Source organism: Pseudomonas sp. NPDC087358 (assembly GCF_044900785.1).
In the GTDB taxonomy this organism is placed as follows: domain Bacteria; phylum Pseudomonadota; class Gammaproteobacteria; order Pseudomonadales; family Pseudomonadaceae; genus Aquipseudomonas.
The window spans coordinates 24281-133900 of sequence record NZ_JBJDOA010000017.1; the positions used below are offsets into that span (position 1 = coordinate 24281).

Consider the following 109620-nt stretch of genomic DNA (forward strand, 5'->3'; position numbering starts at 1 on the left):
GCGGTGGTGTGTCAGACGCATCGACATTGCTGACACTCATCGCGAGCAAGCTCACTCCTACAGGCGTTAGCGAGTGCAGGACACGCTGCGGGACTGCAGGTCTTCGCTTGCTCGCGGTGGTGTGTCAGACGCATCGACATTGCTGACACTCATCGCGAGCAAGCTCACTCCTACAGGCGTTAGCGAGTGCAGGACACGCTGCGGGACTGTAGGTCTTCGCTTGCTCGCGGTGGTGTGTCAGACGCATCGACATTGCCGACACTCATCGCGAGCAAGCTCACTCCTACAGGCGTTAGCGAGTGCAGGACACGCTGCGGGACTCTAGGTCTTCGCTTGCTCGCGGTGGTGTGTCAGACGCATCGACATTGCTGACACTGATCGCGAGCAAGCTCACTCCTACAGGCGTTAGCGAGTGCAGGACACGCTGCGGGACTGTAGGTCTTCGCTTGCTCGCGGTGGTGGGTCAGACGCATCGACGTTGCTGACACTGATCGCGAGCAAGCTCACTCCTACACGGGGGGGCTAGGGGCGATACCCTGGCAATCCCCAGTCTTCCAGGGGAAAGTCCGCCAACGAGCGGAGGACCAAGTCAGCATGGGCGTATTGCTCGACCGGCATGTTCGAATCCGGCACCGCCACGGCATACATCCCGGCCGTCTTGGCTGCGGTCACGCCGAACGGCGAGTCCTCGAACACCAGGCAGTCCTTGGGGTCCACACCCAGATTGCGCGCGGCGACGAGGAAGATATCCGGCGCTGGCTTGGCGGCGGTCACATGCTCATGGTCTGCGGTGACCACGTGCTTGAACAGCTCGAACCACGACGCATGCTTATCCGTTTTCACGCGGAAATAATGCAGCGATGAGCTGGTGCCTACGGCGATCGGGATGTTGTGCTCGGCAAGGTGGCGCACCAGCTTTTCAGCGCCAGCCATCGGCTGCGCATGGGGGAAGCGCGCGTCGAGCATCGGCTGGCGAACGGTGAGGAACTCCTCGGCGGACATCGGCAACTCAAGGGCGCCAATCACGTATTCAGCGAAGTCCTGCGAACCGCGACCGATGGAATGCTGCTTGACCGCCCAGTCGAAGGTCTTGCCATGCTGCTGCGCGATGGCGTGGGTCACCTCGGTATAGATGCCTTCGGTGTCCAGCAACAGGCCGTCCATGTCGAAAATCACCGCCTTGATCGGTCCCTTGGGCTTTTGCACGTCGCTCATTTCATCGATCCCGTTTGCAGATTGATCTGCAGCCTAACGCCTCGGCGAAGGTCGTGGCTAGGCGCAACAACTGCAAAATGCCCTCGCCAAGTGCTAATCTCGCCGGGCTCTCGGCAGCGCAAGGTGCTGCACGGCGTGCCTGTCACGGCGCCGGAACCCTTCGGGGTCAGGGATGACACGACCTCTCTTCAAGAACGGACATCTTCGAGTCGACACATGAAAAAATCAGTCAACATTGCCGTAGGCGTCGTCGTGGTTGCAGGCGCTTTGATCACCGCAGGCGCCTGGTACACGGGGACTCGCCTGGAGGGCGTGCTCGGTGATGCCGTTCAACAGGGCAATCAGCAGATCCAGGCTGCGTTCGTCGGGCATGAGGGCAGCGCCAGTGTCGAACTGCTGTCGCTGGATCGTCATTTCTTCACCAGCACCGCGCATTACAAACTGACGTTTCAGAACCCGAAGCTCAATGACGGGGCGCCGGTCGAGCTGCTGTTCGTCGATAACATCGAGCACGGCCCGTTCCCGTGGAACCGGGTGAAATCGTTGAATCTGGTGCCAGTCATGGCAGCCAGCAACATGGCACTGGAGAAAAACCTGTTCTCCGAAAAATGGTTCGCCATGACCAACGGACAAGCGCCGCTGACCGGCCACTTCAGCATCGGCTATGACCGTGCTGCGCTGGGTCGGGTTGAGTTGCTGCCGTTTCAATTCGAAGACCAGAACGGGTCGTTCAAATTCTCGGGCTTCACCCTCAACGCCTCGGGCAGTGCCAATGGCGAGAAGCTGGAAGCCAACGGCGTGCTGGGCAGCCTCGACGTGACGGCCAGCTCCGAAGAAGGTCCGGTGCACGTCTCCCTCAGGGACCTGACCTTCAACACCGGTGGTACCAAGGGCAAGTCGGGTTTCTACCTGGGGCACAGCGATGCCAAGGTGACCTCGGCGACGTTCCAGGGCGCTGGCCAGCCGGCGGTGCAGTTCAAGGATTTCGTCAACACCAGCCTGCTGCAGGAGGTCGAAGGCAACCTCAACGCGCAGGTGACCTACGACATCGGCAATATCACCTTTGACGGCAAGGATATCGGCTCGTCGCAGATGCTCTGGAAGTTCGCCAACTTCGACATCGCCTCGACCAAGGCGCTGTTGCAGATCTATCAGGAAAAGATCCAGCCCCAGGCCCAGGCCGCCGCCGCGACGGGGGAGTCCTACACGCCACATTTGAGCGCCGCCGATCAGGCGCTTGTCCAGGCTGAGGTCGGCAAGCTGCTGGCTGCCAAACCGCATATCGAGCTGGAAAAACTGTCGCTGAAAACTGCCAGCGGCGAGAGCCATTTCAGCCTGTCGATGGACCTGGGCAACCCCACCTCGCTCGATCAGCCAGGTCCGGAATTGCTCAAGCAGCTGCTGACCCAACTGGATGCCAAGCTGGTGCTGTCCAAGCCGATGATCCGGGATCTGGCGACCTTGCAGGCCAAGTCAGCCGGCCAGACCGATCCCGCGGTCATTGCGCAAAACGCCCAGGGCGCGGCTGAATCGGTAGGCGGCATGGCGATCATGCTGCAAGTGGGCAAGATCGACGGCGACAACATCGTCTCCAGCCTGCACTACGCCAACGACGTGGTGGAGTTCAACGGCGAGAAAATGAGCGCCCAGCAATTCGCCGCGGCGATGATGGGCAAAGTGGTGATGTTCAATCAGGGCCAGTAAGGCAGCGGATGCACAGGGGCTTCGTTGCGGCAGATTTGTGCGGCAAGGGTTGCCATGTAGAAAGCACTTGCCGGCGATGGCGCCCTTGAAATCGCTGTCGCCGGTAAGCCGGACTGCTACAGGTGTATACCGCTTGCGCGCAAATGTATCGCCGTGCGGCCAGAATCAAAAGCCCTGCTGCGCGCTGTCGCGATAACCCTCAAACCGGCGGCTGCCGCGCGATTTCAGTAGGCGGCTCGTGACCGTCGCGCTCCGGCTGCACAGTGCGCGACGACACCTCGGCCCGCAATTGCGGCAGGCACTGCGGATACTGTTTGGCGACAAAGCTGATCAGCCGCTCGCGCATATGGCAGCGCGCATCCCAACTGCGCGACGAATCCGCCGAACTCAACAGCACCCGCAACTGCATCGCCCTGTCGGTCGTGTCGGTCACCTGCAACACGCAAACCCGACCATCCCACAGGTGCGGAATATCCTTGCAGATCCGCTCTGCCTCGGCCCGAAGCTCTTCGAGCGGCAAGGCGTAATCCACCCACAGAAACACCGAGCCAATCAGACTCGAGGTGCTGCGTGTCCAGTTCTGGAAGGGCTTCTCGATGAAGTACTGCAACGGAATCACCATCCGCCGCTCATCCCAGATCTTCACCACCACATAAGTGCCGCTGATTTCTTCGACGCGCCCCCACTCGCCCTCGACAATCACCACATCATCCAGGCGAATCGGCTGTGAAATGGCGATCTGCAACCCTGCGATCAGATTGCCCAGCACCGGCTTGGCGGCAAAACCGGCCGCCAACCCGGCAAGCCCTGCGGAAGCCAGCAAGCTGGTGCCGATCTGGCGCACCGGCGGGAAGCTCATCAGGATCAGCCCGGTGCCAAACAGCAGCACCAGCACATTCAGGCAACGCACCAGCACGCGCACCTGAGTCTGAATACGCCGGGCCTGCAAGTTGTCTTCGATGTCCAGCGGATTGCGGATGGTTACAGCCTCACCGATGGCCTTCACGGAGCTCAACGCCAGCCAGGTGAACGCGGCCACCACCAGCATGCCGTTGAGATGGCGCACGCCGTTGATCAGCATCAGGTCGTCCGGAGCCGAGGTCCAGACAGTTTGCAGGGCCAACAGGGGAATCAGCCACAGGGTGGGCGCTTCGGCGCGATGGATCAGTCGCTGGGCGAAGATGAACGACTTGGCCAGGCGCCGCAGCACCGCCAGCGCGATCCAGCGCCCCACTAGCGCGATACACACCCCGGCAGTGGCGGCGATCAGGGTATTGAGCCAAGGCAACGGCAGGGCATTGAGCCAGGCCTCCGGGAGTACATGTTCCATACAGTCACTCGCAAGGATGGTGGTTCAAGGACAAGACGTGTGAACCCCTCAAGCCTCGGATCGTTCCCTCGCAGCCGAACATTCGCCCCGCCAACCCGCGCCGCAATCAGCGAGCCAGAGCGTGCGACCCGGTAAACGCCTGGTAGGCACCACCCCGCGGCCGGGTCTCCAGCAACTGTGCCAGCAACTGGTCGATGAACAGACTGCCGCAGTCGACGCTGGTATCGACCACGAACTCAGGGTCCAGTGGTTGCTCGTAGGGGCTGTCGATCCCGGTGAAATTACGAATCCGCCCCTCACGCACGGCCTTGTACAAGCCCTTGGCATCCCGGCGCATGCATTCGCTCAAAGGCGTGCTGACATGCACCTCGATGAACTGCCCCTCGGCAAAATGCTGGCGACATGCATCGCGGTCTTCGCGATAGGGCGAGATAGCCGACACCACTACAATCAACCCGGCATCGACCATCAACTTCGCGACCTCGCCGATACGCCTGACGTTCTCGCGGCGACTCGCTTCGCTCATGCCCAGGTCCTGACACAGGCCTCGGCGCAGACGGTCGCCATCGAGCAGGTAACTGTGCAGCCCGTGCGCGACCAGGGTCTGGTCCAGGCGATCGCCCAGCGTGGTTTTGCCCGCGCCCGACAGGCCCGTGAACCAGATGCAGCATGCCCGCTGGCGCTTGAGCGATTCACGCTCGGACTGCGCCACCGACAACGGCGCTGCAATGATCATCGGGCGTGTCTCGAATCGTGGGTCAGTCATAGGAAAACAACTCATAGTCTCGGGCATACACCTCGCGGATGCGCTTGCGCGAAGCGTCGGAACACAGTGCAGCGGTTTGATAGCCGGAGCCGGGCGAGCGATTGATATGACGCAGCTGCGCGCTGATATCCAGGTGCTCACACAGCGCGGCGAAGTCCGCTTCCAGATGCTCCTGACGGCCAATGAAATCCACTGCAATCTGGCCCATGCTGTTCTGCAGAAAATGATATTGCGGCGCAAAGTGTATTTGCTTGGATACATTTTCCGGGTGCAACCAGCCATCCACGAACGTATCGAAACGAGAATAACGGCTGACCAGTTCAAAGGCCGCTCTATCCCGGGGCTGCGGGTTCTGCAATAGATAACGATAAGCCGACAGTGCTCTATGTAATGGATCACGTACAAAGCCAAACTTGAAGTATTGCTCATAACGGTCTTTGAATTGCTTTTCGTACCAGTACAACGGCAAGTGCCCGGTCGGCGTGTCGCCGAAGATCGACATCGCCACACTGCTGCCAGCGCACTTGGGCACATGAATGAAAATGCACTCGAACTGGTCGAAAGCCTCGGGAAACCGGGACTTGCGCGACAGCGTCTTGTTCACCACCTGACGATCCACGACCGACAGCCGCTCGAGCAGAAACTCGCGCTGGTGCTTTGGGAATAACTTCCACAGTAAATGATTCATGGGAATGACCTGTAGCGGGGTATGAAGCGATGTTCAGACTATAGGCAGTTATAACGGCTGGGTTGAACTTTGCAAATACTTTACGCTGGGAATGGGTGGTCGGGTTTAATGTACTTGTTTGTTGTTGGTTAGATACAAAGTGCCTGGGTTTTTATCAGGGTCAGTTGCAAGTGAGTGTTCTTATGGTGCTCGGTCATAAACTTTTCTGAAAAGGCTGGTGCACTGACAGTCACCTGAGGATGCAGCCGTCGCGAGGTGCCGACAGACCTGCCCGCCCGCGCGCTCTCGCTGCTCACCGTCGCCACAAGCCGGGCCGACAGCGGGGCGGTCTTTTGATGACGGGTCGACGACTTCGGCGCGCGTTCGGTCAAGCCGCTGTAAAAACCGAGAACAGACACACGGCGTGAGCAATCAAGTCGCCACAGTCCTTGATTGTCGTGGGGTATTGTCTGAGAATTTCGGCCTGCTCGAGTCACCTACCTACACGGAAAGTAATCTGCACAATGACTCCCTACCGAATCCATGAAGCCGATCTCGAAATACCGGAAACCTGGCAGGACCAGAGTATCAACATCTTCAAGCTGCCCGCTGTGGGCGGTGCCAAGGAAGCCAGCTTCGTCATCAGTCGTGATGCAGGTCAGGGCGAGGCCTCGTTTGCCGACTACGTTGCCCATCAACTGAAAAGCGCCGAACAGCAATTGCCCGGATTCAAGCTCATCCAGACCTGGGATTTCGTTCTTCACGGCCACGCTGCGACACTGCTCGACTACAGCTGGCAACGCGAAGGTCGTGACCTGATGCTGCGTCAGGTATTTGTAGAGCGTAAGCCAGCCGTGCTGATCACCACGTTGACTACCACGCCCGGCGACCTGATTCATCACGAGCCAGCATGGAAGCAAGCGATGAGCACGCTCACGCCAAGGTCTGCGCTCAGCTGAAAAAGCGTCGGCCGTTTTAGCGGGCCAGGGAAGATGACAATACAATGGACGCACAGGCTGCAGCACGTCTAGGCGATGAAATAGCCCATGGATTCGGCGTCGCCGCCATGATTGGCGGCGCTGTGGCGGGCGCTTTGATTGGCGCGGCGGTGGTGGCTGCAACCGTCGCCACGGGCGGTGTAGCGATGGCCATCATGGCGGGCTCGATTGCTGCCGGTGGCCTGTCAATGTTCCAGATAGTCAAAGGCCTGAGCACCATTTTCAGTCTGCCGGAGCCCACGACCGGGGTGCTCACGGGAGGCAGCCTGAACGTCTACATCAACCGCAGAAGTGCGATGCGCGCCGGCGAAGACGTGTCGTTGTCGTGCAGCGGTCTGCCGCTTAATCATCCTTACTGGCCCTTTACGGTGCTCATCGCCCAAGGCAGTGCGACCGTTTATATAAACGACAGACCTGCCGCGCGATTGCATAGCAAAATGGTCTGTGGCGCGCACATCAAAAGCGGTAGCGAGAACACCTTCATTGGAGGTCCGACGCTGTCGGTGGCCTTCGTGCTCGACATCGAAGGGTGGATGCACACCGGGTTTGAAGCGCTGGGGATGGTGGCGGCTGGCGCCGCGCTGGTACTTGCCGCGATGGCGGGCGCTGCTGCGCTTGCAGGCTTTGTCGTGATCGGCGCGGCTGTCATGGGCGGCATGGCCCTGCTGGGTGATCTGGGTGATCGTCTGGGCCCAGGGTATCGCGATCTGCTGCAAGGCGTCGCGGGCATGGCCCTGTTGGGGATGGGGCCGAAGATGGCCAAGCTGGCCAGGCCTGCCGAAGTGCCCACTCCGCGATTCAAGCCCGGTGTCACGCAGGCGGACATTCTGCAGATGCCGAAGGGCTCCAGACCGGAAGCGGTCAAGTATCTGGAGCCCGAATACGTGTCTGAGCACCTGGCGCAATTTGACAAGGGCGCCTCACGTTTCACGACAAAGGCAACGCTGGATAAATACGGCATCGCTCGCGAGGACGGCACCACGTTCATCATGCCAAAACACGAAGCTGATCAGCTCATTGCCAGCACCAAGGGCGACAAACGTGCGTTGGAGAAGGCCCTGGGCCTGCCCGACAATACGTTGGAAAGTAATACATTGATGCGCGTCGACATTCCCGGACCCCGAGATTTGAACATACGCATACCGTCGGGTAATGAAGCGGGGGCCAACGAGAAATGGCTTCCGGGTGGAAAGCTGCCCGATGGCAACAACGAAGCGGTGATAGATGCTGGAAAGATCGCAGCCGACGCTTTCAGTGCCAATCCATTGATTTTTTAGAGACCACCATGAAATTCAACGATGTCTTTGTTAGCCGTGAGCACAGGTTTTCTCTGGGAATCGAAGAAACGACAGGCCGTTTCTACGTATCGTTTCCCGTCAGCAATGGCATGGCCGATTACGAGGAATACTACGAAATCGACCGAGCCACGTTCGAGCTGTTTCAAAAGGACCTCACTGCTGCCCTGGCGTTTGTCACCCGTGGTCGACACCGCGAGCTTGATCAGTTGTTGATGGTGCAACCCGGGACCAACAGAGGCAGCGCAATCTGACGATGGCCCGCTGAAGGCTTGCCACGAGCGCACGCCGGGCCCGAGACCTGCGTTCGCTCAAGCCTTCGACTTCAGCGGAAAAATCCCTTCACCGCGGTATCGATCGCGCTCTTGATCCCCTCGCCCTTTGCATCCACCTCACCCGCACCGAAAACATAGGTAGCGCAGACCACGCGTTTTTCGGAATCGGACTACGGGCTTGAGTTCTGTAATCCTGCTTAGGTCAGTCTCTTAAAGTGCGATAACAACGTCCCGGCGCGTAAGGCATTGCCCTCATCCTGGCGCTCACCTAGGCGGAATATCCAAACGCATGACTCCCTATCGAATTCAGGAAGCCGACTTCCAAGTGCCCGCAACCTGGCAAGATCAGAGCATCAATATCTTCAAGTTGCCTGCGGTAGGTGATGCCAAGGAGGCCAGCTTCATAATCAGCCGCGATTCAAGTCAGGGGGATGTCTCATTCGCTGAATATGTCGCAGAGCAATTGAGAAGCGCTGAACGTCAATTGCCCGGATTCGAGCTTATTCAGACCTGGCATTTTGTTCTTAACGGATGCGCTGCCTCATTGCTCGATTACAGCTGGCAAAGGGAGGGCCGCGAGCTCATGTTGCGTCAGGTATACGTAGAACAGAAACCTACCGTGCTGATCCTTACGCTGACGACCACCCGCAATGACCTCATTTATCACGAAGCTGCATGGAAGCAGGTCGTGCACTCATTCTCGCCCGGGGCATTTTCCGCCTGAGCTGGAACTGAATGAATAAAATAAGCATGGAAGTAAAGGCGCGATGGATGCACTCGCAGCAGCTCGTTTTGGTGATGACATTGCCCACGGTTTCGCTATCGCAGCAATGCTCGGTGGGGCAGTCGCGGGTGCGTTGGTCGGCGCAGCGGTAATTGCGGCAACAGTGACAACGGGTGGCGTTGCTGCTGCCATATTGGCGGGCTGTATCGCGGCGGGGGGGTTGTCCACGTTGCAGATCGTCAAGGGTATAAGCTCCGTTTTTAGTTTATCTGAGCCCAAGACCGGCGCGCTCATTCGGGGAAGCGCCAATGTGTACATCAACGGCCGCAGTGCAATGCGGGCGGGGGAGGACGCCTCTTCCTCATGCACCGGCTTTCCATTGAACCACCCCCTATGGCCCTTTCCGGTGCTCATTGCTGAAGGCAGCGCAACGGTCTATATCAACGGCATGCCCGCCGCGCGAATGCGCAGCAAAATGGCTTGCGGCGCGCACATCAAAAGTGGCAGCGAAAACACTTTTATCGGTGGCCCGACGATTTCGGTGGTGTTCATTCTCGATATTGCCAACTGGATGCATACCGGTTTTGACGCAGTAGGGCTGATGGCCGCGGGCGGCGCGCTGGTGCTCGCTGCGATGGCAGGAGCCGCCACGCTGGCCGGCGTTGTTGTGGTCGGCGCCACTGCTCTGGGCGGCATGGCGTTGCTGGGCGATTTGGGTGATCGGTTGGGACCTGGTTATCGGGATTTACTGCAAGGCGTGGCGGGAATGACTTTACTTGGGGTTGGGTCCAGGGTCGCGAGACCTAGTAACCCCAACCGATCTTTACTAGAGGAACTAACGTCCAACGGAGTGAAGTTCACAGCAAAAAATATAGTGGCGGTGGCTCGCGACCATAATGGAAAAATCGTTTTTCTTGAAACCGGCAGCGCCAAAGCAGGACTGCGCCATATCATCGATCGCCACGGCCATGAATTTTCGAAAATAGGCGTTTTGGAAGCAGAAATTCCGGGTGTGTTGATCAGAGCCGTCACGGAAGGAAATATAGTGGGCTATCAAGGTGCGGGAACCGGTCGGCCTATTTACGAGGTGATTTTGAAGGGCCAAACCCATCGGATAGCTGTGAGCGTGGGAAGTAATGGATACATTGTCGGAGCAAATCTGAAAGGTACGATAAAATGAAAACAATCAAACTCATGGCTGATTACCAGTGCCATCCGCTCTGGCATGACTCTATGGACGAGTTTGGGGATATTGATCCTCAAGATCTCCCTCTCTCCAGCGAGCTTCGCGCTCGGTTGGCCCAATGGGCTCGTGATTATGACCAGACTCTCAACCTGGATGCTCCGCAAGACTCAGGATTTAAAAGCGAAGCGCTGGAAGCGGAATTCACAGCTGAAGGACACCGTTTAGCATCGTGTCTGCGGGAAGAACTTGGTGCTGGATATGTGATCACGGAGTTTATTTGACCAGTGCCAGAGAGTGCAGGCCCGTTGCCCGCCGGCTGATCTTTCGCAATGAAGATCATCATGTCCTGGATCGCCCTCATCAAAGGGGCAAGGCCCCGGACCGCCGAGGCGGTCAACGGTTGGGATGACATCTATCCTTGCTTGATCGAGGTCGGGGCGCAGGGTGGTGAACTGTGCATCGAGCTCGTAATGCGCCCGACCCTGGGTCTCTGCGCATGCACCTGATTGCTGACAAAGGGCACAACTACACCTAGATCTGCACACATGCCAGAAGCTGAGACGCGACTCATTCTGTTGCCTTCGAAAAATAGGCTTTCAATTCCTCGTCAATCGCGCTCTTGATTCCCTCGCCCTTTGCATCCACCTCACCCGCACCGCCAGAGTTGAGATCCAGCCGGCCGCCGGTGTCGATATCGCCCTTGCCGCTGGCATAGAGTTTGAACGATGAGCCTGAAATGTTGATCTCGCCGCTTGCGTTGAGCTCCAGCACGCTTTTGCCGCACACCAGCCGGATCTGCGAACCGGCCTCGATCAGATACTCACTGCTGACGCTATCGGATTTGGCCCCGCCCACATGGAGGGTGTCGTTGCGTTGTACGGCGTGAACCCGATCCTGCCCCACCAGGTGACTCTCATCGAGCTCGACCACAATGTCTTGGTTGCGCTCGGCATGGATGTACAGTTGCTCGGCGCCTTTCTTGTCTTCCATGCGTATTTCATTGAAGTTCGCAGGCGTACCGCCTTTGCTCGATCGGCTCTTCATACCGCTTTGCGTAGCATTGGCCGGTAAGTCGTAAGGGACTGACTGCTCGGCGTTGTAGACCCTGCCGGTGATAATGGGTCGATCAGGATCACCTTCCAGAAAGCTGACGATGACCTCCTGGCCAATACGTGGGATCTGCATTGACCCCCAGTTTTTACCGGCCCAGGACTGCGATACACGAATCCAGCACGAGCTGTTTTCATTGGACTGATCGTGGCGGTCCCAGTGGAAATGCACCTTCACCCGGCCAAACTGATCGGTCCAGATCTCTTCACCGGCGGGACCGACTACCACGGCCGTCTGCGGGCCTTTGACGACTGGGCGCGGCGTGCTGGGTAGCGGTCGGAAACTCTGCTGCGCATCGATGCAAACCAGGGCGCTTTCAAATTGCAGGCCGGCCGAGCCGCCACCGGTTTCCAGGCTTTCCTGAGTAACCAGGTAGCGGGTGCCGACGATCAGGTATTCACGGTTCTGATCCTGACGGCTGAAGCCGCTGAGGCTGAACAGATGCCCGGCGCCAAGTCCGCGGGCGTTGCCACTCAGTTCGACACGTTCATGCTGGCTCTGGATGGCTTCGATGCGGGTGCGGGCATAGTGCTCGCCGTCCTCGCTGTGCACGTAGGTGCCGGGGTAGTCGTACAGCGGATAATCACCAGCCGCGTGTGGTCGGGGCATGGCCGAACGCACGTCGATCCGGGCGCCCGGGCGCTGGAAATCGTAGTCGTTGAGCTCAAGGGACCCCGGCTGGACGGCTTGCGCCAACCGCCAGTCACTGATGTGGTCACGTTCGCGATGCTGCCCGTCCGGGGGATAGAACGGCACTGATTCATAACCTGTCGCGGGCTGGTGCGCGCCATAGGCATCGGCCAGCACCAGTACATGGCGATCCTTTTCGTGGCGGAAGAAGTAGTAGATACCTTCCTGTTCCATTAACCGGCTGACGAAATCGAAACTGCTCTCCCGGTATTGAACACAGTATTCCCACTCGCGATACGGGCGACTGAGCGAGTCTTCGAAGTCGGAAAACCCCAAGTCGCGGAACACTTGCTTGATGATTTGCGGAATGCTCAGGTGCTGGAAAATTTTGCAGTCTGAAGTGCGAGTCAGCAACCACAACCACGGTCTGAGCGTGACTTGATAACTGGCGAACTGACCGACGTCTACGTTCTGGCTGCAACTGGCGACCAGACCATGAAAGTGCCGGCTACCGCCACCGCTCAGTTGCAGGGAGACGCTCACAGGCTTGCCGAGTAGCTGATTGAGGTCAATGGCGCCATCGTGTGACGTCAGTTGCAATTGGTAGTCGAACAGGCGCCCCAACTCGTCGTCGCCGCTCATGTTTTTCAGCAGCAGAACGTCCGGGCCAAGAGGGGTGCTGACTTGCGCCAGGCGGGTGAGTTGGGTGAATAGCATCGGTTATCTCAACAGCTTCTGGGTGACATCCCTGCAGCAGTGACTTGCTCACAATGCCCTGGTTGCGGTCCAGCAGATGGGCCTGCGGGAGCAATCGCGAGCAAGCTCACTTCTGCCGTTCGGGGCATATTCAAATCGCATCTGAAAATTGATAATCCAGTTGGTTATGCCGCACGCTGATGCGCACGCCTGCCATCGGCTTGCCTTCAAGCAGGCGGGTGAGGAATTCGCGGCTCATGTCCGGTAACAGGCTGTTGGTCAGAATCGTATCGATCATCCGGCCACCACTTTCGGTTTCGGTGCAGCGCGAAACGATCAGGTCCACCACTGCGTCGTCGTACTCGAACGCCACTTTGTGCGTACTTTCCACGCGCTTCTTGATCCGGTTCAGTTGCAAACCAGTGATGGCCTTTAGCATGGTATCGCTGAGCGGATAATACGGAATGGTTACCAGGCGGCCGAGCAGCGCTGGCGGGAAAATCTCCAACAGCGGTTGTCGCAGCGCCTTGGCGATGTCGTCCGGATCGGGCACATCCTGTGCGTCCCTGCACAGGTGCGAAATCAGCTCGGTACCGGCATTGGTGGTGAGCAGAATCAGCGTGTTCTTGAAGTCGATCACGCGTCCTTCGCCGTCTTCCATCACGCCTTTGTCGAACACCTGAAAGAAGATCTCGTGCACGTCCGGATGCGCCTTTTCTACCTCGTCCAGCAGCACCACGCTGTAGGGTTTGCGCCGTACCGCTTCGGTCAGCACGCCGCCTTCGCCGTAGCCGACGTACCCCGGCGGCGCGCCCTTGAGCGTGGAAACGGTGTGGGCCTCCTGGAACTCGCTCATGTTGATGGTGATGACATTCTGCTCGCCGCCATACATGGCTTCGGCAAGCGCCAGCGCGGTTTCGGTCTTGCCTACGCCAGAGGTGCCAGCGAGCATGAACACGCCGATGGGTTTGCCTGGGTTGTCCAGGCCTGCCCGCGAAGTCTGGATCCGTCGGGCAATCATCTGTAGCGCGTGGTCCTGACCGATGATACGTTTTCTCAGGTGCTGGTCGAGATTGAGCACGGTTTCCAGTTCGTTGCGGGCCATGCGCCCGACCGGGATGCCAGTCCAGTCGGCAACCACTGACGCTACCGCCTGATAATCGACAGTCGGCAGAATCAGCGGGCTTTCGCCTTGCACGGCGCTGAGCCGGGTCTGCAATTCAATCAATTGCTCGACCCTGGCTTTTTGCTCGGAGTTGTCCGCTTCCCCGATCGTATCGACCCGCCCTCCCTCCTCCCGCAGTTTGGCTCGCAGCCCCAGCAGCTGATCGACCAGGGTTTTTTCTTCATTCCAGCGAACTTCCAGTGCCACCAGCCGCTCGCGTTCGATCGTCAGGGATGCGTCGGCGTTGAGTTTTCTCGATCCGGTCTCGACGCCAATCGCCCGCTCCCTGGCAATGATCTGCAACTCGGTTTCCAGCGCCTCGATGCGCCGCCGGCTGTCGTCCACTTCGGCGGGCACGGCATGCAGGCTGACGGCCACCCGGGCGCAAGCGGTGTCCAGAAGGCTGACGGATTTATCTGGAAGCTGACGCGCCGGAATGTAGCGATGGGAGAGCTTGACCGATGCCTCCAGCGCTTCATCGAGGATCTGCACCTGATGATGTTTTTCCATGGTCGAGGCCACGCCGCGCATCATCAGCAGAGCTTTGTCTTCCGACGGCTCGCCCACCTGAACCACTTGAAAACGGCGGGTCAGGGCCGGATCTTTTTCGATGTGTTTCTTGTACTCGGCCCAAGTCGTGGCAGCCACGGTGCGCAGCGTCCCGCGGGCCAAAGCAGGTTTGAGCAGGTTGGCGGCATCCCCGGTTCCGGCAGCGCCGCCTGCACCGACCAGGGTATGGGCTTCGTCGATGAACAGAATGATGGGCCTGGGCGAGGCCTGTACGTCTTCAATGACCTGACGCAAACGCTGTTCGAACTCGCCCTTCATGCTCGCGCCGGCCTGCAACAGACCCACATCGAGGCTGCGCAGCTCGACGTCTTTGAGGGCAGGCGGGACATCACCGGCGACGATGCGCAGCGCGAAACCCTCCACGACAGCGGTTTTGCCGACGCCGGCCTCACCTGTGAGAATCGGATTGTTCTGCCGGCGGCGCATGAGGATGTCGACCATCTGGCGAATCTCATCGTCGCGGCCGACGATAGGATCAAGCTTGCCGGTGCGCGCCTGTTCGGTCATGTCCACGGTGAAGCGCTTGAGCGCTTCCTGTTTGCCCATGGCGCTAGGAGCGATGGCGCCACTGGCTTCGCCCGGCGCGGCTGCGGCACTGAACCCGTCGCTGGCGCTCAACGCGTTTTCCGGGGAGTCGCCGACGTACTCATCGAAGCGCACGCTCAGGCCCTCGGCGCTGATTTTGTCGAACTCCTTCGACAGACCCAGCAAGGCATGGCGCAGGCTCGCGGTCTTGAGGATGCCGAGCAGCAAGTAACCGGTGCGCACCTGACTTTCGCCGAACATCAGGCTGCCATATACCCAGCCCCGCTCGACGGCTTCTTCGACGTGAGAGGACAGGTCGGTGATCGAGGTTGAACCACGTGGCAAGCGGTCCAGCGCTTCGGTCAGGTCACGGGCCAGGCGTGCAGGCTCGACGTTGAACTGGCGAATGATCCGGTGCAGGTCCGAATCCTGAAGCTGCAACAGCTGGTGGAACCAGTGAGCCAGCTCCACGTACGGGTTGCCCCGCAACTTGCAGAACACGGTTGCGGCCTCGATAGCCTTGTAGCCGACGCTGTTCAATTTGCCGAACAGCGCTGCGCGACTGATCTCACCCATGTTCTGTGCTCCCTGCGTGTTGGTTTGGAGAAATGGAGGGCGAATGCTCTGTGGAACCCGCCTGTTCGGCGTAATGCCGGGCCAGGATCAGATCGCTGGCGTCTTCGCTCAGTTGCCCCAGCCAGGTGTTGAAGCCCAGGCGGCACTGGCCGTTTAGCTGTAATGCGGGGACTTGTGGCTGTTTCAGGATCAGGTTCAGGTCCCAGTCCAGTTCATGGCCCATATATTCAGCGACCCATGCGACCAGGTGCCTGAATGGCTCGCCATCAGGCAGCATGCCCATGTACTCGTCGAGCTGGAGCGGGCCGAGACGAATGCGGAATTTGTGCTGACGATCCCAGACATGGCTGCCAAGGCAAAAATCCACGCCCAGCTGATTGGCACTGACCGCCAGCCGGCTTCGTTCGGGTAGCTGCAGCCATTGGCCGACATACTCTTCGATTTCCACCGGCAAGCCGAAATAAGCCTCGAGAATGGCCTTCAGGCCATCGGGATAGCGAGTCTGGGCCGCCAGGTGACCACTGAAATGCAGCTTTGCAACGTCCGGGATGAGCCCTTGTCCGAGCAAGCTGGGCATGCCTCGTCCGCAGAGCGCCGCGAGCCTGGCGGACCAATAATCGTCCTCTGGCCGATCGTGGCTGACGGTTGGCCGTGCTTCGGCCCAGGCGCGGTAGAACAGGCTGAGCAGGCGATGATGGAAAACATCCAGAAAACGCTTGCTGGTGCTGTCGGCGTTGTTGCGCTGGCGTTCGCGCACATATTCGGTCAAGTGCAAGGGCAGGGGGCCGTTGGGGCCTGCGAGCCCGAAAAAAAACTGATCCAGGCGTGCTGGCGCGCCATTTTCTCCAGGTGTCAGTGCGGCTAGCGTCGAAGGGGCAAATGCGCAATCGGGCTGCTGACCAAGGCGCAGCGGATCATCAGCCAGACGCAGCGAATGTCCCAGTCGAGGCAGTTGTGGTGACTCGCACTCGATGCGCCGCAGCGCCTGGAAAAAATCGTATCCCCAAGGTTCCTGATGCATGTCAGCGAACGTACTCACAGCGTCGGGCGCCGGCCGGGTTTGGCCTTCCATCGCATGATCTCGCCGCGCTCGCTGGTGCGAATCACGGTTTCGGTGAAGCTGTTGATAGACACATAACGCGCCAGGAAGCGCTCGAACACCGCCCCCAGGAGGAAAACCCCGGTACCACGAAAGGCGTTTTCGTCGAACTCCAGTGTGATCTCCAGCCCGCGCCCGAACACGATAGGACCCGGCATTGGCAGACGGCGGGTGCAGGCTTTGCTGCTGACCTCGCGCAGGCCTTCGATCTGCAGTTGCAAAGCGGCATCGTTGTCGTCGCCATACAGGCGTAGCAGCTCTCGCAGTGCCGCAGCGCCTTGCCCTCGCTCACTAAGCGAAAGGTAATTCAATGACAGCTGGCTGATCAGGCGCCAGGCTCTCTGGTCGTGTGCGTGGCTGGCACGCGGGCGGCTGGGCCCTGCCAGGCAGCGAATCGACGACACCGGCGCGCTGTCGGCCAGCGTGAAGTCAGTCTTGCCGCCACCGACGTTCATGAACAATGGCAAGTCGCGGTTGGTGCACAGGGCGGCGATTCCCAGCTGGCGCAGGTCATGACGATAGGGCGCCTGCTGGCTGTCGACCAGGCTGACGAATGTTTCGCTGCCCACGTAGGTCGAGCGAGAGCCGGTGCGTCGCTGCTCGCTGGACAGCACGCGAGGTTCGCGGCGCAAGGTGTAATAGGCTCTGTCGCGGCCGTAGCGCGACGGATCTCGCACGGCATAGAACGGCAGAAACGCTTGCTCCGGGCCGGTACCATGGCCGGTGACGCCGGTCAGCGAATGAATCTCGAAATCCATCGGCCGTGTTCGATCGGCGATCACATGATGCTCGTTGACCCGATCAGACAGGTGAATACGGTCAACCCTGCGCGCAAACAGATTGATCGCCGGGGTGCAGAACGGCACCAGTTGCCCGGGTCCGACACTGCCTTCAAGGCTTTGGTCCAAACGATCCAATAGCACGATCAGCTCAAGCTCCTGACCGTTGCAACGCTGCACCGCCGGGCCCAGATTGTTGAAATCGATAAACAGGTAGCGCTGCGGCAGCGCGAAGTACTCTTGCAACAGCCGGTAGCCCTGGAATGCCTGCGCCACTACAGGCATGGCAGCCTGGCTATCATCGAACCCGCAACACTTCAACGACTCCGCGGGCAGTCGTTCGAGCCAGTCGGCACCGGGTTGGCGGGCCAACACGGCGCAGGCATTGCCAAGCAATTGCTCGTACAGGCGAAAGGGCAGTTCGTCACCGCCGTTGAGATAAAGCGGCAGGTTCTTCAGGCTCAGTTTGTTGAACGGCAATCCAGCGCCCGTGCGTAGCGTGATGCGCAGCGCCGCCTTGGCCTTCGGCTCGCTGGCGGCCAGCCTTCCCAGAACGGTTGCAGGATTGCCAAAATACTCGGCGTGGCTGACGTCAAGTGGCCACAACGTCACCGCATGGGCGCTTCGGTACTCGCACGACGTCTGCGAATCGCGCCCCAGCGTGGCGCGCAACACGCTGTCGCGAGGCAGCGTGAATCCACTGCTCAGCGATCCCTCATCCGGATCGATGTGCATCTGCACCACGGTCATCGACGGTGTCGGCGCAAGGTAGTGCGGGTAAGCAATCTCCAGCAGGTTATGGGTGAAGGTCGGGTATTCGGCGTCGAGCTTGAGTTGCACGCGGGCGGTGAGGTATGCAAAACCTTCCAGCAGGCGCTCGACGTAAGGATCGGCGCAGTCGGTCCCGGACAGCGTCAGGCGTCCGGCGATCTTCGGGTATTGCTTGGCGAACTCTGCCGCACTCTCGCGCACATGCAGCAGTTCCTGGTTGTACAGCTCCAGCAGACGCGGGTTCATGAGCGCCTCCGTTGCTCGGCGGGCACGACCTGCACATGGCCGGACTCAAGGTCCAGATCGGTACGTAACAACAGGGGCAGGGCCACCGGTTCTGCCCACAGATCGCCCTCGATCTCGAAACTCAGGGCGTTATGGTTCATCTGATCGTGCAGCGTCTGGGCCCGCACCCGAAGGGTATTGCGCAAGATGCGGGGTTCGAAGGTGGCGATGGCCTGATGAATCAGACCCTCGAGCACACTTACGTCGATGCTCGAAGCACTGTTGCCCGCCAGAGCCGGTAGCCCGTAATTGATGACCGAGGTGCCGGCCGGCGTGTTCAACGTGGCATCGGCATCCAGTAACGATGTGGTGTTGAGCAGCCAGGTCAGGTCACGCAGGACCGATGCCTTGAGCTGAGTCAGGGATAACACCCGTTTGTCCGCGCTTTCCTGAAGGTTGCCCGGCTCTTCGTCGGTCAAGCGGTCGAGCAGCGACGGTTGCAGACGTTCGCGCAAGCTGAGGTCGGAAGGCAAGGCCATACTTCGGTGCACCGCTACGGATTGAATTCGATTGGACGGCGAACGCCCCCGGCTCAAGGCAACGGGGGCGCGCGGGATCAGCGCTTGGTGTTGGATCGGATGTTCCAGCCGTATTTGATCGGGCCGCCATCCTTGGAGCCGTCAGCTTTCTGCGGCTGGTAATCGACCAGTACCTGGGCGAAGTTCAGGGTGATGGTCTCGGTCAGACGGTCATCGCCGCCCGAGCCGCCGGTTGTCAGCGAGGTGATCAGTACTTCTTCCAGATTGATGATCAGGTACTCGACCTGACTTTCGCCACCGGCCTTGCGCACGGTCAGGGTGACCTTGTCGACATGCTTGCCGCTGGAGCAATGCATCATCAGATTCGGTGTGGCCTTGTCGACGTACTTGGTCAGTGAGATGTCCTGAATATTGACCTTGCCCGCGCCACCGCCGCCACCGACGTGCATGTTGCCGGACTGGGACATGCCCCAGCTCCAGGCCAGCACATCTATCTCGTCCTTGTGGGCCTTGTCCATGGACTCGCCCTTGATGTCGCCAATCTTGATGAAGATATCAACAGCCATGTTTTCTCCAATGTGGTCTTCACCACGATGTATTTAGTCAGAGCCAATGCCGACGATGCGGCAAAGGCTCATATCCGGATTTGGCACAGACTTCGTAGCCGTCCGGCTTGCCGGCGGTAGCGGCTTGTCTGTCACGAAAATCGCCTGACACTGCGCAACCGCCGGCAAGCCGTGCTCCTGCACAACGTTTTTTGGTTACGCACCTTTGGCCGAAGGCAGCTTGGACACCAGGCGCAACGACACCGTCAGCCCTTCCAACTGGTAGTGCGGACGCAGGAAGAATTTCGAGTTGTAGTAACCCGGATTACCCTCCACGTCCTCGACCACCACCTCGGCTGCAGCCAGTGGATGCTGCGCTTTGGTGGTCTCGGTGGAGTGCGCCGGGTCGCCGTCGACGTAATTGAGAATCCAGTCCTGGAGCCAGCGCTGCATCTCGTCCTTCTCTTTGAACGAGCCGATCTTGTCGCGCACGATGCATTTGAGGTAATGAGCGAAACGGCAGGTGGCGAACAGGTACGGCAGGCGCGCCGCCAGATTGGCGTTGGCGGTGGCATCCGGGTCGTCATATTCGGCCGGTTTCTGCAGCGACTGAGCGCCAATGAAGGCAGCAAAATCGGTATTTTTCTTGTGCAGCAGTGGCATGAAGCCGTTTTTTGCCAACTCCGCTTCACGGCGGTCGGAGATCGCGATTTCAGTCGGGCACTTCATGTCCACGCCGCCATCGTCGGTGGGAAAGGTGTGCGCCGGCAGGTTCTGCACTTCACCACCGGATTCGACACCGCGAATTCGCGAGCACCAGCCGTAATGCTTGAACGAACGGTTGATGTTCACGGCCATGGCGTAGGCCGCGTTAGCCCAGGTGTACTTGGCGCTGTCGGCACCGTCTGTGTCCTCTTCGAACGCGAAGGCCTCCACCGGATCGGTCTTGGCGCCGTAAGGCAGGCGCGCCAGGAAACGCGGCATGGTCAGGCCGATGTAACGGGAATCTTCCGACTCGCGCAGTGAGCGCCAGCCAGCGTACTCCGGCGTGGTGAAGATCTTGGTCAGGTCGCGCGGGTTGGACAGTTCCTGCCACGAGCCCATGCCCATGACAGTCGGCGATGCCGCGGCAATGAACGGTGCATGCATCGCTGCGCAGGTCTTGGACAGTTCGCCCAGCAGTTCGACATCCTGCGGCGACTGGTCGAAGTAGTAATCACCGACCAGGCAACCGTAAGGTTCACCGCCGAACTGGCCGTATTCCTCTTCGTACATCTTTTTGAACAGCGGGCTCTGGTCCCACGCCGTTCCCTTGAATTTCTTCAGGGTCTTGTGCAGCTCCGGCTTGGAGATGTTGAGCACACGAATCTTCAGCTGCTCGTCGGTTTCGGTGTTGTTGACGAGGTAATGCAGACCGCGCCAGGCGCTTTCCAGCTGCTGGAATTCGGGGTGATGGATCACCTGATTGACCTGAGCGGTGAGCTTGGCGTCGATGGCGGCGATGATCGATTCGATCGAGGTGATGGCGTCGTTGGACACCAGGTCGGTCTGCGCCAGTGCTTGTTCGGCCAGGGTACGCACGGCGGTCTCGACGGCCTCGCGGGCGCGCTCGGTCTTGGGTTTGAATTCTTGCAACAGCAGCGAGGCAAACTCGCTGGCGTTTTCGGTGAGGCCCGCTTGAGCCTGATTGTCATGCAGCAACTGGGTCATGGTCGTTCGTCCTGATTAAGCCTTGGGCTCAGTGCTCGGTGAGTCAGCGCCCTGAGGTTTTGGCGCGCTCGCCAGCGCCTGCAACAAGGCGGGGTCCTTGATCGCCTTCATGATGATTTCCTCGGCTCCGGTCTTGCCGTCCATGTAGGTCAGCAGGTTGGCTAACTGGGTGCGCGCTTCGAGCAGCTGATTCAGCGAATCGACTTTTCGCGCAACGGCCGCAGGGCTGAAGTCGTCCATACTTTCGAAAGTGATGTCCAGGCTCAGGTTGCCTTCACCGGTCAACTCGTTGGGCACGTGAAACGCCACGCGTGGTTGCATGGCCTTCAAGCGAGAGTCGAAATTGTCGACGTCGATTTCCAGAAACTTACGATCGGCGACGGCGGCCAGAGGCTCGGCAGGTTTGCCTGCCAGATCGGCCATGACGCCCATCACGAAGGGCAACTGGACCTTTTTCTCTGCCCCGTACAGCTCGACGTCGTACTCGATCTGGACACGTGGGGCGCGGTTACGCGCAATGAATTTCTGAGAACTTGTGTTCGCCACGTTGCTCCTCCTGGTCGCTGCTGCGACGTGATTGACGTCATCGGTCTGGGCCGGTAACGGGGTTGCGTGATCCATGCCTGTAGCCGCTTGCTGAGTCAGCCGGCGGGTTATTCGGCGTCAGGGCCTCGCAGGTTTTCGAACTGGGACATGCCGTCGGGAATCAGATTGCGCACGATGGCCGCGAAGTCTGCGTGGACCAGGCTCCTGGCCCGGTTCAACAGCACCGGCAGCGGGCTGGAAGGCTCGTGACGGGCGTAGTAACCCAGAATCCGGTCGAGGCTACGCAGCACCTCATCACGGTCTTCGATCTCGACGCCGGCACGAGGGCCGGCAGACTCGACCGCGACGCTATCGCAGGTCGGTGCTTCGCCGGATGGGCTGTACGGAGTCAGGATGGCGGGACCCGCCGGGGCGTATTCACCCAGAATGTGCAGCGCCTGTTTGAGCGGTTGCTTCAGTGCGCCGAGGTCAACGCCTTGGGCCGAGCCGACGTGTTGGGACACGCAGGATTCGATGGCGTCGGCGGTGTCGTGGGCTTCTTGCAGGGCTGAGCGAAGTGCTGCGAGGTGTTGGTGATCGCTGTCACGCAGCGCACCTGCCAGTTCATCCGGCCTGAGTCGTTCGTCTGGAAAGCTCTGCAAGCCACTGGCATTGAGCGCCGCGCGCAGGCTGATCGGGCCAAAGGTTCGCGAGCGAGTCAGCAGGCTTTCGCGCAGTAACCGGATGTTGGCCTCGCATGCGATACCGCACAGGGCATTGATGCGCACGGTAGGGTCGTTGTCGTCATCTGCATCCAGTTGAGGATAGAGCGTGGGCCAGTACCGGTGCAGTAGATCGTTGATCAATGTCAGGGCATTGGCCAGCCCGGAAAAACCATCAAGGGCCAAGGCGCTTTGCAGCAAGAAATGGGTAATTCGCAGGTCTTTGCTGCGTTGCAGCAGGGCAATGCTTGCCTGCTCGATTTGTCGCCATTGCGGGGGTTCTGCCGGTTGTACCGAATCGCCCATCAGGCGCTCGGGTTTGCCCTGGGCGTCGCGCTCCAGTTGCAGAAATTGCGCATCATATTCCAGGTCATCGCCACACGGAGAGTTCGCCGAAACTGCGGCGAGCAACAACGGAACATCCACCAAAATCGATCTCCTTATCGGGTGCGGACAAATCAGATAGTTGGTGCGGAAAACTCCTACACAAACTAGGGAATACTCTTTCCTTTAAACGATGAGTGATATCACTGAGACATCATGCATGTTTATGAAGTTGTGCATTTTTGGTGTGGAAGTTATCCGTTGTCAAGGTAAGCTATGCGCCCTCTGCGACAGTTGTGATGCAGATAACAGCGTGTAGGACTGACTACTCAGACCCTGTACGACTGCTACGGATGTATGTGTAGAATTGTGAAAAAGCCTGCATATGGCCTGTTTAAACCCGTTTTTTGAGCGTTTTTGCACGATTTTCGACTGTTCTGCGCAGGTTGCTGTGTCCGGGTCGAGGCTTCGCAGTGCAAGCAAGGAGGCGCAGTGTCGCTCTGTTTGACAATCACCAGTTATCACAAGATAACCCCTGGCCAAGTCCCCGAAAAATCGCTGGATAACGGGGTGATGGCAATTGGCCGCAGTCAAGAAAATGACTGGGTACTTCCAGATCCTGAACGCCTTGTTTCTTCTAGACATTGCGTCATTCAATATAAAGACGGCCGCTACTACTTGACCGATAACAGCACTAACGGTGTTGAGCTGGTCAATGCCGGTATCCGCCTGCGGCGGGGCAACAGCGAACCGCTGGCCGATGGTGAGCTGATTCGAATCGGTGAATACGAAATTCGCGCACGCATCGATTTTGAAATGAAACAACCAGACTCAAGTTTTATTGGCGGTGACTCATCCAACGGTTTTGACGCGTTGATGAAGCGTCAAGAGCGCGTTTCGCCAGCACTGGTCGAGGCGTTGCCAGCTGCACATTTCCAGGGGGGCGCCGCGCAGGACACATTCCCTGATCTGTTCGATTTTCTGAGCCCGTCCAGTGTGCCTCCCGCGACCCGATCCGATCACGTGCCTGTAGAGCGTCATGATTTTCGGCCACCGACACCGCAGTCGCCCCCGGGGACGAAAACCGAGCCAGCGGTTGTCTCCGCTGCCGGGGTCATTCCCGAGGACTGGGACCTTCTCGCCGACAGGCCGGTGACTGCCTCAGCCATGCCTGTCGCACCGCCGGCAGTACCGGCTCAGCTCGCTACGCAGGACCCTGCCGCGCCTGACGTCGCGTCGCCGTCGGTATCGGTGGCCGCGCAGGCGGTTGCTGCGAGTAATGCCGATCAGGGTGATTTGCTTCAGGCGTTCCTGCGCGGTGCCGGGCTGGACCAGCTACGTATCGAGACCCATCAGGCGCGGGCGCAGATGGAGTCTATCGGTCGCAGCTATCGGCTGATGGTCGAGGGCATGATCGACGTGTTGCGCGCGCGCAGCAGCCTCAAGGGTGAGTTCCGCATGCAACAGACGACGATTGGCCCGGTAGAAAACAACCCACTGAAGTTCGCCCCCAATGCGGATGAGGCCTTGTTGTTGCTGCTGCGTCACGGCACTCAGGCGTTCATGCCGCCGGACCGCGCGATTGCCGACAGCTTCGACGATCTGCGTGCCCACCAACTGGCGGTAATGGCCGGTGTCGAGGCTGCAATCAAGGCATTGCTCAAGCGTTTCGAGCCCGCACAGCTTGAGGCTCGCATGGGCAAGCCGGGTGCGTTGTCCAATCTTTTCGGCTCGCGTCAGGCCCAGTACTGGCAGCAATTTACCGAGCTTTACTCGCAGATTTCAGACGAAGCCGAAGAGGACTTTCAGGTCCTGTTCGGCCGCGAATTCAGTCGTGCGTATGAGGAGCACAGCACACGACTACGCCGCTCCTGAGCAGCGGCATCAGGAAAAACGGACAGACAGTCAGTACGTCATGAGGACGCAGGATGTTTCGAAGAGTTGTATCAGCAGCCGCTATGGCATTGCTGCTGGTTTCTTGTGCCAGACACGCAGATGCGCCGGAGCCGGTCGAGCAGACCGCCGATGTCACCACCCTTGCGCTGCACTTCAACGCGGTTACCGGTCTTAATCCCGGCGCCAGCGGCCAACCTGCGCCTGTACGGGTGCGGATTTACGAGCTCAAGAACACCGCCAGTTTCATGCGCGCCGATTATTTCGCCCTCGCTGAGCGCGCTCAGGTAACGCTGGGCGCCGATCTGATCGAGCAGGATGAAGTGCTGCTCCAGCCCGGCCAGCACCTGACCCTCAATCGTGACCTCAACCCTGCCACCCGCCAGATCGGGCTGGTGGTCGGCTACCGCGAAATCGATCAGGCCCGCTGGCGCTCCGTGCTTGCGGTCGTGCCCCGACAAGCCAGTGAATTCCAGGTCGCCCTGGAGGCCCGCAGCGTGAGCAGCGATCCCGTTGCCCAATCAACTCGCCCCGCCCAATAGGCTATCGGAGAACCCATGTCCTGGAACAATCGTGTGGTCTGGTCGGAAGGCATGTTCATCGGAACTCAGCACTTTCAGCAGCATGACCGTTATCTGGAAAACCTCATCGATGCTCGCAGCCGCCCGCTCTCAGCCGGCGCCTGGGGGTTTTCCGAGCTGTCGCTGGATCAGGGTCTGCTGGCCCAGGGCAAGCTGTCGATCGTCGCCGCGCGGGGGCTTTTGCCCGATGGCACTCCGTTCAACATCCCTCATGACGATCTGGCGCCCGTTCCGTTGAGCATCGACGACAACCTGCGTGACGGCCTGGTGTATCTGGCCTTGCCGCTCAAGCGCGCGGGCCAGCGGGACACGGTCGATGAAGGAGAGACGCCGGGCGGTGCCCGTTTTGTCAGTCAGGTGCGAGAGGTGCGTGATGACAACGCCCCGTTCGAAAGCCGCGTACCGGTAGCGCTCGGCGCTCGGGCACTGCGATTGTTGACGCACAAGGACGGCTTGGGCGATTACGCCGTCGTCGGTGTGGCGCGGGTGAAGGAAAAGCGTGCAGATCGCGCGCTTGTCCTGGATGAGAGCTACATCCCGCCCATTCTGGATGTTACGGCCTGCGAAGCGCTGTCTTCATTTCGCAGCGAGCTGTCGGGTTTGCTGCATCAGCGCGGTGAAGCACTGGCCGGTCGGGTGGTGGCTTCCGGTGCCGGCGGGGCCTCGGAAATCGCTGATTTCATGCTGTTGCAGCTGGTCAACCGTGCCGAGCCGCTGATCAGTCATATGAGCCAACTGACGCCGTTGCACCCCGAGCGTTTTTACAGCGAGCTGGTGAGTCTGGCGGGTGAGTTCGCCACATTCGCGACCTCCGGGCGCAGGCCCCAAGCGTTTGCGCGCTATCAGCATGACGATCTGGCCGCAAGCTTCGCACCGGTCATGCAGGCGTTGCGCGAGGCACTGTCGATGCTGATCGACAGCAAGGCGACACCGATTCCCATCGTCGAAAAAGCCTATGGCATCCATGTGGCGATGCTGGCTGACCGGACGCTGATCGACACCGCCAGCTTTGTCCTGGTGGTGCGCGCCGACGTGCCCAGCGAGACCCTGCGCGGACGTTTCGCCCAGCAGAGCAAGATCGGATCGGTGGAGCACATTCGTGACCTGGTCAACCTGCAGTTGCCGGGCATCGGCCTGCTGCCTTTGCCAGTGGCGCCGCGGCAAATCCCGTTCCACACCGGCTCCACTTACTACGAGCTCGATCGCGGCAGCGAACATTGGAAACAGTTGACGCATTCAGGCGGTTTCGCCTTCCACGTGGCCGGTGAATTTCCCGGGTTGAACCTGACTTTCTGGGCCATCCGAGGATAAACCGCGATGCCTTCCCATGACGAACCCTTCAACCCGCCATCGCCAAACGAGCGCACGCAGTTCATGCCGCGCCCCGGCGGACGCGTGGTGCAGCCTGCCGATCAAGCGGATCGGGCCTCTGAACCGTTGTCGGTACCCCCAGCGCCGCTGCCAATGGGCCGGGCAGAAGGCCTGAATCCGCTGGAGGCGGCAGCCGGTCCGCTGCTGGCCTTGCTCACTCGTTTGCGCAGCACCATCGCGCACCCGGCACCCGCCAGCTTGAGAGCGCAATTGCTCGCATACCTGCGTCAGTTTGAAGAGCGTGCAGAGGCGGCAGGAGTCGCACGCAACGAAGTACTGCTGGCGCGCTATGCCTTATGCACGGCCCTGGATGAAGCGGTGCTCAGCACCCCATGGGGCAGCACCAGTGAATGGGGTAAGCAGAGCCTGCTGATCACAGTGCACAACGAAGCCTGGGGCGGCGAAAAGGTATTCCAGCTGTTGGAGCACTGTTTGCAGAGCCCTCGCGAACGCCTGTATCTGCTGGAACTGTTGTACCTGTGCATGTGCTTGGGTTTTGAAGGCCGTTATCGGGTCATGAACGATGGTCGCAGCCAGTTGCAAGCCTTGCGCGAACGCACCAGCGCGGCCATTCGTGGTGCTCGTGGCGAATTTGAACGCGAGCTGTCGCCCCATTGGCGTGGGCTGTCTGTGGTGCGTGATCGGCTGTCCCAGTTCATGCCGCCCTGGGTGGGCGTGGCAATCGGGTTGGCGCTGTTGCTGTTGCTGCTGTTGGGCTTGCGGCTGAAGCTCGCTTGCGATGCCGAGCCGGTGTTCAAAAGCATGCAGGCGCTGGGTGAGATTCCCGTGCAGGCCGTCACGCCTGCCGTGGTGCAGCCCAAGGTTATCGAGCGCCCGCGCTTGGCGGCGTTTCTGGCAGAGGACATCAAGGCCAACCGCGTTGCCGTGGAAGACGCAGTGGATCGCTCGGTGGTGACCATTCGCGGTGACGAGATCTTCTCCTCCGGCAGCGCCACCATCGTCAACGATTTCCAGCCGCTGATGCTGCGCATTGCCGACGCCGTTCGCAAGGTCAAGGGCCAGGTGCGCATCACCGGTCACAGTGACAACCGCCCCATCGCTACCCTGCGATTTCCCTCCAATTGGGCGCTGTCTCAGGCGCGAGCCGAGCAGGTCCTGCAAATACTCGTGGCCAAGACCGGCCAGCCTGAACGCTTCTGGGCAGAGGGACGCAGCGACACCGACCCCGTCGCCTCCAACGCCACTGCCGAGGGGCGGGCGAAAAATCGACGGGTCGAAATCACTGTATTGGCGGAGGGGGTTGAGTGAAGGCGTTTTTTGGTTTTGTCATTCGCTGGGTGGTGCCGGTGCTCGGTCTGATCGCCCTGAGCCTGATCATCTGGTTCATCGGCCCGCTGCTGGAGGTACTGGCGCCTGAAGGGCGGCGTTGGGCATTGATCGTAGTACTGTTTGCAGCCTGGCTCGGCTGGCGGGTCTTGCGCATCGTTCAGGCACGGCGGCACGCAGCAAAGATGCTGGCGAGCCTGGCCGCAGAAACCGCAGCGGATCCTGCCAGCGCGGCGACCGCCGAGGAGCTCGCGACCCTGCGTCAACGCATGGAAGAAGCGCTCAAGCTGCTGAAGAAAGCCCGGTTGGGCGGTGATGAGCGTCGCAATCTCTACGAGTTGCCGTGGTACGTGATCATCGGGCCGCCGGGCTCGGGCAAAACCACCGCACTGGTCAACTCCGGGCTGCATTTTCCCTTGGCAGGGCAAATGGGCGCGGGCGCCATTCGCGGTGTCGGTGGCACCCGCAACTGCGACTGGTGGTTCACCGATCAGGCTGTTCTGCTCGATACGGCTGGCCGTTACACCACTCAGGACAGCCACGCTCAGGTGGACAAGGCGGCGTGGCTTGGCTTTCTCGATCTGCTGAAAACCCAGCGTTCTCGTCGTCCTGTGGACGGTGCGTTCATTGCGATCAGTCTGTCCGATCTGCTCCTGGGCAGTGAGGCTGAGCGCGCTGCCCATGCCGCGGCGATCCGGGCACGGATCCAGGAGCTGTATAGCCAACTGGGGGTGCGGTTTCCAATCTATGTGATGCTCACCAAGCTCGATCTGGTACCAGGGTTCATGGAGTTTTTCGATGCGCTGAGCAAAGAGGAGCGTGCGCAAGTCTGGGGAATGACCTTCGCCCTTGATGATGGCAAGCAACGCGATGCCGACGGGCCGCTGGCGCACTTTCTCAGTGAGTTCGCTTTGCTGGAGCAGCGCCTGAATGCGCGGCTCATCGAGCGATTGCAACAAGAGCGTGATCCAGCGCGTCGTGACCTGATCTATGGCTTCGTGCAGCAGTTCGGCGCGCTGAAAGAAACCCTGCAAGGGTTCCTCGACGGGGTGTTCAAACCCAATGCGTTTGAAGACCGGGCATTGTTGCGGGGTGTCTATTTCACCAGCGGCACACAGGAAGGCAGCCCGATCGATCGCCTGATCGGCGCCATGGCCCAGAGCATGAGTCTGGATCGTCAACACCTTGCGCGACAGACCGGCACCGGACGCAGCTACTTCATCGAGAAACTGTTCACCGCCGTGGCGTTCGCCGAGCGCGGGCTGGTCGGCGTCAACCCGAAAGTCGAGCGTCGCCGCAAATGGCTGGCTCGGGGCGCGCTGGCCGCAACGGTCGGCGTGGTGCTGGTTGTCGGCGCGTTGTGGCTGGTCAGCTACCGGGCCAACGAGACGTATATCGAGCAGGTAAAGCTCAAGGTCGAGCCGCTGGCGCAAGGGGTGCAGAGCCTTGGCCCGGCGCAGCGCGACGTACTGGCCGTACTGCCGCTGCTCAATGCAGTGCGCAATCTGGCCGGCGATCCTCCGGCCATGTCGCAGGGTCTGGGCCTGTTCCAGGGCGATATGCTGCAAGCGCAGGCCGCCAGCGTGTATCGCAAGTTGCTCATCGCCGTGTTTGCGCCGCGCCTGCTGACCCGAATGGAAGAGCAACTGCGCAGCGGGGGCGGTTCCGACTTTCTGTACGAAGGGCTCAAGGCGTATCTGATGCTGGCTGACAGCGATCATTACGACCCCGATTTCATCAAGGCCTGGATCGCCCTGGATTGGGATCAAAGCCTGCCCCGGGATCTGCCGCCGGAGCAACGGCTGGCGCTGGGCGAGCACTTGCAGGCACTGTTCGCGCGCCATCCGCCCACGGCACGCCTTGATCAGCAGCTGATCGATGATCTGCGTCGCCAATTGCAACAGCTGCCAGTGGCGCAGCGGGTGTATGACCGGGTCAAGCGTCAGAAGCTAGCGCAGAGCGTCCCAGACTTCCGCCTGACCGACAGCGCCGGGCGGGATGCAGCGCTGGTATTTTCACGCAAGAGCGGCAAGCCGCTGGGCGAGCCGTTGAGCGGGTTCTTTACGGCCAAAGGGTACCGCGAGGCCTTCCTGGCATCCAGCCTGAGCCAGGCCAGCACGCTGGCCGAAGAGCAGTGGGTGCTGGGGCTCGATCGCGCCGATCAACAGAACGTCGTCAGCCTGGCGGCCGATGTGCGTCGTTTGTACTTCCAGGATTATCAGCGTCAATGGGACGCCTTGCTGGCTGATGTCGACTTCGTGCCGATCACCAGCGTGGCTCAGGCGGCCGACGTGCTGCGGGTGATCTCCGGCCCGACATCTCCCCTGAAAAAGCTGTTGGTGGCCGTGGCGAAGGAAACCGATCTGCAGCAGGAGGACAAGTTGCTGGCCGAGCAGGGCAGAAAGGTTGAGGGCGGTGTCGACCAGCTCAAGCAACGCCTGGGTTCGATCCTGGGTCGCGAGCCTGCAAGCGATACCGCAGCGCCTGCGGCTAGCGAAGACCCAGTCACTGCACACTTTGCCGACCTCAATGCGTTCGTCAGCAAAGGTGAAGGCGAACCAGCGGCTATCGATGGGCTGCTGGCGGACATGAACGCGCTGTATGTGCAGGTCAGTGCGATGGCCGGCGCCAGTGGCGACGCCTTGCTGGGCGAGGCGAAAAACTCGGCGAGCGCTGCGGCCACACGCGTCAGCCTCAATGCTGACCGGCAGCCGCCCGTGGTGCAGGGGCTGGTTAAATCGGTAGTCAGCTCTACCACCAACACCATGATGGGCGGTGTGCGCAACCAACTGAATGCCGCCTGGGTCAGCGACGTGGTGAACGTCTATCGCCAGTCCTTGAGCGGTCGTTATCCCCTGGCACCGGGTAGCGCGCGCGATGCCACGCTGGACGACTTCGGGCAGTTCTTCGGGGTCGGCGGGGTGATGGACAACTACTTTCGCAAGTACCTGCAAGCCTACGTAGACACCTCGGCATCCGCTTGGCGCTGGCAACCGGGAGCCGCGCAAAAGCTCGGGATAAACGCGTCGGTATTGCAGACCTTCCAGCGCGCAGCTGTGATACGTGATGCATTCTTTCGCTCCGGCGGCGTGCAGCCAACCGTACGTTTCGAACTCAAGCCGGTGGCGATGGATGCCTCGGTCAATCAGTTCCTGCTTGATCTGGACGGACAGCAGATCAGCTATGACCACGGCCCGAGCCGGCCGGTGGCGATGCAGTGGCCCAACCCCGGCAGCATCGGGGTGGTGCGTCTTTCGATCTCGCCACCAGCGGCGAGCGGGCGGTCCGGCATCACGCTGGACGGCCCCTGGGCATGGTTCCGCCTGTTGGAGCAATCGGACCTGGTGACAGGCGGCTCGCCGGACCGTTTCAACCTGCGTTTGCGAGTGGACAACGCCAGCATTTCCTATGAGCTGCGCGCAAACAGCGCGTTCAACCCGTTCAAGAGCCGCGTGTTGAGCGGTTTCAGCCTGCCGGAGCGGTTATGACGACGCTGGGTTTCTACGGCAAGTTGGCCAGCCGAGGCGACTTTGTCAGCCGTGGCCTGCCGCAAAGCTTCATTCAACCCTGGGATACATGGCTGGCGGCCGGGTTGCATGTCAGCCAGCAGCAACTGGGCGAGGATTGGCTGGATGCCTATCTGGTCAGCCCGTTGTGGCGCTTTGTCCTGGCGGCCGGGGTGTGTGGCCCTGAAGCGGTGGTGGGCGTGCTGATGCCGAGTATCGACAGGGTCGGGCGATATTTCCCGTTGACCGTGGCGCAGACACTGGAGCCCGAACGATCGCTCGCCGCCTTGCTCAGTGCGCCCGAGTACTGGTTCGAGCAGGTCGAGGCGCTGATGCTGGGGACTTTGGAGCAGGGAGCTGATCTTCCGGCATTTCAGGAGCGCATCACTACGCTCGGACTCCTCCCTGCTGCGGTTCGTGAGCCCGTCAGCCATTTCGCGGGTTTGCAGCGCACGGGCGCAATCGATGCGCACAGCCGTCATCGGATGCTTGCCGAGCTTGCCTGCGAAGGCGTGAGCCTCTGGTGGGGCAAAGGATCCGAACGTATTGCCGCTGGCCTGCTGCGCTGCCATGGCCTGCCCGATGCTGCGCAATTTGGTCGCTATCTGTTGGGACAAGGAGCGTCGACCTAGATGCCTGTATTGCCTGAAACCCTTCGCTACTGCTCTGCCAGCTACAGCCATGTCGGCATGGTGCGGCAAATCAATGAAGACGCTTTTCTCGAATCGCCGGAGAACGGCCTATGGGTCATTGCCGATGGGATGGGCGGTCATGCGGCGGGGGATTACGTCGCCAGTCTGATTGTCGATGCTCTGCGCCATATAACCACTGCTGATGCATTGCCTGACTACGCCTGTGCACTGCGCTGCGCGCTGACGCAGGTGAACAGCGCCGTCCGCCAGGAGACCCTGCGTCGCGGGCTCGGCGTGATGGGCAGCACGGTCGTGGTGTTGGCGGTTCACGCCAATCAAGGCATGTGTCTCTGGGCGGGCGACAGTCGCCTTTACCGTTTGCGCGATGGCCAGTTACAGGGCCTTTCCCGCGACCACAGTTACGTCCAGGAGCTGCAGGACAGCGGCCTGCTGAGCGAAGCCGAAGCTCGCGTGCATCCGCGCGCCAACGTCATCACCCGCGCCGTCGGCGTCGACGATGCGCTGGATCTGGCCGTTATCAACCTCGACATCCTGCCCGGTGACACCTACCTGCTGTGCAGCGACGGGCTGAACAAAACCGCTGAAGATCACGAGATTCGCGATGTGCTGGGCCATGCCGACCCCTATCAGGTGGTCCGCAGCCTGGTGCATCTGGGACTGACCCGGGGCGCCCCCGACAACATCACGGCCATCGTCGTCAAAGCCTGCTGAAGACCCATTCATGGACATACTGATCCCCGGATTCGACATAGAAGGCGAGATTGGCGAAGGCGCGATGGCCAGCGTGTATCTGGCGACGCAGCGCTCGCTTGAACGCAAGGTCGCGCTGAAAATCATGGCTGCGGCGCTGGCGGCCGACCCCACGTTCTGCGAGCGTTTTCTGCGCGAAGGCAAGACCCTGGCGCGCTTGTCGCACCCGCACACCGTCACCATTCACGACATCGGTAACGTTGGCGAACTGTATTACATGGCCATGGAATACCTGCCCAACGGCACGTTGAAAGAACGCGTGGCCGCTGGCATGAGTGCCGAGCAGGGGTTGACCTACATTCGCCAGATCGCCTCTGCCCTGGGCTATGCCCATGCCCAGGGTCTGGTGCACCGGGATGTAAAACCGGCGAACATCCTTTTCCGCGCCAACGGTTCTGCTGTGTTATCGGACTTTGGCATCGCCAAGTCTCTGGATGATCGCACGCAATTCACCCAGGCAGGTCTGGCCGTCGGCACGCCCAGCTACATGAGCCCGGAGCAGGCGCGCGGTCTGGAAATCGATGGCCGTGCCGACCTCTATGCGTTAGGTGTGGTGCTTTACGAAATGCTCGTCGGCAAACTCCCTTTCAGCGGCACTGACGCGCTGTCTACCGCGCTGGCGCACCTGACCGAGCCACTGCCGGAGCTGCCAATCCATCACGGGCGCTATCAGTACATCCTCAGCAAACTGTTGGCCAAAAACCGCGAAGAGCGGTTTGCCGACGCTGCCGAGCTGATCGCCGCACTGGACAGCCTGCCACCTGATAATTCCGACGCAACGACCATCCGCTCGCTGCCCCTGCCCCCTGCAGACCTGCACCGGCAACCGCGCCCAAAGGACGAGCTGGCCGGGCTGGCACCTGCGTCCATCGAGATCCCGGGTACCCCGGCTATGCAGCCCGCTGCGTCGCAACGAGCCATGCCGGCGCCTGAAACGCCAGAACAATCCGAACAGCGCAAAGGTCCGCTGTTCGCGTTGCTGGCGGTGGCAATCGCCGCAGCATTGGGGCTGGGTGTCGGTGGCTACTGGTGGTTGAGTGATGACACGCCTGCGGTGGCTGCGACGGTTGCTGCATCGACAACGGCTGCTGGTACCTCATCGGCTCCCCAGAAGAACGCCGGCACGCAGGCCATTGCGTCGCCTGCCGCGGGGATCAACACGCCCGGGTCGGCGAGTGTCGATCAGCTGCCGCCCGTGGAAGCCGACGGTGGTGATCGTCCGCTGCTGATGGCGAACAAAAAGACCTTGTTTCAGCGTGTATTGAGCAAGCCAGGCGCGCGCTTTTCCAGTGCTGCGGGTGTTGCCGCAGGGGATCAGCTGCTGCCTGCGTTTTCGGTGCTGTATGTCTACCAGCGCAAGCGTGTCGGGGGCAGCGAGTGGTTACGGGTCGGCGCCGCCAGTGACGGGCACAGTGAAGGCTGGTTGGCGGCCGATCAGGTGAGTGACTGGAAGCAGAGCCTGGTGCTGAAATTCAGCGAGCGCTCCGGTCGTTCCCCCGCCATGTTTGTGCGCGAGCCCGGGCAACTTGAACGTCTGCTCAATGATCCGGCGGCGGCAAGAAAGCTGCTGCTCAACGCGCAGAACAATGCCGATGACACACGGCAGGTGCTGGCGCTGGAGCCTGCCGCAAGTGCGGTGCCGCAGAGTCAGTTCTATCTGCTGCCGATCTTTGACTCCAAGGAGACTTTTGACCGCAACGGTCAGCCTGTTCAACTGCTCAACGTCGCCTCCATCGACCCCGGCAACACCCCACAGAGGACCCCTTCAGGCGCGCAGGTCAGGACAGCGACCGGCACGGATGCCTTTCGAACCGGCGTAGTGCTGGTTGTCGATACATCGGTGTCAATGCAGCCCTACATCGATCAGGTGCGTGATGTGGTTGCCGAGCTGCAAAACCAGATCGCCAAACGCGGTGAGCTCGATAACGTCAGTTTCGGTCTGGTGGGTTTTCGCAACAATGTCACCCGGACGCCAGGCCTTGAGTACCTCAGCAAGACGCTGATCACGCTTGAGCAAGGCCGGGATCCGCAGCGCTTTTTGCAGTTGGCGCGGCAGGTCAAGGCGACCAGTGTGTCCAGCCATTCTTTCAACGAGGACGCTTTCGCGGGCGTCATGCAGGCGGTCAACGGCATGGACTGGTCGGGCTATGGCGGACGGCTGATTCTGCTGGTCAGTGATGCCGGTTCTCTGCGCAAGAACGATCCATACAGCAGCACCCAGATGAACGAGGCCGAGGTCCGGCAAGCGGCGCTGGGCAAGCAGATCAAGATCTATGCGCTGCACCTGAAAACCGATGCCGGCAAGAAAAATCATGCTTTTGCCGAGCAGCAGTACCGCACCCTGACGGCTGACGCCAATCCGCAAATTGGCGATCTGTATGTGCCGGTACCCGGCGGCGACGTGGAAAAATTCGGTGAGCGGGTGTCCGAGATTGGTTCGGTGTTCGCCGACCTTGCTCATCAGGTACGCAGCAGCCAGCCACAGGTCGCGCCCGCACTTACCGCCGCGCCGACGGTGGCTGATAAATCAGCTGCCATCGGTTACGCAATGCGCATGGATTTTCTTGGTCAGCAGTCCGGTGTTCGGGCACCCGAGCTGGTAAGTGCGTGGACTGCCGACCGCGACCTGATCAATCCTGCGCTACCCCAGTTTCAGGTGTGCGTGATGCTCAGCAAGTTGCAGCTCAACGACTTGCAGCAGTCACTCAAATTGATCGTCGATGCAGCGCGCAAGACGCAAAGCTCACCCAGGGATTTCTTCCAGGAAATCGCCAGCGCCAGCGCGTACATGAGCCGCGATCCATCGGCGCTGCGCCAGGGCGCCAATCTCGCTCAAAGCGGTGTGCTGGGCGAATATCTCGAAGGCCTGCCGTATCGCAGTAAATCCTTGAGCATGACTCAGGACCTCTGGTTGTCGCTAAGCGTGGCCGAGCAGGAGGATTTCATTGATGAGCTGGATTCGAAAATCCGCCTCTACGAAACCTTCCATAACGACCTCGCCAACTGGGTCCGTTTCGGCGATGCCGAGCCAGGCGATGCGTTGTACCGCGTACCGCTGTCGACCCTGCCGTGATGCTCAGTCTGCGAGAGGTGCGCAAGACGCGAGGCGAGGGCAGCCAGCGTTACAGCCTGGTGATCCCGCGCCTGGATCTGGCTGTCGGTCAGCAATTGGCATTGGTGGGCCCGAGCGGGTGCGGCAAGAGCACGCTGCTCGATCTGCTGGCGCTGGTGCTCTCGCCAGATCAATCCCAGCGTTTCGATTTCGCCGCTGAACAAGGCCCTGTCGATGTGGCCGGGCTCTGGCGTGACGCACGGCACAACCCTCTGGCTGCTCTGCGCAGCCGCCACATCGGCTATGTGCTGCAGAGCGGTGGGCTGCTGGGGTATCTCTCTGTACGCGGCAACATCGGGTTGTCACGCAGACTATTGGGACTGGCGGATGACGGCAGCGTCGAGCGATTGGCGGCGCAGCTGGAGGTGAGCGATCAACTGGACAAAAAGCCTCAGGCGCTTTCGGTCGGCCAGCGCCAGCGTGTCAGCTGCGCGCGGGCGTTGGCGCATGAACCGCGGCTGTTGTTGGCAGACGAGCCCACCGCGGCACTGGACCCCTTGAACGCGCTGCGGGTGATGCAACTGTTGCTGGGTCGGGTCCGCGCCCAGGGTGCCTGCTGCGTGATCGCGACGCACGATGAAGCTTTGGCCCACGAAGCCGGTCTGCAAGCGCTACGCATCGCCTGTGTGCGCGACGAAGATGGCGGCGTCACCGCGACACTGGAGGTGGGACGCTGATGCGAATCGCTCTGGTGGCATCCTTGGCCTGGCAGGACTATCGCGCCGATGTGCGCCTGTCTGCGTGCACGGTGCTGGCGCTGGTCGCGGTGATTGCACCACTGCTGGTGCTGTTCGGGTTGAAATTCGGCCTGATCAGCAGTCTCACCCAACGGTTGGAGCGTGACCCGGCGGTACGCGAAGTGATTCCCATGGGCGGAGGTCGTTTCGGCGCCGAGTTCGTCGATCAACTGGCGCAACGGCCAGACGTGGCGTTCGCCCTGCCGCGTACACGACAAATTGCGGCCACCGCCGATTTGGCGCTACTGGCCCAGGGTCAAGTGGTGAACGTGGAAATGATCCCGACGGCAGTGGGCGACCCGCTGCTGGGCGACCTTTCGCCACCCACCGAACCTGATCACGTGCTGCTCAGCCGGACAGCCGCCGAAAAGCTCGGGGCCAAGGCTGGGGATTGGCTCGATGCGACCTTTACTCGCCAGGTCGCTGGCCGGCCGCAGGCGCAACGGACTCGGTTGCAGATCACCGGCGTGCTCGAGCTTGAAGCATTCGGGCGCGATGCGCTGTTCGCACCGATGACACTGCTTGAAGCGGTGGAAGATTATCGCGACGGTCGGGCAGTGAACGCTTTTGGCTGGCCGGGCGACGTCGGTGCCGCCAACGCACCGCGAGTATTCCCGGCGTTTCGTCTGTATGCCCGCAGCCTCGACGATGTCGAGCCGCTACGGCTGTATTTCGCCAGCCAACAGCTGTCGGTGGCGACCCAGGCGCAGACCATTGCTCAGGTGAAGTCATTGAGCCGCAACCTGTCGCTGGTCTTTTGGATCATTGCCGCACTGGCAGTGCTGGGGGCGGTGGCGGCGGTATTGGCCGGGGCCCTGGCAACCGTGGAGCGCAAGCGGCGCGAGCTGTCCGTGCTGCGGTTGCTCGGCTTCAGCACCGGCGCGCTGTTGCTCTTCGTTGTCCTGCAAGCGCTCTACAGCGCCAGCCTGGCCACGGCCGCCAGCTTTGCGCTTTACGCCTTGGCCGAGCGTGGCCTCAACCATTTGTTCATGCAGGTGCCGGGCGAGTACGCCAGCTACCTGTTGCCCGCTCACTACTGCGTCGCACTGCTCGCCATATTCGCTGCCAGCGGCCTGGCGGCGGCCTTGGGGGGTTGGCGGGTGGCGCGAATCGAAGCTTCGGAAGGAATCAGAAATGTTTGAGTTGCGCCGCTCCTGCGCTGCACTGGCGCTCGCTGCCCTGTGCCTGAGCCTGTCATCGCTGGCATTGGCGGTTGATGGCGACAACCTGGATAACCCCAAACCGCTGGCGGACGACGTGGTCCTGCCGTTGCCGTGCGACGGCCAGATGGTGTTTCGCTACGTCTACGTGCTGGCGCAAGGGGCTCTGGACGATCGCGAAATCAGCCTGGGCTATCCCTTCAGTGAGGACGAGCCCGGCTACAAGCAATCGTTCATCTCCGGTTACCGGCGCGACTTCATCAACGGTCAGTTCACTCTCAACGACCTGCCCACCGGCTGGCGCAAGACCATCGGCCCGATGCTGCCGAAAATCGACGCCGTCACGCCACTCAAACCGATGCTCTATTTCATCGGCAAATACGAGGTCAGCGCACGGCAATATGCGCAGGTCATGTCCCAGGCTCAATCGCTTGCCAGTGGCGAGCCTGCCCCGGCCTGCGATGTACCCGAAGGCATGGCCGGCCGCTTGCCCATGGTCAAGCTGTCACGCTTCGACGCCGAACGTTTCTCTGCGGTCTACAGCGCCTGGTTGATGAGATACCACCGTGACCTGCTGCCGATCAGCGGCAGGGGCAAAAACGATGACGATGGCGGTGTGGCCTTTGTGCGCCTGCCTACTGAAGTCGAGTGGGAGTACGCCGCGCGGGGGGGGCAGGCGGTCAGCCGTCAGGAGCTGGAAGGGCGACTGTTCCCGCGCCGTATCGAAGGCGGCGAAGAGGATGGGCCGCTTGCAGACTGGGCGGTGTTCAATCAGGTCGCTGGCGGGACAGGTCAAGCCGCCCGGCTGATGCCCATCGGCACGAAACTGCCGAATCCGATCGGCATGTTTGACGTCATTGGCAACGCAGCCGAAATGGTCCAGGAATCGTTCCAGTTGGTGCATGCCGGCCGTCGACAGGGTACGTACGGCGGTTTTGTCGCCAAGGGCGGAAATTATCTCGAAGGCGAGGGCACGCTGTTTACCGGCATGCGCCGCGAATACCCGTTGTTTGCTGCGCAGGGCACTGAGCAGAGTAATGAGACCACGGGGTTTCGTGTGGCCATCGGTGCGCTGTCTGCGCCACGTTCACGCTACAAGGAGTTGTTCGAACAATGGCAGAAAGAGGGCCGGCTGGCGTCGCTGACGGATGCCATTGACGATGCCCAGGATCCGACCAAGCGCCTGGACAGCATCATTGCCGCCAGCACCGACCCCAGGCTTCAAGCGGAGCTGGGCCTGGTCAACGAAGAGCTGAAACGCAACGTCTCGCTGATTGCCCAGCAACGCGAAGAAGCAGCGGGCAACCTGATCCAGTCTTCGGCGCTGGTCGCTGAAACCATCAATAACTACAACATCCGCCTGACCAATCTCAGGAAAAGCCAAAAGCAGGCCGCCGACGCCAGGGACGAAGCCAGCGCCAAACTGTTTGCCGTGGCCATCGAGAACGGCAGCAGTGCGCTAGACGGCGCGGTGGCGATCTACATCGACAATCTGGCGACCGGTACCCGCTACACCGACGCGGTGATTCAGGCGCAGTTCCAGCGCGTTAAGGAAGAACTCAATCGCAAGCCCGTACTGGGCAACAGCCTGGTCGCACGGGCCACGTTATTCGTTCGTCACGTGGGCAACTACCGCCAGCAAAAGCGCGCCGACCCACAGGCGATTCTGAAGCAGTTGCTCGCATCGGCCAGTCCACCGTGATGGCCGTCGTTGCGCGAGCTTAAAAGGGAGTCCGGACAGCCATTGGCTGCGCCGGCGTTGTAAAACCAAAGAAGAGAGCAAGAACATGCCGTTATCCCGTAAACCCGTTGTATCGACCTTCAACTGTCGTGGGCTGCTGTTGGTTGCTGCAGGATTCAGCGCTGTAATGATGGCGGGATGTGCCAGTTCGCCCGTCTCCAAGGTCGGCGCCAGCACCAGAGTCGAGTACTACCCGACCTGCTACGAGCCGGTGAAACATCTGCGTGACACCGACTCTGACACCACCAAATCGGTGTTCGGCGGTGCGGCCGTCGGAGCGTTGGGTGGCGCGCTGGCCGGTGCGCTGGTGGGCAGTTCCGAGGACCGCGCGCGTAACGTCGCTATCGGCGCCGCGGGTGGGGCACTGGTCGGCGGTGCTGCCGGGTATTACACCGAGAAGCAGAAGCAGATCACCGACGACAACCAGCGTATTGGTTCCTACGCCACCGACATCAACAAAAGCGTGACCGACATGGACCGCAGTACTGCTTACGCTCAGGCTTCGCAGTCTTGCTATCAGGGCGAGTTCAGCAAGCTGCTGTCGGCGCGCAAGGCCAAGACCATCAATGACAGTGAAGGGCGCAAACGCCTGGCCGAAATCGTCGCGGGCCTGAAAGAGTCCAACGATTTGATCACTGCCGTGAATGGTCGCGCCGGTGAGAACCTCGACAGCTACACGCAGGCGTACGAAAAAGATCTGCAGAACGTAGGCGTTCAGCGGACTGACGTGGCCACCGTCGCGGCCGCCGACGTTACGCCGGCAATCACCACGACCAGCAAGAAAAAGGCTGCGGCGAAAAAGAAACTGCCCACCGTCCCTCAGGAAGCAGTCAGCACTGAGAAGACCCTGCAGACTGCCAAGACCAAGCAGGCCGCAAGCCAGCAGGTGGCGGCGACCGGTCAGTCTCAAGTCAATGCCATGTGCAAGAACCCGGACTTGGGCGACTGGGCCCCAGTGCCTTGCCCGAATGTGTGATTAAGCAGGTCTAGACGATAAAACAGCCGGCCTTGCTCTCTGAGCAAGGCCGGTTTTTTTTGCTCAGCGCGGCAGCAGGCACCGGATCAAGCCCAGGATCAAAATAACCCGCCCAGATAAATCGCCCCGCCACCACCGGCCTGCAAGCCGGCATTGACCCCCGCCATCACCACCGCGCCCTTGGCTGATTGAAGCAACTGGCGTTGCATCACCATCGGGCCCAATACCGCTCCCACCGGCGTCGTGTTGACTGCCAGGGTGAGCGCCAGCAGCTTTGCATCGAGGCCGAACAACATGGCTGATGCCGAACCACCCACCCCCAGCCCCGCACCGACCTCCATGAACACGCAAGCGCCGGTAATGTCATCGCGTGTCAGATCGCGGTTGGCGATGGCGTCTGCAACGAACACCTGGCCGGTGCTGGGAAACGCCTCCATTGCCCCCGCACCGCTGACGCTCTTGCCCTTGATCGCGATGTTCACCTTGCCGAAGCGAGGCAAACGGGCACCGAAGCCAATCCCCGCGCCCAGACCGCCGTAACGGAAGCTCTCCTCCTTGCCCGCTGGAGTCTGCAGAGTGATCGAGCCGCCACTCCCCGCTGCGAACATGATGGTCAGGCCACCACTGCTGGCAGTGACGTACTTCCATTGGCTGACATTGACGGGAAGCGGAATGAGCGATTGGGTCATGGGTTCAAAGTCCTTTTATGGGGGGCGCGACGGGTCGTGTCTTACCCCTGGAAAACTTCAGCAGGCCAGCGAGAGTGAAGGCCAGTCCGATAAAACCGACCAGCACGGCGGTACCCCACAGCGCGCCAAGGTCATTGATGACTGCCGTTGTGGAGGGGCTTTCAGATCGATAGAAAACCTGTAAAGACTGACCGCTCTGATAGCCGTAAATCATTCCGCCTTGCGGGTAGGACACCTGTGCGCCTGCGCCGTCGGTGAAGTCGACCTGTGGATGCGACCCCCCGGCATTCAGGGCGCTGACGACACCCGGCGCGCTTTGCGCCTGTGACAGGAAAACGTACCGCTCGCTGGCCAAGTAGCCGGCGATGGCCAGTAAAATCACGCCAATGAAGGCAATGAGTAGACCTTGCAACAGTTCGGAGCGGGGGTTTGAGGGGGTGCTCATGGTGTGATAGTTCGTCCTTGATAAAGTGATTCCGACGCTTTGCCGATTGTTCAAAACCACAATGGAGCCGGCGACAGTCCGTTCGCTGTTTCGCACGATGGGCCGAAATATAGAGTGACAAATCGACCTCCCGCAAGCTGTGGCAAATGGCCTTGTTTGCTCCTCATTCATCAGCGGCTGGCATTCCTTGAAACCGGCCCGGCCCGCAAGAGTTTTTGGCATACCGATTCAGCAGCCTCTACTGCCGCTCCGCGCCAGATCGCTGGCAAGCCATGCTCCCACGCCCTCCGGGCAGATGCAGGGTTGAGGCGTTCAACCATTTTTGATGCTGACCGGAAGAGCCGGCTTGCTGGCGAATGCGCGGTGTCAGTCGACATTAATGTATCTGACCCACCGCGTTCGCCAGCAAGCTGGCGCCCACAGTGAAGTTCGCGGTCGGTCGGTAGATTCTGCGTTGTGTGTTCCGGCCATGGAGATCAGTTTCTGGCCGCAGGCCGTGGGAGCTAGGCTTGCCAGCGATCTGCCGGGACCGGCAGTCAAATCAGACACCCTTGCGCTGTCAGACACACCGCGTCAGCAGGGTTTGCTGCCGCTACGCGCCAGATCGCTGGCAAGCCAGGTCCCACGCCTTGGCACAGAAGCTCGAGTTGCTAACGATTCACTGTCGGGTTTACTGAAAAGCAGAAGACTTTTCGACATCTTTCGGCCAAAGGCGACCCCGACCTGTCACCCGCCGCCGGAAACGAAAAAGCCCGCACATCGGCGGGCTTTTTCTTATGACGCTTCAGAACGTATTGCACGACCTGAGTAAAAGATGGTGCACCAGACGGGATTCGAACCCATGACCCCTGCCTTCGGAGGGCAGTACTCTATCCAGCTGAGCTACTGGTGCAATGCGGGCGCCATGATACCCATCTAGGTTGGACGCGTCCATTGGCATTGATCTACGGCTTACCTGCGCCCGATAACGCCACTGTGAAGCGGGTCGGGTCTGTGCCGTCGCTGTTAGATTACGCCACCGTGACCGGAACCGCGCCATATCTATATACCGCTTGGCACGGCGGGCGGGCTGCTTACGTGAAGGTCTTTCATCTAAAGGACTTTCAAGATGGCGGTCGACCTCGAACACTTTGAGCGCAGCCTGAATTCGTTGGCAGATGCTCGGGCCGTGATGGACAAGGCGCGAGCTTACCTGGCTGCATGGCCGGATCTGTATCGGCTGGCGCACAGGGCGGCGGGTGATTACCTGTTGCAGCACACCGGCAAGCGCATGGATCCGGATCGGGTCTGGTGGAATGTCTTCGACCAGGCGGTCAGTGCGCCGAGCTTTAGCGGTTGGCGTCATGTCGGGCCGCCGCGTCAGTCGATGACCTTCACTCAGCTGCTTGTTCACCGCTTCAGTGATGGTTTTCAGCTGGCGCCTGATGCATTGCCGGTCTACAGCGGCTTTTATAGCCAGGGTGACGGCGCGGGCGAGTACGGCGAACAGAATGAGGTCCGGCTCGATACGGGCAAGGTGATGGGGGATTTCTGGACGCTGGATTTCCCGTCCATCGTCAGCCAGCACACAGCGCGTTTCTGGGACCAGCACGGTGAGGATTTCACGCTGTTGGCCAAGCTGCGTTTGATCGCAATGGTCGATGACGGTGTCAGCCAGGGCGCGCTCAACGAAGTCGATCGTCGGCGCTTGCGCGCCTGGTTCGGGGTGGGTCAGGGGAAGATGAGCCTGGCTTCGCTGCAAAGCGTCACGACCAGTGATGCGTTTGATGTCAGGCATTACCTGGTGGCTGGCGGCGGGCACCTGTTGACCCTGCGCGCCAGCGATGGACGAACGGTGCTTTATTGTCCAGGCACCGATTGGCTGCCTCGGGCTTTCGCCAATCAGGGAGACCTGGCGCACTGGCTCAGCCAGCAGCTTCGCTCGCCGCAGGCATTCGACGCGTTGTACCGGGTCAGCCAACGGTCGGGCGCGGCCGAGCGGCAACGGGTTTTCGACGAGCTGGCAGATCGCATCGGGCCACCGGAGGCGCCAGCATGGCCGTTCGGCACAGGTCGCAAGGTCAGTGCCGGGCTGTTTGCCGAGATGCGCAGTTGGGCGCAGGCAGACCTGACGGTCAGTCACGCACTGGCGGTCAGCAACGCGGACCTGCGCAAGTCGCTCTGGCGTGGTTATCTGGGTGCCTTTCTCAGCGTCTTCAGCGGCTTTTCGGTGCTGGCGTGGCCGTTGGGGTTGGTCATGCTGGGTGCGTCTGTCGCGAGCCTGTCGCTTGATATCGCCGCGACCGTGCGGGCCCGTTCGGTCTTCGAACGTACCGAGGCGATTCTTTCGACAATTGCCGATATGGTCGCTGCGGTGTTTTCCATCATCGATGTGGGATTGGGCGCCAAAGCCCTGCGCTTCCATGCCCCACCCCACGAGCGACTCGCGGGCTCGGCGATCTTGCAGGCGGTCGAGCGCCAGAGCGACGAACTGGCAAGCCTGAATGGCAACCGTATTGTTCCCCAACCCTGCACAACGCCGGGTGTGCTCAACGGTGTCAGCGTCGACGCTGACGGCAGCACCTGGATCGAGATGCACGACCTGACGCTGCGTGTTCGTCACAGCCCTGAAGCCGGCGGTTGGCTGGCCGTGGATGACGACGATCCGTTTGCCTTCCTGCCCGATTACCGACTGCGTGTGACAAGCGCCTCCGGCTGGAGATGGTTCGATGCCCCGCCGCCTGCCGAGTCGATGTCGGGCGCACTGGAGCAAGTCGCGTCGGGGTTCTGGGACACGTACATGCAGGAGAATGCCGAGCTGTCGGCGCAAATGTCCCAGACATTGCTTGAGCGTCAGCGTCGGATCCTCTCAAAGGCCGGACTGCCGAGCCCGTCGGCCGACAATCCACTGGTCTGCGGCCCGCTGCAGCATCGCCACCTGTTGAAGGATGGCAAACCCTGGTTCAGCTGGACCCACAACGACGAATTTCATAACGACCTTGTGCTCGCCTACACCAATGAAATGACCCAGGCCAACAGCCTGTTTCGTCACGGCAAGGCCGGCGACGGCGATTTGATCGACTACCTCAAGGGTCTGTTCGATTCGCTTGAGCAACTGCCCGCCAGTGGTGCTGTGCGTTTGTGGCGTGGCGGCAGTGCCCAGCGCGGGACTGGCGGGGCGCATTTTCGAAGCGCGCTGCTGAGCCCGGGCGATGTGCTGGTCACCACTGACATCACTTCGTTCACCGAGAACCCCTACGCGCTGCGTGACTTCGTCGCGCCCAAACAGATGCGTGGCCTGGATCATGTGCATGTCTTCGACGATTCCTCGGTGGTGTATGAGCTGGTCGGCAAGGGCCTCCACAGCGGCGTACCCATCGGGCCGATGTCGATGATGTCGACGGAGGCCGAGGTGCTGTTCACCCCTGGACGCTTCTTGCGCATAGAGTCGGTTCGCGACGTGCGCGGCGCCGGTTATCGTTTCATCAAGGTAAGGCTGCGCGAAGTGGACAAGCCAGACGCCGAGATCATTCACGACCTGCGCACAGGCGCTCCCTTCGACCGCAAGGCCTACGCCGAGCGGGTTGGGCATCAGGCGCTGGTCGAGCGCTTCTTCCCCGCTGCGCAGTGGCATTGACCCACAGCGCCTTGAGATCAGGCGGCACGGCTTTCAATACCGGCGGGCGTAGCAAACGAGCCTGCCGTTTTGGCTCCCGGTGCCGCCCGCCGATCTGGAACTTCAGCGCATATTTGGCCTTTTGTTCTTTTTTTCGAACACCCTATTGTCCTTTGGTGTCGTTGATCCTAGGATTCGTTTGAGATTTCAAACGCTACCGCCCGGCCATCTGCACTTTCTGCACACCTTGCGTGCAGTGCCCGGCGAATGTTTTCCTGACGGCAGCCTCACCAGAGGCGCCTTTGAACAATCAATAAAATTCGCTCCGCCTTGTGCGGTGCTGTTTAGGAGGCCGACATGCAGCTCAAAGATTCGAAGTTGTTCCGCCAACAGGCGTACATCAATGGCGCCTGGGCCGATGCCGATAACGGCCAGACCATCAAGGTCAACAACCCTTCGAACAACGAAATCCTGGGCACCGTGCCGAAAATGGGCGCTGCCGAAACCCGTCGTGCCATCGAAGCCGCTGACAAGGCCCTGCCGGCCTGGCGCGCGCTGACCGCCAAGGAACGCGGCGGCAAGCTGCGTCGCTGGTTCGAACTGATGATCGAAAACCAGGACGACCTGGGTCGCCTGATGACCCTGGAGCAGGGCAAGCCGCTGGCCGAAGCCAAGGGCGAAATCGCTTACGCCGCTTCCTTCATCGAGTGGTTCTCTGAAGAAGCCAAGCGCATCTACGGTGACGTGATTCCTGGCCATCAGCCAGACAAACGCCTGATCGTTCTGAAGCAGCCCATCGGTGTCACTGCCGCGATCACCCCGTGGAACTTCCCGGCCGCGATGATCACCCGTAAAGCCGGCCCTGCGCTGGCCGCCGGTTGCACCATGGTGCTCAAGCCCGCATCGCAAACCCCTTACTCCGCACTGGCGCTGGCTGAACTGGCCGAGCGCGCGGGTATCCCGGCGGGTGTTTTCAGCGTGGTGACCGGCAGCGCTGGCGACATCGGCAGCGAGCTGACCAGCAACCCGATCGTGCGCAAACTGTCCTTCACCGGCTCCACCGAAATCGGTCGCCAGCTGATGGCCGAATGTGCCCACGACATCAAGAAAGTCTCGCTGGAGCTGGGCGGTAACGCACCGTTCATCGTGTTCGACGACGCTGACCTGGACAAGGCCGTCGAAGGCGCGATCATCTCCAAGTACCGCAACAACGGTCAGACCTGCGTCTGCGCCAACCGCATCTACGTCCAGGATTCGGTGTACGACGCGTTCGCCGAGAAGCTCCAGGCAGCGGTTGCCAAGCTCAAGGTCGGCGACGGCATGACCGAAGGCACCACCACAGGTCCCCTGATCGACGAAAAAGCCGTGGCCAAGGTCAAGGAGCATATTGCCGATGCGCTTGCCAAGGGTGCGAAAGTACTGAGCGGCGGCAACAGCATGGAAGGCAACTTCTTCGAACCGACTATTCTGGTCAACGTGCCGAAAAACGCAGCCGTGGCCAAGGAAGAGACTTTCGGTCCGCTGGCGCCTCTGTTCCGCTTCAAAGACGAAGCCGAAGTGATCGCCATGGCCAACGACACCGAGTTTGGTCTGGCGTCGTACTTCTATGCGCAGAACATGAGCCGCGTGTTCCGCGTGGCCGAAGCCCTGGAATACGGCATGGTGGGTATCAACACCGGCCTGATCTCCAACGAAGTCGCGCCGTTCGGCGGCATCAAGGCTTCGGGCCTGGGCCGTGAAGGCTCCAAGTACGGCATCGAAGACTATCTGGAAATCAAATACCTGTGCCTGTCGGTTTGAAGCTGACGCGATAACAACCAGGCACCGGCATTACAGCCTGCGCAGCGCGAGAGCGACGTTGCGCAGGTCTTTGCAGCACCGAACCCTATTTGGTGGCCAGGAGGCCGCGCCAGTCGATCATCGTATGCTGGCGTTGTTGACCCCCGCCGCTTGATCCTTGAACCACGCCGCCCGATGAGCGGTGAATGAGGAAACCATGAGCAAAACAAACGCATCCTTGATGAAACGCCGCGAAGCCGCTGTTCCACGTGGCGTTGGTCAGATCCATCCGATCTTCGCCGAGTCCGCGAAGAACGCCACCGTCACCGACGTCGAAGGTCGTGAGTTCATCGACTTCGCGGGCGGCATCGCCGTGCTCAACACCGGTCACCTGCACCCGAAAATCATTGCTGCCGTGCAAGAGCAACTGACCAAGCTGACCCACACCTGTTTCCAGGTACTGGCCTACGAGCCGTACGTGGAGCTGTGCGAAAAAATCAACGCCAAGGTCCCGGGCGATTTCGACAAGAAAACCCTGCTGGTCACCACCGGTTCGGAGGCTGTGGAAAACGCCGTCAAGATCGCCCGCGCTGCCACCGGCCGTGCTGGCGTGATCGCGTTCACCGGTGCTTACCACGGTCGTACCATGATGACCTTGGGTCTGACCGGTAAAGTCGTGCCGTACTCGGCCGGCATGGGCCTGATGCCAGGCGGTATCTTCCGCGCGATCTACCCGAACGAGCTGCACGGCGTCAGCGTTGACGATTCCATCGCCAGCATCGAGCGCATTTTCAAGAACGACGCCGAGCCTAAAGACATCGCCGCAATCATCATCGAGCCTGTTCAGGGCGAAGGTGGTTTCTACGTCGCGCCTAAAGCGTTCATGATTCGCCTGCGTGAACTGTGCGACAAGCACGGCATCCTGCTGATCGCTGACGAAGTGCAGACCGGCGCCGGTCGTACCGGTACGTTCTTCGCCATGGAACAGATGGGCGTCAGCGCCGACCTGACCACCTTCGCCAAATCCATCGCGGGCGGTTTCCCGCTGGCCGGCGTTTGCGGCAAGGCCGAGTACATGGACGCCATCGCACCTGGCGGCCTGGGCGGCACCTATGCCGGTAGCCCGATCGCTTGCGCCGCGGCCCTCGCGGTCATGGAAGTGTTCGAAGAAGAGCACCTGCTGGACCGCTGCAAGGCTGTGGGCGAGCGTCTGGTGACTGGCCTGCGCGCCATTCAGGCCAAGCACCCGGTAATCGGCGAAGTCCGTGCGCTGGGCGCAATGATCGCGGTTGAATGCTTCGAAGACGGCGATACCCACAAGCCGAACGCTGCGGCAGTCTCGCAAGTGGTTGCCAAGGCGCGTGACAAGGGTCTGATCCTGCTGTCCTGTGGCACCTACGGCAACGTGTTGCGCGTGCTGGTGCCGCTGACCTCGCCAGACGAGCAGTTGGACAAGGGCCTGAAGATCATCGAAGAATGTTTCGCTGAAATCGCCTGATGCGAGATGCCTGAAAAGGGCAGGTCACAATTGATCAAATTGTGACCAAATCGTTGGAAAAGACCTGCTTCGGCAGGTTTTTTCGTTTGTTGGCGTCAGAAAACTCGCTTTTACCCTGTCTCAGGGTGCGCACTTTGACTAAGGTACGAAGACTGCTGCCGGAGAGTCATGATGACCGTTGTAGAGGCGCCCGCTGTTCCTCGTGTGTTGATTGCCGAAGCTGACCCATGGGCTCGCGAAATGCTCAGCGAGCTGGTCCTGGACGTGCGTCGTGACGCGCAGCTGGACGTGTGCTCGGACGGTAAGCAAGCCGTGGAGTTGATGCGTGGTTTTATTCCTGATCTGGTGATCGCCTGCCGTGAGCTTCCCGGCGTTGACGGGCTCAGTCTGTTGCGGGGGGTGCGATTGCTGCGTCGCCAGCCGCCCGTGCGTTTCATCCTGCTCAGCAATCGCAACGACAGCGCCAGTGTGCGCGAAGCCGTGCAATTGGCGCCTACCGCTTATCTGACCAAGCCGCTGAACATTGAAGGCCTGCGCCACCGTCTGGAAGTCTTGCTGCTCAAGGAAGGCGACCAGGTCGCCCGTACCGTCCCCGCCCTCACGCCGGGAATGGGGCTGGATGCGTTCCTGGACAAGCGTCGCGAACTGGCCGATGGCGGCCCTTTGTATGTCGATGTTCGGGACGTCATCGCCCGCAGTCGAGGCCCGGCGGGCATTGATCTGAAGCTGTTGGAAAACGAGCTGAGCGAAGATCCCCACGTCACCGCCGTGTTGATCGCTGCTGCCAACAGCGCATCGCAGCATCAGGGCAAGCCGCTGCAGACTCTGGTACAGGCGCTGACCACGCTGGGCGCGACACAGAGCGCCAATCTGGTTCAGGGACTGGCCCTCAAGCGCGGGGCGATTTTGACCGATGCGGCGTTGATTCTGCAGGCCAGTGAAGTCTGGGACGTTTCCCGGCGAACCGCGGGCTATGCGCGGATTCTGGCGCGCACACTGGATCTTGATCACGAGCGCTGCTATTGCGCGGGCTTGCTCAGGGGGTTGGGCGACCTGTCGGTGATTCGCTGCCTGCAGGAATGGCTGTTGTCCGGCGGCACGCTGGATGAGACCAGCATCGCTCACGCACTCGAGCAGTACGCCGCTGCATTCGGCTCGGCGTTGCGTACCCGCTGGCGCTTGCCGCTGGAACTGCGCGAGCTGATCGCTGCGGTCTATCAGTACAACACCGGGGTGTACACCCGCGAAGTGCTGGCGATGAACCTGGCCGGGCAAATGGGCCGCCTGGGGCAAGAAGACCCACTGGAGGCGCTGGCCAAGAGCAAGTCAGCGCGGCTGTTGAAGGTCAATGCGTCGGATCTTGAGCGGGTGCGCAACAAGTGGGTGGCGTAGTTCGGTTGAGCATTGGCGAACTGAATGCCCGAAAGATATCTACCGCTGGCAAGCCGGGCTGCTAAAGGGGTGGGTGTTGAATACAGCGTCGTAGAAGAGGGGTTGGATATACCGGCTCCTTCGTGAGCAAGCTCACTCCGGCAGTGAAGCGTGTTTGCTGCGGGACAGCTTCAGCCGTTATGTCACACCAGCACGATCTGATTCTTGCCTTGGCGCTTGGCCTGATACATCGCCGCATCGGCGCGGGCGAACAGAGCTTCCAGGCTCTGGTCCTGAGTGCCGAGGTTGGTCAGGCCCTGGCTTGCAGTGATGCCGAAGCTTTTATCGTCGCGTTGAAAGCTCAGGCGCTGGATTTCCCGTTGCAGGCGTTCGGCGATCTGCTTGGCCATCTCCGGCGCACAGCCCGGAAACACGGCGGCGAACTCCTCACCACCGATACGGCCGAACAGATCACCCCGGCGCAGCGTCTTGCGGCCACACTCGGCAATGCGCTGCAGCACGATGTCGCCTTCCTGGTGGCCGTAGGTGTCGTTGACCAGTTTGAAGTCGTCGACGTCCAGCAACAGGAACGCCATAGGTGTGCCTTGCAGGCGCGCCTGCTCGAACTCGCGCTGGGCGCATTCGAAGAAATGCCGGCGGTTGCTGCTCTGGGTGAGGACGTCGGTGGTGGCCAGACGTTGCAGCTCGTCTTCCAGCTGCTTCTTTTCGGTGATGTCTTCGGCAATACCGACCACGATCAGGCGCTGGCCGTGCTCGGCCTGATGGCTGACGAAGCACTTGTCACTCAGCCAACGCACCTGGCCGTCGGCGCGGATGATGCGGTACTCGCGGTCTTCGATAGAGCCCTTTTCCAGCACTTCACTGAGGCTGCGCTCGGCGTAGTCCAGGTCGTCCGGGTAGATGCTGTCGCGCCACTCGCCGAAATCTGCCAGCAGCAGCCCGGCCGAGCGGCCGAAAATGCGCTCATAGGCCGGGCTGACATAGATCATGCGCTGGGTCTGCCAGTCGAATGCCCACAACACGGCATTCACACTGACCAGCAGCGAACTGAACAATTGCTCGCGCTCGCTCAGGCGCGCCACTTCGGCCTGGGCATGCATCAACGCCAGCAGGGTTTCTGCCGCCGCGGGGATCTGGATCGAGGGAGTCTGGTTGTCCATGGGCACTGCATCTCAAAAATAAGGTGCGGCGCACAGCCACAACATCTCACACAGCATAGTGCGAAGGTGCTAATGAGATAGGTGTAGTGGCACGAAGTTCCGACAGGCGCACACCCGGGTGAGTGTGCGCCGATCAACGGCATTAGCCGTGGTGAGGGCGTAGCGAGTAGGTTTTCAGCTGGTCGGCGAAGTCGCGCAGGGACTGGATGCCGCTGGCTTCGGCTTCGTGTACCCAGTCCTTGATGGCGGCCAGCATGTCGTGCCCGTTGCTGCTGGTCTTGGCCCAGATCTGCTGCAGCGCCAGGCGCTTCTCGTAGATCACTTTCAGCGCCTGGCTGTGCTCGAGCATGGTCTGGATGCGCACCTGATGGTTGTCATCGAGCAGACTGGTTTCCCGCGAAAGCAGGCGCTTGGCGCGGTGGAACTGATGGCGTACTGAAGCGTCGGCCTTGGCCAGCTCTTGCGCCACCAGTGGCGCGATCACCAACTTGCGGTATTGAGCCATGATCTGAAAACGGTTGTTGAGGATCGCCATGGCCGTGTCCATGTCCAGATGGCCCTTGCCTTCGACCCGATGGGCGATGGGCGCGACCCGCTGGACCTTGGCCAGGCGCAGCCAGCAGAACATTTTTATCCACGCCCAGCCCATGTCGAATTCCCAACGCTTGACCGACAGCTTGGCCGAGTTGGGGTAGGTGTGATGGTTGTTGTGCAGCTCTTCGCCGCCGATCAGGATGCCCCATGGCACCAGATTGGTCGCCGCATCGCGGCACTCGAAGTTGCGATAGCCGACCGCATGGCCAAGACCGTTGACCACGCCCGCGGCCCACACCGGGATCCACATCATCTGGATGGCCCAGACGGTGATGCCGATGACACCGAACAGCGCAAGGTCGAGCACGCCCATGATGGCGATGCCCAGCAGCGGATAGCGCGAATACAGATTGCGCTCGATCCAGTCTTCCGGGCAGTTCTTGCCATAGATACGCAGCGTCTCGGGGTTTTCCGCTTCGGCGCGATACAGCTCGGCGCCTTTGCGCAACACCGTGGACAAGCCTTTGATGACCGGGCTGTGCGGATCATCGACGGTTTCGCATTTGGCGTGATGCTTGCGGTGGATGGCAGTCCACTCGCGGGTATTCTGCGCCGTGGTCAGCCACAGCCAGAAACGGAAAAAGTGCTTGAGCCCGGCGTTGAGTTCCAGCGAACGATGGGCTGAATAGCGATGAAGATAGACTGTGACACTGACGATGGTGACATGCGTCATCGCCAGGGTGACTGCGACCAATTGCCAGACGGACAGGTCGAGCAGACCGTTGTTCCACATAGGCTGAGTTGCCCTCGGTTGTATCGTGCAGATGGAGTGAAGCAGCGCGCATTATCACTTAGCCACCAGATAAAACCAGTCGCTGTTTTAGATAAGAGTCGCAGGATGTTTCTTACTCTATAATCCGGTCCTTTAGTAAGGTTTTTACTTTCCATGTCAGCGATTACCCGAGATGCGTTGAAAACCGCACTGTTGTATGGGCTGCTGTCGATTTTCTGGCTGGCATTCAACGACGCTGTGCTGCCCCGGTTGATCGATGATTCGACTCAACTGACCCGCGTCCAACTGATGAGTGGTTATGCGTGGCTGGGGATCAGCGCGTGGTGCATCTATCTGGCCAGGTCCAGGCTGCTCGCATTCATGGGGCTCAAGGCCCGCGCCCGACAAGATCAGGATCTGCAGCGTTTACGGCTGGCGGCGGCAGTCTTCGACAGCACCCTGGAAGGTGTGCTGGTGACCGACGCCGATGGTCTGATCGTGCACGTCAACCGGGCGTTCATGGAGATCACCGGCTATCAGCAGGACGAAGTGCTGGGTCTGACGCCCAGCAAATTCAAGTCCGGACGGCACGGCCCTGACTTTTACGAGCGCATGTTCAAGACCATTCTCAGCGCCGGGCAGTGGAGCGGGGAAATCTGGAACCGGCGCAAAAGCGGTGAAATCTATCCGCAGTGGCAAAGCATCCGCTCGATCAAGGACGACAATGGGGTAATCACTCACTTCGTTGCAGTGTTTTCCGACATCACCACCATCAAGCATTCCGAGCGCGAGCTGGCTCACCTGGCGCATTACGATGCGTTGACCGGCCTGCCCAACCGGTTGCTGTTCACCGACCGTGCCGAGCAGGCGCAAACCCATGCCCGGCGCAACAAGCAGAGCCTGGCGCTGTTGCTGATCGATCTGGACCACTTCAAGCACATCAACGACAGCCTGGGGCACAACGTTGGCGACGAGGTCCTCAAGGCGGTCAGCGAACGGCTGATGAAGCTGGTCGGCAAAGGCTTGACCCTGGCCAGGCTGGGCGGCGACGAATTTGCGCTGCTGATCGAAAACCCGCAGCAGGCGATGCAGGCGGCCGAACTGGCGCAAAGCGTGCTGGACGGGCTGCGCGAACCCTTCGTACTCGCCGATCAATCGCTGTTTCTCTCGGCAAGCATAGGCATCAGCCTCTTCCCCAACGACGCGCTAAGTGCCGAACAACTGCTGCGCAACGCCGATGCCGCGCTGTTCCAGGCCAAAAGCCAGGGGCGCGAGAGTTATGCGCTCTACACCCAGGAGCTGACGGCCCACGCCCAGCAACGAGTGGAGCTGACCAGCGAGCTGCGCCGAGCCATCGCCCATGACGAGCTGCGGGTGTTCTATCAGCCTGTGCATAACCTGCAGACCCGGCGCATTGAAGGCGTCGAGGCCTTGGTACGCTGGCAGCATCCTCAGCGTGGCATGGTTTCGCCGGCAGAGTTCATACCCATTGCCGAGCAGAGCGGCCTGATTGCCGACATCGATAACTGGGTGCTGACCCAGGCTTGCCGGCAGACGCGCCAGTGGCTCAGCGACGGGATCGAGTTGTCATTCGTGGCGGTCAATGTGTCCAGTCGCCTGTTCGGCCGTGGCGATCTTGATCGTCGGGTGGCCAAGGTGCTCGGTGAGACAGGGCTAGCCCCCGAATATCTGGAGCTGGAAGTCACGGAAAGTGCGGTCATGGACGACCCCGAGCAAGCCATCGAGCAGATGCACCGTCTGCGCGAGTTGGGCCTGAAACTGTCCATCGATGACTTCGGCACCGGTTATTCATCGTTGCTGCGGCTCAAACGCATGCCTGTGCAGAAACTCAAGATCGACCAGGGCTTCGTTGCCGGCTTACCCGACGATGAAGACGACATCGCCATCGTTCGCGCAATCATCGCGCTGGCGCAGGCGATGGGCATGCGAGTGCTGGCTGAAGGCATCGAGCAGGCCGAGCAGGCGCGCTTTCTGCTGCACAACCAATGTGAACTGGGACAGGGCTACTGGTTCGCCCGACCGATGCCCGCCGAGCAGATCGACTGGCAGCACGCGCCGGTTTTCGCTTTTTCCGATTGATCCCAACCCTGTAGGAGTGAGCTTGCTCGCGATCACGGCGTGCCCGCCACGGGGGGTATAACGGGCGTAATGCATCGCGAGCAAGCTCAGTCCTACAGGGGAGGGTGCCCGCCCTGTTGCCGCAAATGCTTTTTGGTTATATCTGCATTCTTAAATAGTATTTTTAAGAATAACCGTCCCTCTCTAATATCGCTCCCACGCCACAAGCAGCCGCCTTTATCCGCGCCGCTGCGGGCAAACCCATCAAGGAGCACGATCATGAGCGCATCTCTACGTAGCGTCGACGGCCAGGACGAAGCAAGCATTCTGCGGGAAATTCAAAGCGCGTTGCGAGACCTGCGTTTCGGCGCGGTGGAAATCACCGTGCACAACGCTCAGGTGGTGCAGATCGAACGCAAGGAAAAATTCCGTTTGCAGAACCCTGGCAAAACCCAGGGCTGAAAGATCCCGATCATTAGCAGTCCGGCTTGCCGGCGGTAGCGTCTGCGTGACCGATACCGCCGCCGAGCCGCAGGGCTACAGGTGCTTATTCGCAATACCCAAAACTAGAAAAATAGCCAACAACACACTATTTCCAGGAGCTTGATACATGTCCATTCGCCGTTACGCGCTGGCTGCACTTGCCAGTGCCGTGTTTGCCGGTTCCGCCGTCGCCAAGGATTACGAGCTGCTCAACGTGTCGTATGACCCGACACGTGAGCTGTATCAGGACTACAACGCCGAGTTCGTCAACTTCTGGCAGAAGTCGCATCCGGGTGACAAGGTCGACATCAAGCAGTCCCACGGCGGGTCGGGCAAGCAGGGCCGTTCGGTGATCGACGGTCTGCGCGCTGACGTCGTGACCCTGGCCCTGGCCGGTGACATCGACGAAATCGCCAAACTGGGCAAGACTCTCCCGGAAAACTGGCAGACCCGTCTGCCGGACGCCAGCACCCCGTACACCTCGACCATCGTATTCCTGGTGCGCAAGGGCAACCCCAAGGGCATCAAGGACTGGGGCGACCTGATCAAGAAAGACGTTTCGGTCATCACGCCCAATCCGAAAACCTCCGGTGGTGCACGCTGGAACTTCCTGGCCGCCTACGGCTACGGTCTGAAAACCGGCGGCAGTGAAGCCAAGGCCAACGAATACGTGAAAGAGCTGTTCAAGCACGTGCCGGTGCTGGATACCGGTGCTCGTGGTTCGACCATCACCTTCGTCAACAACGGTCAGGGCGACGTGCTTCTGGCGTGGGAAAACGAAGCGTTCCTGGCGCTGAAAGAAGACGGCGGCGCGGACAAGTTCGACATCGTCGTACCTTCGCTGTCGATTCTGGCCGAGCCTCCTGTTGCCGTTGTCGACAAGAATGCCGAGAAAAAGGGCAACACCGAAATCGCTACCGAGTACCTGAAACACCTGTACAGCAAGGAAGGCCAGGAAATCGCGGCGAAGAACTTCTATCGTCCGCGCGACGCCGAAGTGGCCGCCAAGTACGACAAGCAGTTCCCGAAACTGAATCTGCTGACCATCGACAAGGACTTCGGCGGCTGGAAATCGGCACAGCCTAAGTTCTTCAACGACGGTGGCGTGTTCGACCAGATTTATCAGGCGCAGTAATCTGTACGCGCTTCGTTGCACTCCGGCTTGCCGGCGGTTTCGCTCCCCAGGACGTCATCGCCGGCAAGCCGTGCTGCTACAGAGGCCCTGACCGAATAAAAAGACCCGCATTGATTTGCGGGTCACGTGTGTTAACCAAGGACACTTATGTCGCGACGCATCTCCCCCGTCATACCCGGCTTCGGGCTGACGCTGGGTTACACCCTGGTGTACCTCAGTCTGATTGTGTTGATTCCCCTGGCGGCGATGTTCGTACACGCCGCGCAACTGACCTGGGATCAGTTCTGGACCATCGTCACCGCGCCTCGGGTGCTGGCGGCCCTGAAACTGAGCTTCGGCACCGCCTTCTATGCGGCGATCATCAACGGCCTGATCGGCACGTTGCTGGCCTGGGTGCTGGTGCGCTACACCTTCCCGGGACGCAGGATCATCGACGCGATGATCGACCTGCCATTCGCGCTGCCTACCGCCGTTGCCGGTATCGCCCTGACGGCGCTGTATACGCCGACCGGTCTGGTCGGGCAGTTCGCCGCCGACCTTGGCTTCAAGATCGCCTACACGCCGCTGGGCATCACGCTGGCGCTGACCTTCGTGACCTTGCCATTCGTGGTGCGCACGGTGCAGCCGGTGCTGGCCGACATCCCGCGTGAAGTCGAAGAGGCTGCGGCCTGCCTTGGTGCCCGGCCGATCCAGGTGTTTCGTTACATTCTGGTGCCTGCGCTGCTGCCGGCCTGGCTGACCGGTTTTGCCCTGGCGTTTGCCCGCGGCGTCGGCGAGTACGGCTCGGTGATTTTCATCGCCGGCAACATGCCGATGAAAACCGAAATCCTGCCGCTGCTGATCATGGTCAAGCTCGACCAGTACGACTACACCGGCGCCACGGCCATCGGCGTGATGATGCTGGTGGTGTCCTTCATCCTGTTGCTGCTGATCAACCTGTTGCAGCGGCGCATCGAAACCCCTAACTGAGGAGGCGCACTATGTCCGGTCCATCGCTCATCGCTGCATCCTCCGCCAACGCTGCCCGTCGTGGCAGTGCGGTTTCGCGGCGCATCCTGATCGGCCTCGGCTGGTTGGTATTTTTCCTGTTCCTGCTGTTGCCCTTGTTCATCGTGGTTTCGCAGGGGCTCAAGTCGGGCCTGGGGGCTTTTTTCAGCGCGATCTTCGAGCCTGATGCATTGTCGGCGCTCAAGCTTACGGTGATCGCCGTGCTGATCTCGGTGCCACTGAACCTGGTGTTCGGCGTCAGCGCGGCCTGGTGCGTAAGCAAATACACGTTTCGCGGCAAGAGTTTTCTGGTGACCCTGATCGACCTGCCGTTCTCGGTCTCGCCGGTCATCGCCGGTCTGGTCTACGTGTTGATGTTCGGCGCGCAGGGCTTTTTCGGGCCGTGGTTACAGGACCACGACATCCAGATCGTCTTCGCCCTGCCGGGCATCGTGCTGGCGACCATCTTCGTCACCGTACCCTTTGTAGCCCGCGAACTGATCCCGCTGATGCAGGAACAGGGCACTCAGGAAGAGGAAGCCGCGCGGCTGCTGGGCGCAAATGGCTGGCAGATGTTCTGGCACGTGACGGTGCCCAATATCAAATGGGGCCTGATCTATGGCGTGGTGCTGTGTACCGCGCGGGCCATGGGCGAGTTCGGCGCGGTGTCGGTGGTGTCTGGCCACATTCGCGGCGTGACCAACACCCTGCCGCTGCATGTCGAGATTCTCTACAACGAATACAACCACGTGGCGGCCTTTGCCGTGGCGAGCCTGTTATTGATCCTTGCGCTGTTCATCCTGCTGCTCAAGCAGTGGAGCGAAGCACGCATTAGCCGTCTGCGCAAAAGCGCGGCGGAGGAATAATTCATGTCGATCGAAGTCCGTAACGTCAGCAAGAACTTCAACGCCTTCAAGGCCCTCAACAGCATCAATCTGGACATCCATAGTGGCGAGCTGGTGGCTTTGCTGGGTCCTTCGGGCTGTGGCAAAACAACCCTGCTGCGGATCATCGCGGGGCTGGAAACGCCGGATCAGGGCAGCATCGTGTTTCATGGCGAGGACGTCTCCGGCCACGATGTGCGTGATCGCAATGTCGGGTTCGTATTCCAGCACTACGCGCTGTTCCGCCACATGACGGTGTTCGACAACGTCGCCTTCGGCCTGCGCATGAAGCCCAGGAACGTGCGCCCGACCGAAACCCAGATCGCTGCCAAGGTCCATGAGCTGTTGAACATGGTGCAACTGGACTGGCTGTCGGATCGCTATCCGGAGCAGTTGTCCGGTGGCCAGCGTCAGCGTATCGCCCTGGCCCGCGCCCTGGCGGTAGAGCCCAAGGTGCTGCTGCTCGATGAGCCGTTTGGTGCCCTGGATGCCAAGGTGCGCAAGGAGCTGCGCCGCTGGCTGGCGCGCCTGCACGAAGACATCAACCTCACGTCGGTGTTCGTCACCCACGACCAGGAGGAGGCCATGGAGGTCGCCGACCGTATCGTGGTAATGAACAAGGGCGTGATCGAGCAGATCGGCTCGCCGGGTGAGGTCTACGAAAATCCGGCGAGCGATTTCGTCTACCACTTCCTTGGCGACTCCAACCGTCTGCATCTGGGCGAAGACAACCATGTGCTGTTCCGTCCGCATGAAGTGTCGTTGTCGCGCCATGAGGTTGAAGGTCACCACGCTGCTGAAGTTCGTGATATCCGGCCGCTGGGCGCGACCACCCGCGTGACTTTGAAGGTCGAAGGCCAGCCGGATCTGATCGAAGCGGAAGTGGTGAAGGATCACGACAGCCTGATCGGCCTGGCCCGTGGCGAGACGTTGTTCTTCAAACCGAAGGTCTGGCAGAAGGTTGAGAATATTTAAGCGTCGGTCCGGCCTGAGACTAAACCTGTGAGTCTGGCCGGCTATCGCAGTCGGGCTGATTATCGCTGATCGCGAGCAAGCTCACTCCTACAGGGTGGCGGTAACTCTGTAGGAGTGAGCTTGCTCGCGATGCGCTAGGCAGGCGCCGAATGATTCAGGCTAAACCGCAGCTTTCTTCAAATTACGCTTGTGCGTGCGCCCGACCTTGCCTTCGATGTTGCTCTGCAACTTCTTCCTCATTCCCATCAGAAAAGCCGCTTCCGCGACCACGAACAGCGGGCCGATGATCAGGCCTGTGACGTCGTCGACAAACGCCGGTTTGCGCCCTTCGTAATAATGCCCGACGAACTGGATCACCCAGCCGATCACGAACAGCCCGACTCCGGAGCCGAGCCAGACCAGCGTGCTCTGTTGCGCCAGATGGGCGCCGATCCAGAGGAACAACGCCAGCACGATGCCCATGGCCACGCCGAACGGCCGGTCCAGGCGCAGGTAGAACAGCGTGGCGGCCACGGTTGCCAGCAAGGCCGGTGACAACCACAGCTCGCCCAGTGACCAACTGCTCCAGCCGGGTCGCGACAACAGCACGGCCACGGCCAGCACGATCAGCGGAACGCCGACGAAATGCGTGGCAATGTTTCGTGTATCACGGTGGTAGGCCGCGTATTGGCTCAGGTGCTCAACGAGGGTTTTCATTGTTATTGCTCCCTTGATGCGTGGATCATGCCGCTGATTTTTTCACGGTCGGGCTCGTCAGCTGGCTCAGCCTGCAATAAAACGCCAACAAGAAAAAGGAGATTCACGTGACGAATGGAACGCAATGGCGCTCATGGCTGGACAACGATCAATGGTTCAACGATTTACCCGCTTCACTGCAGGATAGTCTGCTGGTGGGTATGCGGCAGCGTCGGGTGACCCCGGGCAAACTGATCTTCGAACGCGGCGAGCCTGCGTGCGGTTTGTACGCGCTGCTTGCAGGCTCCCTGCGCTTCAATGACCACAAGCAGCAACGGCAATGGGTGCCACCGGCCAAGGGCGCACGCCCTTACTGGTTCGGCGAAGTCTCGTTGTTCGACGACCGCCCGCGCCTGCACAGTGTCTACGCCGAAGATCAGGTGATACTGCTGCAGATGCCCCAGGCGCCACTCGACCACCTGCTGCAGCACAGCCCGCAACATTGGCGCTCGTTCGGCAAACTGCTGGGGCGCAAGCTCGGCCTGGGCGTTCCACCGCCTGAACAGGTGACCTCGCTGCCCACCGATGAGCGCGTTGCGTTTCGCCTGTTGCTGCTCACCGAAGGCTATGGCGAGATTGATCGCTCCGTGCGCATCGTTTCCATCAAGGACCTGCTGTCCCCACGCGGGCTGGGGCTGACACCGGAGGTGGTTGACCGGGTGCTGGCGCAGTTCGCCGGGCGCGGCATCCTTCGCCGTGACCACGACTTCATCAGCGTCCTGGACACCGACCGCCTGCGCAGGGCTGCCAGGCACCGGCTGACGGAACCGAGCCTGTAGCAGCACGGCTGGCTGGCGGTGGCGGTGTGTCAGGTACGCATGGGCTGGCTGACACCTCGCAACCGCCGGTACGCCGCACAGCTACAGGGTCTACTGCATTCAACGCAGGCTGTCGCGGTACTGGCTGGGCGTCATGCCGGTCCAGCGCTTGAATGCGCGGCTGAAGCTGCTGGTGTCGGCAAAGCCCAGCAAGTAGGCGATTTCGCTCAGTGAGCTATTCTGGTCCCGCATGTGTTGCAGCGCCAGGTTCTGTCGACATTGATTGAGCAGCAGGTCATAGCTGCAGCCTTCGTCGGCCAGGTGTCGCTGCAGGCTGCGCAAGCTCAGGTGCAGGTGCTGGGCGATCCGTTCGGCCGAGGGTTCGCCTTCCGGCAACTGGGCCTCGATCGCACCGCGCACCTTGCGCTCCCAGGTCAGTGGGCTGAGCTTTTCCAGCGCGCGATTGAGCACGGTTTCGTTGTGTTCGGCCAGCTCCGGGTTGGCGTCGTCCAGGTGGCTGTCGAAATCGGTGCAGGCGAACGCCAGCAGATTTTCCGCAGCATCGAAGAACAGCGGTGCGCGGAATACGTCGTGCCAGGGTTTCGGGTCTGCCGGTTGCGGCCGCACCAGGTGTACGGCCAGCGGCGCGTAATGACGCCCCAGGCGGTTGCGGCAGGTGCGCACATAGATCGCTGCGAAGGCATCCATGGCCTCGTTGGCCGGCATGGGCCCACCCTCGGGAACGCGAAAGCGAAACTCATAACGATCGCCCACCCGGACGAAACTCAAGTCCAGCGCATCGCTGACCACCGGGTGATAGCGCACGATGCGTTCGAATACTTCCCGAAGCGAGCCGCTGGCCACCAGCGCGTAACCGAGTGCATGAAAGGTGGTCGGGCTGACAAAGCGCGACACCCGCAAACCCAGCGCCGGATCGCCACTGGCCTGCACCGCCAGCTGCCAGAGCCGCGTCGTCACCGTCACCGGGTATCGCGCGTTGGGATCGTCCATCAATTGCGGATCAAGACCTGCAGCCTGACTCAGCGCGAGACTGTCGAGGCCAAGAGCATCGAGTTGCTTGCGCAGTGCGCGGGTCCAGCTGGCGAGAATGCTCGGCTCAGACATACAGATTGGCGCTTCCGGTCAACAGGTTGGCGTTCACGGCCGGGCAGGCTTGTGCCCGGCACGGCACAGTGGAGCCATCACTTTTGCTCGATCATGGCTCGTCAATCATTAAAACGGAGAATGGAAGCATGCGCGACACTTCTGCAAGCGCCACCGGACTGAATGCACAACAGCGATCGGCGCATATTCGCACGGTGGTGATGGCCCATGGCAATGCGCTGCGTGAGCGTTATCCGATCCTGGCTCATCAGGATGCGATAGGCGCCGGCATTCTGCTCTTTGCCATCACCGGGATGATCGGCAGTGCAGCGCTCTACGTCGCAGGTTACATGGCCTGGTGGGTGTGCCTGCTGCTCAACGCGTTCTTTGCCTCACTGACCCACGAGCTTGAACACGACCTGATCCACAGCATGTATTTCCGCAAGCAGCGAGTGCCGCACAATCTGATGCTGGCGCTGGTCTGGATGGCACGGCCGAGCACCATCAACCCCTGGATACGTCGTCACCTACACCTCAACCATCACAAAGTCTCTGGCACCGAAGCCGACATGGAAGAGCGCGCCATCACCAACGGCGAGCCGTGGGGTATCGCACGCCTGCTGATGGTGGGCGACAACGTCATGTCATCGCTGATTCGCATGTTGCGGGCGAAAACCTGGGCCCACAAATCCAGCATTCTCAAACGCACCTTGCGTGTCTATGCGCCCCTGGCGTTGCTCAACTGGGGTGCCTGGTATGTGTTTCTCGGGTTTCACGCCGCCAATGGTGTTGCCAGCCTAATGGGGGCGCCCATCGATTGGTCGGCCGACACCCTGGCGGTCATGCACATCATTGATACCGCGGTGGTGGTGATTGTCGGGCCGAACGTATTGCGTACCTTCTGCCTGCATTTCGTCAGCTCGAACATGCATTACTACGGGGATGTGGAATTGGGCAATGTCATGCAGCAGACCCAGGTGCTCAACCCTTGGTGGATGTGGCCGCTGCAGGCGTTCTGTTTCAATTTCGGCAGCACGCACGGGATCCATCATTTCGTGGTGAAAGAACCCTTCTATATCCGCCAGATGACCGCTCCCGTGGCACACAAGGTCATGGCCGAGATGGGCGTGCGCTTCAATGATTTCGGGACGTTTGGCAGGGCGAACCGGTTTGAACCCAATGATGCCGTGAACGCTGGCACCACCCCCGAACCTGCACGCAATTGAACCTGTAGCGGTCCGGCTTGCCGGCGGTGGCGGCCTTGCGATGGCTACCGCCGGCAAGCCGAATGGCTACACAGGAGCCGCTCACGCCGAACCTGGAGCTGCCCCTGGAGAGATTTTTCCAGGCATAAAAATTTCTGTAACAACTCGACCGTATTCTTCACTCATCCCCGGCGAGTCGGGGGCAGACAGCGTGATTATGAGGGCTACTCCTTAAGGCAGGGGGTGGCCCTCTTTTTTTGCAGCGGGATCGCCCTGTGATTACGGCATATGTTTTTAAGCTATTAATAAATATCTTCTTATTCTTTTTCGAATATATGTCACGTCCCTATACTCGCCGCCATGAACGCAAAAATGCAGGAGGCGAAGGCCATGCATAACGAATCGATCCGTTACCTGATCGTGCCAGGCTGGCAAGGATCTGCCGATGACCATTGGCAAACGCACTGGCAGAACAGCCTGCCCAACAGTGTCCGGGTGGAACAGGCCGACTGGCTCAGACCACGCCGTGAAGACTGGGTCGGCGAGTTGCAGCGCGCTGTCGCCGGCGACAATTCGCCAGTGATTCTGATCGCTCACAGCCTGGGTTGCGTGACCGTTGCTCACTGGGCGCAGCTGGCGCCGCTGGAAACTCTGCGCCAGGTGCGTGGTGCCTTGCTGGTGGCACCTGCCGACGTCGAGCGCCCTAACTGCCCGCCCGCAATTCGTAATTTTGCGCCTGTCCCTGAACATCTGCTGCCATTCCCGTCGCAGGTGGTCAGCTCTGACAACGATTCGGCGGTCAGCGCCTTGCGGGCCATGGAAATGGCCCGCAACTGGGGCGCCGAAATCGGCATTCTCAGCGGCGCCGGCCACATCAACGTCAAGTCCGGCCACCGGCGTTGGGAGCAGGGGTTTGCCTACCTGTACCGGCTCCAGGGGCGCATCGAACAACTCACCCGACGTCGCGCATGACGCCATGTAGCGGGCCGGTGATCGCGCCTGAAGTCGCGAGCATCACAACCTTTTTTGCCGCAGTGAACCGACAGGCGCTGCGGCCTTTTTTTTAACGCTCGGGCCCACGGATGGCTTGGGCGGGAGACTGCCATGAGCCATTCGCCTACCCCGAAACAGACACCGATCCAGGCCGCCCCACAAGCCCTGCTGACCTTTCCCGACGCCGAGAAAAGCCCGCTGAGCATTCGCGCCAAGGCGTTGGTGTTTTTCGATCCACGCTCGCGGCGCTTGCGCGAAGAAATGGAGCAATTGGCTCCACTGGACCTGCCGGTGCTGATTCGCGGCGAACCGGGAACGGGCAAGGAATTGCTGGCGCGGCACATTCATCGCGGCAGCGACCGCGCCGGTCTGTTCGTTTCGGTGAACTGCGGCGCGATCAGCCCGACCTACGCCGATGCCGAGATTTTCGGCTACGCCGCCGGCGCTCACAGTGGCTCGGTCAGCAGTCGGGCGGGCTGGTTCGGTTCGGCCACCGGCGGCACGCTGTACCTGGATGAAATCGCCGATCTGCCGCTGGCTATTCAGATCAAGCTGCTCGCGGCGCTCGAGAATCATGAGGTGACCCGCGTCGGCGCCAGCCAGCCCAGCCCCGTGGACGTGCGTCTGGTGGCGGCCACCAGCATCGACCTGAGCCTGGCGGTGGCGGCAGGAAAGTTTCATGAGCGCCTTTATCGGTATCTGAGCGAGGGACGGCTGGATCTGCCGGCACTGCGTGATCAGCCGGGCAATATCCTGCCGCTGGCCGAGTACTTTCTCGGGGTCTACAGCCAGCGTCTGGATTTCGCCATGCCGTTGATCAGCGAAGCCGCGCACAAGCGACTCGAAGCGCATTATTGGCCGGGCAATACGCGAGAGCTGGAAAACGTTATCCATTTCGCACTGCTGGTGAGTAGCGGCACGGAGATTTTGCCGGAGCATCTGAACTTGCCTTCGCGCTGACGCTGGCCGTCAACCCCGCCAGGTTTGCGATCCTCCAGCAGGTCGTGGCCAGCATCCGTAGCAGTGCGGCGTGCAGCGGTTCGCAGGTCGTTACCGCCAGCAAGCGGTACTGCTACAGGTCAGCTTCGGTTTGAAACAGCGGGTCCAGACGCCTCGCAACGGGGTCTCTGCTGGCAAAATGCTTTCTGAGAACTAAAAAGCATAACTGCGTGACGAAAAAGTATTGTCTCGGCATAAAGAATGTCGGTAATGTCCGCTTCAGCCGCCACCCTGCCAAGGGTCGTACCCGCGGCATATCGATACAGAGTTGCCCACAAGGCGACCGGATTTTTCCTAAGGACATCGCATGAAAAAGACTTTGTTGTTCACCGCACTGGCGGCTGCCCTTTCCATCAGCGCGGCCCAAGCCGCCGAAAAACTCGTGGTCGGCGCGACTGCGGTTCCACACGCCGAAATCCTCGAGCTGATCAAGCCTGAGCTGGCCAAGGAAGGTGTGGACCTGCAAATCAAGGTCTTCACCGACTACGTGCAGCCCAACGTGCAGCTGAACGAGAAACGTCTGGACGCCAACTACTTCCAGACCAAGCCTTATCTGGACGGCTTCAACAAAGGCAAGGGCGCGACTCTGGTAACGGGCGTTGGCGTGCACGTCGAACCGTTCGGCGGCTACTCCAAGAAGTGGAAGTCCATCGACCAACTGCCTGAAGGCGCCACCGTTGCCATCCCGAACGAAGGCAGCAACGCCGGTCGTGCTCTGCTGCTGTTGCAGAAGAATGGTCTGATCACCCTGAAAGACCCGACCAACGCCCTGTCGACGCCGAAAGACATCGCCACCAACCCGAAAAAACTGAAATTCCGCGAACTGGAATCGGCGCTGTTGCCGCGCGCTCTGGACCAGGTCGACCTGGACCTGATCAACACCAACTACGCGCTGGAAGCCAAGCTGAGCCCGAAAAAGGATGCGTTGATTCTGGAAGGTTCCGACTCGCCGTACGTGAACTATCTGGTAACCCGTACCGACAATGCTCACACCGACGCGATCGAGAAACTGTCCAAGGCGCTGACCAGCCAGCAAGTCAAAGACTTCATCAACAAGAAGTACGACGGCGCGGTATTGCCAGCGTTCTGATAAGGGCATGAATGCGTCGGTGCGACGCATTCATCTGTAGGAATGAGCTCGCTCGCGATGTGGTGTGTCATTCACCGCTGTAGTTCAGGGATGACCATCGCGAGCAAGCTCACTCCTACAAGGGCAGTGCCGAATCACTGCCCCACGTTTTCCACGCCGACGGCTTGTACATGCGTCGGCGTTTTTGCATCTGAGCCCAGGGCGCGACGCAGGGCGATCAGCAGTTTGACTTGATCGTCGTGTGCCTTGTCCTGCGGGTATTGGTTATGGCTGGCGCGTTCCGGCATGATCGGTCCCCTTGATGTTATCCGTGACAGCGTTTGCTCGCGGGCATTGGCCTGTCGCGAGATGAGGAGATAGACCGCGATCTTGAGCCTTCCGTTCGCACGCCAATATAGGAATTTGGTACCTGTCCGGTTACCGATAATGGCATTGCGCCGCTGCTAGTTCTTTCAGCGCTATCCATATGCCCTAACGGTATTTAAACTTCTCTTCTTATAGCTTTAAAGTTCCGACTCTTCAGTCACACGCCTTTTCAGGAGTCGGAGTTCTCATGCCAGCAGCCTCCCAAGCTTCCTCGTCCGCGCAAGCGCCCGGCCAGCAGTTCGATGTGCGTCCATTCGCCGAAAAGGTGGGCGCGGAAATCGTCGGCCTGGACCTGTCCCGTCCGCTCAATGACGCCGACTTCGCCCGGGTACATCGCGCGCATCTGGACCATCACGTGGTGGTCTTGCGCGATCAGCAAATCACGCCGCAGCAACAGATCGATTTCAGCCGCCGTTTCGGCGTTTTGCAGATCCACGTGCTCAAGCAGTTCCTGCTGGCCAACCACCCGGAAATCCTGATCGTGTCCAACATCGTCGAAAACGGCCAACCGGTCGGACTGGGCGATGCCGGCAAATACTGGCATTCGGACCTGTCCTACAAAGAACTGCCAAGCCTGGGCTCGATGCTGTATGCCCAGGAGTTGCCAAGCGAGGGCGGCGACACGCTGTTTGCCGACATGCATCAGGCCTGGGACACCCTGCCCGAGCACCTGCGCAAGGCGGTCGAAGGCCGTAGCGCCGTGCACAGCTATACCTCGCGCTATAGCCATGGCAAAAATGCCGACAACTGGCGGCCGACCTTGAGCGCAGAACAACTGGCGCAGGTTGCGGTGGTCAGTCATCCGATCGTGCGCACTCACCCGGAAAACGGCCGCAAGGCGTTATTCGTCAGTGAAGGCTTTACCACCCACATCGTCGGACTTCCGGAAGACGAGAGTCAGCAGATTCTCAACGAGCTGTACGCCCACAGCGTGCGCCCTGAGCACGTCCTGCGTCATAAATGGCAGGAAAACGACATGGTGTTCTGGGACAACCGCTCGCTGATTCACTTGGCCGGTGGCACACCCGACCATCTGCGTCGTCGTCTGCATCGCACCACCATCCAGGGCGATGCGCCGTTCTGATTCACGCCGACCTACAGAGGAGCCCCGTTCCATGAACGCTGTTCTGCAAAGCCACACGGCTAGCGATCGCTTGAATGCGCAACAGGCCAATCAGCCTACTGCTGAAGCGCTGTTGCAAGTCCAGGGCGTAAGCCTTGAATACCGCACGCCGGAACGCGTGGTGCGGGCCACTCACCAAGTCAGTTTCGAAATCGATCCTGCCGACCGTTTTGTCCTGCTCGGCCCTTCGGGTTGCGGCAAGTCGACATTGCTCAAAGCGGTGGCAGGATTCATTGCGCCCAGCGAAGGGCAGATCCGTCTGGCCGGTCAGCAGGTCAAGGAGCCGGGGCCGGATCGCATCGTGGTGTTTCAGGAATTCGACCAGCTGCCGCCCTGGAAAACAGTCGTCGAGAACGTCATGTTCCCGCTGTTGGCTTCACGTACCCTCAAACGCCGTGAAGCCCGCGAGCGTGCCCTGCATTATCTGGAGAAGGTCGGCCTGACCGCGTTCGCCGACGCCTACCCGCATACCTTGTCTGGTGGCATGAAGGCGCGTGTGGCGATCGCCCGTGCATTGGCCATGCAGCCGAAGATCCTGCTGATGGACGAGCCCTTCGCCGCACTCGATGCCTTGACCCGGCGCAAGATGCAGGAAGAGCTGCTGGAGCTGTGGGAAGAGGTGCGCTTTACGTTGCTGTTCGTCACTCACTCCATTGAAGAAGCGTTGGTGGTGGGCAACCGGATTCTGCTGCTGTCGCCCCACCCCGGCCGCGTACGCGCCGAGATCAACAGCCATCAGTACGACCTGAAAAGCCTGGGTGGCGTGGATTTTCAGCGCACCGCTCAACGCATCCACAGTCTGTTGTTCGACGAAGGCGAAGTGCCTGCGGTCGAGCCCGATCTGCGTTTTCAGGATATTCGTATCGCTTACTAGCACCACCGATTCTTCCCTGTAGGCCTTCGCTTGCTCGCGATAACGGTCTGTCTGTGACCAATGCATTGACTGATCCATAGCTATCGCGAGCGAGCTCACTCCTACAAGGGGCGTCGACTCAAAGAGATAAACACCATGAGCCTTTCACCCCCGATTCGCGAGGAGTATGAAGTCGCGCTGGAGCCTTTCACTCAGCAAGACCTGGCCCGCGACATCCCTCTGGCGCAACGTATCTGGCAGCAGAGCTGGGTGCGCAAGAGCGTGATTCTGATTGCCCTGGCGGTGATCTGGGAAATTGCCGCGCGCATTCAGGGCAATGACCTGCTGCTGCCCAGCTTCCTGCAAACCGCACAGGCCTTTATCGATGGCATTGCCAGCGGTGAGCTGCTGGTCAAGGTGTGGATTTCCCTGACCGTGTTGGTCAAGGGCTACCTGATCGGCATCGTCCTGGCGTTCGGTCTGACCACGCTGGCGGTATCGACTCAATTGGGTCGTGACCTGCTCGGCACACTGACCGCGATGTTCAATCCGCTGCCGGCCATCGCCTTGCTGCCGCTGTCGTTGCTGTGGTTCGGTCTGGGCGAAAACAGCCTGATTTTCGTGTTGGTGCATTCGGTGTTGTGGGCGTTGGCACTGAACACCTATGCGGGCTTTCTCGGCGTCTCTGAAACCCAGCGCATGGCCGGGCGCAATTATGGCCTCAAGGGTCTGCGCTTCGTCTGGTACATCCTGATTCCGGCTGCGCTGCCGTCGATTCTCGCTGGCCTGAAAATCGGCTGGGCGTTTGCCTGGCGCACCCTGATCGCCGCCGAGCTGGTATTCGGCGCGTCCTCGGGCAAGGGCGGCCTTGGCTGGTACATCTTCCAGAACCGCAACGAGCTGTACACCGACAAGGTGTTCGCCGGCCTTGCGGCGGTCATCATCATCGGCCTGCTGGTGGAAAACCTGTTGTTCAGCAATGTCGAGCGCCTGACCGTAAAGCGCTGGGGCATGCAGCGTTGAGATACCTATGCAGACACCCGCTGTAGCGGTCCGGCTTGCCGGCGGTCGCGATCTTGACGACGCCTGCGCCGGCAAGCCGTGCTGCTGAAAAGCATTCCAACATTCGCTGAGCGGACCGGAGCGCCGGACGTGAAGCCTGCCAACACTCTTTCTTTTTTTTGTGAGGATTTCATGGGGACTTCATTCAAACGCCCGGCGCTGACCGTGCTGGCAACCACGTTCGGTCTGCTCGGTGCCCTGCTGAGCAGCGGCGCCCACGCCGAAGGCAAGATCAGCATCGCCCAGCAATTCGGTATCGGCTATCTGATCCTCGACGTGGTGCAGCAGCAGAAACTGATCGAGAAACACGGCAAGGAACAGGGCATCGACATCAAGGTGGACTGGAACAGTATTTCCGGCGCGACGGCGATGAACGAAGCACTGCTGGCGGGCGCGCTGGACGTGGTGTCGGCGGGCGTCCCACCGATGCTGACCATCTGGGACCGGACCAAAGGCAAGCAGAACGTCAAGGCCATCGCCTCGCTCGGTTCGATGCCTAACTACCTGCTCAGCAACAAGCCCGATGTGAAAACCATCAACGATTTCACCGACAAGGATCGCATCGCGGTTCCGGCGGCGGGCGTGGGGTTTCAGTCGCGCACCCTGCAGATCGAAACCGCCAAGCTGTTCGGTAACGACAACTACAAGAAATTCGACAACATCTCCGTCAGCCTGCCGCACCCGGATGCCACCTCGGCGTTGATCGCCGGTGGTTCTGAGATCAGCGCGCACTTCTCCAGTCCGCCGTTCCAGTATCAGGAACTGGAGAACCCCAACGTGCATAAAGTGCTCAGTTCCTACGACGTGCTAGGTGGTCAGGCCACGTTCAACGTGCTCTATACCACGCAGAAATTCCACGACGAAAACCCCAAGACCTACAAGGCGTTTTACGACGCGCTGGCTGAGGCCGAGAAGATCATCAAGGCCGACAAGCCTGCCGCGGCCAAGACCTACATCGACGTCGAGAAGTCCAAGCTGCCCCTGCCGTTGGTTGAGAAGATCGTCTCGGACCCGGAAATCGACTTCACCATCGTCCCGCAACGCACCTACATCTACGCCGAAAAGCTGCATGAAATCGGCGTGCTGAAAAACAAGGCCGACAGCTGGAAAGATTTCTTCTTCGAAGAAGCCCATGGTGGTGCCGGAAGCTGATGCGCTGGCCTGACGTGCACTGCGCTTGTGCCCAACGCGTGGGAGATTGGCTTGCCAGCGATCTGGCGCGAGGCGGTAGCCAAGCCGGAGCATAGGGTCTACCTGATGCTCCGCGTACTCCCATCTTACGACCGCTTCGCGGCCGATCGTCGGCAAGCCGAACTCCCACGGCCTTCGGCCAGAATCAAGACCTCGGCAAGCGACCTCGGCAAGCGACCTCGGCAAGCCGGAGTGCTACAGGGGAGCGCGGTGCTTCGGATCTGCTTCTGGCCGCAATCTGTAGGAGTGAGCTTGCTCGCGATAAGGGTAGGCCTGACACCTATCTGTTGAATGGGAGTGAGCAATCGCGAGCAAGCTCACTCCTACAGGATCTAGGCACGCTCAATCCGGCCAATGCCAGGCCGGTTGATCGAGCATTCCCGGGCCGACGAGAGCGTGGGTGCTTCGGATCTGCTTCTGGCCGCAATCTGTAGGAGTGAGCTTGCTCGCGATAAGGGTAGGCCTGACACCTATCTGTTGAATGCGAGTGAGCAATCGCGAGCGAGCTCACTCCTACAGGATGTCGGCACGCTCAATCCGGCCAATGCCAGGCCGGTTGATCGAGCATTCCCGGGCCGACGAGAGTGCGGTGCTTCGGATCTGCTTCCGGCCGCAATCTGTTGGAGTGAGCTTGCTCGCGATAAAGTAGGCCTGACACCTATCTGTTGAATGCCAGTGAGCAATCGCGAGCGAGCTCACTCCTACAGGATCTAGGCACGCTCAATCCGGCCAATGCCAAGCCGGTTGATCGAGCATTCCCTGGCCGACAACCCCGGTTTGTCCCAGGTCCTTCTCAAGCACGATGCAGTTGCACTCCGGATCCCGCTCCAACGCCGCGATCAGGCGGCTGGCGTGGGAAACGACCCATACCTGGCAGCTGTGTGACGCGCCAATGATCAGGCGTGCCAGCGCTGGCAGCAGGTCCGGATGCAGGCTGGTCTCCGGCTCGTTGAGCACCATCATGGTTGGCGGGCGGGGTGTCAGCAGGGCGGCGATCAGCAGCAGGTAACGCAGGGTGCCGTCCGATAGCTCAGCCGCTGACAACGGGCGCAGCAGGCCTTCCTGATAAAACTCCAGGGCAAACAGCCCGCCGCCCTGGGCGTTGATCTGCACGCGGGCGCCGGGAAATGCATCACTGATGGCGGCGTCCAGCGCCTCGGGTTCGCCGATTTCGCGGATCGTCTGCAAGGCCGCCGCCAGATCCCGACCGTCGTGATGCAGCACCGGCGTACGGGTTCCCAATTGCGCCTTGCGAGCAGGAGCATCGGCGTCGCTGCGAAAGTGGTCATAAAATCGCCAGCCACGAATGCTTTCGCGCAACTGCAGCACTTCTGGTGAGGAACGCAGGTTGCCGACTTGATCGAACAGACTGTCGAATGTCGGCGTATGTTGCGCCAGCACATCCCAGCTGCGGCCTTCGCGGGTGCGGATCATGGGGCCGGCGCGGTCGACCAGCAGGCTGGCGGGACGATACAGAGGGCCGGCCCAGATGCACTCGCGCTTGATCTCAGGGTCGAGGGCAAAGGCAGTCGGTGCCAACGGCGGTGGCGGCAGGCCGAGGGAAATCGCGTAGCTGAAGTCTACCCCGGCAAAACCCAGGCGCAGGCGCACGACATCCTTGCGCGGGCCGCCCTGAATCTCTACTTCGCCATTGCGCATGCGCCTGCTGATGCGTTCAGGGCCCGCCCAGAACGTGGATTTCAGCCCGCCTTCGCGAGCCAACGCACTGATGACGCCGCCTTGCGCGGTTTCGGCCAGCAAACGCAGGGCGCGATACAGATTCGATTTGCCGCTGCCGTTGGGGCCGGTGACCAGGTTCAAGCGCGCAAGCGGCACCACCAGCGTGTTGATCGAACGATAGTTAGCGACGGCGAGGGTGGTGAGCATCGAGCTTTCCTTGCTGGGTGCAGGCGCGAATGAGTGATCAGGTTCGGCGGAGTTTAGCGGCGTGAGGAACCCTGATCTACGCTCACAGTCGCATGATCACATCACAATGGCGCTCAGCGACGTGGTGTGCGCAACGGCATTGGCACAAGGAGCTTGCATGCCCGCTTTACCCCCCGTTTTCAAAAACAGCCTGACCGCCGTGGGACTCGGCCTTTGCCTGACGCTTGTGTCCGGTTGCGGCAAGGAAAAGCCCAGCGAACCGGTTCGTCCGCGCGTACAGGCGCAGGAAGTCAAAACGGCGGATTTTGCCGCGGCCGTTGCCCTCACGGGTGATATCCAGGCTCGGGTGCAGACGCAGTTGTCGTTCCGCGTCGGCGGCAAGATCATCCAGCGCATGGTCGATGTGGGGGACCGGATCAGTGCCCGGCAAGTACTCGCCAAGCTTGATCCCAAGGATTTACAGACCAACGTCGATTCAGCGATTGCCGCCCAAGCTGCCGAGCAGGCGCGGGTCAAGCAAACCGCCGCCGCGTTCGTGCGTCAGGAAAAACTCTTGCCCAAGGGTTACACCAGCCGCAGTGAATACGACGCCGCACAGGCGCAACTGCGGGGAAGCCAGAGCGCGCTCAAGGCCGCTCAGGCGCAACTGGCCAATGCCCGCGAACAACTGGGCTACACCTCACTGATTGCCGACGCGCCGGGCATCATTACCGCGCGTCAGGCCGAAGTCGGTCAGGTGGTGCAGGCCACCATGCCGATCTTCAGTCAAGCACGGGACGGCGAGCGTGATGCGGTGTTCAACGTCTACGAGTCGCTGTTCGTCAACCCGCCGACTGATCAGCCCGTTGAAGTCACGCTGCTGGACAATCCGCAGATAAAAACCAGCGGCAAGGTCCGCGAGGTCACGCCTGCGGTTTCGGCGCAGACCGGCACCTTGCAGGTGAAAATCGCTCTGGCTTCGTTGCCGCAAGGTATGCAGCTGGGCTCGGTGGTCAGCGCGGCCCTGAGCATTCCGGCCAGGCAAAGCGTCGAGCTGCCATGGTCGGCCCTGACCAAAGGGCTGGGTGATCAGCTTGGCAAACCCGCTGTGTGGGTGGTCGACGACCAGAACAAGGTCAGCCTGCGCGGTGTCACCGTGGGGCGTTACCTGACCGGTAAAGTGGTGATCGTCGATGGCCTGAAAAACGGCGAGAAAGTCGTGGTCGCGGGTAATCAGTTATTGCACCCGGATATGCAGGTCGAACTCGCCGATGTCTACAAGGACCTGACAGGAGCGCCGCAATGAAGCGTCTGTCAGGGGTGCTGCTCACCGGTCTGTTGCTCGGTGCCTGCAGCAAGGAAGAGCCGCCACCGGAGCCGGTGCGCCCGGTGTTGTTCGTCGAGGTCAAACCCCAGAGCGAAGAAAGCCTGGGGCGTTTTGCCGGCAACATCGCCGCGCGTTATGAAAGCACGCTGGGTTTCCGCGTATCGGGGCGCATTGCGCAACGCAACGTGGATGTCGGCGCGCAAGTCAAGAAGGGTGATCTGCTGGCCGTTCTCGACCCCACCGATCAGCAAAACCAGGTACGTTCCACCCAGGGCGATCTGGCCCGGGTCGAGGCGCAGCTGATCAATGCTCAGGCCAACGCCCGGCGCCAACAGGAACTGTTCGACCGAGGCGTCGGCGCCCAGGCGGCGCTGGACGTTGCGGTGACCGATCTGAAAACCACGCAGTCTTCCTACGATCAGTCCAAGGCTGCGTTACAGCAGGCCAAGGATCAACTGAGCTACAGCGAGTTGCGGACCGACCATGACGCGGTCGTGACTGAGTGGAAAGTCGAAGCAGGCCAGGTAGTCAGCGCAGGCGAGCAGGTGGTGACGCTGGCACGGCCGGATATCAAGGAGGCGGTGATCGACCTGCCGGGCGCCCTGGCCGAGCAATTGCCCCGGGATGTGGTGTTCAAGGTGGCCAGCCAGCTGGAGCCGGACATCAACACCACCGCCACGCTACGCGAACTGGAGCCCCAGGCCGAGAGCTCCACCCGCACCCGACGTGCACGCTTGACCCTGGCCGACACGCCGCCGTCGTTTCGCCTGGGCACTGCCATCAGCGTCACCCTCAGCTCGGCCATCGAGCCGCGTATCGAGTTGCCCGCCAACGCGCTGCAGGAGGTCGACGGCAAGACGCAGATATGGATCATCGACATGCAGAGCCAGACCGTCTCACCGCATGCGGTCAGTGTCGTCAGCCGGGACAACGACAGCGTTGTGGTCGCGGGTGGCGTCAAGGGTGGCGAGCGTGTTGTCACCGCCGGTGTGAACAGCCTCAAACCGGGGCAGAAAGTCAAAGTCGATAAGGACAGCCCACGATGAAAGGGAAGTTCAACCTCTCCGATTGGGCGCTCAAGCATCAGTCATTCGTCTGGTACCTGATGTTCGTCGGCTTGCTGATGGGCGTGTTTTCTTACATGAATCTGGGGCGCGAGGAGGATCCCTCGTTCACCATCAAGACCATGGTCATCCAGACCCGCTGGCCTGGCGCGACCGTGGATGAAACCCTGGAGCAGGTCACCGACCGCATCGAGAAAAAGCTCGAAGAGCTCGATTCACTCGACTACGTGAAGAGTTACACCCGGCCGGGTGAGTCGACGGTGTTTGTCTACTTGCGCGACACCACCAGCGCCGGTGCGATTCCGGACATCTGGTATCAGGTCCGTAAAAAGATCGACGACATTCGCGGCACCTTCCCGCAAGGTCTGCAAGGCCCGGCGTTCAATGACGAATTCGGCGACGTATACGGGTCGATCTATGCCTTTACCGCCGATGGCCTGACCCTGCGTCAATTGCGCGATTACGTCGAGCAAGTGCGGGTGCAGATCCGTGATGTGCCGGGCCTGGGTAAGGTCGAGATGATCGGCCAGCAGGACGAGGTCATCTACCTGAACTTCTCCACCCGCAAACTGGCGGCGCTGGGGCTGGATCAGCGGCAAGTGGTGCAAAGCCTTCAATCGCAGAATACCGTGACGCCGGCCGGCGTGATCGAGGCAGGTCCGGAGCGGATTTCGGTGCGCACCTCGGGGCAGTTCCAGTCGGAAAAAGACCTGGAGACCGTCAATCTGCGACTCAACGACCGCTTCTATCGGCTCAGCGACATCGCCGAAATCAGCCGCGGTTATGTCGATCCACCCAAGCCGCTGTTTCGCTTCGACGGCAAGCCCGCGATCGGTCTTGCGATTGCGATGAAAAAGGGCGGCAACGTTCAGGAGTTCGGCAAGCAGCTGCATGCGCGTATGGAAGCCGCCACTGCCGACCTGCCTATCGGCGTGGGCGTGAATAACGTGTCGGATCAGGCCCAGGTGGTGGAAAAGGCTGTCGGCGGTTTCACCAGTGCCTTGTTTGAAGCGGTAGTGATCGTGCTGATCGTCAGCTTCATCAGCCTGGGCATGCGTGCCGGGCTGGTGGTGGCGTGTTCGATTCCGCTGGTGCTGGCCATGGTCTTCGTGTTCATGGAATACAGCGGCATCACCATGCAGCGTATCTCGCTGGGCGCCTTGATCATTGCGCTGGGATTGCTGGTGGACGATGCCATGATCACCGTCGAGATGATGGTCTCCCGGCTGGAGCTGGGGGACACCAAGGAGCAGGCCGCCACGTTTGCCTATACCTCGACGGCGTTTCCGATGCTCACCGGTACGCTGGTGACCGTCGCCGGTTTCGTGCCCATTGGCCTGAATGCCAGCTCGGCGGGTGAATACACCTTCACCCTGTTTGCGGTGATTGCCGTGGCAATGTTGGTGTCATGGATCGTCGCGGTGCTGTTTGCGCCCGTGATAGGGGTGCACATTCTCAAGGAGAACATCAAAAAGAAAGACGAGCACACCAAGCCGGGTCGCATCGCCCGTGCCTTCAACGGCTCGATGTTCTGGGCCATGCGTCATCGCTGGTTGACCATCATCATCACGGTGCTGCTGTTCGCCACCTCGGTGTTCTGCATGCGCTTTGTCCAGAATCAGTTTTTCCCTTCGTCCGACCGCCCGGAAATCCTGGTGGACCTCAACCTGCCGCAGAACGCCTCCATCAACGAGACGCGCAAGGCGGTGGATAAGCTGGAAGCGACCCTCAAGGACGACCCGGACATCGTTCGCTGGAGCACGTATATCGGCCAGGGCGCGGTGCGTTTTTACCTGCCGCTGGACCAGCAGTTGGAGAATCCGTACTACGCCCAGCTGGTGATCGTCAGCAAGGGCCTGGAAGAACGCGGTGCGCTGATGGCCCGTCTGAACAAGCGACTGCGCGAAGATTTCGTCGGCATCGGCACCTACGTTCAGCCGCTGGAAATGGGCCCTCCGGTGGGGCGCCCGATCCAGTACCGGGTCAGTGGCGAGGACATCGACAAGGTGCGCCAGCACGCGATCGAACTGGCCACCCTGCTCGACCAGAACCAGCACATCGGCGAGATGATCTACGACTGGAACGAACCGGGCAAAGTGCTGCGCATCGATATCAACCAGGACAAGGCCCGGCAACTGGGGCTTTCATCCGAGGACGTGGCGCAGCTGATGAACAGTATCGTCACCGGCTCGGCCGTGACCCAGGTGCGCGATGATATCTACCTGATCAACGTGGTGGGTCGTGCGGTGGATGCCGAGCGAGGTACCCCTGAGACCCTGCAGAATCTGCAGATCGTCACTCCACACGGCGTATCGATCCCCTTGCTGGCGTTCGCCAATGTGCGCTACGAGATGGAGCAGCCACTGGTCTGGCGGCGTGACCGCAAGCCGACCATCACCATCAAGGCCGCCGTGCGCGACGACATGCAGCCCACCGATCTGGTCAAGGAACTGAAACCGCAAATAGACAAGTTCGCCTCCGGACTGCCGGTGGGTTACAAGGTCGCCACCGGCGGTACGGTCGAGGAGAGCGGTAAGGCTCAGGGACCGATCGCCAAGGTCGTGCCGCTGATGATCTTCCTGATGGCAACGTTCCTGATGATCCAGCTGCACAGTGTGCAGAAGATGTTCCTGGTGGCCAGTGTCGCGCCGCTGGGCCTGATCGGCGTGGTACTGGCGCTAGTGCCCACCGGCACGCCCATGGGCTTCGTGGCGATTCTGGGGATTCTCGCGCTGATCGGCATCATCATCCGCAATTCGGTGATTCTGGTGACACAGATTCACGAGTATGAGGTCGCCGGTTATCTGCCATGGGACGCGGTGGCCGAAGCGACCGAACATCGCCGCCGGCCAATCCTGCTGACAGCGGCCGCCGCCAGCCTGGGCATGATCCCGATCGCCCGCGAGGTGTTCTGGGGCCCGATGGCCTACGCCATGATCGGCGGCATCATCATCGCGACCTTGCTCACCCTGCTGTTCCTGCCAGCGCTGTACGTGGCCTGGTACAAGATCAAGGAACCGACCCAGGAGCAGCGCGACAAGGCCGACGCCGAGAAGCGCAAGCGTGAGGAGCAACAGGACAAGGACGAGCACGATGGCGCGCAACCGGCTGCGGATTGAGCACGGTTGTCGGTTGCATCTGAAGTGACACGCTGATTTCGGACGTGTCTGACAGACAGCCATCAGCCCGCCGATTAAGGTGCATGGCCTTCATCGCCGGGCGGGTGTCGCTGTGCTCCTTCTTTCATCGCGTTTACGTCACCTGCTGTGCTTCTGCGCATGGCTGTTCGCGCCCCTTGCTGGCGGTGCAACGCTTGAAAACGACCTCTGGCGGGTCGAACTGGATCCGGCAACGTTGGCCATTCAGGTGGTGCCGGCCGGGCAGTCAGCGGTGCAGGCTTCACGCGGTGTCAGTACTCATCGTGTCAGCCGCTACGAAACAGACGCGAATCGGCTGGTGTGGCAATGGGACGAGGGCGCCTGGCTGATCGAGGCACGGCTTGAACAGCGCGAGTTATTGCTGACGGTGGAAGCACGTGATCCGGGGGTGCTGGAGTTGCTCGACCAGCCGCCAGAGGCGACGGGTAAGGCGCTGATCTGGCCGCTCGCTGAGGGGCATTATGTCCCGCGTGGCGATGGGGTCTGGCAACGGTTTCTGTCCGCGCAGGGCGAACTCAACACCACGCAGGATCTGAGTTTGCCGTTGTGGGGCATGCATCATGAGGCGTTCAGCCTCACCTGGTTGCTGACCAATCCGTTCAACAACCGTCTGCAACTGAAACCACAACAGGATGCGCTGGCCATTTCGTTGAGTCATGAGTTCACCTCGCTCGACGTCAGCGCCCCCATGACGCTGCGCTTGTATCTGGGCGACGCGGATCCACTGGCAGGAGCACGCCGTTACCGACAGTGGTTGATCGATAACGGTACCTACCAGACCCTCGACGAAAAATTCAACCGGACGCCCGACGGTCGCAAGTTGCTTGGCGCGACGCACGTTTACCTGTGGGGCAATGATCTGCTGGGTCCGGCTGATGTCCGATCCTGGAAGCGACTGGTCGACGTCCTTGGGTCACCTGCCCCGCTGGCCGTTCGGCTGCGTGGTCACCTGGACCGGGAAGCAGGCGCGATACTTGACCGAAAACCTGCATCATTGCAGCACTGGGAGCAGGCGGTTGTATTGCGCGGCCTCAACGCTGCTGTCAATGCGCTCGCCAGGCAAGGCTGGCAGCATGACGCGCTGCCGGATATGCAACGTCTTGCCTCGGGTTATGGGGAGCTGCGCAAGAAAATCGCCCAGCTGTTTACCGACGCGCTCATCGAGCAACCGTCCGCTTGGGGCGGGACGTTGTCCGAGGCCTTGATTCGGGATTTGCGCGCTGCGGGGCTGTCTGGTCTGTGGCTCGGCCTGGGTGAAGGGTGGGAAGGTGGCCTGTGGCACCCCGAAGCCGTTCGCGCGGCGGTGCGGGCGGGGTATCTGATCGCGCCCTACGACTCATACCAGACGGCATTATCAGCCGGTGAAAACCCGGAGTGGACCACTGCCCATCTGGGCGGCGATGCTCATCGCTATTGCGCAGTCGTGTTGCGCGATGGCACGTTCAAGTCCGGCTTCCAGCAGTCCGGGCATTACACCGATCCGCATTGCGTGCGGCCATTGCTTGAGGCGCGGATCGAGGCGATTCGGGGCGCCGCCGGTTTCAACAGCTGGTTCCTTGATGCATACGCTACGGCAATGGTGTTCGACAGTTACCGTCGCGGTGCCACCATGACGCAGGCGCAAAATGCGGCTGGCAATATCGACGCTTCACGCTGGGTGGCCGAAACACAGGAAATGGTCGCAGGTTCGGAGGATGGCAATGCGCTTACGGCTGAAGGCATTCTTTTCGCTCATGGCATGCAGACCCCAGTGATCGGCTGGGGTGACCCGCAGCTCAACCAGAACAGCAAATCATCCTCGTACATGGGCAGCTGGTACCCGCCAGAACAGCCCGGCGTGTTCTTCAACGCCGTGCCGATCAAAGAGCCTTATCACACCGTACATTTCGACCCCACGACACGCCTGCCGCTTTACCAGTCAGTGTTCCATGGCTCGATCATCACCACTCATCACTGGCTGTTCGACAGCCTGAAGCTGAGCAATGTCAGGACGCAGAACGAACTCACCCAATTGCTGTACAACGTGCCACCGCTCTACCACTTGAGCCGCGCTACCTTGCACGACCGACTGCAGGCCATGCAGCGACAGGATGCGTTCTTCAAGCCGCTGCATGAGCGGCTGGGCAATCAAGCCATGACGCGGTTCGACTGGCTGACCGAGGATCGGCAGGTACAACGAACGACCTTCGCCGATGGCACCAGGCTAGTAGCGAACTTTGATGGGCAAATGCGCGAGGTCGATGGTCAGTGGTTCACCGCGAACAGCATTACGGCAATCGAGCCTGATGGCGCAATGGTTGTCTATCAGTCCCAGGACAGGTGAGTGTCATATCTCATGCCGTTGTAGTCCGACACTTGCGAGGCTGCCGGTTTGCTACCGCTTCGCGGCAGATCGTCGGCGAGCCAACTCCCACGGCCTTCGGCCAGAATCAAAAGCAGGCGGCGCGATCGACCAAAGCTGCTTGAGGCGGTTGTTTGAAGCCATAGAGTCTCCCACGCCCTCCGGGCAGAAGCAGTCACGTGCTGGGCTTCAAACCCTGCGCCAGACGCTTGCCAGCCAAGGCTGCTGCTCTCTTGGCAGGCCCTCTGGGCGGTAATAGTGCTCGACTTCCCCAAATCCGGCTTCGATCAGCAGTGCGCTCCAGGACTCCAGATCGTGAAACGAGCCGTATCGCTCGCCTTTCCAGCCTTCCTGATTGTTGCCGCGAGGGTTGGAGCTGAACAGCACGCCGCCGGGCTTCAAGGCGGCGCGTAGCTGCCGCAATATGCGCGGCAGTTCCTGTCGTGGGATGTGAAACAAAGAGGCGTTGGCAAAAATGCCGTCGAAGCGCTCGGCAGGCAGGTCGAGCTCGAGAAAATTCTGATGCAGCACCTGGCAACCGCTGTCGAGGCGAGCCATTTCGGCAAATCGCGCCGAGCCGTCCAGGCCCGTGGCGATGTGGCCCATCGCGGTAAACGTCTGCAGATCACGGCCCGGGCCGCAGCCAAAATCGAGAATCTCAAACGGCGCAACGCCTTGGACATTACGCAGCAACGCCTCGATGTTCTGGCTGACATCATGATCCCGTGTGCCCTCACGAAAGCCTTCGGCGACGTCGTCGTAGTTGCCTAGCGTGGTGGCGGTGATCTGAGCGAGGTCCTGCGGATCGAGTTTCATCGTGCGGCCATCTGAGCGGGGAAAGCCGCCAATATACCCCCGCTCAGGTTTTGATCAATTGCTCAGCAACGATCAAATCGACCACCTCGTCGATGGTTTCGATCCGTGCCCAATCTTCAGGCGTTGGCTTCAGTTTGTATTGCCACTTCACCTGCATCATGAAACAGGTGAGATCGTCATCAATGATGTCGAAGTCGCGAATGAAATTGGTAGCAGACGTGACGGTTTCTTGCGGGATAAAGCCAATGATAGAAACAAAAAGCTCAATCACTTCCTGAGTTAGCTGCGCCCGATCAGCTTTGTTTTCCATTTCTCGCCTCGTATGCACACAGACCAATGCTCACCAGATCGAATACTGCCAGCCCTGCGGCCACGAAGGGAATTCCTCTTCCGATAACGCCGAAGACCCTCACTGTGCCGAATGTGGCTTTTGCCATCCTCGCCGCCGTCGGTTGGCGGATGAGTGTGCGGGGGAAGAAGCGCATGCCGATCAGGCTGGCGAGGTTGGTCGTTCTGCTTGAGCCAGCGTGCACCCATGCTCCGACGGCTGTTTTGCTGATTGGGATTCCTGCTGAGGCCGTAATCGCTGTTGCGGCGGTCAAGCCGTAATGCGCCTTCGTACATTCCCAAAGCGTTTCAAACGTGGTCTCGGGTAACGATGGGTTCGTCCGTACGCCTTTGACTAACTCATGAGCCATGGCACCCGTTGTCCACGACTGCGAAGGGAGTATTAACGTGCCTGGGCATGAGGTCATCATCGAGATTCGCAAATTGAATGCTACTAGGCTCGAGGATCCGAGATTCACCCCTTCTTTCTGCAATTCATGAACCGTACTGAAAACAGCGTCTGATAATTCCACCTCTTGCATCTGCCAGCCTCCGAGTGATTCAACCTTTCAAGGGCCGGGAGGCTAGCGGATTTAACTGAAGCAATTCCTTTCTCGAAAATAAATGGAGCTTTCGCACCTTTTCAGGGGAAAGCTCCTACCCATTTACCGCTTATTCAACCGCACCGCCAACCGATCCCCACCCAGTTGGATCAATGCCACCAACACCACCAGCAACACGATGACGGTGAGCATTACCTGTGTATCAAAGCGCTGATAACCGTAGCGGTAGGCGATGTCGCCCAGGCCGCCGGCGCCGATTGCACCGGCCATGGCCGAGGAGTTGATCATGGTCACCAGCGTGATGGTGAAACCGCCGACGATGCCTGGCAGGGCTTCGGGCAGGAGCACGTGCCAGACGATGTGCCAGCGTCGGCAACCCATGGCTTGCGCAGCCTCGATCAGGCCATGATCGACTTCGCGCAGGCTGACTTCGGCGATGCGTGCAAAGAACGGCGTGGCGGCGATGGTCAGTGGCACGACAGCGGCCCAGACGCCATAAGTGGTGCCGACGATCAGCCGGGTGAAGGGGATCAGTGCCACCATCAGGATTAGAAACGGCACCGAGCGGAAGATATTCACGAAGGCGCCTAGCACCCGGTTCACATTGGGCGCTTCGAAGATGCCGCCTTTGCCGCTGGTGACCAGGATCACCGCCAGGGGAATGCCCAGGATCAGCGCGATCAGCGACGACACCCCGACCATCAGGAAGGTATCGAGGACGCCTTGCCACAGTCGATCAAGCCACATAACCCAGTACCTTTGCGTGTTGCGCCTGCTTGCGAGCGCGGATGAGCAGTTCTTCCACCGACAACGGCGAGTGATTGATTGCCAGCAACAGACGCCCCAGAGCACGCCCCTGAATGCGTTCGACACCGCCGTGCAAGAGGCTGACTCGGCCGCCGAATGCGCTGAACAGCGCCGACAGGTCAGGCTCCTGGCCGTTGCTGCCGGTAAATTGCAAATCGAGCACGACGCTTGAGTGCTTGTCGTCCGGCTGCGCCTGCAAACGCGCCTGGATGTCTTCGGGCAGCGCATGCTGCAGCGGTGCCAGCAGGGTCTTGCTGACCTCATGCTGCGGGTCGCCGAACACCTGCCAGACCGGGCCTTGCTCGACGATCTGACCGCGCTCGAGTACCACCACCCGGTCGCAGATTTCGCGGATGACCGCCATCTCGTGGGTGATCAGGATGATCGTCAGGCCCAGACGCCGATTGATCTCTCGCAGCAGCCCGAGGATCGATTGAGTGGTCTCGGGGTCCAGTGCCGAGGTGGCTTCGTCGCACAACAGAATGGCCGGGTCGTGCACCAGCGCGCGGGCGATGCCGACGCGCTGTTTCTGCCCACCAGAGAGCTGCGCGGGATAGGCTTTGTGCTTATCGCGCAGGCCTACCAGCTCCAGCAGTTCGGTGACCTTGCGCTGACGCTGCTGCTTGGGCACACCGGCGACTTTCAAGGGCAATTCGACGTTCTGCCAGACGGTTTTCGCCGACATCAGGTTGAAGTGCTGGAAGATCATGCCGATGCGCCGGCGCAGTTCCACCAGCTTGTCTTCGTTGAATCCGGCGATGTCTATCTGATCGATCAATACCCGGCCGCTGCTGGGCTGTTCCAGACGGTTGATGGTGCGAATCAGCGATGACTTGCCTGCACCGCTACGGCCGATGATGCCGAACACCTCGCCGCGCTGGATATCCAGATCGATGCCTTGCAGCGCCGGCACCGGCCCTTGCGGACCTTGATAAACCTTGCCGAGCTGGCTGAAGCGCACGTGAGCATGCGCCTTGTCCGGGTGCAGGCGCGCCTGAGTGGCGGAATGCGGGGTTGGCTCTTCCTGTGGCAGGGTGCGTTGCACGGTTGCGTTCATGTTCAGTTCTTCCAGCCGACCTGGTACAGCGTGCCGTTGACCTTGTCCAGCGAAGCACGCACCACCGGCGAGTGCTGGTAGATGTCGATGAATTTGGCCAGCCGCGGATCATTCTTGTGGTCGGGTCTGATCACGAATTGAATGACGTATTCAGGATGATCGAGGCCGTCGAAAAGAATGGCCGAACCTGCATCGAAGGTCTTGGCCAGGCGGATGTAGGCCGGGTAGCCCTGAACCAGATCGGCGTCATCGTAGGCGCGCACCAGCTGTACCGCCTCGACCTGAATCAGTTTGATTTTCTTGGGGTTGGCAGTGATGTCGTCTTCGGTGGCCTTGTAGCCGACCCCCGGTTTGAGCGTGATCAAGCCGGCCTTGGCCAGCAGTTGCAACCCGCGCCCGCCGTTGATGGGGTCGTTGGCGATGGCCACGCTGGCGCCGGTGGGCAGCTCATCGAAGCTTTTGTATTTTTTCGAATACAGCCCCACGTTGTTGATGATGCCTTGCGCGTAAGGCTCCAGATTAAAGCCGGACGCGGCCTTGGCGTTTTCCAGAAACGGAATGTGCTGGAAGTAATTCACGTCGATATCCCCGGCGTTGAGGCTGACGTTGGGGGCGATCCAGTCGGTGAATTCGACCAGTTCGACTTTCAGACCCTGCTTGTCGGCTTCGGCCACAGCCGCTTCCAGCGGAATGGCAAAAGCGGCGGTGGTGCCGACTTTCAACGGTTGATCGGCGGCCTGGGTGAAACCGGCGAAGAGACCGAGTGAGAGGGCCAGGGTGAGTAGAGTTTTGCTCATGATGGGGTGTCCGGTTCAGTGGTCTGATTGAGTATTGGCTGTGCACGGAGTCGGCAATCGCGAGCAAGCTCCTCCTACAAGGGATGATCCGCCGCAGCATGTGTGAACGCCGCGATCTACTGTAGGAGTGAGCTTGCTTGCGATTGCTTCAGGTCAGTCGACGCGAATCATTGATGAGTAACCCGAAAACCCGCGCCCGCATGCCGCTCGGGCAGCCGCGGGCCACCCTCGGCAAACAGCTTTTCGCGCAGGGTGCCTTGCTCGTAGGCAGTCTTGTAGGAGCCTCGCCGTTGCAATTCGGGGATCACCAGGTCGATGAAGTCTTCATAGCTTTCAGGGGTCACGATGCGGGTCAGGTTAAAGCCGTCCAGGCCGGTCTCGGCGATCCACGATTCCAGCTCGTCAGCCACCTGCTCAGGGGAGCCGACCACGGTGATGTAACGCCCGCCCAGCGCGTGTTGATCGAGCAATTTCTGGCGCGTCCAGTCGTTGTTCTTGAGCATCCGGGTTGCCGATTGGATGGCGTTGCCTTTGACATGCTGGATGGGTTCGTCCAACTCGTAGTCGGCGAAGTCGATGCCGGTTGAGGCAGCGAAATGGGCCAGGCCGGCTTCGGCGCTGGCGTATTCCAGGTATTCGGCGTGTTTGGCCCAGGCCGCTTGTTCGGTCGCGGCGACGATGACGTTAAGCCCCATGAATACCTTGATGTCGTCCGGACTGCGCCCGGCCGCCACGGCACTGGCGCGGACTTTGTCCACCTGTTCGCGGGTGGCGGGTCTGTTCTGGCCGCTGATGAACACGCACTCGGCGTTGTGGCCAGCGAACTGCAAGCCCCGGTCCGAGCTACCTGCCTGAAACAGCACGGGCGTACGCTGCGGCGACGGTTCGCACAGGTGATAACCCTCCACCTGATAGAACTCGCCGCTGTGCCGCACGTAATGCACTTTCTCGGGTTGGGCATAGACCCGCGCCTGGCGGTCTTCGATCACGGCGTCGTCTTCCCAGCTGCCTTCCCACAGCTTGTAGAGCACTTCCAGGTATTCATCGGCCTGGTCGTAACGACGATCGTGCTCGATCTGCTCCTTGAGCCCCATGGCCTTGGCGGCGCTGTCCAGATACCCGGTGACGATGTTCCAGCCCACACGGCCGCGGGTCAGGTGATCGAGCGTCGACATGCGTCTGGCGAACAGGTACGGCGCCTCGTAAGTCAGGTTGGCGGTCAGGCCGAAACCCAGGTTTCGGGTGACGGCGGCCATGGCCGACACCAGCAGCAGCGGGTCATTGACCGGCAACTGGATCGACTCCTTGAGCGGGACGTCGATCGATCGCTGGTACACGTCGTAGACGCCGACGATGTCGGCGATGAACAGCCCGTCAAACAGCCCGCGCTCGAGCAGTTGAGCCAGATGCGTCCAGTATTCGACGGTCTTGTATTGGGTCGAAGTGTCGCGTGGGTGCGTCCAGAAACCGTGGTTGATATGGCCGATGCAGTTCATGTTGAACGCATTGAGCAGAATCTTTTTCTTGCTCATCAGATCGTCCCCCGACGTGGTGGGTTGACGTCATTGAGGTAGTAATTGCCAATGGCGTGATACTTCCAGCGCACCGGGTCATGCAGGGTATGCACCCGCGCATTGCGCCAGTGGCGATCCAGACCGTGCTCGGCCAGGGTCGCTTGGGAGCCGGCCAGTTCGAACAGCGTGCTGCCGGCCGCCAGAGAGATTTCAGTGCTGATGGCGCGGGCTTCGGCGACAGCAATCGAAGCGGCCGCCAGATTGTCGGCCGTGCTGTCGGCCTGGGCCTGATCGAGGTACTGCCCCGCGCGTTCGAGCAAGGCCTCGGCGGCATGCAGGCGAATTCCGAGCTTGCCGAAGCTGTGTAGCGTCAGTGGATCGTCCACGGCTTTGTCTATCCCGGAATCGATCCACGGACGGGTACGCGTGCGCACAAACTGCAACGCGTCTTCGAAGGCTGCGCGAGCAATGCCGGTGTCGATGGCAGCGTGGAGGATCTGCGCCAGCGGGCCGACGGTCGTGGGACGCTCGAAGGCGCTCTGGAATGGCACCACGTCGTCGGCACTGACATACACATTGTCGAAGACCACCGAGCCGCTGCCCGTGGTGCGCTGGCCGAAGCCGCTCCAGTCGTCGATCACGCTCAGGCCCGCTGCATCCGCCGGCACGAAGGCCAGCTGCTGGATGCCGTTGTCATCGATCACCGAGGTCGGAATCCGCTGGGCATACAGCGCGCCGGTGGCGTAGAACTTGCGACCATTGATGCGCCAGCCCTGGCCATCGCGACTCAGACGGGTGGTGCGGTCGTGGGCGGTCTTGGTGCCCAGTTCGGCCAAGGCATTACCGAAACGCAAGCCCTCGAGCACTTCGGCATACAAGCGCCGTTGTTGTTCTGGGCTGCCGTTCACGCGCAGCACTTCCAGGGCGTAGAAATGATTCTGTGGGATCTGTCCCAGCGAGCCATCGGCCGCGGAAATGATGCGGATCACTTCGGCCAGGGTAACGTTTGACACACCCGCGCCGCCGAAGGCTTTCGGCACGCTGATGCCCCACAGCCCGGATCGGGAAAAGCGCTCCAGTTCCAGATGCGGCAGCCGGCGCTGGCGATCACGAACGGCGCTGTCTGGCGCGAACGTGCCAGCCAGTTCGCGGGCGATCTGCAGCGCTTGGGCGTCGTCTTGAATGACCACAGTTGCGAGGGCCGCATGCGGTGCACGGGGCAAGGATTGAATGCTCATAAGTGTTTTTCCAGTGGTCTGGTCAGATCCAGGAGTGGCGGGCAGGCAGCGTGCCGTTGAGGTGCCAGGCGCCGACGGCGTGGACCTTCCAGCGCACAGGGTCGTGCAGGGTGTGAACCCGGGCGTTGCGCCAGTGCCGATCGAGGTTGAACTCGGCCAGGGTGGCGCGGCTGCCAGACAGCTCGAACAGCTTCTCGCTGGCCTGCAGCGCGATGTCGGTGGTCAGCACCTTGGCTTCGGCGACCACGATGGACGCCCGTGCCGCGGACTGCGCATCGATCGGCGCGGCAGCGATTTCGTCCAGCACCCGGCCAGCCTTGTGCAGCAACGCTTCGGCGGCATGCAGCTCCAGCTTCAGCTTGCCGATGTCGGCGATGACATAAGGGTCATCGCTGGCGCGCTCGACGTTGGCCTCGATCCATGGGCGAGAACGCTCGCGCACGAAGCGAATGCTGTCGTCGACCGCTTCACGGGCGATACCGGCGTCGATGGCCGCTTGAATCAGTTGCGATACCGCGCCCTGAATATTGGGCGACAATCCCAGCTTCCAGTTTTCAACGACCAACTCGCCGCCGACCCGCACGTTTTCCAGCAGCACGCTGCCGCTGGCGGTGGTGCGCTGACCGAAACCTGACCAGTCATCGATGATGTGCAGGCCCTGGCTGCCGCGAGGCACGAATACCAGTACCTGATTGCCGTCGTCGTTGATCGCCTTGACCGCAACCCAGTGTGCGAACAGCGCGCCCGTGGAGTAGAACTTGCGACCGTTGAGCAGGAACCCGTCGCCGTCGGCGGTCAGGCGGGTTTTCACATCCAGAGTGTTTTTGGTGCCGCGTTCCGGGCCGCCATTGCCAATGCGTGCGCCATTGATGACGCTGTCGAACAGCACTTTTTTCTGTGCGTCGCTGGCGCTGCCCGTCAGGGAATTGAGAATGCCGAAATGGTTCTGAGGAATCTGCCCGAGCGCAGGGTCTGCGGCCGAGAGGATGGCGAACACTTTGGCCACGGTGACGAACGATACCTCAGGGCCGCCATACGCGCGGGGGATAGCCATACTGCCCAGGCCGCTGCGGGTGAACAATTCGATCTCAGCCCAGGGCAACTGACGCTCGCGATCTCGCGTGGCAGCATTGACCCGGACAATCGCCGCAAGCTCTTCAGCGGCGGCGATCGCCTCGGCGTCATCGCGCAGCACCTTGGCGGGCAGCAGGGCAGGAGCAACGTCCAGGGTGTGCTGGACTGAATGGGCGCTCAGCTCAGTCATGATGACGACCTTCGCGAGCAGGTGCACTGGGGTGGTTGTGCGTGACCATACGAACCTCGAATCAAAGCCGCATTGCGGCAGGAAAACTGACAGGGGTCCGGTGGTCCGGTGCATATACCCTAAGCGTGTATAAAAATTAAATAAACTAGCATTTTGGAATAAGCATAGAAGGTGAAACGGACACCTCTACCTCCCTCACACGGCATGCGCGTAAGCCAGGCAAGAGCTCAATAGCAGCAAAAGGATCAGGTACTTGATGATGGCTTTGTGGTGCATGGCGAATGTCTCGTGCGCGAATGCCCTGAGGCTAGCAGCGGACTTGCCGGCATTCGTGCGCGGGACTGTAGGAGCGGCGTGATGCACGCTGTGGGATGTTTCTCTTCAGCGTCGAATCCGTGGTGCGGCTCACACTGACCCGGTGTGTCGCGGCCCCGCTAGTATGCGCCGCGACCGCGTATTGAAGGCGCCAGGCTTCAAGCCTCAACGGAGCGTGGGCCGCAGATGCAGACCGTGATCGAGCGTGATGGCGCCCAACGCGAATTGTTGCCTACCCGGTCGATGACGCAGTAGGTCACCTCCAGATGCTGGTCATCTCCGGCTTCGCGGATCAGAACGGGCGGCACCTGAACCTTGATGGCGCTGCCGACACAATCCTGGGTCAACGGCGGCAAGTCCCAGCGTAAATCGCCCCAGCGCAGCGTGATCTCGTCGTAAACGGCCATGTTCGGATATGTATCGATAGTGACTTGCACGCCCTTTTTGAGTTGCTGCTTGTCGATGCCGTGGCGCATGAGTGATTCGCCGAACGTGACGGGTGCCAATCCCTGATTTTCCTCTCCATCGGCGCTGACCAAATGACCGCCGGGAGTCTCCAGTTTGACCCAAAGTTTGCAGGAGGGGGATCTGACAGGTTCGCTGCCGATTTTCGTGACTCGGTAGTAGGTCTTCACCTTGCCGCTTTGTAGGAAACTCGCGGGTACATGTAGGACTGATGTATGGCCGACGTCGGACTCTGACAAAAGTGTTGACGCAACATAACAGTCACCCCAGAACAGTTCGATCAGATCGCCGCATTCCATTTGTGGATAGGGACCGATGTGCACTCTTAAGTTGGCGGCTGCCAAGGCGCCGATACCCTGTTTGTTCGACTGTGGCAGAGAGGGTGGCAAAAGCTTGAGCTGCGGGCGACTGACGGGGGTACGGATCATCTTCGAATACTCTTTTGATATTGAGCCTGAAATAACGCATGCCGCGAGTCATATGCAATCGCGGCTGCAACTTGAGAACGATGTCGTTAGTACACGCTCGATGCGCAGGGTTGGCAAACCTTACAAACAGTGGCAGATCGGCGCTTGTTATTTTTTCGCGAAGGTTCTGGAAGTTGCTTTTGAGCTAATTGTGTTGCGCGGTATCTGTCAATGGTAAAAGAGCTATAAGAGTTTTTGTGCAATATAAAGAGACCTTTCCTACGCTCATATATTGTCAGCTAGTTGTCTCCATTAGGGCAGTGTCCTACTTTCTCCCGTTAACAGTCCGATAGGCTCTGGGGTGAACCTGTTCAAACATGTACTTAAGGCGTTATTTGTAGGAAGGCAGGAAGTCAAACTACGCGGCTGGCTGCCAGGCGGCGGGTTGGCGGCTTGTATTGAAAAAATGGATAGAAATCGTTGGTAGGCCCGGGCTTCATCGCCGCAGTTTCGCTCAATCGAACTTTTTCCAAATATTGGGCAAAAAAAACGGCGCTGATTGGCGCCGTTTTCCAAACGTGTGGGCTGGCTAATTTCTGCTGCGTTCCAGAAACTGCCGGGTTCGTTCTTCTTGCGGGTTGGCGAACAAGGCCTTGGCTTCGCCCTGTTCGACAATGACGCCCTTGTCTATGAACACCACGCGGTTGGCCACATCGCGAGCAAAACTCATCTCGTGGGTGACAATGACCATGGTGCGGTTTTCCTGCGCCAGTGCCCGGATGGTACTGAGCACCTCACCCACCAGTTCCGGGTCGAGCGCCGATGTAGGCTCGTCGAACAGGATCACCTCCGGCTCCATCGCCAGGGCCCTGGCAATGGCTACACGCTGCTGCTGGCCACCGGACAGGCGACGCGGGTAGGCGTCTTCTTTGCCCGCCAGACCGACTTTGGCCAACAGTGTGCGGCCCAGTGCCAGGGCCTGCTCGCGGGGCATCTTCTTGACCACGATCGGGCCTTCGATGACGTTTTCCAACGCGGTGCGATGAGGAAACAGATTGAAGTTCTGGAAGACGAAACCGACGTGCTGACGCAGCTGACGGATCAGCCCTTGTTGCTGGCTGAGCGGTCGGCTGCCATCGATTTTGATGTCGCCCACCACGATGGTGCCGCTGGTGGGTTCTTCGAGGAAATTCAGGCAGCGCAGCAGGGTGGTCTTGCCCGATCCGCTGGGTCCGATAATGGCCACCACTTCGCCGGGGTCGACGTTCAGGTCGATGCCCTTGAGCACCTGGTTGCCCTTGAATTGCTTGGTCAGTTTTTCAACCGTGATCATGCCTCAAGACTCCAGATCGTGGCGGTTGGCCCGCGCTTCGAGGCGGTTCTGAAAATGCGCCAGAACGCTGCACAACACCCAATAGATCAGCGCGACGGTGAAGTACATGGTGAAGATTTCCAGGGTCCTGGATGAGATCAACTGCGCTTGGCGGAACACCTCCGGCACCTGGATGGTGGCCGCCATGGCGGTGTCCTTGACCAGCGAGATGAAGCTGTTGCCCAACGGCGGCAAGGCCGTGCGCGCAGCCTGAGGCAGGATCGCCCGACGCATGGTCTGGGCGCGGGTCATGCCGATGCTCGCAGCGGCTTCCCATTGGCCCTTGTCCACGGCACCGATGGCCGCGCGCAGGATCTCGCAGGCATAGGCTGCCATGTTCAGGGACAGACCGATCAGGGCGGCGCTGATGGCATCGAGTTCAATCCCGAAATCCGGCAGGCCGTAATAGATCATGAACAGTTGAACCAACAGCGGCGTGCCCCGGAAAAACGACACATAGACCCTGGCAATGCCGCTGATGACCCGGACTTTCGACAGCCGCATCAGCGCCAGGCCGAAGCCCAGCACCAATCCGAAAAACATCGCGCCCAGGCTGAGGCCCACGGTGTAATACACGCCCTGAAGCAGGAAGGGCGCGGAATCCAGCGCGAGCTGCAGTTTCTCTCCAATCATTTGGTCACGTCAGCCTGGAAGTACTTCTGCGACAGCTTGGCCAGCGTGCCATCGGCGCGCAGCTTGTCCAGGGCCTTGTTCAGTGCGTCGAGCAGCTCGGGCTCGCCTTTGCGTACGGCGATGCCGGCTTCCTGACGCGAGAACGCGGGGCCGGAAATGGCAAGGTTATCTTTGGTTTTGGTGATCAGGTCCAGCGCGGCAAGACGATCCACCAGAATGGCGTCGATGCGGCCTACGCGCAGGTCGGCGTATTTGGTCGGATCATCGTCGTAGGTTTTGACGACTGCGCCCGGAACGTTGGTTTTCAGCCATTCTTCATAGTTGGTGCCCAGGCCGACGCCGACTTTCTTGCCGTCCAGATCCTTGGGCTCCGGGAACTTGCCGGCGTTTTCTTTCTTCACCAGCGCCTGAATACCGGAGACGGTGTAGGGCTCGGAGAAGTCGTACTTCTTCTTGCGCTCATCGGAGATGGTCACCTGGTTGACCACCACGTCCAGACGCTTGGATTCCAGTGCCGCAAGGATGCCAGCCCATGGGGTCGCCGACAGCTTGACCTTGACCCCCAGTTCCTTGGCCAGGGCTTCGGACAACTCGACCTCGAAACCGGTCAGCTTGTTGTCTGCGCCGACGAAGCTGAATGGCGGATAAGTGCCTTCCAGGCCGACGTTGAGGGTGCCGTTTTTCTTGATGGTTTCCAGTTGCTCGCCGGCCATGGCATGGGTGACCAGACCGGTGCCCAGCACCAGGCTGAAGGCCGAGAGCAGGAAGGTACGGCGGATTGCAGACATGTTCATGAAAGTCCCCTGTTTTAATTGGAATGTCAGGCAAGCGTCAGACCTGACGAAACTACTGTGGCATCGCAGCTTTATCCAGCTTTTTCAGTGGTCTGCCGGGCAGCGCTGCGGTTGCTCGCGGCGATCATAAGAGCAGGCGTATAGGATTAAAAATAATTAAAAATGACGTTCTTATCTATTTTAGGAATATGCCGGAGTGGATTCCCTGCTCGTGACTGTGGCAGCCGGCTTGCGGGCGAACGCGGTGTGTCAGCCACCCCATCAGGTGCAGGTCCATCGGGTTCGCCAGCAAGCCGGCTGCTACAGATCCGATGCCCTCACTGCACCGAAAACACATCCGGGTACGCGAACAACGCGGGCGCTCCGCCGGTGTGCAGGAAGATCAGCGGACCCTCGTCGAAACGCTGGCGGCCGATTCCGTCCAGCAGACCGGCCATGGCCTTGCCGGTATACACCGGGTCCAGCAACAGACCTTCATGGCTGGCCACCAGCTTGATCGCCGCCAGGGTTCCTGCGTTCGGTTCGCCATAACGCGGGCCGTAGTACTCGTCCCACAGGTGCACCTTGAACGCCGACGGTAACGGCTCGCCCAGCAGCTCCACCGTGCGTTCGGCCAGTGCCTGGACCTTCGGCGCCTGGGTTTCTTCCGGGCGCGATACGGTCACACCGATCACCGGCAATTGTGGTAGCGCTTCGGCCAGTGCCAGGGCCAGCCCGCTGTGAGTTCCGGCGCTGCCTGAGGCCAGAACAACGGCCGCGAACTGCACGCCGCTTTGCTGGATCTGTTCGGCCAGTTCAAAGCCTGCACGGACATAACCCAGGGCGCCGAGGGCATTGGAGCCGCCAATCGGCACCAGATAGGGCTTCTTGCCGCTGTTGCGCAGTCTCGCGGCAAGGGCCTGCAGTTGCTCGTCGGCGTTGTCCAGGTTCTCCACCAGCTCGACTTTGGCGTCGAACAGTTCCAGCAGCAGGCGGTTACCGTTGTTCAGGTAGTTGCGGTCTTCGGTGGCGATGGGGTTTTCCAGCAAGGCGACGCAGCCAAGGCCCAGCTTGGCCGCCAGCGCGGCGGTCTGGCGAACGTGGTTGGACTGAATCGCGCCGGCGGTGATCAGCGTGTCGGCGCCTTGCGCCAGGGCATCGGCAGCCAGGTATTCGAGTTTGCGCAGCTTGTTGCCGCCCATCGCCAGTGGCGTGATGTCATCGCGTTTCACGTAGATGTCACGCCCCGTCCAGGCCGACAGGCGCTCGAGCTTCTCCAGCGCAGTAGGCGCGCCGAGCAGTTCCAGGCGGTTAAAGCGGTCAAGCTGGTGTTTGATCATGGTGGTGTCGATACGTCTGCCAGTGAGTCGCTGGACTATAGGCAGACGATCCGCGCAGGGCAACCGGACGATTCCCTGGCGCCTTGGGTTAAAGCCTCACGAAAATTGTTATTTTTTTGCCACAAATGTTTGCCGTACAGTGATCCCACTTCGGCCATGTCCAGCCTGACGAGCCGTCGAATTGAGGAGAAACCTGCGTGAGCACTATTCCCGAACTGTCCCCGCAAGACTGTGCCGAGGGCGTGACCGGTCACTGGCAGCTGCAGCGGATTGTGGGCGAGTTGCGTAATGCACGTGATGAGTGGCGCACCCGCAACGGCCGTGTCAGTGGGGAGAAGGGTGGTCGCGAGCTACCGTCGCGCGAGGCGCTGCGCGACATTCTCGAAGCCCTGGGCGGTGCCTTGTTCCCGATGCGGCTGGGCCCAGTTGACCTGCGTGAAGAGAGCGAAGATTTTTACGTCGGCCATACCCTGGATGTCGCGTTGAACTCGCTGTTGCAGCAGGCGCGACTCGAACTGCGTTATGTCGCCCGCCAACGCGGCGAAGACGCCAGCTGTGCCGACGTGTATGCCGAACGTTTGATACAGGACTTCGCCAGCGCCTTGCCGCAGATTCGCCGGATCCTCGACACCGATGTCCTGGCTGCCTATCACGGTGATCCGGCGGCACGCAGTGTCGACGAGGTGTTGCTGTGCTACCCGGGGATACTGGCGGTGATTCACCACCGTCTTGCGCATCATCTGTACAACAACGGCCTGCCACTGCTGGCGCGGATCAGCTCGGAGCTGGCGCACTCGGCCACCGGTATCGATATTCATCCGGGGGCGCAGATCGGCCAGAGTTTTTTCATCGATCACGGCACGGGCGTGGTGATCGGCGAAACGGCAATCATCGGTGAGCGAGTGCGGATCTATCAGGCCGTGACCCTGGGCGCCAAACGCTTCCCGGCAGATGAAGACGGCCAACTGCAGAAGGGCCACGCTCGCCACCCCATCGTCGAGGACGACGTGGTGATCTATGCCGGCGCCACCATCTTGGGACGCATCACCATTGGCAAGGGCTCGACCATCGGCGGCAACGTCTGGCTGACCCGTGGCGTGCCGCCGGGCAGCAACGTCAATCAGGCCAATCTGCAGCATGATGACGGCAGTCAGAAGTAAGGCCTGCGGGACTCAACGTTGTGCATGACGTTTCGCCAGCAAGCTCACGCCTACAGGTGCTGATGGGGTCACCTTGTAGGAGTGAGCTTGCTCGCGAAGCCGTCATGACAGCCACCGAAAGATCCAGAATCAATACCCCTCAAAGCCCCGTACATAAGCCTTCAACCGGGCGCCCAAGCCCTCGGTGGGCTAGCGTTCAAGGACCGGCAATTGGTCCTGCGCCCCTATTTCGTGCTTTAATTGAACGTTCAATCAAGTTAAACCGGTGGTTCGCTGCCCGCTCATATCAGGAGGCCTACCCTTGCCGTATTCGCTTTGCATGACCGTTTTCCCCGCCCTCAAGGCGGTATTCGCATGAGTGTCCCAAGCGCGCAGAACAGCGCGCCGGTACGCATGAATGCCCCTGTTTTCTATTTTGCCGCCAGCTTCATCCTGATCTTCGGGGTGATCGTCATCAGCTTTCCCGAGGCCGCCGGCCAGTGGTTGCTCGTCGCCCAGAATTGGGCGGCCAACACGGTGGGTTGGTATTACATGCTGGCCATGACCCTGTACCTGCTGTTTGTGGTGGTCACGGCAATTTCCGGCTACGGCAAGATCAAGCTCGGCGCCGATCACGATGAGCCTGAATTCAGCTACCTGTCCTGGGCCGGCATGCTGTTCGCCGCCGGTATCAGCATCACCTTGTTCTTCTTTTGCGTGTCCGAGCCGCTGACCCACCTGATGCATCCGCCCCAAGGCGAGGGTGGCACCACCGAATCGGCGCGCCAGGCCATGCAGCTGCTGTTTCTGCACTGGGGCCTGCATGGCTGGGGCGTGTTCGCCTTCGTCGGCATGGCACTGGCCTACTTCGCCTATCGCCACAATCTGCCACTGGCGCTGCGTTCAGCCCTGTACCCGTTGATCGGCAAGCGCATCAACGGCCCTATCGGCTATGCCGTCGATGGCTTCGGCATCATCGCCACCATCTTCGGGTTGGGTGCCGACATGGGCTTTGGCGTATTGCACCTCAATTCGGGACTGGACTACCTGTTCGGAGTGCCGCATACCCACTGGATTCAGGTGGGCCTGATCACCCTGATGATGGGCGCGGCCATCCTGGTGGCGGTGGCGGGGGTCGATAAAGGCGTGCGGGTGATGTCGGACATCAACATGCTGCTCGCCTGCGCGCTGTTGCTGTTCGTTCTGTTCGCCGGGCCCACCCAGCATTTGCTCAATACCCTGGTGCAGAACATCGGCGATTATCTGGGCGCGCTACCGACCAAGAGTTTCGATGTCTACGCCTACAACGCGCCCAGCGACTGGCTGGGTGGCTGGACGGTGTTCTATTGGGCCTGGTGGATTGCCTGGTCGCCCTTCGTCGGGCTGTTCATCGCGCGTATCTCCCGTGGTCGCACGATTCGTGAATTTGTCTGTGGCGTGCTGTTGATTCCACTGGGCTTCACCCTGGCGTGGATGTCGATTTTCGGCAACAGCGCGATCGATCTGGTGCTCAACCACGGCATGGCGGCGCTGGGTCAGTCGGCCATCGACGATCCTTCGATGACGCTGTACCTGATGCTGCAAAACTACCCGTGGAGCAAGACGGTCATTGCCGTAACGGTATTCATCAGCTTCGTGTTCTTCGTCACCTCCGCTGACTCGGGGACGGTGGTGCTGTCCACGCTTTCGGCCAAGGGCGGTAGCCCGGACGAAGACGGGCCGAAGTGGCTGCGGGTGTTCTGGGGGGTGATGACGGCGTTGATTACCAGCGGGTTGTTGTTCTCCGGCAGCATCGACGCGCTGAAATCGGCAGTGGTGCTCACCTCGTTGCCGTTTTCACTGATCCTGCTGACCATGATGTGGGGCCTGCACAAGGCGTTTCACATGGAATCACAACGACAGATCGCGCAGCTCTATTCACTGGCGCCGGTGTCGGGTGCCAGGCGCGGCGGCTGGCGTCAGCGCTTGAGCCAGGCGGTGCATTTTCCGTCTCGTGACGAGGTGTACCGTTTCCTTGATCAAACCGTTCGCCCGGCCATCGAAGATGTCACCGCGGTGTTCGTCGAGAAAGGGCTCAGCGTGGTCACGCAACCTGACCCGACCCATGACACCGTCAGCCTGGAGATCGGCCATGGTGAAGAGCGCCCGTTCATCTACCAGGTTGCCATGCGCGGCTACTTCACACCGTCGTTTGCCCGCGCAGGCATGGGCTCCAAGCAGTTGAACAACCGTCGCTACTATCGCGCCGAGGTGCATTTGAGCGAGGGCAGCCAGGACTACGATCTGGTGGGCTACACCAAGGAGCAGGTAATCAACGACATCCTTGACCAGTACGAGCGGCACATGCAGTTCCTGCATCTGGTGCGCTAGGGCAGGCGAAGGTAATTGCATCCGACAGGCACGGCTTGCCGGTGGTGGCGCTATCAAGGATGCCGCCGTCGGCAAGCCGTGCTGTCAGGTAGGCCGTTGTTCGACCGACGGTGGGGCTCACGCCAGCCCGCCGTTGGCCCGCAGAATCTGACCGTTCACCCACCCGGCTTCTGAGCCGACGAGGAAGGACACCACGTTGGCGATGTCTTCCGGCTGACCCAGGCGTTGCAGCGGGGGCATGTTGGAGAACTGCTGGATCTGCTCCTGACTCTTGCCATGCATGAACAGCTCGGTCGCGACCGGGCCGGGGGCAACCGCGTTTACCGTGATATTGCGTCCGCGCAGCTCTTTGGCGAACACATGGGTGAAGGCCTCGACCGCCGCTTTGGTCGCATTGTAGATCGCATATCCCGGCAGGTTCAGGGCCAGCGTAGTGCTGGAAAAGTTGACGATGCGACCGCCATCGTTCATCCGCGTACCCGCCTCGCGCAAGGTGTTGAAGGTGCCACGGGCGTTGATATTGAAAGTGTGATCGAACAGCTCATCGCTGGTTTCGGCCAGCGGCAGAGTCTTGAGTACGCCAGCGTTGTTCACCAGCACGTCGACTTTCCCCAGCTGCTGTTCGGTTTCTTCGAACAGGCGCCGAACATCAGAGGCGCTGGCGATATCGGCCTTGACTGCTATGGCCTGACCGCCTTCGCCGTTCAGTTGGGCGACCAGCGTGTCTGCTTCGGTGGCGCTGTTGGCGTAGTTGATCACGACGGCGAAGCCATCACTGCTCAGGCGCCGGGCGATCTGAGCGCCGATGCCGCGCGATGCACCGGTCACGATTGCGATTTTGCGAGGGGTGTTATGGGGCTGTGTGGTGGTGTTCATGGTGCACTCCATCGAAATGTGGGTTGCAGCTTCGCATGCCAAAAGCCGGGGGATAACCGGTCGGGACTGGTTTCACTGTTCGGCAAATCCGAATAATCCGTCGCCCAGCGGTGTCGCGCATGGGGCCGTTGGCGGCCAGTTACTGCGCCAGCCCGACGGCATTGAGCACGCTCATGCTCTGCAGGTGCCCATGCAGCAACCGCAACGCCGGGGTGTCGAGTGCTTGCGCGGCGTAGCATAGCCCGACCCTGCGAATGAGGTCGGGCGTTCGCGCAGGCCGGGCGATGACTGCGCCGTGATGGCGGATCATGGATTCAGGCAGCATCGCCGCGCCCGCACCGGCCGCCACCAATCGCAGGGCCAGGGCCAGCGAGCCAGCGGTCGCGACCACCGAACCGGAGCTGCGGTTGTACAGTTCCATCAGCCGCTGATGGGATGCATGGGAGGGGCAGGTGATCCATTGCATGCGGCTCAGGTCGGACTCATCCAGCACGGCTCGATCAGCCAGCGGATGGCCGGAGGCGAGCGCCAGCACGTAGGACTCCTCCCAGACCGGCAGAAACAGCTCGTCTTCGCAGCAATCTTCCTCCACCGCCAACCGCGCGTCGCCACTGCAGCCGTCCTGCAGCGTCAACAGCAGGTTGGGCACGACCCGATAGACCATCGCCAGAAATGCTTCCAGATGGCTGACAGCGATGTCGCTTTCAACCCCTATTTCCAGCGCCAGCCGGTCGTTGCGCTGACGGAACTGATTGCCCAGCGCCTGGGCTTCAGCCAGCAGTCTACGGGCCTGTGGATAAAGCGTGCGGGCGTCATCGGTCACCTCCACCCCGCGTGGCAGACGTTGAAACAGCGTCGTGCCCAAGGTGTCTTCGAGCTGGCGAATGGTGACTGACAAAGTGGGCTGACTGGTGAACAGGCGCTGCGCAGCCGAGGTAATGTTGCGCTCCTCGAACACCGCGATGAATGCGTTGAGTTGACGAATATCCATATCAGGAACCGATGCCAGCGAGAGGAATAAAGCATTTTTCGGCGCTTGCCGGGGGTCAATATACTCGCTTCACCGCTTAGCCATTGGTTGTTCTTATCGCTTCAGGTAGCGGTGGGTTGCGCTGCCCTGAACCGATGGAATTTCTGCGCATCCGAGTATGCTCGGATACCTGCAATCGCTATCCCCATTCAGACAAGAAAAGAGAGGATTGAATGACCTATATCGCTGCCCCAAACCGTTATGAACGCGTTCCGTATCGTCGCGTAGGCCGCAGTGGGCTGGTGCTTCCGGCCTTGTCGATGGGGCTGTGGCACAACTTCGGCGACAGCACCCCGATGGACACCCAGCGCGCCATGCTGCGTACCGCATTCGATCTGGGGATCAACCACTTTGACCTTGCCAATAACTATGGCCCGCCTTACGGCAGCGCCGAGGTCAATTTCGGCCGGTTGCTCAAGGAAGATTTCAAGCAGTACCGCGACGAGCTGATCATCTCCACCAAAGCCGGTTGGGACATGTGGCCGGGTCCGTATGGTCAGGGCGGCGGTTCGCGCAAATACGTGCTGGCCAGCCTTGATCAGAGCCTGCAACGCATGGGCCTGGATTATGTGGACATCTTCTACTCGCACCGCTTCGACGCGGACACCCCGCTGGAAGAAACCGCGAGCGCACTGGCAACCGCAGTTCAGCAAGGCAAGGCGCTGTACATCGGCATCTCGTCGTATTCCGGCGCCAAGACCCGTGAAATCGCTGGCTTGCTCAAGGAGTGGAAGGTCCCGCTGCTGATTCACCAGCCGGCTTACAACCTGCTCAACCGCTGGGTCGAGCAGGACCTGCTGGAAACCACCGATGAGCTGGGTGCGGGCGTGATTGCCTTTACCGCGCTGGCTCAGGGTCTGCTGTCGGACAAATACCTGAACGGCATTCCAAAGGATGCGCGGGTCAACCGTCCGGGCGGAGGGTCGTTGCAGGCTTCCCACCTGTCCGAGCAGAACATCGAGCACGTGCGTGCCCTGAACGAAATCGCCAAGCGTCGTGGCCAGAGTCTGGCGCAGATGGCGCTGGCGTGGACGCTGCGTGATCCTCGGGTCACTTCCGCGCTGATCGGCGCAAGCCGCCCGGAACAGATCATCGAAAACGTGGGGGCGCTGGATAACCTTGAGTTCAGCCACGAAGAGCTGGCCGAAATCGACCGGTTCGCGGTGGAAGGCGGGATCAATCTGTGGGAAAAGCCGTCGTCGGCTGAATGAGGATGTGAAGCGGGGTCGCATTTCTCGTTGTAGGAGTGACCGGGGTGGATCGCCACCCCGGTCACTCCTACGCTGAAGGCCCTACCTGGAGAGGGAAACGAGTTGCACGATCTCAGCCCTCTTCACCCTCATCATCATCCCCACCATCGATCTTCATGCCCAGCTCCTTGATCTTGCGGGTCAAGGTGTTGCGGCCCCAGCCCAGCAGCACGGCGGCGTCGCGACGGCGGCCAGCGGTATGCTTCAAGGCGGTTTCGATCATGATGCGTTCGAAGGTCGGTACGGCACTGTCCAGCAGGCTCGACTGACCACGCGCCAGTGCCTGATCGGCCCATTGGCGCAGGGCCTGTTCCCAATTGGTAACCGGAGCTGCGTCCTGCGGCAGGCTTAACAGCTCAGGCGGCAGGTCGCTGATATGCACTTCACGACCCGAGGCCATGACCGTGATCCAGCGGCAGGTGTTTTCCAGCTGACGCACGTTGCCCGGCCACGGCAGATGCTTGAGGTATTCCTCGGTCTCGGTCTTGAGCAGTTTCGGCTCGACCGCCAACTCTTGCGCAGCACGGCTGAGGAAGTGCCTGGCCAGCGTCGGGATGTCCTCACGACGGTCCGACATGCGCGGAATGTGGATGCGGATCACGTTCAGACGGTGGAACAAGTCCTCACGAAACTTGCCGGCCTGCACCAGGGTTTCCAGATTCTGGTGAGTCGCCGCGATGATACGTACATCGACCTTGACCGGCACGTGACCGCCAACGCGATAGAACTCGCCATCAGCCAGCACGCGCAGCAGGCGGGTCTGGGTGTCGGCGGGCATGTCGCCGATTTCATCGAGAAACAGCGTACCGCCATCGGCCTGTTCGAAGCGTCCGCGACGCAGGTTGGCGGCGCCGGTGAATGCGCCTTTTTCGTGGCCGAACAGTTCCGACTCCATCAGGTCTTTGGGGATGGCCGCCATGTTCAGCGCAATGAACGGCGAAGCCGAACGCGGGCTGTGACGATGCAGCGCGTGAGCGACCAGCTCTTTACCGGTGCCCGACTCGCCGTTGATCAGCACGGTGATGTTGGAGTGGCTCAAGCGCCCGATGGCGCGAAACACTTCTTGCATCGCCGGCGCTTCGCCGATGATTTCCGGGGTGCGGGTCAGGGTCGGCGCGACGTCCATGCCCTGTTGTTCCTGGGCGTGCTGATTGGCGCGCTTGACCAGGGAGACGGCTTCGTCGACATCGAACGGCTTGGGCAGGTATTCGAAGGCGCCGCCCTGATACGAGGCCACAGCGCTGTCCAGATCCGAATGCGCAGTCATGATGATGACCGGTAGGCGCGGGTGCTGTTCGCGAATCCGCGCCAGCAGATCCAGGCCGCTGGCGCCGGGCATGCGAATGTCGGAAATGATCACGTCCGGTTGCTGACGCGCCAGGCGGCTCATCACGCCATCGGCACTGTCGAAGCTTTGCGTGGTCATGCCTTCTTGTTGCAAGGCCTTTTCCAGTACCCAGCGGATGGAACGGTCGTCGTCGACGATCCAGACAGTTTCACTACGGCTCATGTCGAAGCTGCTCCTTGTTCCAGCGGCAGGAAGATCGAGAAGGTTGTGTGGCCAGGATGGCTGTCACACTCGATCAGCCCCTGGTGCTGACTGATGATGTTCTGGGTGATGGCAAGGCCCAGCCCGGTGCCATCCGGGCGGCCGCTGACCATGGGGTAGAAAATGGTTTCCTGCAGCTCTGGCGGAATGCCCGGGCCGTTGTCGATGATTTCGATCTTGCTGACCAGCCGATGGCGCACATGGCCAATGGTGAATTGGCGCATGGCACGGGTACGCAGACTGATGCGGCCAAGGCGTAGCTCGTTCTGCCCACTGATGGCCTGCATCGCATTGCGCACGATATTGAGCACAGCCTGGATCATCTGCTCACGATCGATCAGGACGTCGGGGATACTCGGGTCATAGTCGCGCACCAAAGTGATGCAGCCCTGGCTTTCGGCCTCCACCAGGCTGCACACACGCTCCAGCACTTCGTGAACGTTGGTCATCGCCAGCGACGGCAGCTTGTTCGAGCCCAGCATCCTGTCCACCAGGTTACGCAGGCGATCGGCTTCTTCGATGATGACGTTAGTGTAGTCCTTGAGGCTTTCTTCCGGCAGTTCGCGGGCCAGCAGTTGGGCGGCGCCACGAATCCCACCCAGCGGGTTCTTTATTTCGTGAGCCAGGCCACGCACCAGCATCTTGGTGGTTTCCTGCTTGGACAACTGAGCCTCCTCCTTGGTGATGCGCAGCAGGCGATCACGCGGGTGGACTTCCAGAAGCAACATGGTTTCGCCTTGCGCCAGGATGGGCGTAACGGCGTAGTCAACGGTCAATGTCTGGCCGGTCAGCGCTGTCAGCATGGCCTCGCGCTTGGTGAACGGGTGCGCTTGTTCCACCGCCTGGCGAAGCGAACTCAAGGCTTCGGCGGATTCGGTGAACAATTCACTGATGAATTGTCCGTGGCTGCGCTGGCCGCTGATCGCCAGCAGCATTTCGGCTGCCGGATTCATGTACTCCAGGCGCAGGTCCGAGTTGAGCAGAATCGTGGCAGTGGTCAGGTTGTCGAGTAACAGTCGATGCAACGTATCGCTGATAGTCATGAATCTCGTTGACCTCTTTTGGCACAGTGCACCTTGGGTGGGCCCCCAAGCGCAGGCTCTGATTGGTCTTTGCCAGCGTTGGAAAGCCGCTGATACGGTGCTTGTCGGTTTGAAAATGCAAAAACCAAACCAAGGCTCCGAAAAGAAGCGCGGACCGAGACATTTCGAGCTTTTTTTGGACAGTCTGCCCGAACAAGCTGCGGCCCCAAGCCAATCGTGAACCAAAATGGGATTTCGAATGGGCACTTCGTTCAGAATGCGCACCATTATGGAGCTTAGTCGCTCAGGCGCCTGTCATCAGAGGAAAGGAAGGAAGCTGCTTTCTTCGGCAGGTTTGTCCTTGATCGGACACTCCGGGCGCACGCCGAAATCGTTGGTCTTGCAAGGCTGGGCGAGACGCTTCTGCGCGAGTGAGATGCGCAGCATATGGAACGGCTGATTGGGCGTTCTTTCCGCCACTCGGCCGTACTCATCGACAATTTCTACCGACAGCTGATGTGTGCCCCGATCAATATTGGTGAGCGCAAATACCGGGCTGCGGCTCGCCCCTCCATAGACTTTGCTGTCGAGCAGCAGTCGATAGGTGTGGCCCGACTGCAGCGCCGGATCATTGGTGACAGTAACGATCAGATTGCCCTGGATGTCGCGGATCGTGGCGTCCGGCTCAGGGGCGAGAATGCGCAGCAGTTGGTATTGAAACAGGGGGCCGGGTTTTGGCTTGGAGGTTGAAGCCTGGTTCGGTTTCCTGGGGGCTGCCTTGATCTGGTTGCTGGGGGCAATATCGACCTTCTTTGCATTGCGCCGGGGCTGGTCGGTAAACACCCGGTTACCCTCGGCGTCAATGTAGGTGTAGACATCGGCCATGGCCGAACACCCCGCGAGCATCAGCAGGCCAGCCAACAGGCACCTCAACCACCACGTTTCAGGGTTTGCCGACATGGACTCGCTGCACAGTCAGGTTCACGGTCTGGCTTTGCTGGATCGGCTGGGCGCCTTGCAGCACCTGGACGGCCAGGCTGTGTTCGCCGCGGTCCAGCTCGGTCAGCTGAATGCGAGGCACGTTGGTCGGTTGACCGTAGGGCGTGCCATCGAGCAGCAGCTGCAGCAAATGACCGGTTTGCAGGCGCGGCTGGATCGACACGCCAACGGTGAACGTGCCGTTGTTGGCTCGCAGTGCTTCGCCATTGGGCAGGTCGGTCAGTGCGAGGACCTGATAGGCCGCAGTGTTCTGTTGTGGAGGGGGCTGACCTTGCGTGGGGCTGGCGGAGGCGGGCACCGGTGCAACCGGTTCAACGCTATTGAGCGGCGGCAGCTCGACTGCCTCAGCCTTCGTACCGTTGGGCGGCTGATTACTGAAGGCCGTGTTGCCGTTGGCGTCGGTGTATTTGTAGATTTGCGCGACTGCGGGGATGGCAAACAGCAGCAGTACAAAGGCAAGACTTCGACGCATGAATACTCCAGCACCACGATCGGGAGACGACAGCTTGAACCGCGCTACCGTGATAGCGCCTGGCACAGCCGCCAGCATAGAGCAAAACCCGATTGGCCGTGTCATTCGCTGGTTGATCAGGGTTTGCTCGCAGCGATGCACAGATCAGCCGTTGCACGCTGCATGGCAGCAACGATGACCGGGTCGGCGGTCTGGCGCTTGATCTCGGCCTGCACCCAGCTCACGCAGGCACTGTGTGTGCGATAGGGCACAAACGCTGCGTACTTTTCCATCAGCACCGGTTGCAGGGTATCCAGGCGCGTGCGGATGGTGCCGGTGAGGGTGCTGGCGGGCTGTTGCGGGACCCGGCCGCGCTTGTGCCATTGTGCGATACGCGCGTACTGCACCACTTTGTTGGCTTCCATCTGCGCGGTCATGAACTGACGGACTTCGTCCCTGGTCAGGCTGTACGCTTGCGCCTGCGACTCGGCGTTGATAATCACCTGACGTTCGCGGTCGCTGTCCTGTACCGGCTTGCCGCTGTACCACTTGCTCAGGGCGACGTCATTGGCGATGTCGATTCTCTGCCCGATCGCAGTCATCAGCGGTCGCAGGGCGTCCGGAGCAGGGGAAGGCCCGGGCGCGGTGGCGCAGGCGGAAATCAGAATCGGAGTCAGGAGCGTGGGCCAGAGCCGTTTGTGCATTTCAGTGTCCTCATGGGCAGTGCCAACGGTCGGCCAACGTTCATATCGCTGGCCGGGTCGGAAGTATCCGGAAAAAAAACCTGACAATGCGGTAACCGGATACCACCTGGGGTTAGTTCTTTGTGTCGTGATCCACCGCCAGGGGCATGCCGGGTGTACCTGCATAGAAAACGATGAGCTCGGTGGTGGTGGCCCCGCTGGTCCCCCGATGAACGATGTTGTTCATCTCCGGCAGGACCTGGCCGGCGGTCAGGGTAATGGTCTTGCCGCCTTCGAGAGCCTCGACGATCAGTTCGCCAGCGAGCACATAGCCGGCCGCAGGCATGGGATGGGAATGCCAGTCGAAGCGGGCACCTGGCGCCATGACTACCTTGCGCACGGTCAGCTCCGGCACGCCGGTCGGGTAGGCGGTGTAGGGCGTGCCATCCCAAGAGCGGGAGGTCTGCGAGAGGATTCTGGAATCGATAGCAGAGGCGGGTTGGGCCTGCACGGCGCCGGTTGTCAGAGCCGCGACGGCAACGATGCTGAGTCGTTTGAACATGTCCATTCCCTGGATGGCCGAAGCGGAATGCCTTGGCGTCGGCACATTAGAAAAGGATCGCCTGCCAAGCACCATCGGGTTTGGATTTCTTTAGATGTCCGCGACCGGCTTGCTGATTTTCAGGCACAAAAAAGCCTCCCGAAGGAGGCCTTTTGTTCACGCAGCTATCGCTGACGCAACTGGATCAGCAGCTGTAGTACAGCTCGTATTCCAGTGGGTGTACGAACGTACGAACGCGGATTTCTTCTTCCGATTTCAGTGCGATGTAAGCATCGATGAAGTCGTCGCTGAAAACGCCGCCTTTGGTCAGGAACGCACGACCTTTGTCCAGTTCTTCCAGGGCTTCTTTCAGGCTGCCGCAAACTTGTGGGATCTCTGCAGCCTCTTCAGGTGGCAGGTCGTACAGGTTTTTGTCAGCAGCGTCGCCAGGGTGGATCTTGTTCTGGATGCCGTCCAGGCCAGCCATCAACAGTGCAGCGAACGCCAGGTACGGGTTGGCTGCTGGATCCGGGAAACGTGCTTCGATACGACGGCCACGTGGGCTGGAGACGTAAGGAATACGGATCGATGCCGAACGGTTACGAGCCGAGTAGGCCAGCATTACTGGAGCTTCGAAACCTGGAACCAGACGCTTGTAGGAGTTGGTAGCCGGGTTGGTGAAGCCGTTCAGTGCCTTACCGTGCTTGATGATGCCGCCGATGAAGTACAGAGCGGTGTCGGACAGGCCGGCATAGCCTTCGCCTGCGAAGGTGTTCTTGCCATCTTTGGCGATGGACATGTGAACGTGCATACCCGAGCCGTTATCGCCGTACAGCGGCTTTGGCATGAAGGTAGCGGTGCGGCCATAAGCGTCGGCAACGTTGTGCACGACGTATTTCAGGGTCTGAACTTCGTCAGCCTTTTTAACCAGCGTGTTGAATCGCACGCCGATTTCGTTCTGGCCAGCGGTTGCCACTTCGTGGTGGTGAACTTCGACGACCTGGCCCATTTCTTCCAGCGCGTTGCACATTGCGGTGCGGATTTCGTGGTCGTGGTCGAACGGAGGAACCGGGAAGTAGCCGCCTTTGATACCAGGACGGTGGCCTTTGTTGCCGCCTTCGATGTCAGCGTCGGACATCCACGAACCTTGTTCGGAGTAGATCTTGAACATGGAACCGGAGATGTCGGACTTGAACTTCACTTCGTCAAAGATGAAGAATTCTGGCTCTGGACCTGCGAATACGGTGTCACCGATACCGGTGGACTTCAGGTATTCCTCAGCGCGGTGAGCGATGGCGCGTGGGTCGCGGTCGTAACCTTGCATGGTCGAAGGTTCGATGATGTCGCAAACCAGGATCAGGGTCGGCTCTTCGGTGAACGGATCCAGAACGGCGGTCTCGTCGTCCGGCAGCAGGATCATGTCGGAGGCTTCGATGCCCTTCCAGCCAGAGATGGAGGAGCCGTCGAACATTTTGCCGACTTCGAAGAAATCGTCTTCCAGCGCATCGCGGGCTGGCATGGTCACGTGGTGCTGAGTACCTTTGGTGTCCGTGAAGCGCAGATCAATCCATTTAACGTCATGATCTTTGATGAGTTGAACCGACTTCGACATGTTGTCCTCCGGGGTGGATTAGGGCCAGGTAGTTGTGGGGCCCTTTAAATATGGGTGATGCCGGGCGCGATAGTCGGCCAAGGCAACCTGCCTCACAAGGGAGCAATTTGCATGCCAGTGCCCCGTGTTGGGTTTTCCGCGAAAAACACCGCCTTTTCGGGCGTTAAACGTCGCATTCTTGAAAACGAGCGCACCTAATTGGTGCTTGCAGATTGTATACAGTCCCTTTTTGGTGCGCTGATGATCGGCTATACGATAACTGGTTAAACCTTGAGCAATTTCCGCTATAATCCGCGCCCCCCTTTTTCGACCGGCACCTAGCGCGCTGTTTTCATGAAACTAATCGTTAAAGTTTTCCCAGAGATCACCATCAAAAGCCGGCCAGTGCGCAAGCGCTTCATCAAACAGCTGGCCAAAAACATCCGTACCGTGCTCCGCGATCTGGACCCGGCGCTGGTGGTCGATGGCGTGTGGGACAACCTCGAGGTCGAAACGAAGGTCGAGGATTCGAAAATCCTGCACGAGATGACCGAGCGCCTGAGCTGCATGCCGGGCATCGCACATTTCCTGCAGGTCGATCAGTACCCGCTGGGGGATATGGACGACATCTACGAGAAGTGCAAACAGCACTTCGGCGATGCTCTGTCCGGCAAGTTTTTTTCGGTGCGCTGCAAACGCGCCGGGCACCACGACTTCAGCTCCATGGATGTCGAGAAGTACGTTGGCAGCAGGTTGCGCCGTGAGTGCAACGCCGCCGGTATCTCGCTCAAGGCCCCTGAAGTCGAAGTGCGGATCGAGATCCGCGATCAGCGCCTGTTCGTGATTCACAGCCAGCACAACAGCATCGGCGGCTATCCGCTGGGCTCGCTGGAGCAGACCCTGGTGTTGATGTCCGGCGGTTTCGACTCCACGGTTGCCGCTTATCAGATCATGCGGCGCGGCCTGATGAGCCATTTCTGCTTCTTCAATCTGGGCGGCAGGGCCCACGAGCTGGGCGTGATGGAAGTCGCGCACTTCATCTGGAAGAAGTACGGCAGCTCCCAGCGGGTGCTGTTCGTCAGCGTGCCGTTCGAGGAAGTTCTGGGAGAAATTCTCGGAAAAGTCGATAACAGTCATATGGGCGTAGTATTGAAGCGTATGATGTTGCGCGCTGCGACCAACATTGCCGACAGGCTGGAAATCGACGCGCTGGTCACCGGCGAAGCGATTTCCCAGGTGTCCAGCCAGACACTGCCCAATCTGTCGGTCATCGATTGCGTGACTGAAAAGCTGGTCTTGCGACCGCTGATCGCCAGTCACAAGCAGGACATCATCGACCTGGCCGATCAGATCGGCACCGGCGATTTTGCCCGGCACATGCCTGAATACTGCGGCGTGATCTCGGTCAACCCAAAGACCGCGGCCAAGCGCAACCGCGTCGAGCATGAAGAAAAAGAGTTCGACATGGCGGTGCTCGAGCGTGCGCTCGAAAACGCCCGTCTGGTGCCTATCGATCGCGTGATCGAGGAATTGGGCCAGGACGTTCAGGTCGAAGAAGTCAGTCAGGCGCTGGCCGGGCAAGTGGTCATCGACATCCGTCATCCGGATGAAGCAGAAGACCGCCCGCTGGAACTGTCTGGCGTCGAAGTACAAACGCTGCCGTTCTTTGCATTGAACAGCCGTTTCAAGGAACTGGATCACACGCGCCAGTACCTGCTTTATTGCGACAAAGGCGTCATGAGTCGCCTGCATGCTCACCATTTGCTCAGTGAGGGGCATGCCAATGTGCGCGTTTATCGACCGAGCTAAGTGCCCGGGGCTGTTTGCCTGTGGCTTGCGTCACCGGCCCCCCGACACCAGTCGTCAGCCGTTACGGCTTTAGCCGACTCTACCGTTCATAGCTGCCTACACTAGTCAGCTGACCGAATCCTCTGATCGAGATACACAAGTGATCGAAAATCTACGTAACATCGCCATCATTGCTCACGTTGACCATGGTAAAACCACCCTCGTCGACAAGCTTCTGCGCCAGTCCGGCACCCTTGAGCGCAACGAGCTCAACGACGAACGCGTGATGGACTCCAACGACCAGGAGAAAGAGCGCGGTATTACCATTCTCGCGAAAAACACCGCGATCAACTGGAATGGCTACCACATCAACATCGTTGACACCCCGGGCCACGCCGACTTCGGTGGTGAAGTAGAGCGTGTGATGTCGATGGTCGACTCCGTTCTGCTGCTGGTCGACGCTCAAGACGGCCCTATGCCGCAAACCCGCTTCGTGACCAAGAAGGCTTTCGAAGCCGGCCTGCGTCCGATCGTCTGCATCAACAAGGTTGACCGTCCAGGCG

At 60.4% G+C, this 109620-nt stretch carries 91 protein-coding genes, 1 tRNA gene and 1 pseudogene; 48 read left to right on the top strand and 45 right to left on the bottom strand.

Going from position 1 to position 109620, the window contains the following annotated elements:
• Window positions 1–522: 522 nt before the first annotated feature.
• Entirely contained in the window at window positions 523–1215 is a 693-nt protein-coding gene (locus tag ACI2KS_RS26855; RefSeq protein WP_404624055.1) for an HAD-IA family hydrolase, read from the bottom strand.
• Window positions 1216–1431: 216 nt separating this feature from the next.
• Between ACI2KS_RS26855 and ACI2KS_RS26860 the strand changes: the two genes are divergently transcribed.
• Entirely contained in the window at window positions 1432–2919 is a 1488-nt protein-coding gene (locus tag ACI2KS_RS26860) for a YdgA family protein (protein ID WP_404624056.1), read from the top strand.
• Window positions 2920–3118: 199 nt separating this feature from the next.
• Here the strand turns inward: ACI2KS_RS26860 and ACI2KS_RS26865 are convergent, their stop codons facing one another.
• The 3 genes from ACI2KS_RS26865 to ACI2KS_RS26875 form a co-directional block, all read right to left on the bottom strand.
• Window positions 3119–4249, bottom strand: coding sequence for a mechanosensitive ion channel family protein (locus ACI2KS_RS26865; protein WP_404624057.1), 1131 nt, complete (start codon window positions 4247–4249; stop codon window positions 3119–3121).
• A gap of 106 nt (window positions 4250–4355) precedes the next feature.
• On the bottom strand, window positions 4356–5015 hold the full coding sequence (gene cysC / locus ACI2KS_RS26870; RefSeq protein ID WP_404624058.1) for an adenylyl-sulfate kinase: 660 nt from the start codon (window positions 5013–5015) through the stop codon (window positions 4356–4358).
• On the bottom strand, window positions 5008–5703 hold the full coding sequence (locus ACI2KS_RS26875) for a sulfotransferase family 2 domain-containing protein (RefSeq protein WP_404624059.1): 696 nt from the start codon (window positions 5701–5703) through the stop codon (window positions 5008–5010). Before ACI2KS_RS26875 ends, cysC begins: the two co-directional genes overlap by 8 nt.
• A 503-nt stretch (window positions 5704–6206) precedes the next feature.
• Here ACI2KS_RS26875 and ACI2KS_RS26880 point away from each other — a divergent pair.
• The 7 genes from ACI2KS_RS26880 to ACI2KS_RS26910 all read left to right on the top strand — a co-directional run bounded on the left by ACI2KS_RS26880 (window position 6207) and on the right by ACI2KS_RS26910 (window position 10666).
• Window positions 6207–6641, top strand: coding sequence for a DcrB-related protein (locus ACI2KS_RS26880; RefSeq protein WP_404624060.1), 435 nt, complete (start codon window positions 6207–6209; stop codon window positions 6639–6641).
• Between the two features lie 44 nt (window positions 6642–6685).
• A complete protein-coding gene (locus ACI2KS_RS26885) occupies window positions 6686–7957 on the top strand; it encodes a PAAR domain-containing protein (RefSeq protein ID WP_404624061.1) in 1272 nt (423 codons plus the stop codon).
• Between the two features lie 8 nt (window positions 7958–7965).
• Entirely contained in the window at window positions 7966–8229 is a 264-nt protein-coding gene (locus ACI2KS_RS26890) for a hypothetical protein (RefSeq protein WP_404624062.1), read from the top strand.
• 310 nt (window positions 8230–8539) lie between these two features.
• The gene (locus ACI2KS_RS26895; protein ID WP_404624063.1) at window positions 8540–8974 is read left to right on the top strand and encodes a DcrB-related protein; all 435 of its coding nucleotides are present in this window, start codon (window positions 8540–8542) and stop codon (window positions 8972–8974) included.
• A 43-nt stretch (window positions 8975–9017) separates the two neighbouring features.
• On the top strand, window positions 9018–10154 hold the full coding sequence (locus ACI2KS_RS26900) for a PAAR domain-containing protein (protein ID WP_404624064.1): 1137 nt from the start codon (window positions 9018–9020) through the stop codon (window positions 10152–10154).
• Window positions 10151–10441, top strand: coding sequence for a hypothetical protein (locus ACI2KS_RS26905; RefSeq protein WP_404624065.1), 291 nt, complete (start codon window positions 10151–10153; stop codon window positions 10439–10441). The genes ACI2KS_RS26900 and ACI2KS_RS26905 overlap by 4 nt, the downstream gene beginning before the upstream one ends.
• A 60-nt stretch (window positions 10442–10501) precedes the next feature.
• A complete protein-coding gene (locus tag ACI2KS_RS26910; protein ID WP_404624066.1) occupies window positions 10502–10666 on the top strand; it encodes a hypothetical protein in 165 nt (54 codons plus the stop codon).
• Between the two features lie 61 nt (window positions 10667–10727).
• Here ACI2KS_RS26910 and ACI2KS_RS26915 read toward each other — a convergent pair whose 3' ends face one another.
• The 9 genes from ACI2KS_RS26915 to tssA all read right to left on the bottom strand — a co-directional run bounded on the left by ACI2KS_RS26915 (window position 10728) and on the right by tssA (window position 22773).
• Entirely contained in the window at window positions 10728–12617 is a 1890-nt protein-coding gene (locus tag ACI2KS_RS26915) for a type VI secretion system tip protein VgrG (RefSeq protein WP_404624067.1), read from the bottom strand.
• Between the two features lie 130 nt (window positions 12618–12747).
• Window positions 12748–15432, bottom strand: coding sequence for a type VI secretion system ATPase TssH (tssH, locus tag ACI2KS_RS26920; protein ID WP_404624068.1), 2685 nt, complete (start codon window positions 15430–15432; stop codon window positions 12748–12750).
• Entirely contained in the window at window positions 15425–16504 is a 1080-nt protein-coding gene (tssG, locus tag ACI2KS_RS26925) for a type VI secretion system baseplate subunit TssG (protein WP_404624069.1), read from the bottom strand. Before tssG ends, tssH begins: the two co-directional genes overlap by 8 nt.
• Complete coding sequence (gene tssF, locus ACI2KS_RS26930) at window positions 16468–18327, bottom strand: type VI secretion system baseplate subunit TssF (RefSeq protein WP_404624070.1); 1860 nt, start codon at window positions 18325–18327, stop codon at window positions 16468–16470. Before tssF ends, tssG begins: the two co-directional genes overlap by 37 nt.
• The gene (gene tssE / locus ACI2KS_RS26935; RefSeq protein ID WP_404624071.1) at window positions 18324–18845 is read right to left on the bottom strand and encodes a type VI secretion system baseplate subunit TssE; all 522 of its coding nucleotides are present in this window, start codon (window positions 18843–18845) and stop codon (window positions 18324–18326) included. The genes tssF and tssE overlap by 4 nt, the downstream gene beginning before the upstream one ends.
• Before the next feature lie 77 nt (window positions 18846–18922).
• Window positions 18923–19411, bottom strand: a complete 489-nt coding sequence (locus ACI2KS_RS26940) for an Hcp family type VI secretion system effector (protein WP_404624072.1) — start codon at window positions 19409–19411, stop codon at window positions 18923–18925.
• A gap of 195 nt (window positions 19412–19606) precedes the next feature.
• On the bottom strand, window positions 19607–21100 hold the full coding sequence (tssC, locus tag ACI2KS_RS26945) for a type VI secretion system contractile sheath large subunit (protein WP_404624073.1): 1494 nt from the start codon (window positions 21098–21100) through the stop codon (window positions 19607–19609).
• A 15-nt stretch (window positions 21101–21115) separates the two neighbouring features.
• Window positions 21116–21646, bottom strand: coding sequence for a type VI secretion system contractile sheath small subunit (tssB, locus tag ACI2KS_RS26950; protein ID WP_404624074.1), 531 nt, complete (start codon window positions 21644–21646; stop codon window positions 21116–21118).
• Window positions 21647–21753: 107 nt separating this feature from the next.
• Window positions 21754–22773, bottom strand: coding sequence for a type VI secretion system protein TssA (gene tssA, locus ACI2KS_RS26955; RefSeq protein WP_404624075.1), 1020 nt, complete (start codon window positions 22771–22773; stop codon window positions 21754–21756).
• 390 nt (window positions 22774–23163) lie between these two features.
• Here tssA and tagH point away from each other — a divergent pair, with 390 nt between their 5' ends.
• The 12 genes from tagH (at window position 23164) to tagQ (ending at window position 40438) form a co-directional block, all read left to right on the top strand.
• Complete coding sequence (gene tagH / locus ACI2KS_RS26960; protein ID WP_404624076.1) at window positions 23164–24546, top strand: type VI secretion system-associated FHA domain protein TagH; 1383 nt, start codon at window positions 23164–23166, stop codon at window positions 24544–24546.
• 53 nt (window positions 24547–24599) lie between these two features.
• Window positions 24600–25106, top strand: a complete 507-nt coding sequence (gene tssJ / locus ACI2KS_RS26965) for a type VI secretion system lipoprotein TssJ (protein ID WP_404624077.1) — start codon at window positions 24600–24602, stop codon at window positions 25104–25106.
• A gap of 15 nt (window positions 25107–25121) precedes the next feature.
• Window positions 25122–26456, top strand: a complete 1335-nt coding sequence (gene tssK / locus ACI2KS_RS26970; protein ID WP_404624078.1) for a type VI secretion system baseplate subunit TssK — start codon at window positions 25122–25124, stop codon at window positions 26454–26456.
• A gap of 6 nt (window positions 26457–26462) precedes the next feature.
• On the top strand, window positions 26463–27785 hold the full coding sequence (locus tag ACI2KS_RS26975; protein ID WP_404624079.1) for a DotU family type VI secretion system protein: 1323 nt from the start codon (window positions 26463–26465) through the stop codon (window positions 27783–27785).
• Window positions 27782–31291, top strand: coding sequence for a type VI secretion system membrane subunit TssM (tssM, locus tag ACI2KS_RS26980; RefSeq protein ID WP_404624080.1), 3510 nt, complete (start codon window positions 27782–27784; stop codon window positions 31289–31291). Before ACI2KS_RS26975 ends, tssM begins: the two co-directional genes overlap by 4 nt.
• A complete protein-coding gene (gene tagF / locus ACI2KS_RS26985) occupies window positions 31288–31941 on the top strand; it encodes a type VI secretion system-associated protein TagF (protein WP_404624081.1) in 654 nt (217 codons plus the stop codon). Before tssM ends, tagF begins: the two co-directional genes overlap by 4 nt.
• A complete protein-coding gene (locus tag ACI2KS_RS26990; RefSeq protein WP_404624082.1) occupies window positions 31942–32673 on the top strand; it encodes a PP2C family protein-serine/threonine phosphatase in 732 nt (243 codons plus the stop codon).
• Between the two features lie 10 nt (window positions 32674–32683).
• Window positions 32684–35785: a protein kinase gene (locus tag ACI2KS_RS26995; RefSeq protein ID WP_404624083.1), complete on the top strand. Its 3102-nt coding sequence runs from the start codon at window positions 32684–32686 to the stop codon at window positions 35783–35785.
• Window positions 35785–36501 (top strand): ABC transporter ATP-binding protein, encoded by a 717-nt coding sequence (locus tag ACI2KS_RS27000; RefSeq protein ID WP_404624084.1) that lies wholly within the window; start codon window positions 35785–35787, stop codon window positions 36499–36501. The genes ACI2KS_RS26995 and ACI2KS_RS27000 overlap by 1 nt, the downstream gene beginning before the upstream one ends.
• Complete coding sequence (locus ACI2KS_RS27005) at window positions 36501–37703, top strand: ABC transporter permease (RefSeq protein ID WP_404624085.1); 1203 nt, start codon at window positions 36501–36503, stop codon at window positions 37701–37703. The genes ACI2KS_RS27000 and ACI2KS_RS27005 overlap by 1 nt, the downstream gene beginning before the upstream one ends.
• Window positions 37696–39423 (top strand): formylglycine-generating enzyme family protein, encoded by a 1728-nt coding sequence (locus tag ACI2KS_RS27010; RefSeq protein ID WP_404624086.1) that lies wholly within the window; start codon window positions 37696–37698, stop codon window positions 39421–39423. The genes ACI2KS_RS27005 and ACI2KS_RS27010 overlap by 8 nt, the downstream gene beginning before the upstream one ends.
• 85 nt (window positions 39424–39508) lie before the next feature.
• Window positions 39509–40438 (top strand): type VI secretion system-associated lipoprotein TagQ, encoded by a 930-nt coding sequence (gene tagQ, locus ACI2KS_RS27015; RefSeq protein WP_404624087.1) that lies wholly within the window; start codon window positions 39509–39511, stop codon window positions 40436–40438.
• 98 nt (window positions 40439–40536) lie between these two features.
• On the opposite strand, the gene ACI2KS_RS27020 is transcribed toward tagQ, so the two are convergent.
• From ACI2KS_RS27020 to ACI2KS_RS27030, 3 genes are all read right to left on the bottom strand, one after another.
• On the bottom strand, window positions 40537–41127 hold the full coding sequence (locus ACI2KS_RS27020) for a hypothetical protein (protein WP_404624088.1): 591 nt from the start codon (window positions 41125–41127) through the stop codon (window positions 40537–40539).
• A 4-nt stretch (window positions 41128–41131) separates the two neighbouring features.
• Window positions 41132–41572 carry a DUF3592 domain-containing protein gene (locus tag ACI2KS_RS27025; RefSeq protein WP_404624089.1) on the bottom strand — a complete coding sequence of 147 codons (441 nt, stop codon included), beginning with the start codon at window positions 41570–41572 and terminating at the stop codon, window positions 41132–41134.
• 815 nt (window positions 41573–42387) lie between these two features.
• A tRNA-Arg gene (locus tag ACI2KS_RS27030) sits at window positions 42388–42464 on the bottom strand.
• A gap of 216 nt (window positions 42465–42680) precedes the next feature.
• Between ACI2KS_RS27030 and ACI2KS_RS27035 the strand changes: the two genes are divergently transcribed.
• From ACI2KS_RS27035 to ACI2KS_RS27050, 4 genes are all read left to right on the top strand, one after another.
• Window positions 42681–45188, top strand: coding sequence for a dermonecrotic toxin domain-containing protein (locus ACI2KS_RS27035; protein ID WP_404624090.1), 2508 nt, complete (start codon window positions 42681–42683; stop codon window positions 45186–45188).
• Window positions 45189–45524: 336 nt separating this feature from the next.
• Window positions 45525–46967, top strand: coding sequence for an NADP-dependent succinate-semialdehyde dehydrogenase (gene gabD / locus ACI2KS_RS27040; protein WP_404624091.1), 1443 nt, complete (start codon window positions 45525–45527; stop codon window positions 46965–46967).
• A gap of 196 nt (window positions 46968–47163) precedes the next feature.
• A complete protein-coding gene (gabT, locus tag ACI2KS_RS27045) occupies window positions 47164–48444 on the top strand; it encodes a 4-aminobutyrate--2-oxoglutarate transaminase (protein ID WP_404624092.1) in 1281 nt (426 codons plus the stop codon).
• 171 nt (window positions 48445–48615) lie between these two features.
• Window positions 48616–49836 (top strand): HDOD domain-containing protein, encoded by a 1221-nt coding sequence (locus tag ACI2KS_RS27050; protein WP_404624145.1) that lies wholly within the window; start codon window positions 48616–48618, stop codon window positions 49834–49836.
• A 182-nt stretch (window positions 49837–50018) separates the two neighbouring features.
• Here ACI2KS_RS27050 and ACI2KS_RS27055 read toward each other — a convergent pair whose 3' ends face one another.
• Both ACI2KS_RS27055 and desA read right to left on the bottom strand, forming a co-directional pair.
• Window positions 50019–50996 (bottom strand): GGDEF domain-containing protein, encoded by a 978-nt coding sequence (locus ACI2KS_RS27055; protein WP_404624093.1) that lies wholly within the window; start codon window positions 50994–50996, stop codon window positions 50019–50021.
• Between the two features lie 142 nt (window positions 50997–51138).
• Complete coding sequence (desA, locus tag ACI2KS_RS27060) at window positions 51139–52323, bottom strand: delta-9 fatty acid desaturase DesA (protein ID WP_404624094.1); 1185 nt, start codon at window positions 52321–52323, stop codon at window positions 51139–51141.
• A 153-nt stretch (window positions 52324–52476) separates the two neighbouring features.
• Here desA and dibA point away from each other — a divergent pair, with 153 nt between their 5' ends.
• The 6 genes from dibA (at window position 52477) to ACI2KS_RS27090 (ending at window position 58845) form a co-directional block, all read left to right on the top strand.
• Entirely contained in the window at window positions 52477–54402 is a 1926-nt protein-coding gene (gene dibA / locus ACI2KS_RS27065; RefSeq protein ID WP_404624095.1) for a phosphodiesterase DibA, read from the top strand.
• A gap of 258 nt (window positions 54403–54660) precedes the next feature.
• Window positions 54661–54843 (top strand): sulfur starvation response protein OscA, encoded by a 183-nt coding sequence (gene oscA / locus ACI2KS_RS27070; protein ID WP_404624096.1) that lies wholly within the window; start codon window positions 54661–54663, stop codon window positions 54841–54843.
• Window positions 54844–54991: 148 nt separating this feature from the next.
• Window positions 54992–55999, top strand: coding sequence for a sulfate ABC transporter substrate-binding protein (locus tag ACI2KS_RS27075; protein WP_404624097.1), 1008 nt, complete (start codon window positions 54992–54994; stop codon window positions 55997–55999).
• 147 nt (window positions 56000–56146) lie between these two features.
• Window positions 56147–56968 (top strand): sulfate ABC transporter permease subunit CysT, encoded by an 822-nt coding sequence (cysT, locus tag ACI2KS_RS27080; RefSeq protein WP_404624098.1) that lies wholly within the window; start codon window positions 56147–56149, stop codon window positions 56966–56968.
• An 11-nt stretch (window positions 56969–56979) separates the two neighbouring features.
• Entirely contained in the window at window positions 56980–57852 is an 873-nt protein-coding gene (gene cysW / locus ACI2KS_RS27085) for a sulfate ABC transporter permease subunit CysW (protein ID WP_404624099.1), read from the top strand.
• A 3-nt stretch (window positions 57853–57855) separates the two neighbouring features.
• Window positions 57856–58845 (top strand): sulfate/molybdate ABC transporter ATP-binding protein, encoded by a 990-nt coding sequence (locus ACI2KS_RS27090; protein WP_404624100.1) that lies wholly within the window; start codon window positions 57856–57858, stop codon window positions 58843–58845.
• Window positions 58846–59004: 159 nt separating this feature from the next.
• Here ACI2KS_RS27090 and ACI2KS_RS27095 read toward each other — a convergent pair whose 3' ends face one another.
• Window positions 59005–59541, bottom strand: coding sequence for a DUF962 domain-containing protein (locus ACI2KS_RS27095; protein WP_404624101.1), 537 nt, complete (start codon window positions 59539–59541; stop codon window positions 59005–59007).
• 107 nt (window positions 59542–59648) lie between these two features.
• Here ACI2KS_RS27095 and ACI2KS_RS27100 point away from each other — a divergent pair, with 107 nt between their 5' ends.
• The gene (locus ACI2KS_RS27100; protein WP_404624102.1) at window positions 59649–60359 is read left to right on the top strand and encodes a Crp/Fnr family transcriptional regulator; all 711 of its coding nucleotides are present in this window, start codon (window positions 59649–59651) and stop codon (window positions 60357–60359) included.
• Window positions 60360–60458: 99 nt separating this feature from the next.
• Here ACI2KS_RS27100 and ACI2KS_RS27105 read toward each other — a convergent pair whose 3' ends face one another.
• Window positions 60459–61463 carry an AraC family transcriptional regulator gene (locus tag ACI2KS_RS27105; RefSeq protein ID WP_404624103.1) on the bottom strand — a complete coding sequence of 335 codons (1005 nt, stop codon included), beginning with the start codon at window positions 61461–61463 and terminating at the stop codon, window positions 60459–60461.
• A 128-nt stretch (window positions 61464–61591) separates the two neighbouring features.
• Here ACI2KS_RS27105 and ACI2KS_RS27110 point away from each other — a divergent pair, with 128 nt between their 5' ends.
• From ACI2KS_RS27110 to ACI2KS_RS27125, 4 genes and pseudogenes are all read left to right on the top strand, one after another.
• Window positions 61592–62668 (top strand): fatty acid desaturase, encoded by a 1077-nt coding sequence (locus ACI2KS_RS27110; protein WP_404624104.1) that lies wholly within the window; start codon window positions 61592–61594, stop codon window positions 62666–62668.
• A 369-nt stretch (window positions 62669–63037) separates the two neighbouring features.
• A complete protein-coding gene (locus ACI2KS_RS27115) occupies window positions 63038–63619 on the top strand; it encodes an alpha/beta hydrolase (protein ID WP_404624105.1) in 582 nt (193 codons plus the stop codon).
• Window positions 63620–63751: 132 nt separating this feature from the next.
• Window positions 63752–64591: pseudogene (locus ACI2KS_RS27120) on the top strand (sigma 54-interacting transcriptional regulator); the annotation flags it as partial.
• A gap of 355 nt (window positions 64592–64946) precedes the next feature.
• A complete protein-coding gene (locus tag ACI2KS_RS27125; RefSeq protein WP_404624106.1) occupies window positions 64947–65729 on the top strand; it encodes a MetQ/NlpA family ABC transporter substrate-binding protein in 783 nt (260 codons plus the stop codon).
• 134 nt (window positions 65730–65863) lie between these two features.
• Here the strand turns inward: ACI2KS_RS27125 and ACI2KS_RS27130 are convergent, their stop codons facing one another.
• On the bottom strand, window positions 65864–66016 hold the full coding sequence (locus ACI2KS_RS27130) for a hypothetical protein (protein WP_404624107.1): 153 nt from the start codon (window positions 66014–66016) through the stop codon (window positions 65864–65866).
• A gap of 266 nt (window positions 66017–66282) precedes the next feature.
• Between ACI2KS_RS27130 and ACI2KS_RS27135 the strand changes: the two genes are divergently transcribed.
• The 4 genes from ACI2KS_RS27135 (at window position 66283) to ACI2KS_RS27150 (ending at window position 70285) form a co-directional block, all read left to right on the top strand.
• Window positions 66283–67179, top strand: a complete 897-nt coding sequence (locus ACI2KS_RS27135; protein ID WP_404624108.1) for a TauD/TfdA dioxygenase family protein — start codon at window positions 66283–66285, stop codon at window positions 67177–67179.
• A 31-nt stretch (window positions 67180–67210) separates the two neighbouring features.
• Entirely contained in the window at window positions 67211–68092 is an 882-nt protein-coding gene (locus ACI2KS_RS27140; protein ID WP_404624109.1) for an ABC transporter ATP-binding protein, read from the top strand.
• Between the two features lie 135 nt (window positions 68093–68227).
• Window positions 68228–69094 (top strand): ABC transporter permease, encoded by an 867-nt coding sequence (locus tag ACI2KS_RS27145; RefSeq protein ID WP_404624110.1) that lies wholly within the window; start codon window positions 68228–68230, stop codon window positions 69092–69094.
• A 171-nt stretch (window positions 69095–69265) separates the two neighbouring features.
• The gene (locus ACI2KS_RS27150; RefSeq protein ID WP_404624111.1) at window positions 69266–70285 is read left to right on the top strand and encodes an ABC transporter substrate-binding protein; all 1020 of its coding nucleotides are present in this window, start codon (window positions 69266–69268) and stop codon (window positions 70283–70285) included.
• Between the two features lie 759 nt (window positions 70286–71044).
• Here the strand turns inward: ACI2KS_RS27150 and ACI2KS_RS27155 are convergent.
• Entirely contained in the window at window positions 71045–72211 is a 1167-nt protein-coding gene (locus ACI2KS_RS27155) for an AAA family ATPase (protein ID WP_404624112.1), read from the bottom strand.
• Window positions 72212–72368: 157 nt separating this feature from the next.
• Between ACI2KS_RS27155 and ACI2KS_RS27160 the strand changes: the two genes are divergently transcribed.
• The 4 genes from ACI2KS_RS27160 (at window position 72369) to ACI2KS_RS27175 (ending at window position 80062) form a co-directional block, all read left to right on the top strand.
• Window positions 72369–73496: an efflux RND transporter periplasmic adaptor subunit gene (locus ACI2KS_RS27160; RefSeq protein ID WP_404624113.1), complete on the top strand. Its 1128-nt coding sequence runs from the start codon at window positions 72369–72371 to the stop codon at window positions 73494–73496.
• Window positions 73493–74563 (top strand): efflux RND transporter periplasmic adaptor subunit, encoded by a 1071-nt coding sequence (locus tag ACI2KS_RS27165; RefSeq protein ID WP_404624114.1) that lies wholly within the window; start codon window positions 73493–73495, stop codon window positions 74561–74563. The genes ACI2KS_RS27160 and ACI2KS_RS27165 overlap by 4 nt, the downstream gene beginning before the upstream one ends.
• Window positions 74560–77700, top strand: coding sequence for an efflux RND transporter permease subunit (locus tag ACI2KS_RS27170; protein WP_404624115.1), 3141 nt, complete (start codon window positions 74560–74562; stop codon window positions 77698–77700). Before ACI2KS_RS27165 ends, ACI2KS_RS27170 begins: the two co-directional genes overlap by 4 nt.
• 112 nt (window positions 77701–77812) lie before the next feature.
• On the top strand, window positions 77813–80062 hold the full coding sequence (locus ACI2KS_RS27175; RefSeq protein ID WP_404624116.1) for a glycoside hydrolase: 2250 nt from the start codon (window positions 77813–77815) through the stop codon (window positions 80060–80062).
• 207 nt (window positions 80063–80269) lie between these two features.
• Here the strand turns inward: ACI2KS_RS27175 and ACI2KS_RS27180 are convergent, their stop codons facing one another.
• The 14 genes from ACI2KS_RS27180 to ACI2KS_RS27245 form a co-directional block, all read right to left on the bottom strand.
• On the bottom strand, window positions 80270–80896 hold the full coding sequence (locus tag ACI2KS_RS27180) for a class I SAM-dependent methyltransferase (protein ID WP_404624117.1): 627 nt from the start codon (window positions 80894–80896) through the stop codon (window positions 80270–80272).
• Window positions 80897–80939: 43 nt separating this feature from the next.
• Complete coding sequence (locus tag ACI2KS_RS27185; protein ID WP_404624118.1) at window positions 80940–81206, bottom strand: acyl carrier protein; 267 nt, start codon at window positions 81204–81206, stop codon at window positions 80940–80942.
• A complete protein-coding gene (locus ACI2KS_RS27190; protein ID WP_404624119.1) occupies window positions 81190–81765 on the bottom strand; it encodes a hypothetical protein in 576 nt (191 codons plus the stop codon). Before ACI2KS_RS27190 ends, ACI2KS_RS27185 begins: the two co-directional genes overlap by 17 nt.
• A gap of 123 nt (window positions 81766–81888) precedes the next feature.
• Window positions 81889–82533: a methionine ABC transporter permease gene (locus tag ACI2KS_RS27195; RefSeq protein WP_404624120.1), complete on the bottom strand. Its 645-nt coding sequence runs from the start codon at window positions 82531–82533 to the stop codon at window positions 81889–81891.
• Window positions 82523–83650 carry a methionine ABC transporter ATP-binding protein gene (locus ACI2KS_RS27200; RefSeq protein WP_404624121.1) on the bottom strand — a complete coding sequence of 376 codons (1128 nt, stop codon included), beginning with the start codon at window positions 83648–83650 and terminating at the stop codon, window positions 82523–82525. Before ACI2KS_RS27200 ends, ACI2KS_RS27195 begins: the two co-directional genes overlap by 11 nt.
• A gap of 2 nt (window positions 83651–83652) precedes the next feature.
• A complete protein-coding gene (locus ACI2KS_RS27205; RefSeq protein WP_404624122.1) occupies window positions 83653–84447 on the bottom strand; it encodes a MetQ/NlpA family ABC transporter substrate-binding protein in 795 nt (264 codons plus the stop codon).
• Window positions 84448–84614: 167 nt separating this feature from the next.
• Window positions 84615–85979: an LLM class flavin-dependent oxidoreductase gene (locus ACI2KS_RS27210; protein WP_404624123.1), complete on the bottom strand. Its 1365-nt coding sequence runs from the start codon at window positions 85977–85979 to the stop codon at window positions 84615–84617.
• Complete coding sequence (locus ACI2KS_RS27215) at window positions 85979–87199, bottom strand: SfnB family sulfur acquisition oxidoreductase (protein WP_404624124.1); 1221 nt, start codon at window positions 87197–87199, stop codon at window positions 85979–85981. Before ACI2KS_RS27215 ends, ACI2KS_RS27210 begins: the two co-directional genes overlap by 1 nt.
• 22 nt (window positions 87200–87221) lie before the next feature.
• A complete protein-coding gene (locus ACI2KS_RS27220) occupies window positions 87222–88463 on the bottom strand; it encodes an SfnB family sulfur acquisition oxidoreductase (protein ID WP_404624125.1) in 1242 nt (413 codons plus the stop codon).
• Window positions 88464–88936: 473 nt separating this feature from the next.
• Window positions 88937–89671 (bottom strand): hypothetical protein, encoded by a 735-nt coding sequence (locus tag ACI2KS_RS27225; protein WP_404624126.1) that lies wholly within the window; start codon window positions 89669–89671, stop codon window positions 88937–88939.
• A 568-nt stretch (window positions 89672–90239) separates the two neighbouring features.
• Window positions 90240–90983: an L-cystine ABC transporter ATP-binding protein TcyN gene (tcyN, locus tag ACI2KS_RS27230; protein WP_404624127.1), complete on the bottom strand. Its 744-nt coding sequence runs from the start codon at window positions 90981–90983 to the stop codon at window positions 90240–90242.
• 3 nt (window positions 90984–90986) lie between these two features.
• A complete protein-coding gene (gene tcyL, locus ACI2KS_RS27235; protein ID WP_404624128.1) occupies window positions 90987–91655 on the bottom strand; it encodes a cystine ABC transporter permease in 669 nt (222 codons plus the stop codon).
• Entirely contained in the window at window positions 91652–92449 is a 798-nt protein-coding gene (gene tcyJ, locus ACI2KS_RS27240; RefSeq protein ID WP_404624129.1) for a cystine ABC transporter substrate-binding protein, read from the bottom strand. The genes tcyL and tcyJ overlap by 4 nt, the downstream gene beginning before the upstream one ends.
• Window positions 92450–92766: 317 nt before the next feature.
• On the bottom strand, window positions 92767–93768 hold the full coding sequence (locus tag ACI2KS_RS27245) for a D-cysteine desulfhydrase (RefSeq protein ID WP_404624130.1): 1002 nt from the start codon (window positions 93766–93768) through the stop codon (window positions 92767–92769).
• A gap of 197 nt (window positions 93769–93965) precedes the next feature.
• Here ACI2KS_RS27245 and epsC point away from each other — a divergent pair, with 197 nt between their 5' ends.
• Entirely contained in the window at window positions 93966–94928 is a 963-nt protein-coding gene (gene epsC / locus ACI2KS_RS27250) for a serine O-acetyltransferase EpsC (protein WP_404624131.1), read from the top strand.
• Window positions 94929–95282: 354 nt separating this feature from the next.
• Window positions 95283–97277, top strand: coding sequence for a choline transporter BetT (betT, locus tag ACI2KS_RS27255; protein ID WP_404624132.1), 1995 nt, complete (start codon window positions 95283–95285; stop codon window positions 97275–97277).
• Between the two features lie 117 nt (window positions 97278–97394).
• Here the strand turns inward: betT and ACI2KS_RS27260 are convergent, their stop codons facing one another.
• Window positions 97395–98153, bottom strand: coding sequence for an SDR family oxidoreductase (locus ACI2KS_RS27260; protein WP_404624133.1), 759 nt, complete (start codon window positions 98151–98153; stop codon window positions 97395–97397).
• Window positions 98154–98292: 139 nt separating this feature from the next.
• Window positions 98293–99144 (bottom strand): LysR family transcriptional regulator, encoded by an 852-nt coding sequence (locus ACI2KS_RS27265; protein WP_404624134.1) that lies wholly within the window; start codon window positions 99142–99144, stop codon window positions 98293–98295.
• 212 nt (window positions 99145–99356) lie between these two features.
• Between ACI2KS_RS27265 and mgrA the strand changes: the two genes are divergently transcribed.
• The gene (gene mgrA / locus ACI2KS_RS27270) at window positions 99357–100394 is read left to right on the top strand and encodes an L-glyceraldehyde 3-phosphate reductase (RefSeq protein WP_404624135.1); all 1038 of its coding nucleotides are present in this window, start codon (window positions 99357–99359) and stop codon (window positions 100392–100394) included.
• A 112-nt stretch (window positions 100395–100506) separates the two neighbouring features.
• Here the strand turns inward: mgrA and ntrC are convergent, their stop codons facing one another.
• The 7 genes from ntrC to glnA form a co-directional block, all read right to left on the bottom strand.
• Window positions 100507–101943, bottom strand: a complete 1437-nt coding sequence (ntrC, locus tag ACI2KS_RS27275) for a nitrogen regulation protein NR(I) (RefSeq protein ID WP_404624136.1) — start codon at window positions 101941–101943, stop codon at window positions 100507–100509.
• Window positions 101940–103025 (bottom strand): nitrogen regulation protein NR(II), encoded by a 1086-nt coding sequence (gene glnL / locus ACI2KS_RS27280; protein WP_404624137.1) that lies wholly within the window; start codon window positions 103023–103025, stop codon window positions 101940–101942. Before glnL ends, ntrC begins: the two co-directional genes overlap by 4 nt.
• A gap of 297 nt (window positions 103026–103322) precedes the next feature.
• Entirely contained in the window at window positions 103323–103937 is a 615-nt protein-coding gene (locus ACI2KS_RS27285) for a DUF4124 domain-containing protein (protein ID WP_404624146.1), read from the bottom strand.
• Between the two features lie 10 nt (window positions 103938–103947).
• Window positions 103948–104475, bottom strand: a complete 528-nt coding sequence (locus ACI2KS_RS27290; protein ID WP_404624138.1) for a DUF4124 domain-containing protein — start codon at window positions 104473–104475, stop codon at window positions 103948–103950.
• A gap of 116 nt (window positions 104476–104591) precedes the next feature.
• Window positions 104592–105158 (bottom strand): chorismate mutase, encoded by a 567-nt coding sequence (locus ACI2KS_RS27295; protein ID WP_404624139.1) that lies wholly within the window; start codon window positions 105156–105158, stop codon window positions 104592–104594.
• 112 nt (window positions 105159–105270) lie between these two features.
• Window positions 105271–105699, bottom strand: coding sequence for a cupin domain-containing protein (locus tag ACI2KS_RS27300; RefSeq protein WP_404624140.1), 429 nt, complete (start codon window positions 105697–105699; stop codon window positions 105271–105273).
• 184 nt (window positions 105700–105883) lie between these two features.
• A complete protein-coding gene (glnA, locus tag ACI2KS_RS27305) occupies window positions 105884–107290 on the bottom strand; it encodes a glutamate--ammonia ligase (protein WP_404624141.1) in 1407 nt (468 codons plus the stop codon).
• A gap of 333 nt (window positions 107291–107623) precedes the next feature.
• On the opposite strand from glnA, the gene thiI reads away from it, so the two are divergent.
• Window positions 107624–109078 (top strand): tRNA uracil 4-sulfurtransferase ThiI, encoded by a 1455-nt coding sequence (thiI, locus tag ACI2KS_RS27310; RefSeq protein WP_404624142.1) that lies wholly within the window; start codon window positions 107624–107626, stop codon window positions 109076–109078.
• A gap of 139 nt (window positions 109079–109217) precedes the next feature.
• On the top strand, window positions 109218–109620 hold a 403-nt coding region (locus ACI2KS_RS27315; protein ID WP_404624143.1), incomplete at its 3' end, for a GTP-binding protein.

Excerpts from the sequence above, each read along its gene's own strand:
- ACI2KS_RS27225 (WP_404624126.1), bottom strand. The coding sequence starts at position 89,671 with ATGATCCGTACCCCCGTCAGTCGCCCGCAGCTCAAGCTTTTGCCACCC.
- glnL (WP_404624137.1), bottom strand. The coding sequence starts at position 103,025 with ATGACTATCAGCGATACGTTGCATCGACTGTTACTCGACAACCTGACC.
- ACI2KS_RS27150 (WP_404624111.1), top strand. The coding sequence starts at position 69,266 with ATGGGGACTTCATTCAAACGCCCGGCGCTGACCGTGCTGGCAACCACG.
- ACI2KS_RS26895 (WP_404624063.1), top strand. The coding sequence starts at position 8,540 with ATGACTCCCTATCGAATTCAGGAAGCCGACTTCCAAGTGCCCGCAACC.
- ACI2KS_RS27200 (WP_404624121.1), bottom strand. The coding sequence starts at position 83,650 with ATGAACGCAACCGTGCAACGCACCCTGCCACAGGAAGAGCCAACCCCG.
- ntrC (WP_404624136.1), bottom strand. The coding sequence starts at position 101,943 with ATGAGCCGTAGTGAAACTGTCTGGATCGTCGACGACGACCGTTCCATC.
- ACI2KS_RS27110 (WP_404624104.1), top strand. The coding sequence starts at position 61,592 with ATGCGCGACACTTCTGCAAGCGCCACCGGACTGAATGCACAACAGCGA.
- ACI2KS_RS26995 (WP_404624083.1), top strand. The coding sequence starts at position 32,684 with ATGGACATACTGATCCCCGGATTCGACATAGAAGGCGAGATTGGCGAA.
- ACI2KS_RS27245 (WP_404624130.1), bottom strand. The coding sequence starts at position 93,768 with ATGATCAAACACCAGCTTGACCGCTTTAACCGCCTGGAACTGCTCGGC.
- gabT (WP_404624092.1), top strand. The coding sequence starts at position 47,164 with ATGAGCAAAACAAACGCATCCTTGATGAAACGCCGCGAAGCCGCTGTT.
- tcyJ (WP_404624129.1), bottom strand. The coding sequence starts at position 92,449 with ATGAACATGTCTGCAATCCGCCGTACCTTCCTGCTCTCGGCCTTCAGC.
- ACI2KS_RS27005 (WP_404624085.1), top strand. The coding sequence starts at position 36,501 with ATGCGAATCGCTCTGGTGGCATCCTTGGCCTGGCAGGACTATCGCGCC.
- ACI2KS_RS26905 (WP_404624065.1), top strand. The coding sequence starts at position 10,151 with ATGAAAACAATCAAACTCATGGCTGATTACCAGTGCCATCCGCTCTGG.
- ACI2KS_RS27215 (WP_404624124.1), bottom strand. The coding sequence starts at position 87,199 with ATGAGCATTCAATCCTTGCCCCGTGCACCGCATGCGGCCCTCGCAACT.
- ACI2KS_RS27105 (WP_404624103.1), bottom strand. The coding sequence starts at position 61,463 with ATGTCTGAGCCGAGCATTCTCGCCAGCTGGACCCGCGCACTGCGCAAG.
- tcyN (WP_404624127.1), bottom strand. The coding sequence starts at position 90,983 with ATGATCACGGTTGAAAAACTGACCAAGCAATTCAAGGGCAACCAGGTG.
- ACI2KS_RS26865 (WP_404624057.1), bottom strand. The coding sequence starts at position 4,249 with ATGGAACATGTACTCCCGGAGGCCTGGCTCAATGCCCTGCCGTTGCCT.
- ACI2KS_RS27130 (WP_404624107.1), bottom strand. The coding sequence starts at position 66,016 with ATGCCGGAACGCGCCAGCCATAACCAATACCCGCAGGACAAGGCACAC.
- ACI2KS_RS27155 (WP_404624112.1), bottom strand. The coding sequence starts at position 72,211 with ATGCTCACCACCCTCGCCGTCGCTAACTATCGTTCGATCAACACGCTG.
- tssG (WP_404624069.1), bottom strand. The coding sequence starts at position 16,504 with ATGGAAGGCCAAACCCGGCCGGCGCCCGACGCTGTGAGTACGTTCGCT.
- ACI2KS_RS27020 (WP_404624088.1), bottom strand. The coding sequence starts at position 41,127 with ATGACCCAATCGCTCATTCCGCTTCCCGTCAATGTCAGCCAATGGAAG.
- oscA (WP_404624096.1), top strand. The coding sequence starts at position 54,661 with ATGAGCGCATCTCTACGTAGCGTCGACGGCCAGGACGAAGCAAGCATT.
- thiI (WP_404624142.1), top strand. The coding sequence starts at position 107,624 with ATGAAACTAATCGTTAAAGTTTTCCCAGAGATCACCATCAAAAGCCGG.
- ACI2KS_RS27295 (WP_404624139.1), bottom strand. The coding sequence starts at position 105,158 with ATGCACAAACGGCTCTGGCCCACGCTCCTGACTCCGATTCTGATTTCC.
- cysW (WP_404624099.1), top strand. The coding sequence starts at position 56,980 with ATGTCCGGTCCATCGCTCATCGCTGCATCCTCCGCCAACGCTGCCCGT.
- ACI2KS_RS27090 (WP_404624100.1), top strand. The coding sequence starts at position 57,856 with ATGTCGATCGAAGTCCGTAACGTCAGCAAGAACTTCAACGCCTTCAAG.
- ACI2KS_RS26855 (WP_404624055.1), bottom strand. The coding sequence starts at position 1,215 with ATGAGCGACGTGCAAAAGCCCAAGGGACCGATCAAGGCGGTGATTTTC.
- tssC (WP_404624073.1), bottom strand. The coding sequence starts at position 21,100 with ATGACCCAGTTGCTGCATGACAATCAGGCTCAAGCGGGCCTCACCGAA.
- ACI2KS_RS27180 (WP_404624117.1), bottom strand. The coding sequence starts at position 80,896 with ATGAAACTCGATCCGCAGGACCTCGCTCAGATCACCGCCACCACGCTA.
- ACI2KS_RS26890 (WP_404624062.1), top strand. The coding sequence starts at position 7,966 with ATGAAATTCAACGATGTCTTTGTTAGCCGTGAGCACAGGTTTTCTCTG.
- ACI2KS_RS26910 (WP_404624066.1), top strand. The coding sequence starts at position 10,502 with ATGTCCTGGATCGCCCTCATCAAAGGGGCAAGGCCCCGGACCGCCGAG.
- ACI2KS_RS27210 (WP_404624123.1), bottom strand. The coding sequence starts at position 85,979 with ATGAGCAAGAAAAAGATTCTGCTCAATGCGTTCAACATGAACTGCATC.
- ACI2KS_RS26860 (WP_404624056.1), top strand. The coding sequence starts at position 1,432 with ATGAAAAAATCAGTCAACATTGCCGTAGGCGTCGTCGTGGTTGCAGGC.
- ACI2KS_RS26915 (WP_404624067.1), bottom strand. The coding sequence starts at position 12,617 with ATGCTATTCACCCAACTCACCCGCCTGGCGCAAGTCAGCACCCCTCTT.
- tssK (WP_404624078.1), top strand. The coding sequence starts at position 25,122 with ATGTCCTGGAACAATCGTGTGGTCTGGTCGGAAGGCATGTTCATCGGA.
- ACI2KS_RS26940 (WP_404624072.1), bottom strand. The coding sequence starts at position 19,411 with ATGGCTGTTGATATCTTCATCAAGATTGGCGACATCAAGGGCGAGTCC.
- ACI2KS_RS27075 (WP_404624097.1), top strand. The coding sequence starts at position 54,992 with ATGTCCATTCGCCGTTACGCGCTGGCTGCACTTGCCAGTGCCGTGTTT.
- tssJ (WP_404624077.1), top strand. The coding sequence starts at position 24,600 with ATGTTTCGAAGAGTTGTATCAGCAGCCGCTATGGCATTGCTGCTGGTT.
- cysT (WP_404624098.1), top strand. The coding sequence starts at position 56,147 with ATGTCGCGACGCATCTCCCCCGTCATACCCGGCTTCGGGCTGACGCTG.
- mgrA (WP_404624135.1), top strand. The coding sequence starts at position 99,357 with ATGACCTATATCGCTGCCCCAAACCGTTATGAACGCGTTCCGTATCGT.
- ACI2KS_RS27140 (WP_404624109.1), top strand. The coding sequence starts at position 67,211 with ATGAACGCTGTTCTGCAAAGCCACACGGCTAGCGATCGCTTGAATGCG.
- ACI2KS_RS27185 (WP_404624118.1), bottom strand. The coding sequence starts at position 81,206 with ATGGAAAACAAAGCTGATCGGGCGCAGCTAACTCAGGAAGTGATTGAG.
- ACI2KS_RS27190 (WP_404624119.1), bottom strand. The coding sequence starts at position 81,765 with ATGCAAGAGGTGGAATTATCAGACGCTGTTTTCAGTACGGTTCATGAA.
- ACI2KS_RS27000 (WP_404624084.1), top strand. The coding sequence starts at position 35,785 with ATGCTCAGTCTGCGAGAGGTGCGCAAGACGCGAGGCGAGGGCAGCCAG.
- ACI2KS_RS27025 (WP_404624089.1), bottom strand. The coding sequence starts at position 41,572 with ATGAGCACCCCCTCAAACCCCCGCTCCGAACTGTTGCAAGGTCTACTC.
- gabD (WP_404624091.1), top strand. The coding sequence starts at position 45,525 with ATGCAGCTCAAAGATTCGAAGTTGTTCCGCCAACAGGCGTACATCAAT.
- ACI2KS_RS27160 (WP_404624113.1), top strand. The coding sequence starts at position 72,369 with ATGCCCGCTTTACCCCCCGTTTTCAAAAACAGCCTGACCGCCGTGGGA.
- ACI2KS_RS27125 (WP_404624106.1), top strand. The coding sequence starts at position 64,947 with ATGAAAAAGACTTTGTTGTTCACCGCACTGGCGGCTGCCCTTTCCATC.
- ACI2KS_RS27170 (WP_404624115.1), top strand. The coding sequence starts at position 74,560 with ATGAAAGGGAAGTTCAACCTCTCCGATTGGGCGCTCAAGCATCAGTCA.
- tagF (WP_404624081.1), top strand. The coding sequence starts at position 31,288 with ATGACGACGCTGGGTTTCTACGGCAAGTTGGCCAGCCGAGGCGACTTT.
- ACI2KS_RS27055 (WP_404624093.1), bottom strand. The coding sequence starts at position 50,996 with ATGGACAACCAGACTCCCTCGATCCAGATCCCCGCGGCGGCAGAAACC.
- ACI2KS_RS26875 (WP_404624059.1), bottom strand. The coding sequence starts at position 5,703 with ATGAATCATTTACTGTGGAAGTTATTCCCAAAGCACCAGCGCGAGTTT.
- ACI2KS_RS27145 (WP_404624110.1), top strand. The coding sequence starts at position 68,228 with ATGAGCCTTTCACCCCCGATTCGCGAGGAGTATGAAGTCGCGCTGGAG.
- ACI2KS_RS26880 (WP_404624060.1), top strand. The coding sequence starts at position 6,207 with ATGACTCCCTACCGAATCCATGAAGCCGATCTCGAAATACCGGAAACC.
- ACI2KS_RS26990 (WP_404624082.1), top strand. The coding sequence starts at position 31,942 with ATGCCTGTATTGCCTGAAACCCTTCGCTACTGCTCTGCCAGCTACAGC.
- glnA (WP_404624141.1), bottom strand. The coding sequence starts at position 107,290 with ATGTCGAAGTCGGTTCAACTCATCAAAGATCATGACGTTAAATGGATT.
- ACI2KS_RS27165 (WP_404624114.1), top strand. The coding sequence starts at position 73,493 with ATGAAGCGTCTGTCAGGGGTGCTGCTCACCGGTCTGTTGCTCGGTGCC.
- tssE (WP_404624071.1), bottom strand. The coding sequence starts at position 18,845 with ATGGCCTTGCCTTCCGACCTCAGCTTGCGCGAACGTCTGCAACCGTCG.
- ACI2KS_RS27220 (WP_404624125.1), bottom strand. The coding sequence starts at position 88,463 with ATGACTGAGCTGAGCGCCCATTCAGTCCAGCACACCCTGGACGTTGCT.
- tcyL (WP_404624128.1), bottom strand. The coding sequence starts at position 91,655 with ATGATTGGAGAGAAACTGCAGCTCGCGCTGGATTCCGCGCCCTTCCTG.
- cysC (WP_404624058.1), bottom strand. The coding sequence starts at position 5,015 with ATGACTGACCCACGATTCGAGACACGCCCGATGATCATTGCAGCGCCG.
- ACI2KS_RS26885 (WP_404624061.1), top strand. The coding sequence starts at position 6,686 with ATGGACGCACAGGCTGCAGCACGTCTAGGCGATGAAATAGCCCATGGA.
- tssF (WP_404624070.1), bottom strand. The coding sequence starts at position 18,327 with ATGAACCCGCGTCTGCTGGAGCTGTACAACCAGGAACTGCTGCATGTG.
- ACI2KS_RS27135 (WP_404624108.1), top strand. The coding sequence starts at position 66,283 with ATGCCAGCAGCCTCCCAAGCTTCCTCGTCCGCGCAAGCGCCCGGCCAG.
- tagQ (WP_404624087.1), top strand. The coding sequence starts at position 39,509 with ATGCCGTTATCCCGTAAACCCGTTGTATCGACCTTCAACTGTCGTGGG.
- ACI2KS_RS27095 (WP_404624101.1), bottom strand. The coding sequence starts at position 59,541 with ATGAAAACCCTCGTTGAGCACCTGAGCCAATACGCGGCCTACCACCGT.
- ACI2KS_RS27195 (WP_404624120.1), bottom strand. The coding sequence starts at position 82,533 with ATGTGGCTTGATCGACTGTGGCAAGGCGTCCTCGATACCTTCCTGATG.
- ACI2KS_RS26900 (WP_404624064.1), top strand. The coding sequence starts at position 9,018 with ATGGATGCACTCGCAGCAGCTCGTTTTGGTGATGACATTGCCCACGGT.
- ACI2KS_RS27265 (WP_404624134.1), bottom strand. The coding sequence starts at position 99,144 with ATGGATATTCGTCAACTCAACGCATTCATCGCGGTGTTCGAGGAGCGC.
- ACI2KS_RS27300 (WP_404624140.1), bottom strand. The coding sequence starts at position 105,699 with ATGTTCAAACGACTCAGCATCGTTGCCGTCGCGGCTCTGACAACCGGC.
- dibA (WP_404624095.1), top strand. The coding sequence starts at position 52,477 with ATGTCAGCGATTACCCGAGATGCGTTGAAAACCGCACTGTTGTATGGG.
- ACI2KS_RS27260 (WP_404624133.1), bottom strand. The coding sequence starts at position 98,153 with ATGAACACCACCACACAGCCCCATAACACCCCTCGCAAAATCGCAATC.
- ACI2KS_RS27010 (WP_404624086.1), top strand. The coding sequence starts at position 37,696 with ATGTTTGAGTTGCGCCGCTCCTGCGCTGCACTGGCGCTCGCTGCCCTG.
- ACI2KS_RS26975 (WP_404624079.1), top strand. The coding sequence starts at position 26,463 with ATGCCTTCCCATGACGAACCCTTCAACCCGCCATCGCCAAACGAGCGC.
- betT (WP_404624132.1), top strand. The coding sequence starts at position 95,283 with ATGAGTGTCCCAAGCGCGCAGAACAGCGCGCCGGTACGCATGAATGCC.
- desA (WP_404624094.1), bottom strand. The coding sequence starts at position 52,323 with ATGTGGAACAACGGTCTGCTCGACCTGTCCGTCTGGCAATTGGTCGCA.
- ACI2KS_RS27205 (WP_404624122.1), bottom strand. The coding sequence starts at position 84,447 with ATGAGCAAAACTCTACTCACCCTGGCCCTCTCACTCGGTCTCTTCGCC.
- ACI2KS_RS27035 (WP_404624090.1), top strand. The coding sequence starts at position 42,681 with ATGGCGGTCGACCTCGAACACTTTGAGCGCAGCCTGAATTCGTTGGCA.
- ACI2KS_RS27050 (WP_404624145.1), top strand. The coding sequence starts at position 48,616 with ATGACCGTTGTAGAGGCGCCCGCTGTTCCTCGTGTGTTGATTGCCGAA.
- ACI2KS_RS27290 (WP_404624138.1), bottom strand. The coding sequence starts at position 104,475 with ATGCGTCGAAGTCTTGCCTTTGTACTGCTGCTGTTTGCCATCCCCGCA.
- tssH (WP_404624068.1), bottom strand. The coding sequence starts at position 15,432 with ATGGGTGAGATCAGTCGCGCAGCGCTGTTCGGCAAATTGAACAGCGTC.
- ACI2KS_RS27115 (WP_404624105.1), top strand. The coding sequence starts at position 63,038 with ATGCATAACGAATCGATCCGTTACCTGATCGTGCCAGGCTGGCAAGGA.